Below are 115,343 nucleotides of genomic sequence, written 5' to 3'. Positions count from 1 at the left end.
CTATGCTGGTGTCGGTCCTCCAGGTAACACTGGCCTGACTGGAAGGGTCTTCTCCAAAATTAAGGACTATACGGTCAGGAAAATAAGAGGGTTTGCTCCATTCTTCCCGAAAGGTGGGAGCCTTATACACGCGGTATTCCTGTGCCATGCTGAATTGAAAGGCCAAAATCAGGCTGAGGGAGAAAAGCAGGTTTTTCATTGAAGGGGATTTTAAAATTGACATGTCTTATGTGAAAGTTACGAAATTCAGCCCTATCTTTCAAGTCAGGCTGTAATCAAGAAATTGGTTCAAGCGATCATGTGCTTTAACTACTGTTATTTAGTCAAAGTGGCTATCTGTCGCAATATATTAAGCCCAAAAATATCGGGTTTCTCCTTCGGGGTTAATTTTTTGATAAGTTTTCGTTAAGATCTGGAAATGTTTAACCACTGATTGACAAAGATTAGCGCAGATTTTTTTTGGGCGAAATATGTTCCACGATCCGCAAATCCGATCCGGGAAAAGCACCCCACTTTTGCATTCCTATTTCTTCCTTCTGATACCACTCACAGCCTGGGCCTCCCAGGGATTATCGGGCCAGTGGTGCCTGGGATACCGGCGCTTCAGCTCTTTCCTGACTTCATGGTAGGTTTGGTTCCAGAAATTTTCCAGGTCTCGGGTGACCTGCACCGGTTTGAATCCGGGTGAAAGCAGGTGTACCAGTAAGGGTGTCTTGTTGTCGTTGATTTTTGGGGTTTGACGCCAGCCGAAGAGTTCCTGTAACCTGGCGGCCAGCACTGGAGGTTCCCCGTCGGCGAAATAGCTGATCCTGACCATAGACCCACTCGGTAAGCCTAATTTTACCGGTGCCAATGCATTGAGCGCTTGCTGCTGTGCATAGCTGAGGCTACTTTGCAGAATTTCGTCCAGGGGCAATCGCGACAGTTCTGCTGCCGATTTGGTGTCGGTCAGATAGGGAGCAAGCCACTGGTCTACTGTTTTGAGGAGATGCCCCGTACTTACATCCGGCCAAAGCTCAGTTCCGTTCCATACCCGCAAACTCATGACCCGGTTTTGCCATTGCACTACCTTCTCGTCAAACTTTAACCATTTCTCGCCTGACTTCCTCAACATGTCCAGCAATGCCTGCGTAGTTTGTGCTTTATCGGGAGATTTAAGCGGCTTTTTCTGAAGCAATAGCTGCCCTATTTTCCATTCCTCTACTGCCAGTACCGTCTCCTCCTGCTCATCCCAATACACTCGGGGTGTAACCTTTATCATGGGCTTCAAATCAGCCGGAGAAAGTACCGAGGCCAGAAAAATTTTACCCACAGCGGTCCCTTCATTTAATTGGGCGACCGCAATCCAGGCTTCCTGAGCCAGCCCATCTTTTTTGTCCATGGCGGCTATTTTCCCATTGGCCAGTTGAAAGTGGCCCTGGTTTCCCGGTCTGGAATAGGCGATCCTTTCCGGAAAGGCCTGTGCCAGCAGTACACCGGTCATGTATCCGTCTACAGGACCATTGGAAGGGGCAATATCCAGGATTTTCCGGTAAGCCCGGGCTATCTTTTCGATTTTATCAAATCCCCGGTAGCCTGCTGAAGTACTCCTGTGCCTCCTCAGGGCTTCAATTCTCAGGTTAATATCCAGACCCTCAGAGGAAGGCAGGGGGTCTTTTTCTTCCAGCAGTGCTGCCAGGTCACTGGCCAGGGTTTGCTGGCCAATTTCCTGGCTGTATACCAGCAGATGGGCAATTCTGGGATGTGCGGGAATGGCATGGAGTGCCAGGCCATGGGGAGTAATTTTACCATTTTCAATGGCCCCCAGATGCTCCAGTGTGGAAATCGCCTGCTGCCAGTGGCCTTCGGGTGGGCTGGTGATCCATTCCAACTGATGGTAATCGTTGATGCCCCACTTGTGCAGCTCCAATGCCAACGCAGCCAGGTCAGTCTCCCTTATTTCAGGTTGTCGGAAAGGAAGCAGTTTTTCCTGGCTTGCTTTGGACCACAGGCGATAGCAATGCCCGGGACCAAGTCTTCCTGCTCTTCCCGTACGCTGTGCAGCGGTGTCTTGCGTCACGGGTATTGTCACCAGCTTGTTGAGTGAGGAATTGGGATTAAAGCTGGCCGAACGCATAAAGCCACCGTCAATTACAATTTGAATGCCTTCTATGGTCAGGCTGGTTTCTGCGATAGCAGTGGACAGTACGATTTTCCGCTTTCCTTCGGGATGCGGGAGCAATGCCGCCTGCTGCCTGCCAAATGCCATCTGACCATAGAGAGTGAATATGGCGATATCTGGAAATCGTTCTTTCAGGTATTTTGCTGTTTTTTTGATCTCTCCCTGTCCCGGGAGGAATACAAGCACATCTCCCGGATATTCCGCCAATGCTTCCCGAGCGGCAAGAGAAACCTGCTCCGGCAGATTAAACAAATCTGTTCCCGGTCTGTAGTGAACCGTCACGGGAAATTCCTTACCCTCGCTACTCACCAGAGGGCAGTGGAGCTGATCTGCAAGCATCTTGCTGTCAAGCGTGGCAGACATGATCAGAACTTTGAGCTCAGGGCGCAGAATTTGCTGGATTTCCCTGCAAAGCGCCAGACCCAGGTCAGCATGAATGCTCCTTTCGTGAAACTCATCAAAAATGACCATTCCCACCCCTTCCAGGGCATTGTCCTGCTGCATCATTCTGGTCAGGATACCTTCTGTGATAACTTCTATCCTGGTGTTGGGGCCTGCACAGCTATCAAATCTAACCCGGTATCCAACGCTTTGTCCCGGTGATTCGTCAAGCAGTTGAGCCATGCGCTGGGCGATACTTTTGGCTGCGAGTTTGCGCGGCTCAAGCATTAAGATTTTCTGCGGGCCAAGCCAATCCTCATCCAGCAGGGTGAGGGGCAATAGTGTACTCTTACCGGCTCCTGGCGGAGCGTGAAGTAGAAGCGTGGAATGTTTTTTGAGTTGCTGTTTTACTTCCGGAATGGCTTCCAGAATGGGTAAATTGGGGAAAGCCTTCAAAGCTGGGAAACTATTTTTTTGCGAAGTATACAGGTGAAAAAATATAAAAAAGCAGCCGGAAGCACCGGCTGCTTTTTTAATCGATTATTCTATATCCACTTTGGCCTGTCCATATTCCCATTTGACGAGCATCCCGTCATCCTGGATTTCATAGGTCAGGTTTTCTGTCAGGGTGCTGGTTTGCTGAGAGGCTACATTTACCCGAAGGGCATCCTGACTTTCATCATACTGCGTACCCCATTGTCCGGTTTGCTTGTTGAATATAAAGGTGCTTGTGCCTTCATTAGGAATGATGAAGAAGCTGTATTTTCCTGCCGGTAGGTTTTCACCACCCACTTTGATATCTTCGCTGGTTTCGAAAATGGTGGCTTCATTGGCACCTGCTCTCCACACCTTTCCCAGTTCAACCAGGCCACCGAAAATTTGCCTTCCTTTTACTCCGGGGCTACTGTAGTTGACCGTAATTTTAGAGCCGTTGATGGTCCCTTCTGCCGTTTTGGGGGGGCTTGCGGGTGTCTGGCTATACGAGAGAAATATCACGGACATCATGAAAAATCCCGATAGTCCAAGCATTTTAAAGGTTGATGTTTTCATATTGGTTTTCTTTTTGGTTAAATATGGATTAAATAACGGCTTAACCCTTCCTTAGGTTATTGCCCGGCCGTTAAATTTTCACCCAGGCCTGTTTTTTATGGCTTTCTATGATGCGCTCACAAATCAACAATTCCCGGTAACCGTCTTCAAAGGTAGGGTAGGAGGGATTCTCCGGTTGCTTCCCTTCACTGATGGCCGCATAGACTTCCTTAAACATTTGCTTGGAAGTATCGGGAAAACCTTCATTATGCCCTCCGGGAAAGCCAATGAGCTTGGCCGCTTCCGGGGTAAAGAGTGCAGGATCTTTCATCAACTGCTGGTTGGCAGTCTCGCGCCTCCCGATCCAAAGTTCGTTGGGTTTCTCACTGCACCATTCAAAATTGGCTTTGGAGCCCGCTATTTCGATATTCAGGCGGTTTTTCCTTCCGGCATTAACCTGACTAACAGTCACAGACCCTTTGTGGCCATTGTCGAAACGCAGCATCACCGTGGCATGGTCTTCAGTATTGATGGGTACTTCCTCATAATCCGACTCCTGTAGCATCTTACCGCTGTAGGTCTCAATGGCTTTGAGTGGCTTGAGTCTGGTTTTATGTACCGTGGAAAAATCCGCCATCACCTCCGTGATTTTCAAACCGGTCACATACTCTGTAAGGTCCAGCAAATGTGATCCGATATCCGCAATGGCCCTTGAATCACCGGATTTATCAGGCTCCAGCCTCCAATTGTAATCCGTTTGTAAAAATAACCAGTCCTGTAGGTAGGAACCCATAATGCTGTAGATATCTCCCAGCTCACCACTTTCCCGCATGGTCTTCATTTGCCTTACCATGGGATAATAGCGCAGGTTAAAATGAACGGCATTCACCAGCCCGGACTTTTTGGCCAGCTTGACCAGTTCTTCCGCTTCTTCGATTTTGGTGGCCAGGGGTTTTTCACAGATCACATGCTTGCCGGCTTCCAGTACGGCTTTGGATTGGGCATAATGCAGGAAATTGGGAGTACAGATATGGACAGCCTTTATGGAGTCATCCTTAAGCATGTCTTCAAAAAGCATGGCTTTGGTTATACCCAGTTGGGCAGCTTTTGCTTTGGCCAGTTCCTCGTTCACTTCACAAAGGGCAGCTACTTCAATGTTGGGGCTTCTTCTCAGGGCTTCAATATGGGCAGGGCCAATAAATCCGGTACCGACTACCGCTACGTTAATTTTTTCCATGATATTAGGTTTATTTTAAAAGATTGGCCTTAAAGATAGAAGGTACTTTTGGAATTTTCAATGGTAAACCCCATTTCTGCCTGTTCGGGATTTGCAATCCCGAACCCAGATCAATCAGGATTTGCAATCCTGCTAACGTACTCGTGTATGATAGAGAAGAAATCAAAACAACCGCGGGAACGAAAGTGGGATTGCAAATCCCTTTCTATCTGACCCACGGGATTACAAATCCCGAGGAGCAGATTCCTGTTTCCTCATGGAAATACGTTTACCCTCCGATTCAGATTACTTCGCTGTGCTCGCTTTGACGGTAGGTGTCCTCAATACTGAAGAGGGTCTAAATGGTACCTAATTCCCGGGAACATACCGGTGACGGATACCCATAAAGTATTCCAGCTCTTTTTCAGGTTTTTCTACTCCTTCAGGAAGCGGTGATTGGGCAAATTGCTGGAAATACAGCAGGCAGGCATCTCTCCACCAGGCCGCTTCTTTGGCCTGAATTTCCAGAAAAGAAAATACATGGGCATGCCTTTCTTCATCCACATAGGATTCAAGACTTTCCCAGGTTGCCACATTTTGCCGGGCTTCATCTACCCCTTTCTGATACCGCAGGGCCATTTCATCCCATAAGGTTCTTCCGTTTTGGAGGGTATACTCCCAGGGAACATGGTGAAACCAGAGCAGGTATTTTTCCGGGACACGCTTTGGATCTCCCCATTGAGCCTGTAGTTCGGGAGCATATTGTTCCAGGGCATTGCTGCCGCTTGCTGTCCGGTCAAAGCCTACGCCGTTTTCACTGGCTTTGTGGTAATAGGTGGATGTCCAGTCATCTCTGTGCCGGTCCGTGACCCAGGGGCCGGGTCCATAATGGTGACTCCAGGCCATGATATGGTGCAAACCCAGGGGTGTCATGTAATTTACGGCCATTTCATGCGATTGGAGCATCATTTTTTTGACCGGCTCAATAAATTCGGGGGCATTGGTAAATGTGAGGCGGAGCCATTCATCAGCTATGGTTTCCGGAGAAATCTCTGGGTCCCAGGCCAGTCTGCCATAACCAAACCAGTTGGCCTGGTGAAAGTGATGCCCGGTCCAATTCCTGTCCGTTCCAATGTTGGACACTCCCGCCATGGCTGTCAGGGAATATCCGTGTAAACTGCCATCGATCACTTTGCTTACCGTGGAGCCCGGTCCATTGACATAAGTGTCGCTCTGCAGTACTTCTGTGTAAAGGGAGGGCAAAAATACATGGTGGGTAGCCTGGCCCAGGTATTCCTGGGTGATCTGAAATTCCATCATCAGTGGTGTTTGGGGCATGGCACCAAATAGGGGATGAAAAGGTTCCCTGGGTTGAAAGTCAATGGCCCCGTTTTTTACCTGGACGATTACATTATCTCGAAAAGATCCATCATAGGGTTGAAATTCCTGATAGGCCTGTTTGGCCCGGTCATCCGGGGTGTCTTCACTATAGACAAATGCCCGCCACATGACAATGCCCCCGTGGGGTTTGAGTGCATCGGCAAGCAGGTTGGCCCCATCTGCCTGACTCCGTTGGTAATTGTGCGGGCCGGGTTGTCCTTCCGAATCGGCTTTTACCAGAAATCCCCCAAAATCAGGAATGTACCGGTAAATTTCATCCGCCTTATCCTTCCACCATTGTTGTACACCCGGGTCCAGCGGATCCGCAGTGGGCAGACGGCCCAGTTCCATGGGAGCAGAAAACCGGGCTGTCAGGTATAAGGTAATGCCATAAGGCCTGAAAACATCGGCTAAAGCCGCCGCTTTTTCAAGGTATTCCGGAGTAAGTACCAGTGCATTGGCATTGACATTGGTCACTACGCTTCCATTGATGCCAATGGAAGCATTGGCCCGGGCATAATCGTGGTATTGCTGGTCAATATGGTCCGGCAAGCGGTGCCAGTTCCAAATGGATGCCCCGGCATAGCCTCGTTCTAACGTTCTATTCAGGTTGTCCCAGTGGTTTAATATCCGGTGTTGAATTTTAGGTTCGCTGTGGTACCCTGATTCAGGAATGCCTGCTCCGGTCTGCATCAGCTGCAGGAATTTAAAAGTGCCGTAAAGCAAACCAATATCCGTATCTGCTGCAACCCATACCACCCCGGCATCATTCTTCAGCAAGCGATATCCTTCCCTTCCCAGGCTGCCTTTGGCTGAGGGATCCCAGCCTGATGGAGTTTGTTTGCTGATGATCAAACGGGCAGCCTCTTCCTGATGGTCAAATGCCAGGGGAAGGTTTTTATCCAAAAAACCATTGGCGGCCAGCTGCAATTCTGTCTTGATGATGGCAAGCGTGGGTGAATCCCCATCCACACGAATGGCCCCCATCAGGCTTTGGACTTTTTGCGGTGCTTCCAGAGGATGGTATTGCAACCATAGCTTGTAGCCGTCTTTGGAAAAAACCGTGCTTGTGCCCTGAACAAGTAGCAGGAGCAGGCATGTGCATAGGCGCAGGTAAAGGGTCATGTTATCAAGGAGTAATGGTTTCGATGCTTCCGTCGGCAAGGTGTTTCAGGGGAGCCATTTTGATGTTGCGCAAATGGGTTTCTCCCGATATTTCGGTGTCATGGTAAAAAAGATACCACTGCCCCTCAAAGGAGAGAATTGAATGGTGAGTCGTCCAACCCTTCACCGGCTCCAAAATATTTCCCTGATAGGTAAACGGTCCATAGGGGCTGTCACCTGTGGCATAGGCTATAAGGTGCGTATCTCCTGTAGAGTAAGAAAAATAGTACCTCTCATTGTGTTTGTGGACCCAGGCTGCTTCAAAAAAACGCCTTTCATGATCGCCTGCTTTGATGGGATCACCATTTTTATCCAGGAGCAATACATCTCTGGCCTCCTCTGCCAGGCTTTTCATATCCGGAGCAAGCCGGGCCACTTTGGGAGAGAGTGCAGGTTGATCCGGTGCCGGTTCACCATCAGTAGGTTGATCGCCGGGAAACCGGTACTCTCCATCTTTCCACCGCTGCAATTGTCCTCCCCAGATTCCTCCAAAATAAAGGTAGTATTGATCCCCATCCTGAAAAACCGCCGGATCAATGCTATAGGTTCCTGGAATGGGTTCAGGTTCGGGTGTAAAGGGACCCTCAGGCTTTTCGCTGGTGGCGACCCCGATTTTAAATAGCCCCTCTTTATCCTTGGCCGGGAAATAAAGGTAATATTTACCATCTTTTCCGGCCGCGTCAGGTGCCCATAGTTGTCGTGCTGCCCATGGGATATCGTCCAGGTGCAAGGCGATACCATGTTCGCCGGGCGTAGCGTCGGGGCTTTCCATGGAATAGACCCGGTAGTCTTCCATGGCAAAATGTGAACCCCAATCGTCTGAAGGAATACCAGCGGGGATATCATGGGAGGGGTAAATGTATATTTTTCCCTCAAAAACATGTGCTGAGGGGTCTGCCGTAAAAGGTTCGGTAACCAGCGGCGGGTGGGAAAATTGATTTTCCTGCCTGTTGTTGGTTTGCACTGTTTCTGTGGATGCTATTTTCTTATCGTTGCAGGCAGCAAGGGCAATCAGGCTGGCTATAATGTATCGTTTTGAGCACATGGGGTAATGGTTTAACAGGTACGAAGTCAAAAATACACAATTCTGTTCGGGATTTGCAATCCCGAACCCGGGTAAACAGGATTTGCAATCCTGCTAACGTGCACGTGGAAGGATAGAAAAGGAATCAAAACAAATACGGGATCGAAAGAGGGCTTACAAATCCCCTATTATCTGTACCACGGAATTACAAATTCCGCGGAGCGGCTGTTTGGGATCTGCAAACCCGAACCCGGGTAAACAGGATTTGCAATCCTGCTAACGTGCTCGTGGAAGGATAGAAAAGGAATCAAAACAAACACGGCATCGAAAGAGGGCATACAAATCCCCTTTTATCTGTACCACGGAATTACAAATTCCGCGGAGCGGCTGTTCGGGATTTGCAATCCTGCGTTCGTATACGTCCGGAGATTACCTATTTCCGTTTGATAGAATCACTCAGTTGGAAATTCAACCAAATAATGGACTCCCTACGATTGGATGATTAACCAAATAGTTGATTAAACAATTTTAACCAGCAGCGCGTATCTGGCCGCAAGACCAAAATACCAAACCGGCCCCTATAAAAATCAGACTAAAAAAGTGGATAAAATTTGGTAATACGAAACCTTCGAGTAATTTTGTTACTCTTACCATGTGGATTACGTGGCGAAGCTGTGAAAGGCTTCGGGTGCATGATTCCGGGACCTGTAAAATAATGTTTTTCGACTCCTGAATAATGCATTTTAGATTTTTTAACCGTTTATTTTCTCCTTCATAAAGGCCTCTTGCTGGATTCACTGATCACTTCAAAAACCAGGATCAAATTGTTGGTCAAGTTCTTTTCCAATGCCGGAAACAGGGGCTACCTGCGGGGTCTGGCCGAAGAATTCAACGAGTCTACCAATTCTGTGCGCATAGAGTTGAACCGGCTGTCGGAAGCAGGGCTGTTGCAGTGGAAAACCAAGGGTAAAACGAAAAGCTACCAGGCCAATGTTGCCCATCCACTATATCAGGAGATCCGGAGTATCGTCAGCAAATACCTGGGTTTCGATCATTTGCTGGAGCAGGTGATCGCCAACCTGGGCAATGTTCAGAAGGCGGTAGTGATGGGAGATTATGCTGAAGGGAAAGATTCCGGCACCATCGAATTGGTGCTGATAGCCAGAGAAATCAACCTGGAATACCTTAATTTCCTGATCTGTAAAACAGAAGAAAAAATAAACCGGAAACTTCGTGTTGAGGTAATGGACAAGGAAACTGATCCGGTACTCCGGGGCCTGGTAGTATTTGAAAAAGCGCTGCATGAGTGAGGTATACCTGTCGGTAGTGGTTCCGGTTTTCCAATCCGAAAAGTCCCTGGGAGATTTGATTGCCCGCCTGAGAGCAGTGCTTTCGGGCATCAGTCCGGCTGTTGAGTTGGTTTTGGTTGACGACCACAGCAGCGACGGGAGTTGGCAACAGATAGCTGCGGCGGCCAACACAGCAACTGATGTCATGGGGATACGGCTAAGCAGAAACTTTGGTCAACACCATGCCATTGCGGCCGGCCTGGATGTGGCAAAGGGCCAATGGACGGTGGTTATGGATGCAGATCTGCAGGATTTGCCCGAGGAGATCCCACACCTGTTGAGCAAAGCCCTGCAGGGATATGATGTGGTGCTGGCCAGACGAACAGCGCGAAAAGACAAGCCGTGGAAGATAATGCTTTCCGCAGTTTTCTACCGTTTTTTCAGGTATATGACCGGGACCAGGATGGATCCTGCTGTTGGAAATTTTGGGATCTACCACAGGAAAGTCATCCAGGCAATTCTGCAAATGAAAGAGTCTATCCGGTATTTTCCTGCTCAGGTCCAGTGGGTAGGCTTCACACAGGGGTATTACAATGTGGAACATGGTCCTTCTGCGTTGCCTACATCTGCCTATAAGCTGCGGTCCAGGCTTCACCTGGGCTTGAATGCCCTGATGGCTTATTCGGATAAACCGCTTCGTTTGTTGATAAAATTAGGTTTTTTTGTCGCTTCCCTGGGTTTTATTTTTGCTTTGATCACCCTGATTCGCTATTTTTCGGGAAAAATAATTGTGCCGGGCTATGCCAGCCTGATCGTTTCGCTCTGGGTTTTAGCCGGCCTGTTGTTGATGACCATGGGCCTGGTTGGATTGTACGTGGGCAAAACCTTCGAGGGCGTAAAAGATCGCCCCCTTTATATTATCGAGCAAAAAACCTGAAATGATACAATTTTTACCTTTTGATACCGCTTTATTTGGATACCGGGTTGGCAAGTTGCAATTGCACAAGTCGGTGGCCCGGATAGAATCCATTCAGGAACAGGCACGCAATTTCGATCTGATCTATGTGATGGGAAAACCGGGATTGGTAAGAATGGGAGGCTGGTCACCCATCAGTACCAGGGTCGACTGGGTGAAAATCATTCAAAAGACAGACCTGGAGACAGCCCCAGAGAACCAGGGGGACATACAGCTATACGAACAGGAAGCCTCCGGCACGCTCAGTTTGAAAGATCAGAAGCAATTGCGGGAACTGGTTCTCACCAGTGGGCAGTGGTCCAGGTTCAATCAGGACCCCTTGCTGGCCAACCACGAATATGAAAAACTGTACACTACCTGGTGGGAAACCATCAAATCCCAGAAGCACCGGGTGATTGTGGCCAGAAGAAACGGCAACCTGCTGGGTTTTGTAACCTTCCGGCTGATGCGGGGTCGCGGGTATGTGGATCTTTTTGCAGTGAAGGGAAGCGAGCAGGGTAAAGGCATCGGCCAGAAGTTGATGTGCCGGGTATGGGAGGAATTGTATGCATTGGGTTATCCACAGATCGGACTTTCTACTCAGAAGGCCAATGACCGGGCGATGAACTTTTACAAAAACGCCGGTTTCCAACCGGTAAAGGAAACCCTGATTGCCCATTGGAGGCCAAGGCTAAAAGATACGCCAAACCTGATCAACTGACTTCGAAAAACACCATTTGGGCTGGCAGGTAATTGCATTTGAATCAGAGCTGGAGGCGGATTGGAAAGAGGTATTGGCGAAGGCTACCAATGCCACGCTGATGCACCAGAGAAGCTTTCTGGCCTATCACAAAAAGCGCTTCCATGATGCCTCGCTAATCCTTTACAGGGGAGATCGTCCGATGGCCATTTTCCCGGCCCATAGAGAAGCTGATCAGGTTTTTTCGCATAAAGGACTGGGTTATGCCGGTCTCATCCACAGACCCTGTTCCTTCGACCAGGAAGTGCAGTTGTATTTGCAGCTGCTCCGGTATTATGAAGCGCAGGGAGTTGCGAGGCTACAGATCAAGGCAACCCCTTCCTTCTACAGTAAAGAATCAACGGAATCGCTACCTTATATCATGCATTTGGCGCAGGCCGAAATCCGCCAAATGGAATTGTCGCTGGCCATCAAATTGCCTTTAAAGGTCAGACATAAGGGCAGGAAGGCCAATATTCTTCAGGCCAAACGGTCGGGCTTACAAGTAGTGGAAGAGGGTGAAGTTGAATTGTTTTGGGATACACTCCTTAGGCCCAACCTCAAAAAGCGGTACCAGAAAAAGCCTACACACAACAAAGAACAGATGCAGTATTTGAAGGAATGGCATCCTGACAATATCCGGCAATTCATGGTTTACCAAAACGGTATTCCCCTTGCCGGGGCCACTGTTTTTTTTACTCCGAATTGTTTGCATACCCAGTACCTGGCTACCAACGTAGCGGGCAGGAAGCAGCATGCGCTGGATTTGCTGATCGATTACCTGTGCACGGCACAGGCGGCTGGGAGAAAATACCTGGATTTTGGGCATTCCAATGAATGCGGGGGTAGAAAGATCAACAGGGACCTTTTCCGCTGGAAGGAAAGTTTTGGTGCGATCCCTTTTCACCATTCCCATTACAACCTTAGTACCGGTGCCTGGCGGCATTTGGAGAGGGTTTATCAATGGAAAAACGACCCGATGGATGCCTAAAAGATCCGCTGTAAGTCCGGAGAGGCTGCAGGAACTTAAAAAAGAGAATGCATGCTATGTCATTACTTGTTATAAGAACGAATTTCTGTGCAGGGACCATCCAAACGGTCGCTGTGAAAGGGGATTTTTCTCCCTTTTTTTGCAAGTATTGTATGGAATGGCTTTTGCAAAAAAATACAACTTGCCATACAGGGTAGATTTTGCTAATGTGCGGTACGCCTACAGTGGGAATCAGGACAGTAATGGGAGTAATTTTTGGGAAGAATTGATGGTACAGAGAGGCCCTTCTTCGGGATTTGTACCCATTGTAAATCTTCGGTATGAAACGCATCCGTTGAGAATATGGGATCGCCAATTTATACGCTCTTTACATCATACAATTCAATCGGAACTCCGGATTCAGGATAAGCTGCTTGAAAAGGTAAATGGCATAAAGGAATGGTTCAGCGGATTTAAAATATTAGGTTTGCATGCGCGGCGTACCGATCATGCTACTGAAGTGCCTCCGGTCAGTGAGTGGACAATAATGAACAAAATTGAAAAGAAAATTGCTGACTTTGACCGTTTATTTGTAGCGACGGACGATGAAGCGTTTTTAGAAATGCTGAAAGCCAGATTTCCGCAAAAGGTCCTGGCCCATGATTTTATACGTTCTGCCAGCCAAAAGGCGATTCACGATCATGGCGGTAACTTGAATGGAATACTGTTGGGTGAACAAGCCCTGCTGGATTGTCTTTCCCTGTCCTTTTGTCAGGAGCTTATCCTATCGCCATCCAACCTATCCTACGCGGCTTTGCTTTTTCAGCCGGAAACTCCTTACACCCTGGCCGAAAGCAATGAGGCCGCCTGGTCCCGGCGGAAAACTCTATTGGCCTATCGGTTAAACCAATGGGGAATCCGAAAGTGGTAATACATGATTGATATCTACCCCGATAGAGCAGCTATTCTTGCCAACTGCCCCCGATGTGGAGCAGAAAGTACGGATGCAGGTAAACTGTTTTTCCGGGGAACGCATGTTTTAGCCGAACATAGCTGTGGTGATTGCGGGCTTGATTTTTATGCGACACTGCCAGTCGGTCATGCTGCCCTTTATCCGGTGGTTTTTGCCCGGGATGGAAGCTATGCCCGGTACAACAGACAGGAAGGCTCCTGGATGGCCTTGCCCCTGATCCGGTCATTTCTAAAAGCGCCTGACGCTGGGGTAGAAATAGAGCTTGTTCAGCCGAATGGAGGTGGAGACCTGATCCTGGTCAATTGTCTGGACAGTTGTTTCGGGCATGTCTTCACCAAACTATGGAATGTGTATTTGCTTAGAAAACAGTTCCCATTCAAAACCCTGGCGGTACTCCTACCGGCTCGCTGCCGTTGGTTGATCACCGATGCGGAGGTAGAGATCTGGACGGTAGACTTGCCCTTGCAGGAAATCGATAAAGGGGTAAAAGATCTGGATTTCTGGGTCAAGGCACAGTTTAAACGGTTTGGATCCGTGGCCCTGAGTGAAGTGCCGGTGCATCCCCCGCTGGAGGGATTGGATTTTGAAGAGATACTGCAGGCCCGGCCTTTTGCCCTGCAGGATTTTGAACATCAGCCGACGCAACTTACGTTTATCTGGCGTTCCGACCGGTTTTGGCTGAACAGCCGCCTGTTGGGTTTCCTGCACAAGGCCTCCATTAAGTTTGGCTTTCAGGCCCAGGTACGGGGACTACTTTGCTATCGGCAGGCCAGTTTACTGGGGCGGTTGGCTGAAAAACTTCGGAAATCTTTGCCGGAGGCCCGTTTGGTGGTGACAGGACTCGGAAAGGAGGCCAGGCTTCCCTCAGGATGGAAGGACCAAAGGGTAGCCGAGATTGACGAAAGGGTAGAGCGGCAATGGAATGAGATTTTCCGGCACAGTCAGCTGGTGCTGGGCGTACACGGCTCCCATATGCTGATTCCCACGGCCCTGTCGGCCGGTTTTATAGAAATCCTGCCCCGGCATAAGATTCCTCACCTAACGGAAGATATTGGCCGTCAGCACAAAGGCCGCCTCGCCCATTTCCTGGGCAGGTTTGTGGATGAGTTTTCAGGTCCTGGTTTGGTTGCCGGGCATGTGGAGGGTATAGTGAAGGGTTTTGGAGGGGTTTGGGGAAAGGATTGTATGGAAGTTCCGAAGAAGCAAAAATTCTTAGGGGTTGAAAGTGGGGCTTTAAACTAATGGTAGTTTTGTCTCACTCCCAAATCCTTGGAAATGCTATTTTCTGATGACCTTTTTGTAAATTTAGTTTAATTTAAAATTTAGGTTGTCCAGAAGCTGATATATCCCTATTCGAAGAAGGAACTAGTTAACACTACATAGAGTACAAAATGAAATATTCAGATCAATACGATCGACCAAATAATTAATTGCGAAGGATGGTGAATAGGTTCAGGTATTATTATCGAAAACTGAAAGGAGACATTCAGGCTAATAGGTATATCTATTCCCCAAAGGATTTGTTATCAAATGCCGATAATTCCAATGATGTTTTCAATCAGATTTATTCGAAAAATACTTGGGGGTCAACCGAGAGTTCATCGGGTAGGGGTTCAGAAATTCAGCATACAAAAACCTTATTAAAAAAGCTTAACCGCTTGATCAAAGACCTTGGCCTGAAAAGTATATTGGATGCACCCTGCGGAGATTTTAACTGGATGAAACACCTGGATAGAACCGGAATTTCCTATATCGGAGTGGATATCGTGAATGACTTAATTGATTCTTTGAATGCTAAATATGCCCACGATTCCAAATTGACTTTTCAAATCGGGGACATCATCGCCGGTGGATTGCCTGAGGTAGATTTGATATTTTGCAGGGATTGTCTGGTTCATTTTTCTTTTGAAAACATCCAGCAGGCTCTGTCCAACTTTAAGAAATCACGTTCAAAGTACCTATTGACCACTACCTATACAGATAGATTGGTTAACCGCGATATTCAAACAGGTGGTTGGAGGCCAATCAATCTCGAAATGGCACCTTTTAACTTTCCCAAGCCAGTCAAGATAGTCCATGAAAATAATTTAGATGATCAGGGTATGTATTTCGATAAATGTATGGCCTTGTGGAAACTATCTGATATCCACATTTAGTTAACGCTTCATTGTCTAGAATCAACGTAATTGAACCTTCCAAAGGCTGGAAGGTAGTAGACGTACGAGAGCTATGGAGATACAAAGACCTGTTGTATTTTCTGACGGTCAGAGGAATAAAGGCCAGGTATGCGCAATCTGTTCTAGGGGTAGGTTGGGCCATCATTCAACCTTTGTTTACCACCTTAGTATTTACGGTGGTTTTTGGCGGTTTGGCCAACGTAGATTCCGATGGTATTCCGTACATTTTGTTCTCTTACTTAGCTTTATGGCCCTGGAATTATTTCTCAGGAACGCTGACCGAATCTGCCAATAGCCTGGTTACCAATGCTAGTATGATTACCAAAGTTTATTTCCCCAGGTTGATTCTACCTTTGTCTGCTATCTTTTCCAAACTCCTGGATTTCATCATATCCTTTATAGTGCTTCTTGGATTATTGATCTATTTCCAAGTCATGCCGGGATGGAACCTGGCTTTTTTGCCCTTGCTTTTGGTGCAACTGCTGATGGCTTCCCTGGGGATTGGGATGGTACTTTCCGCTATGGCGGTACAATACCGGGATGTGAAATATGCTTTGAGCTTTGTCGTACAGTTGTTACTTTACCTGGCTCCTGTGGTGTACAGTACAACTGCGGTACCCGAACAGTGGCAGTTTGTTTATTCCCTCAATCCCATGGTGGGAGTAATTGAAGGTATCCGTTCAATGTTTCTCAGCCGATCAATGCCATGGGAATGGATTTGGCCAGGGACAATTATAGCCATCGTTATTTTTGTTTTTGGTTTGTTTTATTTTAGGAGAATGGAGAAAGTATTTGCAGATGTGGCGTAATCTACCAATCAAAAACCAGCCTGCCGACCTGCAAAGAATAGCCTTTATAAATGTAATTCTTAACCCTTAAGGAAGTGTCAGATACAATAATAAAAGTTGAAAACCTTTCTAAACGCTATCGCATTGGCTTGCAGGAAAAGAGGGCGGATACTTTTGCTGAACAGATGCTGACTGTACTAAAATACCCCATTGACAATTTTAGAAAGATCAAGAGCCTAGGTAGCTTTCAGGGAAAAGAGGAGGACGGAGTGCATTGGGCATTAAAAGATGTCAGCTTTGAAGTCAAGCAGGGAGATGTATTAGGAATCATCGGGAAAAATGGTGCTGGAAAATCCACCTTACTAAAGATACTTTCCAAAATCACCGAACCATCTTCTGGTAGGATAGAAATGAATGGCCGGGTAGCAGCCTTACTGGAAGTAGGGACTGGGTTTCATCCGGAACTTACCGGTCGGGAAAATATTTATATGAATGGGACTATTCTTGGAATGACCAAAAAGGAAATTGATCGGAAACTGGAAGAAATTATAGATTTCTCTGGAGTTGAGAAGTATGTGGATACCCCCGTTAAATTCTATTCTTCCGGCATGCGCGTCAGGTTGGGATTTTCAGTTGCCGCCCATTTGGATCCAGAGATTTTAATCATTGATGAGGTCTTGGCTGTGGGGGACTATGAATTTCAGCAGAAATGTCTGGGTAAGATGGAGGACGTCAGTAAGAGGGAAGGGAGGACGGTTTTATTTGTTAGTCATAATCTGGCGATGGTCAGAAATCTCTGTACCAATGGATTATTACTTGACGAGGGTAAGTTGGAAAGCAATGCTGATGTATCGCAAATTTTGGATTTTTATCTTAATAATAGTTTGCAGGAGGATTCTTTAACTTATCAAAACTTCAAAAAGTGTCAGAAAGAAATGTATGTCGATAAGTTTGAAATGTCAAATTTTCTTAAAACTGGTGACGGTATAGAATTTTCTATCGAGGTGGTAAATCAGATATCTGAGAAAATGGTTGAGTTTGCCATTACGATTACCAGCTTGGAGAACGTTCCAATTTTACAGTTTTACTCCGGACATGTAGGGCAGCAGTTAAGATTAAAAAAGGGAAAAAACAAGATCTCCTCGAAAATTGAAAACTTCCCATTAATTAACGGATTTTACTACTTAAATGTCTGGCTGGGATCGAAAGGAGTAACATATGATTTTTTACCTAAGATAAAAAAGGTTGATGTAAGACCAGGTGCAATTAGTCAAGATGGCCCAGTTTGTACATTCAATGGGTATCCTGTAATCGCTCAATCTAAATGGAACGTACTATAAAATGATTGATAAGAAATATATAACCCATAAAAGAGAGCCATTTTTCGAAATTGCAAGAAAGTTTATCGATAAAGGAGCAAAGGTTTTAGATGTTGGCCCAGGTGATGGATCGTTCTCTGCTTATTGTGGGCGAGATGACTTTTTTTTGTTAGAGGGAAATCAGGATTCTGTTAATAGTCTTAAGAAGCGCTATAGGAATGTATATTTAGGTAAAGTTCCTGCTATTCCATTTGAAAATGATTTTTTTGATCTTATTCATTGCAGCCATATAGTAGAACACTTGAGGCCAGATGACCTCTATAACTTTTTAATTGAAATGAATAGAACTTTGAAAATTGGTGGAAAAATCGTTGTGTCTGCACCTTTACTTTGGGAAGAGTTTTATAATGATTTATCTCATGTCAAACCGTATAATCCTATGGTTTTTGAAAAATATTTATGCAAGGTGGAAGGGATGAATCCAACGAGAACTCCTGTGTCCAGAAGCTATGTAATGATTGAAATTGTTTATAGATACAGAAATAACTTTGAACGATTTAACCTACATAACTTAAATCCTAAAAGTTTAATAAATAGGTTTTTTAATTCGATCTTTTGGCGTTTGGGTAGCAATGGATTAGTGTTTTTAGAAAAGACAGGCTACACAATTGTTTTACAAAAGAATGCATAAAGAGCCTTTAGTGTCTGTATTAATACCTAACTATAACAAAGCTAGTTTCCTGAGAGAAACTCTAGATTCAGTTCTCCAACAAACCTATTCCAATTGGGAATGTATCATTGTTGACGACCATAGTACGGATCGTTCCTGGGAAATATTAGAAGAATATTCTCAAGAAGATTCTAGATTTAAGATTTTTAGGCGACCAGAGGGGAGAAGATTTGGAGGGAATGCGGCAAGGAATTATGCTTTCGAACTTTCCAATGGTGACTATATAAATTGGCTAGATTCTGACGATATAATTAATGATACTTTTCTTTCAGAGAAAATTTTATCATTCCAGAAAGATCAAGGTTTAGATTATGTACTAAGTGACATATTTAAATTTAGTAAATCTGTTGACAATAGTTATTCTATTTATGACCATAACGGTGATAAGATGTTTTTCTTAAATTTTGGTGCAACTAACAACATTTTTCAAACTCCTATGCCATTGTACACTCGGAAGTTTTTGAATTCGTTCGATTATTTGTTCGATGAGGAACTTATTGCAGTTCAGGATTTGGAGTTTCACGTTCGGGTTTTACTAAAATCATTGAATTATGTTGTCAACCCTAAATCAAAAATTTATTGGAGACTCAACGAAGGCTCAAAAACTAATTCTTTTATGAGGGATTCTTATGATCAGAAGTACCGAAAATCATATCCTGCATTCAAAAGGATTTATTTGAATATTCATAGACAAATCGGGATTGACGAAAAAGCAAGATTATTTTTTAAAAATGTGTTTAATGATATGCTATTAATTTTACCATTAAAATCACCTTTATTTTGGGAGTTATACTTTTTTACGATAGAACATAAACTTTTTAAAGGCCAATTTCAAGGCGTCAAGATATTTGGAATCAGAACTCTTAAATATATAAAGCTAATTTGATCCCAAAAGTAATCCACTACTGCTGGTTTGGACCTGGCAGTATGACTGAACTTGAAAAAGATTGTATCCAAAGTTGGGAACTTTGGTTGCCTGAGTATACATTCAAGTTGTGGAACGAAAATAATTTTAATATTAATTCATATAAATTTACCGAGCAGGCCTACCGCCTTAAGAAATATGCTTTCGTTTCAGATGTGTGTCGGTTGTATGCTCTTTATCATGAAGGGGGCGTTTACCTGGATACCGATATGGTGATTCTAAAAAATATCGATGACCTCCTTTGGAACAAATGTTTCATAGGCAGAGAAAAGGAAAACCTGATTAGTGCTGGAATTATCGGGGCGGAAAAAAATAATTCTGTGTTTAAATTTCTTTTGGATAAGTACACGCATCTTCAGTTTAATTTTGACGATCCTATTGATATTCCAACATATCTTACAATGAATTTAGACCTTAGTCAGGATATTACAGTTTTTCCCCCCGAATATTTCTACCCCTTACCATACGGGAGGAGGGGGGAGGACTATAGCCGTTTCATTTCAAAACATACTTACGCAGTACACCTTTGGAATCACAGTTGGAAGAATGAAAAAGATTACCTTCATGACAAAAACTTTGGTATGGCATTAAAAACGTATTTCCAACGCTGTCGTGTTTCTCCTGAGATCATATTAAATGATGCATTTTTATTCCAATTTTTAAAGTATTTATTTGCAGAAAAATTTAGTTTTATTTATAAATGGTATAAAAAGTATTTGGATGAGAATTGAAGAAAATCAGGTAGGTTTTATTCGGTTTATGCCCTATAAATCAGATGAAGTTTTTGTATTATCTACCTATTTTACATCTAAACAGGACCCTGTTCGGGGAGGTTATCAGAAACCAGATAACTTTCGGTATATGAAAAACTGGTACTGTTCCGTCCTGGAACATGGGCTTTTTGGAGTGATCTTCTACGATAAGTTGTCTCCAGACTTTATTAAAAAAAACGAAACCGAAAAAATTAAATTTATCAAATGCAGATTAGGTGGGATGTCCCTGAACGATGAGCGTTTTTTTATCTACAGGGAGTTTATTCCCCATCTACCTGAAAATGCCTATGTGCTCACCACCGATATCAATGATGTTGTTATAAATAAAAATCCTTTGCCATTATTCAAACATTCACCCGATAAGTTGTTTTTAGGAAGGGGAAATCGGAGGGTATGGAAAAGTGGCATTTGGCTTTTGAATGCTTTAAAGCAATTCAGCAAAAAATTCAACCAACCCTTGTCGGTTAGCTTCCTTTTTTACCCCGTCTTTAATCCGGGTACGATAGGTGGGAAAAGAGATAATATCCTGGAACTGTTCTCGAAAATGACTCTAATCTTTGAGGTCCTGGGAGATGACAAAAATTACGATATGCCTGTTTTTAATTATGTGCTGAACAAATATTATTTTCCCAAAACAGGGAAATATGACGGTTTATTACCGTTTGGACTTGCCTGGTATTTTTGGTATTACGCTTATCGGATTCAGCGAAAACTGGAATCTGAATACAAAAAGAAAAGATATGAAATTGCTTCCCATCAGGAATCAGTCGAGGAAAATGATAAAATAGTGGCGGGTTTCCCTTTTGTGAGTATGTTCAGTTGGTATGAAAACCCCTCGGAGGCTTATCTGATACATAAATGACTCAACAATCTAAAGATCTTTCGATTTCTATTAAAGGATTTTCACCACTCGTTTCAATAATTATTCCTTTATATAATAAAGAAGATTTTGTTGAGGAGACTCTTCTTTCTGCGTTAAATCAATCGTATTCAAATATAGAAATTTTAGTAATTAATGATGGTTCCACAGACCATTCTTTAAATGTTATAAATAAATATATATGTTCTTATCCATCAAAAATTAGACTTATTGACCAACGCAATAAAGGAGCTTGTAATGCACGAAATGTTGGAATTAGAAAGAGTAATGGTGAATACCTTCAGTTTTTAGATGCTGACGATTTATTAGATTCAGATAAGATTTCTTCCCAAATTGATATCTTATCAGGTCAATCTTCAGACTGTGTAGTTTTTGGTAAGTGGATATTTTTTGAGTCATCACTTGATGATTTTATGGTGGAAGATTTTGAATTTTATAAAGATTACAAAAATCCACATCATTTGCTGATCGATCTCTGGAACAGCCAGCAAATGATAGCTTCATTTTGTTGGCTTATTCCGAGAAGTATTATCTTAAAATCAGGAACCTGGGATGAATCACTTTATTTAAACCAAGATGGAGATTTTTTCTCTAGAGTAATTCTTTCTAGCAAAAGTGTTGTTTTTTCCGAAAAGTCTATGGGCTACTATCGTAAGCCCAATAATAATAATAATATTTTGACTCAAAAAAATATAAGGTCTTCCTATTCATTATTTAAAACATTTGTGAATTATGAAAAAAATATTTCACATTTTGGCAATGGATATAATGTAAGGAAGGGACTAATAAAGAATTACGAACATTTCATATATAGGATGTCTTCTGTTACGCCGGAATTATGTATAGTTGCTTTTGAGAAAATTAAAAGGTTAAAAGGTAATAATTTTCCATATAGGTTTTCTCATTCAAAGCTTTTATATTTTTCACAGTTTTTTGGAATATACTTTGTTATCAAAATAAAAATCATGTTTGTAAAACTCCGTAAATGATCTCCATTATTATTCCTACGTATCTTGACGATGAAAGATTATATATGTGTTTAAAAAGTATTGATAATCAATCACTGGATAAATCTGAATTTGAAGTTATCGTAATAAATAATTGTCCAAAAAAGGATATTTCTATTAATTTAAAAGAGTTCAGAAAACTAAATCTACAATTTTTTGATGAACCACTAAAAGGTTCCTATGCTGCTAGAAATATGGGTATAGAAAAATCTACTGGTGAGATTTTAGCCTTTACGGATTCCGATTGCATTGTTGGAAAAGATTGGTTATTAAATGCTAAGGAAATTTTTGAAGATGATAGATTGAATAGAATTGGTGTACTCACCGGACCAGTAGATCTAATATTCAAAGATAATAACTCACTTTCGGATGCTGAGATATACGAAAAATACACCGCATTTACAACAGAATCATATGCTAAGGATGGGTTTGCAATCACTGCGAATTGGTTTTCTTATAGGTTTGTGATAGATGAATTTGGAAAATTTAATTCGAGCTTAATGTCAAATGGTGATTCGGAATTGTCTGGGAAAATTTCCTCTAAATATTTTGTTAAATTTTCTTCAAACATAATAATATATCATCCTGCACGATATAAGATCCCGGATTTAGTAAATAAATATAGAAGGATAGTAGGTGGTACGTTTGTAAGGAAATTTTATGATAATAAGATTGGGTTTTTTAGTTATATTGTTACTTTTGTTCTTCGACGGTTTAGATTTTCAATAAAAAAGATTTTTACAGTTTCATTTAAAGAGTCTTTTTCTATTTGCTTGGTTTGTTTCTGGATAAATATTGGTGTCCTTATTGAGAGCGTTTATTTGATACTCGGGCGGGAGCCAAGAAATTTATGAAAAATTTCAAAATTTTTTTATTTGAAAAATTTAATCAGATTTTTGCTAAATTTGGTTATTCGTTGATAAAGAATTCAGACAGGTTCTCTAGGGGTGTCGATCTTTGTTTTGATATTCGGTCGTTTTTACCTAATTCTGAGATCAAGTGTATTTTTGACGTTGGTGCAAATCTCGGGCAATCGGCCTCATATTTTAAGGAGTTTTTTCCAGATTCTTCGATATATTGCTTCGAGCCAGTAAAACATACTTTTCAGCATTTAACTAAAAAATTGAATCATTATAGTCATATTTATTTTATTAATAGTGCTGTCGGAGCTGAAAATTCTAATGTTTTTATCGAAATTAATCAAAAATCCGATCTTTGTAAAATTGTCTCGAACTTAGATAGGACCGCCGTTTCCAATACTGAATTTGCGGTTCAAACGACGTTAGATAGTTTTTCTCAAGCACATAATATTGATAATATAGATTTTCTAAAAATTGATACGGAAGGGAGTGATTATAATGTTTTAATGGGTAGCCAATCACTTTTGAGTAGCCATAGAATTCAAATTATTCAAGTTGAAGTTTCTATGAATTCGACAAACCATTTGCATGCTTCAATAGATAAAATTCGATTTTTTCTTGAGAGATATAATTATTTTCTATTTGGGATTTATGAGCAGGTTAACGAGTTTTATGTTGGATCACCTATACTTAGACGCTCAAATGCAGTTTTTATTTCAAAAAAATGCGCTGATCTGAATTCTTTTTATCGCTAATTGTATGCAACGAGAATATTTGGTCTCTATCATTATTACCGTTTATAATAAATCTAACTATATTCGGGAATCTTTGCAGTCGGCTTTAGCACAATCCTATTTAAATACTGAAATTATAGTAATTGATGATTGTTCTACTGACGATTCCTTTGATGTTGTTAAGCAATTTTGCGTTCGGTTTTCGAAAATTTATCTGATAAGGACCCAATTTAATCAAGGTGTATCCGCAGCTACTAATTTGGGAATTCGAGCGGCAAAAGGGGAATACATCCAATTTTTGGATGCAGATGATATTCTTTCACCGGATAAAATTGAACGACAGATTGAGGCTCTCGTTGGGAATGATTGGCCCGTTATCGCTACCTGTGAATGGCTAAATTTTAAGAAATCTATTAATTATTCAAGTTCTTTGAATTACGGGGTATTTAGAGATTTTTTATCCGGTTTGGATCTTTTGTTGCGTTTCTGGAATCATCAGGAAATGAATCAACCTGCGGTATATTTGACCCATAGGAAATTGGTTGAAAGAGCTGGACCATGGGATGAGTCCTTAGTTATTAATCAGGACGGAGAGTTTTTTTGCAGGGTTTTGGCTCATGCAGGTGGAGTGCTGTATGAACCTGTAGGACAAGTATTTTACAGACAACCCGGTCAGGAAAATGTCAGTCAGCAAAGATCAGCCAAAGCTGCACGCTCTTTGTTGGATTCATATATAAGTTATGAGAAGGTTATTTTGGAGATTGAAGACTCGCACCGGGTGCGAACGGCACTAAAAAAGATTTACCTGAAATTCCTGTATGATACTTTTCCTGACTATCCACCCTTATTTTCGGAAGCAAAAAATAGGGTAAAACGACTTGGTATAAAGCAACGAGTACATATTGGTGGTCCAAAATTCCAGTTTATGTCCAAGTATCTTGGATTTGAAACAGCATTAAAGCTTAAGCGCTTGATCAATTAATTTTTAATCAATCTCTGTTTGTTTTCCATTGTCATTCCACTCTTTAATAAAAAGAAATTTATTTGCAGGGCGCTGGATTCTGTTTTTGAACAGCGTTTCAAAGAATTTGAAGTTATTGTAGTGGATGATGGATCCACAGATGGAGGAGGGGATTTGGTAGAGGAGCAGTATAAGGAAAAGGTAAAATTGATTCGACAGGAAAATCAAGGAGTTTCCTGTGCAAGAAATAAAGGAATCCAAGAGGCAAAATATGCCTATATAGCTTTTTTGGATGCAGACGATTACTGGCACCCCGATTATTTGGGATTTGTGTCAAAGGTAATTGAAGAAAATCCAAAAGTTGGGATTATTGGTTGCCATTATGATCCCTATCAACTGGTAAACGAACCCAAGCTTACCTATTTCAGGCTGGAAAATTATTTCAAAAAGGCAGTTCACAACACAAGGTTCTTCACCTCTGCAACCTGTATCAAAAAGGAATTTTTTGAAAATCAGCCAGGTTTTGATTCTAACTTAAAATTGGGAGAAGATATCGATGTTTGGTTGAGGGCTTCTTTATTTTTTGGAGATGGGATTTATATCGAAAATACGCTGGTGTATTATAGCAAGGAGGATTCAATGCGTGCAACAGTTAAATCCTATCCTTTAGATCAGACGTTGATTCCAAAGGTACTGAGCACAGAATATTATTCGAATTCAATAGGTGATTCTACCTGTTCGCCTTTTACATTTATGAAGTTCCAAAGCAAATGGACCTATTTGAATTTATATCAGCATTATTTCAGCAATGATACTCGAATTGAGGAAGTTCTTTCCCGAATTCCAAAGAGATTCTTTTTAATTCATACAATTTATTCTATGCCTGCTAGGGTTTTAAAGGCTGTTTTTTCCAGCAATCGCATTTCTGGTTTATTTAGAAACTACATGAAATTTTGTTTTCGGTACCTCTATACCTGATATGAAGGTTATCAGGGTTGTATCTGAATTGGATTTTGGCGGTGTTGAACAGGTGCTTGCCACTTCTGTTCCAGCAATCGCACAGATCAAAGACATAGATGTCTCCATTATTGTGTTGGGAAGGGGAGGAAGGGTTGCGCAGGAATTAATCCAGCAGGGAATAAAAGTTAACGTTTTGAATCTAAACCCACGTATTCCCAACATGGGTTTAATTTTGAAGCTTAAGCAAATTTTCCTTGAGTCAAATCCTGAAGTGGTCCATAGTCAGGGTGCGGAAGCAAATTTTCACGGAATTCTGGCGGCTAGCTGGGCAGGAATTAAGCGAATTGTAGGAGAGGAGATAGGCATTCCTAACCATCATTCTTATTGGAAATATATTTTTAGATGGGTTTATTCCAAGGCTCATGTCATAATTGCGATTTCATTGGCTGTTAAAACTAGAATTGTTGGATTGAAAGAGGTAGAAAGTGGAAAAATAAAAGTAATTTATAATCCAGTTATGCCTATAACTAATAATTTTTGTACCAGTCGAAATGAATCTATGGAAATTAGGAAAATTCAATTTGATTATCAATGTCAGAGGAATATAGCCGATAAACCTTTTGTATTTATTTCGACATGCAGGCTGGTCCCGATAAAAAATTTAGACCGTGTAATTTCTGCTTTTTTAGAACTTTCAATTGATTATGCGTCAAGATCTTTGGAATTATGGATTGTCGGAGATGGTCCGTTGAAAGAGAATTTGGTTAGGAAGCTTAAAAATAATGGTCTTATGAATAGCGTTAAATTATGGGGTTATCAAAATGATATATTTTATTTTTTGAAGCACGCAGATGTATTTGTATTACTGTCGTTGAGTGAAGGGTCCTCTGTATCATTAGCTGAAGCCATGGTTGCTGGATTGCCATCTGTCGTAACAAGTTCAGGCGGTGCATCAGAGTTATTAGGAGAATCTAGATCAGGAATATTGGTCGATCCGCTAGATTTATCTGAAATAAAAAAGGCAATGTCCTTTATATTAAACATGACTGAATTGGAAAGAATTGAAATGGGAAAAAGGGCTCAGAACGAAATCAAGAAATTTCATATCGATAAATATCTCAAGTCTATTATATCTATATATTTAAGTTGAAAATTAGGGTATTACATTGTATTGAGACCATCTCCTCAGGAGGCGTTGAGAAAGTTCGATTAACTTTGATAAGGGGGCTTGACAAAGAGAAATTTGAACACAAAATTGTTTGTACTTGGGAAGGTGGTGCTATAGCAAATGACCTGAAAGAGGAAGGTGTGGAATTGATACCAATAGGCGCTTTTAAACATCCCTTTCATTATTTTAAACACAAGCAAGTTCTTAAAATTATTAAAACTTTTAATCCCCACATTATACATGGGGCTATTTTTGAAGGAATGTCGATGGCAGCCATAAGTGGATTCATCGGTGGTGTTCCAATAAGAATATTGGAGGAGACTTCAGATCCTTTAATGCGTACTAACCGTGCTATATTGATCCAAAAAATGTTTCTGATGATTTCTGATATAATTATTGGAGTCTCCCCGTCTGTTGTAAAATATCTAGCAGAGAGGGCGAAATTGTCAAAGAAAAAAATAGTCGAAATTTACAATGGTGTTGATCAACCGATTTTTTCTACTATACAGACTATAAAAGAATTAAGGAGAAATCTCGGCCTTAAAGAAGGCGATATAATTATCGGTTCTGTAGGAAGGATGTTTAATGAAGTAAAGCGATTTACAGATATTTTGGATGCTATTAAAGTTATAAATAATGCTTCTATAAAAATTTTAATAGTTGGCGATGGTCCAGATCGCACTTTAATCTCTGATTACGCAATGAAAATAGGTTTGGCTAGCCAATTTATATCGGTAGGATTTCAGAATAACACATCTGACTATTATCGGCTGATGGATATTTTTTGTATCGCATCAGCTCATGAAGGCTTTGGTCTGGTAGCAGTTGAGGCTATGATGCATAAACTGCCTGTAATTGCAACCGAAGTGGGAGGACTCAAAGATATTGTAGTTGATGGCATTACTGGCTTTCTTGTACCTTCCAGATCTCCTCAGTCCATTGCAAATAACATTGCAGCATTGATCCAAAACCCTGAACTTAGGTTAAGATTTGGAGAAGCTGGGTACCTAAGGGCTTCAGAAAATTATTCTGCTGCCCGGTACTGTGAGCAAATCGAAAACTTGTATTACACTCTTCTTGATCAAAAAGGGATAGTACCCAATACTTTCTCCAATTAAAAAGAATTTCGGTCTGTTGATATATTTTATAGTAATTTGTTAGATATTATTATCATAATAGCAGGATTAATTGCCTTGGCGAATTCAAATAGCACCATGGCAAAAAGGTTTCTATTGCCCTATAAATATGAACTTCACCTTCATTATTTATTGTTTTACCATTTGTTTTTTAGTGTTTTTTTTACCTGGTACATATTGAATTTTGGAGGAGATTCACAAGGGTATTGGAGATTTGGAATGGAACAGGTCTTGGTAAAAGACCAATACTGGATGAACTACTTTGGCCCCAGTACAACTTTCGTTTTGTGGTTGTGTTATATTCCTTCCAAAGCTCTTGGCCTTAGCTATTTGACGGGTAATATTCTATTTGGATTTTTTGGCTTTATTGGTATCCGGTATATTTTCGTGATGGTGGCAGAATATTTTCCGACCAATCATAAAGTGCTCAATATTCCCTTGTTTCCGTATGTGTTTTACTTTTTGAACTTACATTTCTGGACAGCGGGGGTTGGGAAGGATGCCATCTGTTTTTGGGGAATCGCCTGGTTTCTATTTGCCTTGCAAAAATACCGGTCACGATGGTGGGAAGCACTAATTGCTTTATTTTTTGTATATATGGCCAGGCCTCATATGGGACAGGCTTTGATTGGTGGTGCAGCAATGGCGATTATGCTTGGGAGCGAAATGAAAATCCAGTATAAAATTGCCCTGGGATTATTTGCTGCAGGAGGAACTTTCTACCTTTTGGGAAGCACTACCGAATTTTTAAAATTGGAGGAATTAAGTTTGGAGAGCCTGAATGAAAAGAGCATGGTTACTGCAAGGAATTTGAGCAGGGGCAATGTAGGCTCAGCAGTAGATATTTCCTCCTATTCTTTGCCTATGAGGGCATTTACCTACCTATTCAGACCTTTATTCTTCGATGCACACAATTTCGTGGCCTTATTCAGTTCTGTTGAAAATGCCGTTTATCTCTGGCTAAGCCTGTTTATTTACCGCAACTGGACACCAGAGGCTATCCGGGATATGCCGCTGTTTTTGAAGGCTGGAATTATCACTTTTATTCCCGTGACCTTTGCCTTTATGAATGCCCTAAGTAATCTCGGCGTGGTCATGCGCATGAAAAACATGACCATGATATATTTCCTGTTGTTTTGCTTCTACCTGATCTCACATAATCAAAAGCAACGCTACCTGCGGGCCATGGACCGGAAGCGGTTTTTTCAGCGGAGACAGGCCATTATTGAGAGTAAAAAGGAAGCCCACTCCATTGATTGATCTTGCCCAAGAGAATCCTTTTCCTTCCCAAATACACCAGAAAGGGCGCCAGCAGCCGGCTGAGAACCTACCAGTTCCTGCCACTCTGGTCCCATAAAAAGGTACAACTGACCATTTCCCCGTTTTTTACAGATACATACCTGGAACACATTTATGCAGGTAAAAAGCCGCCATACCTCCATGTATTGTCCTGCTATTGGAGAAGGCTTCTGGTGCTCCTCACCGCAGGCCGGTACGATCTGGTGATTATCGAAAAAGAATTGTTTCCCTACCTTCCAGCATTCCCTGAATGGCTGCTATGCCGACTAAAGGGCTATTGGGTAGATTACGACGACGCCGTTTTTCATAACTATGACCAGGGCAAATATGCAGTCATCTCCCGGTTAATGCCCCGCAAAATTGACCGGGTGATGAAATGGGCCGACCTGGTTACCGCCGGAAATGAATACCTGATATGCCGGGCAAGATCTGCAGGAGCCAAAAATATAGTCCCGATGCCAACCGTGATCGACCCCCTGCGTTACCGAAAAAAAGTCCATAAAAATAAGGCCACCGTCACCATCGGTTGGATAGGATCACCAAGCACCTTGAAATACCTGGATGCGGTAATCCCGGCTTTGGAAACACTGCATAAAAAGTATAAAATCATGGTTTTGCTGATCAATGGCAAAAACCATCCGCAGTTTTCCGGAAACCTTAAAACCATCCCCTGGACCGAAGCCGGTGAGGTGGATGCCTTGCTGCAGATAGATATCGGTATCATGCCGCTTCCCGATAATCCATGGGAAAGGGGAAAGTGTTCCTACAAACTCATCCAGTATATGGCCTGCGGGTTGCCGGTAGTGGCTTCTCCGGTTGGAATGAACAGGGAAGTAGTGCAGCATGTTGTCAATGGCTTTCTGGCAAATACACAGGAGGAATGGGTGGAATTCCTGGGTCAGCTGATAAGCGACTGGAAAATGCGTGAGGACTTCGGTACAAAAGGCTACGAGCTGGTCATGGGAAAATATACACTGGCTGCCAATTTTGAACGCATGTTGCATTCGGTGAAAATTTGAATGTTGTCGAAAAAATCCCTCCCGACTCTGGTCGGGACAGGCTCTTCCCCCTTAATTAAGGGGGATTTGCCTTATCTACATTTCTTGTGTCTGCTTAAAGGATAGTGCTTCCTGGCAAAATAACCGTTTTCTGGTATTGAACCATTGTTATTCACCTTTTGATAAAAAAGCGAGTTGCCGCATTCCCAACAACTTATGAATATCTTGTTTATCACCTGGGACTCTGATCAAACCAACTACCTGGAAAACCTGTTTTTTCCTATTTTCCGGGGCATTCAAAAAGAAACAGGCTGGCAGTTTCATGTGATGCAGTTTTCCTGGGCAGCACCCGGAGAGGTGCAACGGATTCAAGCGTTGGCAGAGCAAATGTCGGTCCGTTACCTGCATGTACCGGTCTACCGGCGCCCTTCAGCAGCCTTGGGTGCTTTACGTACCCTGACTAAAGGGGCGAAGGCCATCAGGGAATACCTGCAGAGGCAGCAAATAAACAGTTTGATGCCCCGGTCTACCATGCCGGCCATGATGGTCAATCGACTCCGCCGCTGGCTTGCCGACAAAAACATAGAAGTGATTTTTGATGCCGATGGTTTACCCATTCAGGAAAGAGTAGATTTTGCTGGCCTAAAACCCGGGAGCCTGCAATACCGCTGGTTGAAAAGAGCGGAAACAACCATGCTGATCCAGGCTGATAAAGTGTTGACAAGAACGGAAAAAGCCATTCAATCCCACCTTCAATCAAATCCGGTCTTGAGCCCATCAAAGTTTTACAAGGTGAGTAATGGCCGGGATTCCGTTTTTTTTAAACCGGATTCTGCCAAAAGGGCAAGGATCCGCAGGGAATTGGGCATGAAGGACCAAAGTCTGCTATGGATCTATTCCGGAAGTTTGGGGCCACCTTATCAACTGGAGGAAATGTTGAGGCTTTTTTGGGATCATTACCAATTCGATGCTGACAGCCGGATGCTGTTTCTGGTTCGAAATCAGCATACCCTGTCTGCTCAAATACCAGATTATCTCCGGAGACTGGTATGGATCAAGACGGTTCCATTTACCTGTATTCCTGATTACTATGCCGCAGGAGACCTGGGCCTCAGTTTGCGAAAACCAGCTCCCAGCCTGGCAGGACTGGCACCCATCAAGGTGGGGGAGTACCTTCTTTCCGGCTTGCCTGTCATTGCATCGGAAGGAATTGGGGACCTGGCCACTGATTTGGCGGAGAAGTCTGCCTGTTTTATATACAGGGCTAATGATGCAGCCTTGCATTCCTGGCTGAAAACCCTACATAAGCAATCCAAATCCGCAATCAGAAATGTGGGGACCCAATATTTTGGACTGGACCAAAGTGTAACAACTTATGTAAAGGCTTTGGAAGCGATATAGCACATGGAGGTTCTGGATGGGGTTTTCATTGCCGCGGTTGTTTTTTTGGTATGCTGGCTTACCAAAAGATGGTCGGGGACCCAGGCCTATTCCAACCGGGACACCAATTTTTTATTATTGCTGGGTGCTTACCACCTGACCCTGGCATTGGTTTTTAATGGGTACCTCCTTCATTATGGAGGTGATGGCATCAGGTACTGGGAGCTAAGTAGTCTTCCTTCCTCTGGTCCCGGGGACTGGTCCTCCTACTGGGGCACCGGTTCCGCCTTTATTCAATGGCTCAATTACCCTTTTTCCCAACTGGCGGGGTTAAGCTTGTTGTCCGGAAATCTGATGTATGCTGCCCTTTCGTTTTTGGGTTTTGTTGGGGCTTTCGAACTCCTCAAATTTAAGGAAAACAGAGGCAGCTGGATCCGGAAGTATGGCCTGCTGATCCTTTTTTTGCCCAATGTACATTTCTGGACGGCCGGAGTAGGTAAAGAGGCCTGGCTATTTGTATCGCTGGTGGCCGTACTTCTGGGTATAAAAAATTTTCGGTCCCGGGGCTGGCTGATCCTGGCAGGATTGCTCGTATCCCTCATGGTAAGACCCATACAGGGACTTGCTTTGACAGTAGGCGTTTTGGCAGTAATGCCCTTTCATCCATCATTGAAAGCGCACAAGCACCGACTGATACCCGCAGCAATAGTATTGATAGCCGGGGTTTTTGTCTATCGCTGGATACAGGGAAGTTTGGTGTATGGCTTTAACTTTCGATGGATAGGAATGATCATTGATTGGCAAAATGCCTTTTTGAGCTCCTTTGATGCTGAAAGCACTGTCCCCATGAAGGATTACAGCCTGCCCGAAAAAATCATGACTGCCTGGTTCAGGCCCTATCTGTGGGAGATCCGGGATTTCTGGACTTTTGCTGCTGCATTGGAAAACAGCTTCGTTTTGTTTGTTATTGTTTTGGGATTATTTTCAGCTATCAAAAGAAAAATGATCCTCAGCTTTCCCTTTTTTTATTGGCTTGTATTGATTTACGCATTGATCATGTCCGTCATTTTTATTCTGGCCCTCAATAATCTCGGTATTTTGATGCGCATGAAAAGTATTTTTACGCCATTTTTGCTTGCGTTTTTCCTGCATCCGCTAAAACCTAATCCGATTCCCAAGCCATGAACCAACCGGCATTTATAATATCGTTAGACTTCGAGCTCCATTGGGGTCGTTTTGATAAGGTTCCCCTGGCCGGCAATGAAGCATACTATCATCGAACAAAAGAACTTATCCCCGGCTTGCTTTCTCTTTTTGCCGAATATGAGATCGGAGCTACCTGGGCCACCGTAGGTATGCTGATGGCGGAGAATGCGGAAGAATGGGAGCATTTTAGCCCAAAAACACAGCCTCACTTTAAAAATCCGAAATATTCTGCCTACCATTGGTTCAGGTCGGGACCGGCAGACCAAAGCTGTCTTTTCGCGCCGGATCTGGTAAGACACATTATCCGCACTCCCCGGCAGGAGCTGGGAAGCCATACCTTTGCGCACTATTATACAAGGGTACTGGGGCCACCGCCTGGAAGCTTTACAGATGACCTGAAGGCCGCCAAACGCATAGCAATGGAGAAATTCGGGATTGAATTGCACTCCCTGGTCCTGCCCAGAAACCAGTACAATCCGGAAGTGTTACAGACTGCCTGGGAAATGGGTTTTCAGGCAATTCGTACCAATCCCTCAGATTGGTTCTGGAGATCACCGGAAAGGGAAGGGTACGTCAAAAAGAGTTTCCGGGCCGCCGACTCCTACTGGTCCCTGGGCAACAAAACCTCCTATTTGCCCGCATCCGGCAGGGCGGGTTGTTCCCGTTTGATTCCTGCATCCCGTTTTTTCCGCCCTTACCAGGAGAGAATGACCTGGATGAACCGCCTCAAACTGGAGCGCGTGAAACAGGAAATGACCGAAGCAGGCCGAAAGGGGGAAGTCTATCACCTCTGGTGGCATCCCCACAATCATGGAAATCACCCCAGAGAGAGTCTGGAAGAGGTCAGAATGCTCCTGGATCATTTTGCCGAATGCAGGGCTACTTATGGCATGCACTCCATGACTATGGCAGACATCGCCAGCCGAACTTCCTCCCTCCGGTGATTTTCCCGCCGTTCTCATTTTTTTATTTTTTTCCCGACGATTCGCTTCCTATAAAATTCTAAATTTCCCAGATATTATGTGTCCTTATTTGGATATTTTGGCAAAAGCTATTAATTAGCAGCAACTGTTGCTAAAATATTCGCTTGCGCTGTTATAAAACCCATAATGACCAGCAGCTCCTCGACTCGCTCAGAGAGCAGGCAGACCCTAAAGCCTTTGAGGCCATCTATGACAAGCATTTTGATGCCTTGTTTGTATATGTGTACAAAGTGATGCAAGACCGGGCCACCGCAGAAGACCTGGTGCAGAATGTTTTTTTTAGCCTTTGGAAAAATGCCGCCACATGTAAAGTGAAGGAATTGAAGCCCTATCTTTTCGGAGCAGCAAGATTGCAAATGGCAAAGGAGTTTAGGCGGAGTAAATGCAATGCGGCACAGTTGGAGTACCTCAGACAGATACAGGCCACACACAATACGGAAGAGTATCTGGCAGCAGAGGAGACCAGAAAGCGGGTGCTGCATGTCATTCAGGGCCTGCCTCAGAAATGCCGGCATGTTTTTGAAATGAGCCGGTTTGGGTTTTTGTCAAATCGGGAGATTGCCGGCAAGTTGGGCATTTCCGTTTTTACCGTCGAAAACCACATTAAAAAAGCGCTTTCCCATTTACGGCAGGCAATCGAGCTTTTTGTTTTGCTGGGGTACGGGCTCAGCTAGCTGGGATTTTTTCGAATTTCCATGCGCTTCCTGGTGCGGAAACTTTCCCCCGAATTTTATCCCGATAATTTGCCGGCTTCACCAATATGTATTTATTTTGATCCAGCTTAGCCGACCAACAAACATGAACCATTCAGAATATATCAAAAGCCTGGAGAATGAACAGATGCCGGAGGGGCTGTCTGTTTATTTGCAATCCCTTTGGTTAGATAAAAAAGGAGAATGGGATCGGGCCCACGGATTAATTGATTCCCTTCCCGGGGAAGATGCCGCCCGGCTGCATGCCTACCTGCACCGAAAAGAAGGAGACCTCTCCAATGCAGGCTATTGGTACAGCAGAGTAGGTACAGATAGGCCAGATAGTAGCCTGGATGAAGAATGGGATGAGCTGCTACGCTATTTTTTAGGAAAAGATGGCTCATGAACCCCTGCTCGATGGCCGGGAACGACGGTATTTGGTCCCGCTTTACTGAGCACTTCCACATCGTTTTTTAGTTAAATACAGTATTTGGGAATTAAAATCTACTTGAATGAAAATAGCATTGATTGCCCATGATGGGAAAAAAGCAGATATGGTACACTTCCTGAGCCGGTCAAAAGAAGCGCTGGAAGGCATTTCACTTGTGGCTACCGGTACCACCGGAATGCATATTGAGAAGTCGGGGTTTGAGGTAGAAAAACTATTGTCCGGTCCGCTGGGAGGGGATGCACAGATAGGCGCTTTGGTGGCACAAAAGGAACTGGATATGGTGATATTCTTCCGGGACCCTTTGGGAAAACATCCCCATGAGCCGGACGTTCAAATGCTGATGCGCATTTGCGATGTGCACAATGTTCCCCTGGCAACCAACCTGGCGGCGGCAGAATTGATGTTCAAAAATTTGAAATGAGGGCAATTAGCTACATATAATACATGACAAATCAACCTATTAATATAAAAAAAATTGGGGTGCTTACATCAGGCGGGGATGCTCCCGGGATGAATGCTGCCATCAGGGCGGTGGTCCGCGCCGGATTTTATTACAAATTGGAAGTATTCGGCATCTATCGCGGATACGAAGGCATGATCAATAATGATATCCGCAAACTGGAGAACAAATCCATTGCACACGTTTTGGAGCGGGGAGGTACTTTTTTAAAATCCGCCAGAAGTGAAGAGTTCAAGACGGTAGAGGGAAGGCAAAAAGCCTATGATAACCTGAAGAGCCATGGCATAGACGCCCTGGTGGTGATCGGTGGGGACGGATCACTTACCGGAGCCCATTTGTTTTACAAGGAGTTTGGCATACCGGCAGTGGGACTGCCCGGTACCATCGACAATGACCTTTTCGGCACAGATCTGACCATCGGATTTGATACAGCCTGCAATACGGCCATTGAAGCCATAGACAAAATTCGTGACACAGCCACTTCTCATGACCGCTTGTTTTTTGTGGAGGTGATGGGCAGGGATGCTGGTTTTATCGCCATCAATGCCGGAATTGGCAGTGCGGCTGCTGCGATCCTGATACCGGAAAAGAAATTTCCCGTAGAAAAACTGATCGATCGGCTGAAGTTCAGGGAAAAAGCTAAAAAGGAAAGTAATGTAGTGATCGTGGCAGAAGGCGGAAAAAGTGGGGGAGCGCAGGAAATATCGGAGAAGGTCAAAAAAATACTGCCTACCTACGATATCAAAGTAACCATCCTGGGACACCTTCAGCGTGGCGGTGCACCCTCTTCCTTCGACCGCATTCTGGCCAGCAAACTGGGTGTCTCTGCAGTGGAAGGGCTGTTGCAGGGCAAGTATGACGTGATGGTGGGTATCATCAACAACAAGATCGTATTTACCCCAATCAAACGGGCCATAGTGGATGACAAGCAGGTTGATGAGGAAGAATTAAGAATCGCAGGTATTTTGTCTACCTGATTTTATTGCCTGGTTTTAATGCACCATACAATTTTCCTGGATAGATCCCGGGAGACTGGCTTGATACCCAAAAAGTCTTTTTCCCGGGATTTTTTTGATGGTGTTTGAACAAATCTTCCTGATTACATTTTTCAAGATGGAATTGATATAAACCAATAGAAATTTTTTCTTTCTGTATCCAGTCAGAAATGAGAATGCCCTTACATTTCCTCAGTTTTGGCTAAATCCAGTGTTTTGGTAATGGTGTTTTTCAGAAGGGGCTAATTTCCAATTGAAGAGGTGTTGTGCCTGTCACAGTAGTTCATTGAGAGTGATTCGCTTTTTTTTCAGGGGATAGAAAAACCCCCTTGCCTTCCGGTATACCTGTGTTTTTGCAGGCAAAAATTTCCATTTACTACAAATTTTAAAGATATTGTACGCTTTACGTCAATTATCTTTTTCATTACCTCAATAAACCTATTTAACACATGAAAAAAAACATCCAGCATTTGCAACAGCGCCATTTTGATCGGGAAAGGCTAAAAAAACAAGCAAACGTATCTACCGGCACCCTAAACCCCGAGCCTGAAAATGATCGCCGGGCCTTTTTTAAAAAAGCAGCTTTAGGTGGCCTGAGTCTTGGAGGAATGATGATGATGCCTCTTGAGGACACCCTCGCGCATACGACCTCCCGGGTAAATCGCCTCTCCAACCCTTCTGAACTGAAAATAACAGACATGCGCATTGCTCAATACGGTAATGTGCCTTTACTGAAAATATACACCAATCAGGGCATACATGGTCTGGGAGATGTCAGGGATGGAGCCGATAAGCGCTATGCCCTGATGCTCAAAAGTAGGATTCTGGGGGAAAACCCCTGTAATGTAGAACGGATCTTCAAAAGGATTGAACAATTTGGCTGGCATGGCCGGCAGGGTGGGGGCGTATCCGGCGTAGAGATGGCCCTTTGGGACCTGGCAGGTAAGGCTTATGGCGTGCCCCTGTACCAACTGATGGGTGGAAAATTCCGGGACAAGGTGCGGATCTACGTAGATACCCCCACCGTACAGGACCCGGACGAATTTGCCAATAAAATGAAGGAAAGGGTGGATATGGGTTTTACCATGCTCAAAATGGATATCGGCATTGGTCTGATCAAGGATGAAAAGGACACCCTGACCAACAAATCTCCCTGGGGGCCTATGCGTGGCTGGTCAGACCAGGATGTGATGAGCTACACCCAGACCCCGCACCAGTTTACCCATGTGCAGATCACGCCGAAGGGCCTGGAAAGAATGGTGGAATATGCGGCAAAGGCAAGGGAAAAAGTCGGTTATGAAATCCCCCTGGCCATAGACCACTTTGGACATATGGGCTATAATGAAATGATCAAACTGGCAGAAGCATTTGAACCCTACAATATTGCCTGGCTGGAGGACCTGATTCCCTGGCAGAATACCGAACAGTGGAAGCGGATCACTGAGTCCATTACCACCCCAACACTCACCGGTGAAGACGCCTATCACAAAAAGAATTTCAAGGATTTGATAGAAAACAGGGCAGTAGACCTGGTACACCCTGATCCAGGGAGTGCCGGCGGTTACCTGCAGACCAAAAAAATCGGCGACTATGCAGAAGAATACGGTATAGGGATGGCATTGCACCATGCGGCCTCTCCGATCACCTTCATGGGTACCGTCCATGCGGCTGCTGCTACCTATAATTTCATTGGCCTGGAACACCATTCTGTAGACAATCCCTGGTGGGAAGACCTGGTGGTCGGTGCCGATGGACCTCTGGTAAAGGACGGATATGTGACCGTGTCTGAAGCTCCCGGCATAGGTCTGGAATTGAATGAAGACGAGGTAAAGAAAAGATTGAGGGAGGGAGAGCAGTTTTTTGCACCTACCGACGATTGGAACGAAATTCGCTCCTGGGACAGGACCTGGAGTTGATACAAAAAAGCCCGGCAACAAGCACCGGGCTTTTTTCTTTCCTCTTTAATGTTTATTTTTATCGGCAACGCATTAATGCTTATCAGGTAACCGAAAATGAGTCAATCCAAAGAAATCTTTTCCATCCTTCTCCAACTGGCCGTGGCCGGCCTGGTCGTCATTTTTACTGCCTATCTTTTGCCCGGTATACAGGTGGATGATTGGATAACCGGTGTGATTATCGCTGCCCTGCTGGCCCTGTTGAACATCACGATCAAACCCATATTGATCTTCCTGACCATCCCCATTACCATAGTCACCCTGGGCTTGTTTCTGTTGGTGATCAATGCAGTATTGGTGCTGATAGCGGCCAGTATTGTCAATGGATTTACTGTAGACAGCTTTTGGTGGGCCTTGCTTTTTAGCCTGGTATTGTCCCTGGTCAATTCCATTCTGGGCATCTCTCTGGGCAGCGGCTTTCGCAGATGATGAACGCGTAGAATTTACTCAGGAAAACTCTGAGAAATCTGCAGGAACAGACCGGTCTTTGATCCTTCTGTAATAAACCGGAGGCTGGTCCCTGACCTGCAAAGCATGCGGTTTGCCGTTTCTCCTCGGAACCTCTACCAACAATATATATTTCTCTTCCAGAAGTAAAGGGTCATTTGGATGTTGCTGCTGCAATTCAAATACCTCGAAGCGGATCGGTATCGCAGGGTAGCAATACTTCCTTACGGCCTCCCGGACCATAAACATTTCCTCTTCCGGGTCTATCCCGATGATATGCCTGGCGTCAGACACTCCTATAATGATCGTACCTCCCTCCGTATTTGCAAAAGCCAAAATGGTTTTTGCAATTTTCTGTTGATTGCTGACGTTTTGTTTGTAGTCCAAATCCTGTCCCTCTGATTTTGCAAGCAAATTTTTTAACCGATCATTGTTTTTTTTGGGAGAAAACATTTTTTTAAAAGGTAAAAGATTGTAAATTATAGTAGTGTTAGTATGAGTAATAGTAATTTTTCATTTAATTGTAAATAAAAACAGCTATAAACGTTTCAACAATACAGCTTATCGTCAAAATGGAATATAGAAATGAAGGTTTTTCCCCTGAAACCATAGCCAACTTAAGAAAAGAATTAGAACAATCCGGTAAATCATTCAAAATTGTTCCCAGCGAAGACAATTCCGCGGAATTTGTCAATTTTTACTTTATTGGTAAGTATGAAGGTAGAGATGTCATCTATGATGCGGCCTTGTATACCCTCAGGTTGCACTACCAAAGTGAGCTGTTTGAATTGGCCGAACACGAGGCGGCCAAGAAATTTCCGGATTACCATGGCATTTCCTATGAGGAGGACGAAAATGGAAATCTCAAACCATTGAAGGCAGACGAAGAGGAGGTAGGTTTATTTATCACAGAGCTGATCATGGAAATGGAGGAAGAGGAAACGGTAAAGGTTCAGGAGTTTGTGGACCTGGACACCCATCATGATTATGGCATTGGGCTGGATGCAGCACTCAACCTGGACAGCATAGACGAATCGGTCATCCACAAATTTGTCAGCGAATTCAACAAAGACAGCCTAAGGCTGGACGATACATTCTATACTTTCCAATCCGAAGAAGAAGAGGATGAGATTTAGTTTTATTTATCTCCAGTTATACCCAACATTTCTTATCGCTGATAGTTTTTAGACCATGCTGAAAGTTGCCTGGTCTGAAATTTATGCACACCCTTTGCCCGAAGGACATCGTTTTCCTATGGAGAAATATGAATTGCTTCCTGAGCAGTTGTGCTATGAAGGTACCCTGAGCAGCGAAAATTTCTTTGCTCCCGATAGGGCACAAAAGAAGTGGATCCTGGAGGTACATGAGGAAGCCTACCTGAAAAAGCTGACTTCTTTGAGCCTCAGCAGTTCGGAAATCAGGCGTACCGGTTTTCCCCTGAGTCAGGCCTTGGTTGACAGAGAGATCCACATCATGCAGGGCTCCATAATGGCGGCAGTGAATGCCCTGGAAGCAGGCATAGGCATGAATATCGCCGGCGGTACCCACCATGCCTTCAGCGATAGGGGCGAAGGATTTTGTCTGCTAAACGACATTGCCATCACCGCAGCGCACCTGATCCGGGCCCATGGAATACAAAAGGTGTTGGTAATAGATCTGGATGTCCATCAGGGAAATGGTACAGCAAGCATTTTTGAAAATAATCCAAAGGTGTTTACCTTCAGCATGCATGGCGCGCACAATTATCCGCTTCAAAAGGAAAAATCAGACCTGGATATTCCCCTGAAAGACCATACCGGAGACGACAGCTACCTGAACCTGCTAAAGCAAAATCTTCCGGCATTACTGGATACCGTCGAACCAGACTTTATTATTTTTCAGTCTGGGGTGGATGTGTTGGCCACGGATAAGCTTGGCCGTCTGGGCATGAGTATTCAGGGTTGCAGGGAAAGGGACCGTCTGGTGCTGGACGCTGCCAAACGCAATCAGATACCCATTATGTGTTGCATGGGAGGAGGCTATGCCAGAAAAATAAATGACATCATTGAAGCCCATGCCAATACTTTCCGCCTTGCCCGGGAAATTTTCTTTTGAAACAGTAAAAACGATACCGTCTGACAAAATGAGTGATTTGAAAAAAAAGTGGTTGATTTTTGCAGTATCGGGGCTGCTGTTGATGGGCTCCGGCCTGAGTATTTTTGGAGAATCCCTGCTGCTGAAATGGGATGAGCAACCGTTTACAGACTGGTTTCTCTGGGGAACCGCCTCCCTGGTCGTCTTCAATGCCGGGGTATCCTTGTTTGGAAAGGCGGTAATTTACCGCTTTCGAATGGAAAATGAGGTGAAAAGGTAGGATTGATGGGGCCATTTGGCCTTTGATCGCTTCCCAAATGATGGGTTTTTCCATTCAGCTTGCAAAGCAGTTTCTGCATGCAATTCGAAAGCACCTAAACGGCTCTTGGTTATTTAAAGGATTAATTGGCACTGTAGAATTTGTAAAAGCATAAGAATCCTTATATTTGCCCCGAATAATATTAAAACCATAGCAAGTGAGAAATTTAACTAGAATAATCAGCACATTAGTTGTTTTGGGATGGATCGGCGGGGCATGCAATTCGCCTGCTCCCGAGGGAGAAGTCTCCAATATAGCAGATGAGGTGAACATTGCAGATCTGAAAGTAGCCTACATCGTTACGGACAGTGTCATCAATAATTTTGAGTTTTTCAAAGAGAAATCAGCTGAAATAGCTGAAAAGGGTAAGAAATACGAGGGAGAGCTGACCAACAGGGCCAGGGGCTTTGAGCAGGAGGTACAGAATTTTCAAAATTCTGCTTCTTCCATGACCATGAATCAGGCCCGTGCCAAGGAAGAGGAGTTGGTGACCAAAGAGAGAAATCTGGTAGCCTACCGGGAAAATATCATGCAGGAGTTGTCGGCTGACGAGACGAAGCTTTACAACGATGTGTACGACATGATCCAGGAGTACCTGAATGAATACGCCGCTGAGAATGACCTGGAAATGATCCTGTCTTACACCAGAGGTGGTGGAGTATGGTATGCCAACAAAACACTGGATATCACCGATTCTGTGATCATGGGGATCAATGAAGACTATAAAGAGGGCGAAACCGAAGAACCGGCGGCTGCTCCGGCAGCAGAAGAGCCCGCAGAGGAGGAGGAATAAATCAAATCCTTCTTCAGAAATACAAGGCCCGGATCAACCGGGCTTTTTTGTTTTTGGCTTGAATTTGGAATTTGCACATGCTATCTTGAACCCGGTATTGCATCGTACATTGTCATGATTAGCACAAAATCCCGCGAATTGAGAGATTGCAGGCCAATCAGTCAGTCCGGAGAATGAGGCTGACTTTATTGTTGTGAAACCGACAATGCCTGCACAAGGCTGATTTTGATCGAATTCAAGCGTTCAATAGAAAGGCAAATACATAGCCCGGCATGAATGAATGAAAAAAAGTGTTCGAAATGCCCGGAGTTCAGGTAAAATATATCAATCTTAACCAAGCAAAATGGAAATAACTAATTTTCTCAAGCACCATTACAGGCATTTTAACGCAGCCGCATTGATAGATGCAGCCGAAGCGTACAAGTCCCACCTGGATAACAATGGCAAAATGATGGTAACCCTGGCAGGAGCCATGTCTACGGCAGAACTGGGCATTTCCCTGGCGGAAATGATTCGCCAGGATAAAGTTCAGATCATTACCTGCACCGGCGCCAACCTGGAAGAGGATGTATTCAATCTGGTAGCACATGATTTTTATGAAAGAATCCCGCAATACCGGGAACTGTCCCCCGAACAGGAACAGGATTTGCTAAACCGACACATGAACCGGGTCACCGATACCTGTATACCTGAAATGGAAGCCATGAGAAGGATCGAGGATGTAATCCTGGAAGAATGGCAGCAGGCCGATAAGGCCGGAGAGCAATACTTTCCCCATGAGTTTTTTTACAAGATTTTGCTGTCTGGCAAGCTTGAAAAAGATTACCAGATCGATCCAAAAAATAGCTGGTTGATGGAAGCAGCAAAAAAGAACATCCCCATCATCGTACCGGGATGGGAAGACTCTACCCTTGGAAACATGTATGCAGGGCACTGTATTTCAGGTGATATCAGAGACGTCCATACCGTCAGGGGAGGCATACAATACATGATCTACCTGGCAGACTGGTATACCGAGAATGCCCGTGAAGAAAGCAAGGTAGGCTTCTTTCAGATTGGTGGAGGGATAGCGGGCGACTTCCCCATCTGTGTGGTCCCCATGTTGCATCAGGACCTGCAACGAGAGGGCATACCCCTCTGGGGATACTTCTGCCAGATATCCGATAGCACCACTTCCTATGGATCTTATTCAGGAGCGGTGCCCAACGAAAAGATCACCTGGGGTAAACTGGGACTCGAAACACCTAAGTTTATCATTGAGTCAGACGCAACCATTGTTGCGCCTCTGGTCTTCGCCATTGTTCTTGGCCAATAGAGTATAGTCAATAAATTGCGCCAGCAGGTAACATACAGGCATGATATTGGCGACACATTGAGGGATGATTATAAATCAGGCGACCCGCTGACCGGCATCATCCTGGAGGATATGTGGCCGCAAAAATAAACGATTCCAAACATATGAAGCTAAGCCCAGGTCTTATCGGCAAAGCAAGTGTCATCCTGGCACTTGCTTGTTGTTACGCTCTGCCTTTACCGGCTCAGGTGGACGTTTCCAAAGTACATCAGGTTTTTTCATTGGACTACGATGAGCAACAGCCTTTGATAGGTCCGGATGGAAGGCTTTTTTTTTCATTGGCCTATCATCCCCAAAACAATGGAGGCGAGGAGGATCCGGGTGATATTTGGGTAGGGGAGGAGAAGGCCGATTCCTTTGGTACCCCCGTGAGGATACCAGAACTTTCTACACCCCACCATGACTTGTTGATTGGCTTTATTCACCCGGATACCCTATTGGTATACCACCAGAATTTTCAGAACCAGCAAGCTGTCTACAGCTACTTCCGTGCCGGGTCTGAGTGGCAGAGAGGGGAAGCGCAGGTATTTCCGGGATTTAAGGTAAACGGAAGCCGGTTCAGCGCCCGGCTGGACGCCTCCGGATCCATCATGATCTTGTCTATGGATTCCTTTGGTTCTTATGGCAACGAAGATATATATGTTTCTTTTCGCCAGGGAAATTCCTGGAGCAGACCACTGAATCTGGGCTCCGGTATCAATACCGCTATGCAGGAGTTGAGCCCCTTTCTTTCGGCTGACGGCCGCAGGCTCTATTACTCTACCAACGCAGGAGGGGGTTCCAAGCCCATGGCGGTATATTTTAGCCGGCGTATAGGGGCTGGGTGGAGGCAATGGTCCACGCCCAGCCGGCTGGATTTAGCCCCAATGGAGGGCTTTGACCTTTTTTATACACCGGATCCGGCAAATGACCGGGCCTTTTTTACCAATACCCACACCAGCGATGGGTATGGAGAAATCCTGATGCTGGGTGAATTCAAGCCAGAGGCAATTATCGAACCGGGAATAGCCCCATTGAGCCAACCTCCAGGCGAGGCCGATACCGCAGGGGAACGGGTACCAGAAATTGCCGCCACAACAGAGCCTGCGGAGGCAGCTCCCGAAATCAGAACCTCATTTGAGGCCCTTAATGCGGGCGGCTCCGTTATCCTGGACAGGCTCTTGTTCCGGAGGGGCAGCACCGCGCTCGCAGACAGCAGCGGCATGGCGCAACTGGAGGACCTGGCGGCATTTCTATCGGCACGCCCGGAGACCCATATTTCAGTAGAAGGACATACGGATAACTACGGTAGTGCTAGATTAAATGAACGCCTGTCTCTTGATCGGGCCCGGAAAGTCAGGGAGCTCCTGCTCGATATGGGCGTAGCAGAGGATAAGATCAGGGTAAATGGCTGGGGAGGCAGCAGACCTATCGCTCCCAACAACACCGCTGGTGGAAGGGCTAAAAACCGGCGCGTCGAAATAAAAGTGCTCGATCAATAAGGCATTTTTGTCGTTCGTCAAATTCAGGCATCCGTGCCGGTAGCTGGTAAAAAGAGGAGCTGTCCCGGAATCTATTTCCTGAAGTAGCTGTCTAAACCGGTAAACAGGGAATAGATAGGATAGCCATTTTCGTTAAAAATGCCGGAATATGATTACTTTTATCCACAATGATGCTTCCGAAAATCATAACAGGTTTCCTCAAGCCGGGCTACAAGCTGCTTGCTGACCAATAAGGAATAATTAAAACTATACAGATATGAAAAACAGACCGGATCTTTCGACCCGACCTTGGGTTAGCCTCTGGCTTCTCCTGCTTTCCCTTACCTGGTCATGCAAGCAGGGAACTGAGTCAACGGCCTCAGAGCAGGACCCAGATTTGCCTGCTCACAAATCCTGGGAAATGGTTCCCTTCGTCAAGATGGATGAGTTCAATCCGGTATTGCTTCCCGGAGACCTTACCTTTACCTGCCCGATTTTGGGAGAGCCGGTAAGCTGGGAAGAAAAGGATGTTTTTAACCCCGCAGCGCTGGTACGGGACGGAAAAGTCAATCTCCTGTACCGGGCAGAAGATAGCATTGGAAGTAACAACGGGACTTCAAGGTTGGGTCTCGCCCTGAGTGAGGACGGATTACATTTTGACAAGCTGCCGGAACCCGTTTTTTATCCTGAAAATGACAGCCTGAAGCCTCTTGAGTGGGATGGAGGGGTAGAGGATCCGCGGATCGTCGAAGATGAAGGAGGCAGGTACATCATGACCTATACGAGCTATGATGGTACAGTAGCCAGGCTTATGCTGGCCACATCTGATGATTTGAAAAATTGGGACAAATATGGCCGCGTACTCAGGGGTGAATTTAAGGATACCTGGTCAAAAGCGGGTGCCATTGTGGGCAAGAGACAGGGCGACAAGATTGTAGCCAGCAAAATTGCCGGAAAATACTGGATGTACTTTGGGGACACCGATCTCTTTTTGGCCAGTTCCCCGGATCTGATACACTGGGAGCCGCTCACAGAGAATGGAGCGCTCAAACCTGTCATGCATCCCCGGCCCGGGTATTTTGATAGCAGACTGGTAGAATCCGGGCCCTATGCCCTTTTGCGGGAAGAGGGTATTTTGCTCTTGTACAACGGTATGAATCTGGGAGAGGGAGAAGATCGGGATCCCAACCTGGAGCCCGGCGCATATTCTGCGGGTCAGGCGCTGTTTGATGCCACAGATCCTTCGAGGCTGATAGACCGCTCGGAAAGCTATTTCATGACACCTGAAAAACCCTATGAGATCGAGGGACAGATCGATCTGGTTTGCTTTATTGAAGGCATGGTGCCCTTTGAGGGTAAGTGGTATTTGTATTACGGTACGGCAGATTCCAAAATTGCCGTCGCGGTCTATGAAGAATAAAAAAACCCGGTTGATGTTTTCTTCACACATTCAACCGGGCTACCGTTAATCGAGAGAATTAACTTTCTTTAAAGGCCTGGCTTAGTTGGGCCCGCCATTCATCATGGCTCCGCCTGCTCCGCCGCCATCGCCTTCCTTGAGGTCTTCGTTCGTTACCCCGCGTTTCTTTCTTCTCTGTCCCCCGTCTACACTTAACTTGCCTATCCTGTAGGAGAAGTTGATCTTAAAGTTCATATTGCGCATGCCGGTAACACTCTGCTGCATGATCGTAGGAGTGATCAATTCATTTCTGATTTTAAATTCGGTATGGAAGAAATTTTCTGCTCCAAAACCTATGCTGCCCCTTTGCTCGGCAAACTGCTTGTTGATACTCAGGCTGTAGATACCAAATCCTCCGGAAGAGCCTTGGAGCTGAACCCTTCGGCCTCTGTAGAAGCTGAAGGCCTGAATCTGCCAGTCGTTGGGCAGGGAATAATTTCCAAACAGCCTTCCACTTAGTACAAAACCTTCATTCTGTGCAGCATATAGCGGATCATCGAGGCCGTTGTCCAATTGGGCAAAATAGCTGTCAATAGATCCGTTTAGGGAAAATTTCCCGGATATATTGATGTTGGAGAAAACACTGAGACCGTAGGCCCTTTCATTTCCGATATTTTCGTAAGTCGTAAATATCACATCGTTATCCTGTATGGTCCTCACCGGCTGTATGGAACCGGTGGTATTTCGCAGATAGGAGGTGAAATTAAGAGAGGTTCCCTTGATAAAGGTGCTGTAAGAGAGCTCATAATTGTCGGTCAGTTCCGGATCCAGCAGTGGATTACCCTGCGTGATTTGCTGGGGGTTAGCTGCCTCTATATTCGGATTGAGGAAGTTCAGGGAAGGCCTTTGGATCCTTCTGTTATAAGCTGCCTTTAACATGTTTCCGTTAGCTAGCTTGCGTCCAAAGTTCATATTAGGGACAAAAGTTCCGTATGACGGAATATCTGCGGGTAAGTCCGAGGCGAGGAAGTCCGCAGCGATATTGGTATATTCATAACGCATTCCGGCTTTCAAGGTATAATTTTCCAGAAATCCCAGGGTGTAGGAAAGGTATCCCGCAGTTACATTCTGATCATAATTAAACTGGTTGGACAAGGATATGTCATCGAGTTCCTCATAGGCGCCATCCGGGCCTTCCGCACGGAAGTAGGCAAAGTCACTCACCGCTTTTCTCAGGATATTCTTGGCACCATATTCCAGTATTTGCTCATCGTCTGCACCCAGTGGAGTGACATAATCCAGTTGAATGGTATATTCTTCGTTCAGGTTGTTGTTGTCGTTTCGAAGCCTGCTGGCTACCTGCTCGAAGGATTCATTGTACAGGCTGTTTACAAAGTCATTGGTCATGTTGTTTCTGCTGTACAATCCGGACACGCTAAACTCCTTGCCCTTTTTCTCGAAGGTCTTGGTGTAGTTATAACTCACGTCTACGCTATTGGAAAGGTTTTTGGTCTGTACATCCCGGAGCAGCTCACTGACGAGTGCATCTTCCACGTAGGTCTCCGTGATCAGATCATCCTGATTCATCCTCATATTCCGCAATCCAAAGCTTACTGAGGTGGTCATGAAATTGTAGCTGTTGATCTCATAGTCCCAACCAAAGTTATAGCGGCCAAACATCATGTTGTTTCTGGTGTCGGCAGCCTGAAAGATGCGGGTGGAAGGCCCGTCCGGCGAAATCAATGTTTGCTCATTTTCAAAACTGCCCAGTATATTGTAACCGGCACGGCCAAAACCACCAAGGGTGAAGCCCATTTTACCTTTCTTCAGGGCAGCATTCAGGCCCAGATTCGATCCCCGGATGCCTGCACTGGACCGTATATTCAGGGAGGCTCCCTGTAACTTGTTCTTTTTGGTCACAATGTTGATCACCCCACCTGTGCCCTCAGCATCGTACTTGGCCGAGGGAGAGGTGATGACTTCCACCGATTGGATCTCTTCTGCAGGGATTTGTTTCAGTGCATCTGCAATGTTGTTGGCCACAATAGCAGATTGTTTGTTATCAATCAACACGAGTATATTGCTGCTTCCGCGCATAGACACGTTTCCGTCCAGGTCTACGGTGAGCATGGGCACCCTCCGCAAAACGTCTGTTGCATCGCCACCGATAGTGGTTTTGTCGTTTTCGGCATTATAAATGGTGCGGTCTACTTTCTCGGTAATCAGGCTTCTCTGTCCCTGCACCGTCACCTCCTGTAATGATACGGAGGATTCCGCAAGTGTAAGGTTGCCCAGAAAGATGGAGGGGGTATTGGGACCGACCACAATATCTTCCCGAACGAGCGCATCGTAGCCCACATAGCTCAATTCTACCTTGTAGTTTCCGGCCTCCCTGACGTTGAAAAAAAACTCTCCGTTATCGTCTGCAACGCCCCCGGCGAGGGAGACATCTCCATCTGCTTTTTTTAACATGGCTGTAGCATAGGGAACAGGTTCCCCGGTCTCCTTGTCCACTACCTTTCCGGAGATCTTAAAACTTTTTCCCTCTGCATTCCCCTGTGCCAGAAGATCGGCTGATCCCGCATGGAGAAAAAGGGTTGTCAAGAGCAGTAATCCAAATAACCTTTTCATTATAGTAGTTCTGTTAACATGTATTTTTTCGGGTGAATATATCGCTAACAAAGGAAAATCTTTCTGAGAGCAATAAAAAACGGAATAGATAAGCGGCCAGCATGTATCGACAGATACCGGAAAAAAGCAGACCAACCCTTATATGGCATACCGCATGCTATTTGGTAGATGAATTGACCCAAATGGCAGGCTAAATCCCTGAATTGGTAGATTTTTTGGATAGAATCATTTACTTTACTTTATGTTTATGCTGGATTTGTGGAGTCTTTGTTGCTTTTCATGTCCAAATCTCTAGTTATGACACATTCCAACAAACCAAAAAGAATCACTTTCCTTATCCACGTACTGGTGTGGATTTTCATAGCCATCGTGATTTTTGTAGTGAGCCCTCTATCCTGGAAAGTAGACTTACCTGTAGAGTATTGGTTCAAACAGGGTTTTGTACTGTTTTTCCTGATCCTGCTGTTTTACCTGAACATGTACTTTTTTGTGCCCAGGGTACTTTTCAAAGGAAAAAACTGGCAGTTCATTCTGATAGCGATCTCCTGCACGCTCCTGGTATTGTTTCTGATGATTCAATTTGAAAACATGCTCAATCTGCAGGAATTGATGCATTATGCTTTCCGTCCCAATGTGCCGTATGAGCCCAGACCCAGAAACTTCAATTTTGATTTGTTTACCATCTTGTTATGGCTTTTCGGCTTTGGCATCAGCACCAGTGTGGTAGCCGTAGAAAAGTGGCAGGCAGATGTGGAGCTGAGACGGCAAATGGAACAAGAGAAAATCACATCGGAACTGTCTTACCTCAAAGCCCAGATCAATCCCCACTTCTTTTTCAACACCTTAAACAATATCTACGCCCTGACCAATCTGGATGTGGAACGTGCGCAGAAGGCATTGCTGAAACTTTCACGCATGATGCGCTATGTACTGTACGAGACCGACAAGGACCTTACGCTTCTCAATAAGGAACTCGACTTCATCAAAGATTATATTGAGCTGATGCGCCTCAGGCTTTCCGAAAAAGTGAAACTGGATATCACCATACCCCAGCATACACCGGATCTGCCGATAGCCCCTATGCTTTTGCTGCCCTTTCTGGAAAACTGTTTTAAACATGGAATCAGTGCGAAAGATGAAAGCAGGATAGAGATCGGCATCGAACTGAAAGGAAAAGTACTGTACCTGCATACCAGAAATACCATATTTCCTGCTAACCCCAATAGTAAAGAAAAGCTGAGCAGCGGCATAGGGCTGAACAATACCAAAAGAAGGTTGGCCCTGATTTATGGAACTGAATACCGGTTGGAAATAGATCAGGAAAATAGGGAAAATGAATTTCGCGTGGATCTGACCATAAACCTGTCATGATACCCCGCCCGCCCTAATCCTGATGGAAGTTGGGCGCGGAAAATGTGGAGGGATGATGTACTATCAAAACAAGGTTTTTCCTCAGATAAAGAGTAGTATCGGTACATAGGGTACGTGTGAGGAGATGGCTACATAAAAACGAGTGTAAAGAGATGAAGATTAAATGTATTGTTGTTGATGACGAACCCCTGGCTTTGGAAATGGTCTCTAATTTTGTAGAGAAAACGGATTTCCTGGAGCTCAAAGGCAGGTTTGACAGCGCGTTGGAAGCACTCGGCTTTATCAATTCCCATGAGGTCCACCTCATCTTTCTGGATATTCAGATGCCGGATCTGACGGGGATGGAGCTGGCCAGGGTGCTGGACAATAGAAAGGGGCAGTCCACGCCGAAAATTATTTTTACCACCGCCTACAATCAATATGCGATCGAGGGGTATAAGGTAGATGCGCTTGACTACCTGCTCAAACCCTTCAGCTATGAGGAGTTTTTAACGGCAAGCCAGAAGGCATTGCGTCATTTCCAAAAGAATAGTCAGCCTGAAAAGGCATCGTCAGCTGAAGATTATATTTTCATCAAAGTAGAATACCAGTTGGTAAAGGTACTGCTGAAAGAAATCATTTTGGTAGAAGGCTACAAAGATTATGTCAAAATTCACCTCTCAGGCAAAACCTCCCCCTTGCTTTCCCTGACTACCCTTAAAAATATGGAAGAGATGCTTCCCGAAAGTCAATTTATGCGAATCCACCGCTCCTATATCATCAACCTGGATCACATACAGTCCATCAGCAAAAGTACCGTGAATATGGGCGTGATGAACATCTCCGTCAGTGACGGATATAAGGAAAACTTCCTTCGTTTCATAGACAAATGGATCAATTAGAATAACGAAAGGCCGGGTTTGCCCGGCCTTTCTGGTGATATTGTCAAATCAGTTCGAACTCAGGTTTCCTTTCATTCCACTGCATATAAAAATTCCCCATACCCTTCTTGCTCCATCTCTGCAAGAGGAATAAATTTCATGGCAGCGGAGTTCATGCAATACCTTAGGCCAGTGGGTTCGGGACCGTCATTAAACACATGGCCCACGTGGGAGTCTCCGAATTTGCTCCGCACTTCCACCCGAACCATCCCCAGACTTCTGTCCAGAGGTTTCTCCAGATAACGGGCATCTATGGGTTTGGTAAAGCTTGGCCAGCCAGAGCCGGATTCGTATTTGTCCCGGGAACTAAAAAGAGGAGCTCCGGACACAATGCACACATATATACCGGCCTCTTTATTGTCGTTGTACCTATTGTCAAAAGCCCTCTCTGTGGCTTCCTCCATGGTGACCTGATACTGCAGGTTAGTGAGTTGGGCCTTCATATCCGCTTTGGAAGGACTTTTGTATTTCTCTGGAGAGGGTACCTCCCAATGCGCCCGGATAAACCTGTCGCGTCCGGATCCGGTCCGGTAGGCTTTGTATTCCTTTGGATTTTTCCGGTAATAATCCTGGTGATAGGCTTCGGCAGGATAAAAATTCGTATACTTAATGATGGGCGTGACAATAGGCTTGTCGAATTTGCCGGATTGATCGAGTTCCTTTTTAGCATTTTCAGCAACAGATTGTTGTTCCTTGCTGTGGTAAAAAATAGCTGACTCATACTGGCTACCCCTGTCGTAAAAACTCCCTCCTTCATCTGTAGGATCATAGAGTTTCCAGAAAATATCGATGATTTCAGTGTAACTGATCACATCCGGATCAAAGGTAACCTGCACCGCCTCCTTGTGACTGGTCTGTCCGGAGGATACCTGGGAATAAGTAGGGTTCTTTTCTTTTCCTCCCGCATATCCCGATACCACCGATAAAATACCGTCAATACCCTCGTATGGTGCCTCTACACACCAAAAACAGCCTCCCGCAAACGTCGCTTTTTCTGTTCTTCCCTGATAATCCTTTAGCGGATCTTCCGCCTCAGCTCCATCTGTATCCGAATTATCTGAGGCATTGCAGCCCGAAAAGGAAAACAGGAAGAGCAAAAGAACTGATGCATATCTGATACTTTCTCTCATGGTTTGCATTTTTTTAATCTAATTTGAAAAACGCTGAAATAGCCACAGATGTTCAGGGAAATTCACAATGTCCTGGTAATTAGGACGCTTAATCCAGTGCATCGTCCTCTGGCATGACAAACCACAGGATCAGATATACCAGCAGGCCTGGGAAGGCGGCGCTTAAGATGGATACCAGAACATACACAATTCTCAATTTGTCGGCTTCCCAGCCAAGATATTTTGCCAGACCGCCACATACTCCGGCGATCATCTTGTCGCTATTCGTTCGCTTTAGTTTTTTGTCCATGTGCCTGAAGGTGTGTTCAGTAAATGATAGGTTTAAGTTAATAAAAATGTTCGTTTTATTTGCCTGAGAGCCTTTAAATGTAAGAATTAAGGAGCCAATCTCAAAACCAGGTCACAAAAAGGAACTGATCCACCCGGGGGGGTAGGGGTTATTTTTTGGCAATTTGGTATTTTCGGGACGATTATGGCATCGCTTTTGTGCCCTGTACCGTGCATGATGAACAGAATTTTTCTGTTCATCGCGATTTGTAAAACCAAACCAACAGTATATTATGAAGTTAATGTCAGTATTATCGGCGATTTGTTTTGCTACCGTTCTGTTCTTTACAGCTTGTAATGCCAACAAAAATGAGGATACCGATATGGATTCCGTTGGAAATGATCTTGAAGAAATGGGCGATGAGGTAGAACAGGAAACGGAAGAGGCATTTGAGAAGACCAAAGCTGAATTTTCAAAGGAAACAGCAGCTCTCAAAGCCGAAGCAGAAGAGATCAAAAAAGAGGTGAAGGAAAATTTCTCCGAACCGCTAGATGAACGTGTCGACAGATACCTGACCCAATTGGATCAGGGTTTGAACGACCTGGAGGTCAAATCCAGAGAATTTGCCCAGGCTACGGATCAGAGAAAGGATCAGATCAAAATGGAATTTGAGAAGCTCGAAAATCAGGTGGAAAAAGCAATCGAAAACATCAAGGATGAGTTCGATAACGAAGGATAATCAGTTTTAAGTTTTGTTTGCTTGTAAAAGAAGAAAAGGTCATTTTCAATCAGAAAATGGCCTTTTTTCTTTTTGATCTTGACTTAGAATTACAAATATCAGTAGGAACCGGCTTTATCCTCATTGTGAAGTCCCGCCTGTTGTTTTTGCCTATAGACTTTGGGACTGTTTGTAAATTGTTTCTGAAAGCACTGACTGAAATATTTGGGGCGGTTGAAGCCCACCATATAGGCAATTTCAGAAATTTTCAAATCACTTGTAACCAATAGATGTGCGGCACGCTTCAGACGGATCATTTGTATGAATTCATTTGGCGTCTGGTCCAGCAGGGACCTGAACTTTTCGAAAACCAGCGTCCGGCTCAAGCCAAGTTCTTTGACCAGATGCGGTATTCCGAAGCTGGGCTCATCCATGTGCTTTTCGATGACAGCGATGGCGGTTTTCAATATTTTTTCATCCGGGCTGCTTATTTGCACTTTTTCAGGGCTCAAATCAAGCGTTCGCTTGAATTGCGTCTGAAACCTGAACCTGCCTTCCAGCAGGTTATTTATTTTTACAAGTAACAGGTCCAGGGGAAAGGGTTTGGTGATGTAATCATCTGCCCCCGATTCGTATCCCTCCAATTGATGCATATGGGAGCTCTTTGCCGTCAGTAGCAGAACAGGAATATGGCTGCTGTTAATGTCGTTTTTTATTCTGGCACAAAATTCAATGCCATCCATTTCCGGCATCATTACATCAGAGAGGACAAGGTCCGGGCGATACCGGTTGATTATCTCTAGCCCTTCCCTGCCATTTGTTGCAGTATTCACAGTGAAGCGCTCTGCAAGAGCCTCACGCAATAGCTCCAGAAGCTCAGGGTTGTCTTCTACTACGAGGACTTTTTTATCCGATTGGGGATGCCTCGGAATACTTTTTGTCGCCTTTGAGGCCCTATGATCACTAATAACGATCATATCACCCTCTTTGGCGGCAGTAGCTGAAGCGGAGTAGCGTTGATGTGTCATCTCATGTTCCTGATAGTGGTCATATCCTGTTCTTAATTTTACCGAAAAAATAGTGCGAACATGAGGTTCACTGTGCACCTCAATAATTCCTTTGTGGAAGTTGACCAGATTTTTTGAAAGGGCCAGTCCTATGCCAGTACCTACTTTTCCGAAGGAATGCGCTTCATTTATCTGATAAAACCTATCGAAGATCAGGGGTTGAAATTCTGGTTCTATGCCGGGGCCGTTGTCCTCAACCTCTATTTTAAATCCGGGGAAACGTTCCTCCTCGCTGACCATCATGCAGGGCAGCAGACGAACGGTGATTTTTCCACCTTGCGGTGTGAACTTAAAAGCATTAAAAATGATGTTATAAAATACCTTTTCCATTTGATCAGGGTCAAACCACTGATCCGCCGCCAGCTTCTCGTCTACCTCAAGTGAAAAATGAATACTGTTCTGGATGGCCATGGCTTCGAAAGACTGGAAAATGTTTTGTAAAAAGTCCTTTACGTTTACCTGCTTGACGGCCAACTGCAGGTGTCCTGTCTCCTGTTTCCTGAAGTCCAGCAGTTGGTTGATGAGTTTCAATAACCTCTGGGCATTATTATGGATCGAGATCAGTTGATGGCGTGTGCTGTCGCTCAGTTCCGCTGCTTTTGACAGGCGTTCCAGGGGAGCTTTGATAAGCATCAATGGGGTACGGAGTTCGTGCGAAATATTGGTAAAAAACCGCATTTTCAGGCGGCTGATTTCCTTCTGTTTTTGCTTTTCCAGTCTTTCAAATTTCAAATCATTTCTCAGCTTGATCCGCCAGCTAATTATCCTCTTTGACAGATAGACCAATAGGATAAACAGCAGGGCATAGCAAAGGTATGCCCATTGACTGCGGTACCAGGGAGGCAGCATGGTAATACCCAGGGTCCTTACAGCAGATTGCTCTGCGCTTTCCTCCCGGAAAACCTTAAGTTCCCACTGGTACCGGCCGGGTTTTAGGTTGGCATAGGGCGCAAATCGCCTTTTGCTGTCCGTTACGATCCAGTCTTCGTCGTATCCTTTCAGCCGGTAGGCATACATCAATTTGTCCTGCCCGGAATATTCCAGGGCGCTAAATTCAAATTCAAAGCTATTGTGCTGATGGTCCAGCACCAGCTCATCGGTAAAGCCGATGTTTTGTTGCAGGATTTGCGTTTCCAGAATAGTATCGCCGGGTAAAACTTCCTGATTCAATACCTTAAGTTTGGAAATCACAGGAGTATTTGGCGCTGGAAGTGCTCGGATGGTTTCGGGGTAGAAGGCATTGAAACCATTTGTCCCCCCGAAATAAAGTTTTCCATCGGCATCCTTGAAGGCGGCACCCAGGTTAAATTCATTCGATTGCAGCCCATCCTCCTGCGTATAGTTCTTAAATACCTCCGTTTCCCGGTTCAATACAGCCAGACCCCTTACTGTGCTGATCCACAATTGTCCCAGCTCATCCTCCAATACGGCCTTGATCACATCACTGGGCAAGCCATCTTTTTCCCGGTAAACCTTAAAGGTGCCGTCGACCGGATTGAGCCGGTTTAATCCGCCTCCAAATGTCCCGATCCAGAAATAGCCCTTTTTATCTTCCATGATACAGGTGATGATGTCATGGCTGATGCTGTTCGGGTCCCTACGATCGTGCTGGTAGTAGGTGAAATTTCCGGTTTGCAGATCCATTTTGTTTAAGCCGCCACCATAGGTGCCGATCCAGAGTTGCTCCTTGCTGTCTATGTAGAGGGTGCGGATATCATCAAAACCAGGCGTTTGGCTATCGCCTGGCACATGCGGAATGCGCCTGAACCGATTGGCAGACCGGTCAAATACCATCAGGCCCCCTCCGTTAGCCCCTCCTAACCACAACCGCCCATCAGCATCTTCAGCAATGGCCCAGATTTCATTTTTTCTAAATTCACCGGCGGCCCCGTTCAGGTGGGTGTGGCTGGTAAAAGACCGGGTTATGGGGGAAAATTCATGCAAGCCACCACCATCGGTCCCCAGCCAGATTTGCCCATCCTTGCTTTGATATACATACTGGACATTGTTGTTTTTGAGACCCGGATTGCTTGCTACAGAAAAATATTCAAATTGGGTCGCGCCCTTTTCCCGTAAATTCAGACCTTCATTAAATAATCCTACCCAGAGATTACCTGCACTATCTTCCATTATGGATTTTACCATCTTGCCGGATAGCCCTTTATTTTCATCAGGATGAAACCGAATATGCTCAAATTGCTGGAGCATGGGGTTGGTTTTGTTCAGACCTTCGCCCGAATACATGCCCAGCCAAATATTTTGGTTTTGATCTTGAAAAAGCGTGTAAACAGAATTGCCATTCAGGCTATATGGATCCGTAGGGTCGTCCTTGTAATGCTGCCATTTGTCCTCTTCTGGTTGATACATGAAAAGTCCATTGCCCAAAGTGCCAATCCAGATTTTTCCTTGTTGATCGGCCATGATCTGTGTGATATTCGGGCCTTGAGAAATGGATGCTGAGAATTTTTCAAAGTCCCTGACCGGTAAAAATATACTGTCTCCTGATGTTCTTTTATAGAGTCCGTCCTTTTCAGTACCTATCCAGAAATTTCCCCCGGCATCTTCAAAAAAGGCCTTAACAGATCTGTTTGAGGGGAAATGGGAATCTTTGGGCTTTTTGATATCAGATCCGGAAAATTTATAGACACCACTTTCAAAAGTACCCACCCAGATGTCACCTTTGTCATCTTCATAGATGGTCCATATTTTATTGTCTTCCAGTGCGGAATTATTTCGGTGGTAGTGCACGATATCGAGTTGCCGGGAAAAGGCTTCCAGCCTTCCAGACTCTGACCATATGTCCAGATTGGATATCTTGTAAATTCCCTCCGTTTGGGTGCCAATCCAGATGTTGCCTTTGGAGTCCATAAGAGAGCTGGAGATTTTCTTCCCGGGTACCTGGGCCAGCTCCTGATTGAAGCTATCCAAACGCAAAAATTTCTCAATTTTCGGGTGAAAAACATTCAACCCGCCGCCTTCCGTACCGATCCAGATCATGCCGTTCTGATCCTGCAGCAGGGTCCTGATCACATTGTTGCTGATCGTATATGGCTGCTCCGGATCGTGTTTGTATGTCTTAAACTGATAACCGTCAAATCGTGCCAGTCCGTCATCGGTACCCAGCCAAAGGTAGCCGGACTCATCCTGAATAATTGCCAATACTGAATTCTGAGGCAAACCATCCTGGCTGGTATAATGGCTAAACCTGTAGGTACCGGTAGCTTCCTGCCCCCAGAGGTCCCAAAAGGCAACAAGGGAAATGGCGCTGATCAGCAAGAGGTATCTGAGGACGGAAGACAATGTGTCAGGCGATTTTATTGAACATTTAAAATTAACCATTACCGCCGGTAAACACAGTTTAATACAGTTAAAAATTCAATTCCGGACGATAGATCACCCTTTTCCGGACGAAAGTGGGCATATCCCGGACGATTGCTGCCTGAAATCAGGATTTTTTCCCCCCCTGTTTTTTCCGCCTCCGATCTAGATTTGTTGCAGGCTGATTTGGCCTCCCTGATCCAGGTACAGTCAGGGGAAATCAATTCACTACGTAAAACAAAATAACATGGAAAATTTTAACGGTAAAATGGTTATTCTCCTGTTGCTCTGCTGTCTTACAGCAGGATGGGTCGGGGCCCAGCAAAGGGAAATAACCGGTACGGTGACCGACGCAGAAACGGGAGAGATGCTTCCCGGTGTTACGGTATTGGTGCAGGGAACCGCCTCGGGTACGGCCACGGACCTGGATGGGCAATATCGCCTCTCAGTAACGTCTGGTCAAAGGCTGCGGTTCAGTTTTATTGGATATGCAAGCCGGGAAGTACTGGTAGAAAACCAGTCGGTGATAGACATTTCACTCTCAGCAGAATCGCAGGGGCTGGATGAAGTTTTGGTAATAGGGTATGGGGAGCAATCCAGAGAAACCCTCACCTCATCGGTATCCAAACTGGATCAAAGGGTGCTGGACAATGTACCTTTTGCCAATGCAGCATCTGCCTTGCAGGGTACGGTGTCGGGTGTAAGGGTACAAACCACCTCCGGCCAGCCTGGAGTAGCACCCAGGGTCATCGTAAGAGGTGGCACTTCCATCAATAACCCCGATGGCGCTGAGCCCCTATACATCATCGACGGAGTGATCCGCAACAATATGAATGATATCAATCAGGATGATATAGCCTCCTTTCAGGTGCTTAAAGATGCCGCTGCCACAGCGATTTACGGAGCAAGAGGTTCAAACGGTGTGGTGATCATCACGACCAAAACCGGCAAAGTAGGTAAAACTGCTGTGACCTACCGGTATAATATCAGCCTCTCCGAACAATGGAACCAGTATGATATGGCTTCTGCCAGAGATTACATCTATTTCAACAGGACAGGTATACTCGCTACGGGAAGAAAATCATCCAATCAATTATTTCGTTTAAACCAACCCTCTGGCTTTGGAATAGGCAATGATCTGACCCATAACACGGCATTTACGCCTCAATATCTCAGTCCGGAGAATGAGTACAAATTGAATGAGGGCTGGCAGTCCATGCCCGATCCGGCTGATCCTGACCAAACGATCATTTTTGACGAGGTCAACTGGCAGGATATTCTGTTCCGTCAGGCCTTGACCCAAAATCACTATGTTTCTGTCTCCGGAGGTTCGGAAAAGGCCAGATTTGATATGGGAGTAGGTTATCTCAACAATGAAGGAGTGGCCATCAATACAGACTACAAAAGATTTACCGTACGAATGAATGGAGATGTCAATGTAAACGAAAAGCTGGATGTTTACGGCAGACTAAACTTTACCAATTCATCGAATACGAGTGTATTCAGTGAAAATCAGATCTTTCAAAGGGCCCTGGGCCTGCCACCTACGACCAAATTCAGGTATGAAGACGGCAGCCTGGCCCCCGGACAGAATCGTAGCATGGGTAATCCGGTCTATCACCTCAACCGAAGTGAGGCACTGAATGCCACTACCCGGGTGACGCTCTCAGGTGGGGCCAATTACGAAATTTTGCCGGACCTTACCTTCGAACCCATGGGATCCCTTTATTTTGTACATGGAACAAACAATTCTTTCCAAAAATCATTTTTCAACGGGCCCACGCAGTTTATTGATTCAAGAGATGCTTTTGCTTCCAATTCCGTATTCTGGCAAAAACAGTTTGACGGCATTTTTACCTACAGAAAAAGTGTGGACTTCCATAATTTCCAGTTGAAGGCCGGGCTGTCCTATTTCGACCGCCAGAGCTATGCGGCCAGTGCCTCAGGCAGGGGAGCGGCGTCTGATTTGATTCCTACCCTGAATGCTTCTGCTGAACCCAGAGATGTAAACAGCTCCCACACTCAGTTGAGGATTTTGGGATACTTTGGCAGATTCAATTACGATTATAACCAAAAATACCTGATCTCTGCTTCGGCCAGATATGATGGGGCATCTAACCTGGGTAACAACAACTACTGGGGTGTATTTCCGGGTATCTCAGCAGGGTGGAACCTTCACAAGGAAGATTTTTGGGAAGGTTCTTCCGGCAGGCTTTCCGCGCTGAAAATCAGGGCCAGTTATGGTGTAAATGGAAATATCGGCAATCTGTCAGATTTTCATGCCCAGGGACTCTATTCTGTGGGTTCCCGTTACAACGACCTCGCCGCCATTCAAAACAACCGGATGGCCAATCAGGATCTGCAATGGGAAAGATCAGCCACATTTGACATTGGATTGGACTTAGGGCTGTTTGATGATAAGGTGTCGGTCATCGCAGACTATTACAACAGGGTTACAGATAATTTGCTGACAAATCTGGAATTGCCACAATCTACCGGATTTTCAAGTATACTTACCAATCTGGGTGCACTGCAAAACGAAGGAGTGGAATTAGAGCTAGCTGCAACCCTCGCCCAGAAGGGAGATTTTAGCTGGGATGCATCCCTGAATGCTACCTACAATATCAACACCGTAGTGAGTCTGCCGGAAAACGACAACGAGAACAACAGGATCGGCGGTGTATTTGTCTTTGACCCGGTACTGGGCATGTACACCTGGAAGGGAGGGCTGCAGGAGGGTCAGATGATGGGCGACCTTTTTGCCTATCAGTATTTGGGGGTTTACCCTACCGATGAAGCCGCTTCAGAAGGCCCCTATGATGTGCTGGTTCCCGGAAATGACAAAACCAAATTTGGCGGGGATGTGCAATGGCAGGATCTCGACCAGAATGACACCATCGACAGCAGGGACCGGGTAGTCGCAGGAAATATCTTTCCCAGGTGGACCGGTGGTTTTACCAATAGAATCAGCTATAAAAACCTGTCTTTGACCGTCAGAACGGATTTTGCGCTGGGACATACCATTTACCATGAGAGCCGGGCAAGATTTAATGGTCAGTATCAGGGAGATATTGGGATCTTGCAGGAGACTACCCGTTCCTGGCAGGAACAGGGCGATGTGACTCCCTTCCCCAGGTATTATTGGGCAGATCAATTGGCGCAGAACAACTCGTTTAGAGGAAGTACCTTTTTTCACGAAAGGGGTGATTACCTGGCATTGCGGGAGCTTACGCTGAGTTATACGCTGCCGGGAAAATGGACCGATGCACTTCAGATCGCCAATGTAAGGACTTACTTTACGGGTTCGAATCTCTACTATTTCACCCAGTATACCGGATTAAATCCTGAAGTGGGTGGCACAGACTCTGGTAGATATCCCATTCCAAGGAGCTTTATGCTGGGCGTAAATGTGAATTTTTAAGGTGCAGGAACACATCCAAAATCAAAAATCCGAAAAATCATGAAAAATACGATAAACAAATATGTATTCAGGACGCTGGTAGCCGGCATGGGATTCATGTCCTTTTCCTGTACAGACTATCTGGAAATCGAGCCTGTAAGTACCATTACAACGGCCGGATTCTGGGTAAACGAAGACAATGCGAATGGAGCACTGCAGGGTATGTACGTGCGGTTTCGGGATCAGGCAGCCTACAACCTGTTTATCCTTGGTGAGGCAAGGTCCGAGACGTTAAGTTATGGGCTGCAGGCCTCAGAAGGCAGAGAAAGGTATTTTGAAAATTCGCTGGATCCAAATTTTGCCGGACCCAACTGGTTAAGGCTATATACCGTGATCCACGATGCAAACCTGATCATCAAGTATGTTCCGGACATTGAGTTTGGCCGTGAGCAGGACAAGAACAGGATGCTGGGTGAAGCCTATGCCATGAGGGCCTTTCTGTATTTTACCATGGCCAAAACCTGGGGAGATGTGCCTTTGGTGACATCACCCACAGAAGGCTACGATGCAGAGAGCACCTTCCGTAGCAGGACTGCGGTAGGGGAAATTTTTGCTCAGGTAAAGTCGGATATCGAGCGGGCGCTGGAGCTCCTTCCGGCCAATGATGCCCTGGGAACTGACCGGGCAGCATGGTCTGCGGCAGCAGTAAATACCTTGAAGGGCGATGTGTACCTGTGGACCGGGAAAGTACTTGGTGGAGGATCAGGTGACTTCCAGACAGCTCTGGATGCGTTAGATCAGGTAGCGGGGCATGCCGGAGTTGGTTTGATGGAAGATTATGACCAGATTTTCAGATACGATCAGAAAGGAAATCGGGAAATCCTGTTTGCTGTAAGGTTTCTCGATTTGGAAAGCGGTACCAATTATAACAGTGAATTGTATATACGGGATGACCAGATTCCTTCGGCCACATCTGAGGAAGTAAGGGAGACGATTGGTACCGGGGGAGGATTAAACCGTTGGGCACCATCGCCATTGCTGAGAGAGGCTTTTGGAGATGCCGATCAGCGAAAGGATGCCAGTTTCGTTTCTATCTTTCTGGAATCTGAGGATGATTCACCATCTCATTACGCTTCTGTCGTTCGCAAATACCGGGGGTTTGTAGACCCCTCAGGCAGAAGGTTTATAGACGATATAGTCATATACCGTTATGCAGAAGTATTACTTTTAAAGGCAGAGGCAAAAAATGCGCTTGGCCAGGATCCTTCTGCTGAGATCAACCAGATCAGGCAGCGGGCATATGGGGAGCAATATCCCGGGCATGCGTATATTGATGCGGGCCAGGAAGCCAACGACGATGCGATTCTCCGTGAAAGAATGCTGGAGTTTGCGTTCGAAGGAAAGCGCTGGTTTGATCTGGTAAGGTTTGATAAGGCTTTTGAGCGGGTTCCCTCGCTGCAGGGGCGCGAAGATGAACGGCACCTATTGCTCTGGCCGATTTCTCTGGGAACCATCAGCCTGAACTCAAAAATTGAACAAAATCCGGGTTACGGCAATTGACACCCTTTCGGAGTCCATGTCTATGGCATGGTCTCCGAAATGCACTTGTTGAATTGAAATCAGGTAGCTGTACTGCCTGAAGAAAAAAAATTACTGGTACCTCCGGTTCAGAATGCAGGTGTACGACTATACCTTTAAATACTAACGAATGAAAATCAATAAAATAACAGGATTGATCGCAGCAACATTTGCCCCTTATAATGAACAGGGAGAAATTAATCCCGAAATCATTCCTTCCTATGCCAGCGCACTGAAGCGGCAGGGTATTGGGGGCGTCTTTATCAATGGCACGACAGGCGAAGGCGCTGCTTTAAGCCTGACTGAAAAACAGGTGCTGATGCAAAAATGGGCCAGGGAGCAAAATAATCAATTTAAAGTGCTGGCCATGCTGGGAGGTAGCAATCAAAAAGAAGCCATGTCACTGGGTAAATTTGCTGCTGACCTGCAATTGTATGGTGTAGCGGTTACCGCGCCCTATTATTTCAGACCAGCAAATGTGGAGCAGCTGGTTGCATACCTGGCGCCCATCGCTGCGGCTTCACCCAACTTGCCATTTTACTTCTATCATATTCCCCTGCTTACCAGAGTGGAGCTGCCCATGCTGCAGTTGCTGGAAGTTGCTGCAGAAAAAATCCCTAATTTTGCCGGTATCAAGTATACCCATAATAACCTTATGGAGTTTAATCAATGTCTGCGCCATGAAGGGGGGAAATACGATGTATTGTGGGGCTGGGACGAGACTTTTCTGGCAGGACTGGCAATGGGCGCCAGAGGAGCAGTGGGCAGTACTTATAATTTTGCCGCCTCCCTGTATCTGGATATTTTCAGGGCCTTTGAGGCAGGGGACATGCAGAAGGCCCTTCGGCTGCAGGAACGGTCGGTCGACTTTATTCATTTGTACGGACAATACGGAGGGCCCGCCGCTGGAAAGGCCATCTTGAAGCTGTGTGGCATAGACTGTGGTCATTTCAGGTCACCGGTTACTTCCCTGGATTCGGAAAAACTGACCACATTTAAAAATGCATTGCATCAGCTTTCATTTTTTGACTATTCCATGCATATCCACCAAGAAACCTGAAGTCTCTGAGATGCTGAAAGCGTATAGATTTATTTTTCAGGGCCTTTTTTTGCTCTTGTTCTACCAGACCCAGGGTCTGGCCGGGGAAAAGCCCAAAACCTACGGAGACTTTGACTGGCAGGTGCTCGCCGAAATGCCGGCAATGGCTGGTCAGGCACGTTCATTGGGGTATGCCGGGATGTATGCAGGTACGCATAATGGCGCCCTGATTCTGGCCGGTGGTGCCAATTTTCCTGACGACAAACCCTGGAATGGGGGAAAGAAGAAATTCTGGAATGCCATACATGTACTGCTTAAAGATCCTGAAGGCGTAAAATGGGTAGCAGAGCTAAGAGAGACCCTGCCCATAAACCTGGCCTACGGCGCATCTGTAAGTACACCGATCGGGGTGTTTTGCATGGGGGGAGAAAATGATCAGGGTTATCACAGCAACTCCTGGTGGATCTCCTGGGATGAAAAGATGCAGCAAGTGGATGTGGAGGCGGGTGTACCGCTTCCCATGCCCCTTTCCAATGCATCAGCGGTATATCATGAGGGTTATGTCTACCTCGCCGGTGGAGAAAATGAGCAGGTTTGGAACAATTTCTATCGTTTAAACATCAATGATGCAGCCGCCGGCTGGGAATCCCTGAATCCGTTTCCCGGACCGGGAAGGTCGCATGCCATGGTAGCGGTACAGCATGACGGGCAGGAGCCCCAGCTCTTTTTAGCCGGAGGGCGGCAGAAGAAACCGGATGGTCCGACAGCTTTTTACGCGGACCTGTATTCCTATTCTTTTAATCAAAAAAAATGGGCAAAGGCCGGAAAAATTGAAGACGGTGCGGGGAATATTCTTTCCCTTGCTGCAGGCACAGCGGCTGCATTTGGCTCCGGCCATATCCTTTTTTTTGGAGGGGATGAGGGGACCTTGTACCGAAAACTTGAGCAGTACCCCGACGCATTGGCAGATCCTGATTTGAGCCATTCAGATTCGCTGCAGCTGGTTGGGGAGAGAAACGAAATTCTGGAATCTCACCCGGGCTTTAGCAGACGAATCCTGGCATACCATGCGGTGACGGGCACCTGGTCCAGATTGGCAGATCTTCCGGTGAGAGCACCGGTTACTACTCCGGCTCTTTTTTGGGATGGCATGCTTGTATTGCCCTCCGGAGAGATAAGCCCCGGAACCAGAACGCCGCAGATAAAGGGAATGGTGCTTTCGAAAAAGGAAGGCTTTGGATGGTTAAATTATATTATTCTGGGCCTTTATCTGGGGGTTTTGGTCCTTATGGGAGTTGTCATCTCCCGCAAGCAGGAATCTGTAACTGATTTCTTCAGGGCAGGAGGGAGAGTGCCCTGGTGGGCTGCTGGGATCAGCGTATTTGGCACCCAGCTCAGTGCCATCACCTTCATGGCGATTCCTTCCAAAACCTTTGCCACCGACTGGACTTTGTTTTGGCTGCTGATGACCATTATTCTCGTCTCTCCCATCATCATTTTCTGGTTTTTGCCCTTTTTCAGGAGACTTAACCTCACCTCTGCCTATGAGTATCTGGAAATGCGGTTTGACAAATCCATTCGTCTCCTGGGTAGCCTGATATACATTGCTTTGCAACTGGGTAGACTGGGTATTGTCTTGTTGTTGCCCTCACTTGCACTTGCGGTGATTACTGATATTGATGTCTTTACCTGCATTCTTCTGATGGGTGTGCTTAGCATCTTGTATACCGTATTGGGTGGCATAGAAGCGGTCATATGGACTGATGTCATCCAGGTCGTCGTATTGCTTGGCGGCGCCCTTTTGAGCTTGATCCTTATGGTTTACAGCATAGACCTGGGATGGGAGGAGCTGGCTGTACTGGTCAGGGAGGATCAGAAGATGAAGCTTTTTGACACTCGCCTGGACTTTACAGGTACGGCTATCTGGGTCATATTACTGGGTGGCCTGGCTTCAAACATCGTACAATATGGCAGTGATCAAACGGTCATTCAGCGATACCTGACTACCAGAGATGAAGCTGCCGCATCGAAAAGTATACTGACAGGGGCACTGATGGCTTTACCCTCGGCTTTGATTTTCTTTTCTATCGGTACGGCCCTGTATCTGTTTTACCTCACACATCCTCAGGAGCTATCTCCGGTGATGACCAATACAGACAGTATATTTCCCTGGTATATCGTGACCCAATTGCCCGACGGTGTTTCCGGGCTATTGATCGCAGCCGTATTTGCCGCAGCCATGTCGAGCCTGGATAGCAGCATGAATTCTGTAGCCACGGTGGTGACGACAGATTTTTACCGAAAGCTGTATCCAAAGGATCGCGGTGGTCAGCATACGCTTAGGTTTGCCCGCTGGGTTACTGTGGCGGTAGGTGTGCTGGGAACAGGGTTTGCGCTGCTGATGGCTACAATGGGTATTCCCTCCCTCTGGGATCAGTTCAACATGCTGATTGGTCTTTTTGCAGGAGGTTTGGGCGGTATCTTCCTCGTCGGCATCTTGTCTTCAAGCACCAATGCCAGAGGGGCGCTGATCGGTTTATTGGGTAGCGCTATGGTACAGGTACTGGTAAAATCTCAAACCAATCTGAGCATCCACCTGTATGCCTTTACCGGATTGGCAAGTGCCATGTTGCTGGCCTATCTGGCCAGCAAACTATTTCCCCGCCCTTCCCGGCAGCAGCTAAGCGGGCTCACACTCAAAACCATGAATAAAAAAATTGTCAAAGAGGTTGTCTGATCAGAAATTTGCGGGTAATGTTTGCACCCATTATCCTTATTAAAGACCAGCGGGAGCAGGCCCAATCGGCGCCTGAGATAGAAAATAGGAAAAAAGCCCTTCCTGTACGAAAAAGGGGAGGAATATTGAAATAAACAAAAATACATAACTATGAGAACGATCAAATTTTGCTTGCTGGTATTGGTACTGGCGGCTTGTGGCACCGGGAAGGACTGGCCGGTTGCAGACTATATCAGCTGGGAACAGGTATATGTTCCGGTAATAGCAGGAAAGGAAACGCCGGTAGGCAGGCTGGAAACAGAAGTAAATGAAGCTGCAATCCTTGCGGCAATAGGTCTTGAGCTAAAAGCTGAAATCGAAGTGAAGGAGATTTTGCTCTACAAGCTCAGCGATGAAAGACGGCAGTTACTGGGATCCTTTAATCCGTCTGGTGGGCATTGGTTGTTTGAGAAGGCAACGGACCTTTCCGCAGGGACACAGCGTTTTGAAATTACTATTGTTGCGGATCAAGCCGCCGATATCCGGAAAAAATTTGATATGCAGGTAGCATTTGTAGACCTGGCCGGTAAAAAAGTGAAACCTGCCGGGCAGGATAGCCTGCTTTCCTATAGGCTGGCTAAATCCATCAGAGATAAAGGGGATAATGGAGTGCATACCTACAGGATCCCCGGTCTTGCCACTAGTAATGCCGGTACCCTGCTTGCCGTATATGATGTACGTCATGACAAGGGCTCTGATCTGCAGGGTGATATTGACGTTGGTTTGAGCCGCAGCACCAATGGAGGTCAAAGCTGGGAACCCATGAAAATCATCATGGATATGGGAGAATGGGCTGGTTTGCCACAGGATCAAAACGGCATCGGAGACCCCGCCATATTGGTAGATGAGGAAACCGGGACAATTTGGGTGGCTGCGTTGTGGCTGCATGGAAAACCCAATACAGCAGCCTGGAACAGCTCCGGTCCCGGAATGAGTCCCGAAGAAACCGGACAACTGATGCTGGTGAAATCCGAAGATGATGGCGAGAGCTGGTCCGACCCTGTCAATATCACCGCACAAATGAAAGATCCCTCCTGGCAATTGTTCTTTAATGGTCCCGGCAAAGGCATCACGATGAAAGATGGCACGCTCGTTTTTGCTGCGCAATACAAGGATGCCGATAAAATGCCCTACAGCACCATCATCTACAGCAAAGATCGTGGCACCACATGGGAGGTGGGCACAGGGGCTAAATCCAACACGACCGAGGCACAGGTAGTCGAATTGGCGGATGGCAGTTTGATGCTAAACATGAGAGATAACCGGGGTGGATCTCGGTCGGTGGCAGTGACTACGGATCTGGGCAGGAACTGGACTACACATGCCAGCAGCAGGTCAGCACTGATAGAGCCCGTATGTATGGCCAGCATCATCAATTACACGGACGAGATATTGCTCTTCTCCAACCCGGCATCTACAGAGGCCAGAGAGGATATTACCCTCAAGGCAAGTCCGGATCAGGGCAATACCTGGCCTGATCACATGCAGGTACTTCTGGACCAGGGAAGGAGTGCCGGATATTCCTGCCTGACCCTGATCGACCAGGATCATGTAGGCATTATTTATGAAAGTAGCCAGGCACATCTTGCCTTCCAGGTGATAGCTATTCAAGAGCTGATACCAGAATAGGCCTGGTGACAGGCTGCGCAATGACGCGGCTCGTCGTCACTGCGAGGGGGCAGATGGGACGTTATCGTATTGCTACTTTTCCTTGCCCCCGCGGCAGTCTGAAGACGTACGTAAACGAATTCATTATCATATTTTCCTTTCTCGATGAATTAACACCTACGCTTCGGTTCAGATTGCTCCCTTCGACAGGCTCAGGGACCAACTGCGCTCGCAATGACGCGTTCTGGCGTCACTGCGAGAATTAACATTTTAAAAAACGCTGAAATCAGGATGAAGATTGGTATTTTGCAATAAACGGGATATAAGGTTATTGTTGGTTTTATCAGGATTAGATCTTTACATCATCTGGTAAACCTCTTATTCTCTGTACTTTTTCCCCCGATTCGCTTCGCTGCTCGGGGCAGGCTTTGATGAAAAAGTACCAAAAAATCAAGACAAAAAAATCCTTCCTCCCACAAGCCTCCTGCGCACCCCGGTTTTTTGTCTGGCCAGCGCTCATAGCGTAATTAAATTTATCTCTTCTTTATTTAACAGATTTTTTAGGGTTTCTACTTTACCAAAAATAGCTGATGCAATTACGTCACCGGTAGGCTAAGCATTTAGAAAATACACCTATCAGGATGATAGTGTTTATTCTTTAATACATTGATTTACACTTTTTTAATATACTCCTCATCGGTAGGGGGCGGATGGGACACTACCGTTAAAGCCACTTTTTCTCGCGACCGAGGCTGAGTATTCCAGGTAAAGAATACAAAATTTGAATCGAAGGACGGGTCTTCAGCAGCTCCACTGCCAGCAAGTCAGGCCGGTACGTTTACATATAAGTTTGCACCAATAGGGTAATTTTGGTCCATTTATTGTTGATTTTTAAACAGTTTTAATAGCAAAAATAAAATTAGTAATTTTTATTTCTGGTCAATGCGTTTTTTTTATAGGCCAAAAACATATTTGTTTATTTGTAAAAAATCCTTATCCATTTTGTGTCTTCAGCCGATTTTTTTGGCTCAGTAATTGTTTTGGTTGAGGAGACAAAAGAAAGACTTGAAATTGAAAATACGTCGAAAGAAGGGCATACAGGGTAAGAAGGGTTTAGAGGCGCTGCAGATTGGGGCTAAACTGGGGTTGGCAGATCTAACCGGTGGTTTTCAATTGTATAAAAATGATGGAATGATAGAAAATTCAGTAGGAATTTTGGGTAGTTCAGAATACGATTTGGATTTGTTTTTCAAGATGTCGCCGGATTTACTCTGCATTGCGGGTGATGATGGATTTTACAAGCAGGTGAACCCATCATTTCAGAAATTGATGGGGTATACAGAAGCTGAACTTTTGTCACATCCCATCGATTCCTTTCTGTTTAGTGAGGAGGCAGATTTTACCAATCAATTTATTCGGAATTCAGATATTGCCAATTCTCCGCTCAGGAATTTTGAAAACCGCTACCTCACAAAAAAAGGAGAACTGGTTTGGCTTTCATGGACCTTTTTTCCACTTGTAGAGGAGGGTTTAATATATGGCATCGCCAAGAATGTAACTTACCAGAAGGAAATTGAGGCCAGCAGAAATGAACTGATCCGATCGCTTACAGAAACGAACGACAAACTCAAGCAGCTTACTTTCGCTGCCACGCATGATCTGAGAGCACCGGTCAATAATATTCTGGCCATCTTTCAATTGATGGATTCTAAAAAAATTGAGGACCAGGAAACCTTTGAGTTGGTGCAATTGCTCAATGAATCTACTGCCAGCCTAAAAAACATGCTGGATAATTTTCTTGGCAATCTGAAGCAGGAGGATGTGATGCGGGTAAGGGTGGAGAAACTTAATCTAAAGGAGGTTTTCTCTCATTCTGTTGGAGCCATTCGGTCCCTGGTGGAGAGTTCGGGGGCAGTTATTTTGCCCGATTTTTCCAGAATGCCGGAAGTTTATTTCAATAAGGTTTACCTGCAGAGCATATTCCTAAACCTGATATCCAATTCCATCAAGTATAGTCGGCCGAATACAAAACCCCTGATAGAAATTTACTCTTATGAGAAAGACGGGCGATCCCACATTGAATTTACTGACAACGGATTGGGTTTTGATTTGGATCTGGTAAAAAAGAAGCTTTTCGGGTTTGACCAGACCTTTCATAATCACAAAGATAGTCAGGGAATAGGCCTGTACCTGGTACACAAACAGGTGACTGAGCTGGGTGGAAAAATTGAAATCAAAAGCAAGCCCAATCAAGGGACCAAGTTCACTATTTTTCTTTAACCCCAAAGCAAACGGATTCGGCGTGGTGTAAAAAAACGCGTTTTATTGGGAATTCAATTTTACAGGCAGGGTACCGCTTTCCCTACGCGCTAGCTTTTTGAAGCTGTCGAGGCGGGTAGGTACTGGACCAGACCAACCTGAAACCCCTTATTAATATTTTTTATGTCCCAAATTTTGATCAACTTGTCAGGAAATCTAAGGCTACTCGTCTGTTATTGTAATTAAAAGGAGGCCAAACAAAAAACCAACCGTACACATTTAACCAGAATCTGAGAAATTTCGCAAATGACTGACAACACCATCGTTATCCTGGGCAACGGAATTTCCGGTGTAACCTGTGCCAGGCATATTCGCAAAAACGACCCAGATATCCCGATCACCATTGTATCTGCAGAGACCAGACATTTTTTTTCCAGAACTGCCCTGATGTACATCTATATGGGGCACATGAAATACGAGCATACCAAACCCTACGCCGATGATTTCTGGGAGAAAAATAAAATTTCGCTCAAACTTGCCTGGGTAGAGCAGGTAGATTTCACCGAAAGGGAATTGCACCTCGCCGGTGGAGAAAAACTGAGCTACAAAACCCTGGTCCTCGCCACTGGCTCCAAACCCAATAAATTTGGCTGGCCGGGAGAGGATCTAAAGGGTGTTCAGGGCCTGTACAGTTATCAGGATCTTTTGCAGATGGAAGAAAATACCGGAAAAATCGGGCGTGCGGTGTTGGTAGGAGGGGGGCTGATCGGGGTAGAGATGGCCGAGATGTTACGTTCCAGAAATATCCCGGTTACTTTTCTGGTGAGAGAGAATGGTTTCTGGGACAATATCCTTCCCGTTGAGGAAGCGGCATTGGTGGGCAAACACATACGTGAACACCATGTGGACCTCCGGTTAGCAACCTCTCTTGAGGAGATCATTTCAGATAAAAACGGGGCTGTTCAGGGCATAAGAACCACGGATGGAGAAACCATCGACTGTCAGTTTGTGGGACTTACGGCTGGCGTAAGCCCGCTGATAGATATCTTTAAAGATAGCCCTTTGGACACAGACCGCGGCATTCTGGTTGACGACAAGTTTCAGACCAATTTGCCCGGCGTATACGCCATTGGCGATTGTGCCGAATTCAGATCAGCTCCCGGAGAGGGGCGCAAGACCATAGAGCAGGTGTGGTACACCGGTCGCATGCACGGTGAAACGCTGGCCCATAATCTTACCCACAAAAAGCAGGTGAGCTATGTGCCGGGAATTTGGTTCAACTCGGCCAAATTCTTTGACATCGAATACCAAACCTACGGTCATGTTCCGGCCAAATGGACTGAGCCGTACCATTCTTTCTATTGGGAGAGTGGATCAGGTAAAGTTGCGCTGAGGCTTCTGTTTGATCAGAAAGACTGTATCCTGGGAATGAATGCCTTCGGCTGGAGAATGCGGCATGAATTTTTCGACCGGGCAATCAGGGAAGGATGGAAAGCCGAAAGGGTTTTGAAACAATTGTCCAGCGCAGATTTCAACCCTGAGTTTCACCGGCAATTTCACCAGCAGGTATTGGATCAGTACAATCGGGAAAATGGGACTGCGGTAAAGCTTCCCAAGCGATCTTTTATTCAAAAATTGATCGGTTCCAGAGCCTGAAACCAGGTATTTTGATAATAATCTATGTCTCGGGACGCCTTTAGGGGCTGGCGCGCTATACAGGCTTATCCGACCTTGATACCGGACGATTGATAACTTTACAGAAACAATTACAAATAATGAAATTTCTTCAAAATACAGGATTAATTTTTTTCCTTTTCGGTTTACTCGCTTTCACGCTCATACCTTTCCTGGGTACTTACCAATTGGAACGTTCTGAAGTCAGGAAGCAAGTCAAAGATATCCATCAGGAAGCGATGATGGAGGTACTGCAACCTATGTTTGGGACGCGATATGCGTCGAATTTTTCATTCGTCAGGGATTTTAACCGGTATTTCGATACCTACAATGAAGGGCTGAAGGAGGATCAGGCCTGGGACAAAGTCATTTGGGATGATTACGCTTTTCCGCTAACCAAAGCCTCATCCATGAGTCCGGTGGCGGATGCTCCGCTCCTTTTTCTCGTTTTGTCCATAGGATTGGCGGTTTTTGGCGGGTTGCTGTATACCTTGCCCATGTACCGCAATGAACCGGCGGGGATAAAGAACGATGGGATTTATTTTTCCTCTATGAAAGCCCGAGGTTGGCTGGGCATCATTACCGGTACCTACCTGATCCTGTTTTACATCATTTTGTACTGGTACCCCGAATACCTTACCAACCTGGTAATCATGGTAGACCCGATAAGTCTTTTGCTGTCCGGAGGGCCTGCCAGCCAATGGTTTTTGTATGGTCTGATCTATACCCTGGCCATCCTGGTAATGGGGGTCAGAATGTTCCGGAAATATAAGGGCAACAATTACCAGACTATCCGCACGGTATCCGTTATGTTTTTTCAACTGTCTTTTGCTTTTCTGATCCCCGAGATTCTGGTCTTGTTTAACATGCCCTGGCACGATTTCAAAAATATCTGGCCATTGGATTATTCGTTTTTTTATGAATATCGTATAGAAGGTATGCTTGGCTCCGGCGCATTGGGGATGTTTATGCTGATATGGGGTATCATTCTGATACTGATCGGGGTTCCCCTTTTTACCTATTTCTATGGCAAGCGCTGGTATTGCAGTTGGGTTTGTGGCTGTGGGGGACTGGCCGAAACCCTCGGAGATCCCTACCGACAGCTTTCTGATAAATCCCTGAAGGCCTGGCAGATCGAAAGGTATCTGGTCCACGGGGTATTGGTGTTTGCGGTATTGATGACCGCTGTGACTATCGCCAATTATTTTATGGAATTTGCACTTCTGGGGCAGGCGACGGATCAGCTACATTCCATATATGGTTTTGCCATTGGATCGGCTTTTGCCGGGGTTATAGGCACAGGTTTTTATCCCTTTATGGGGAACCGGGTCTGGTGCCGTTTCGGTTGTCCATTAGCAGCATATCTTGGGTTGGTACAGCGGTTCAAATCCCGGTTTAGGATTACCACCAATGGCGGTCAATGCATTTCCTGCGGTAATTGCTCTACCTATTGTGAGATGGGTATAGACGTTCGCTGGTACGCCCAAAGGGGGCAAAACATTGTCCGCTCCTCCTGTGTGGGCTGTGGGGTATGTTCAGCGGTCTGTCCCAGGGGAGTATTGAAACTGGAGAATGGTGAGGAAGCAGGAAGGGTCAATGATATGCCGATTATCATAGGAAATGAGTCGATAAAAGTGAAATCATAAAATGTGGATGTATTTGTTTTTAGGGCTTTACGGCCTTGCCATGTGTTTTATTTTGTTTTACAGCCTGGCACAGGCCGGGCTCCTCTGGCACTTTTTTCGATTCAAAAGAAACTGTATGGCGCCGGCTAAGGTGTCGGATGCCGGGCTTCCCGCAGTAACAATCCAGTTGCCTGTATTCAATGAAAAATACGTGGTGAAGAGATTAATCACCGCAGTATCCGAAATGAAATACCCTGCACAAAAGCTGGAAATTCAGGTTTTAGATGACAGTACCGATGAAACCTCCAGCATTATTCAGGAATGCATTCAGAATTATCCCGATATCAATTTTAAATACCTGCACAGGAAGAACAGGAATGGGTTTAAGGCCGGAGCATTGCGTGACGGACTCAGACAGGCAAGTGGCGATTTGGTAGCCATTTTTGACGCGGATTTCGTTCCTGATGATCAGTTTTTACTGCAAATGGTGCCGCATTTTTCCAATCCGGAGATCGGAATGGTTCAGTCTCGTTGGGGCCATTTGAATGAAGATTATTCCCTGTTTACCCGGTTGCAGGCTTTTGCTCTGGATGCCCATTTCATGGTGGAGCAAATGGGGAGAAATGCCCAGCAGGCATTTATCAATTTCAACGGTACAGGAGGTATCTGGCGAAAAGCCTGCATTTTGGATGCCGGCAACTGGCAGGACGATACCCTCACCGAAGACCTGGACCTGAGCTATCGCGCACAGCAGAAGGGGTGGAAATTTTTGTACCGGCCAGACGTAGTTTCTCCGGCAGAACTGCCTCCTGTCATGTCTGCCATCAAATCCCAGCAATTCCGATGGACTAAAGGAGGGGCGGAATGTGCCGTAAAGCACCTTAAAAGTGTGCTCCTGGGCTCCTTTCCCACAAAGGTCAAGATTCATGCTGCCGCCCACCTGCTCAATTCTACAATTTTCATTGCTGTACTGCTGCTAAGCCTCAGCAGCATTCCTGTTTGGTGGGGATTTTATCAGGGCTTGATCCCAGCGATTTATTTTAAGGCAGCGGCCTTATTTCTTCTGAGTTTCACTGTCATCGCTGCAGTGTATTTCTTTGCCAACCTGTCTCTGGCCAACTACTCGGCGAAAGGCCTGCTGCGCTACCTGTGGGAGTTGCCGGTTTTTCTTTCCGTTTCTATGGGGCTATCCGTACACAATGCCCAGGCTGTATGGGAAGGGCTGTCTGGTAGAAAATCTCCCTTTATCCGTACTCCCAAATACAATCTGGACGAAAAGACCGGGCCCTGGGTAAGCAATGTCTACCACCAACTCAAAGTTCCTGCTGGTACATATTTCGAGGCCATTCTCGCAGCTGTTTTTCTTATCCTCGTGGGTTTGTCGCTGTATACTGCCACCTATGAAATGCTGCTGTTCCATGGCATGTTGGCCATAGGTTTCGGAATGGTCAGCCTGGCATCTTTCAGAAGTTATCTGGCAAAACCCGGTGCATAAAGGATGGATTTTATCGCGAGATATCCCGTATGCCTGCTGTGCGGATAAATACAAAAGAGCAGGCCAAAATGACAATTGATGACAGCAAATAAGAAATCACCTCAATTCAGTAACCTACAAATAGATGTACTTATCCCGGCTTTTAACGAAGAGAATGCAGTCGGTAAGGTCATCACTGCAATACCGGCCTTTGTCAGGCACATTCTGGTAGTCAATAACAATTCTAACGACGATACCCGCCTGGTAGCCGCCGGGGCTGGGGCTATTGTACTGGACGAGCCACAAAAGGGATATGGCAAAGCCTGCTTAAAGGGTATAGAATACCTGGCATCACTGGAAAGCCCTCCGGACATTCTGGTCTTTCTGGATGCAGACTACAGCGATTATCCTGAAGAAATGCACCAATTGATTACACCCTTGGTAGTGGATGACTGTGACATGGTGATCGGTTCCAGGGCGCGGGGCAGGAAGGAAAAAGGATCCATGACCATGCCACAGGTTTTTGGCAACTGGCTGGCAACCCGTCTGATGCGGCGAATGTTTGGTGCCCGTTTTTCCGATTTGGGCCCCTTCAGAGCGATCCGTTGGCAGCAATTGCGGCGGCTCAATATGTGCGATCAGAATTTTGGCTGGACGATAGAGATGCAAATCAAAGCCGTAAAAATGGGCCTGAGGTATACCGAAGTGCCGGTCAGCTACCGGCAGCGAATTGGAGTTTCCAAAGTCAGTGGAACAGTAAAAGGGGTATTGGGAGCTGGATACAAAATCCTGTGGACGCTCTGGAAGCACAGGTGAGGATTGCATGCAGGAGAATAGGGAAGTTCTCTTTTTTTCTTTACATTCACTTAAAAATGGATAGCTCATGAACAAAAGTATCAGCTTGTTTTTTCTGTTTTTCGTAATCCTCGCCTGCGCAAGGCCTCAGCGGGAAGGAGTAGACTTTGACGCCTGGGGAGAATATTGGTTTCAGGGGCAGGCTGAGATCAGCAGCTATGACCTGACCCAGTACCGTTACGGTGAGCCAAGGGAAGGCGAAGCGGTTCTGATCTTTGTGACGGAAGATTTTTCAAGAAGCAAGCAGGTGAAACTGGATAACCCTGACGCGGTAGGAAGGGATAAGCTTTCCGTCATCAAAATGAACCAGACCAGAGACTTTATTACTGGTATTTACCCTTATCACATGATGCTGTCTGCATTTACCCCTACCCGTGAGGCCTCCCAGGGCGTCAAATTCACAGCTTCATCCCAGGAATGGTGTGGGCAGTCCTTTACTCAGGTGAATCTCAATAGCGGAGATTCTTATTCAGGAGAGTTGTTTTCCTATTTTGAAGAAGAGGGGGACAAAAGCTTTTCGGTGAGCGGATTGGCGGAAGATGACTTGTGGAATCTGATCCGTATTAACCCAAATCAAATCCCTACCGGAAGCGTTCAGATGTGGCCCTCATTGGTCAACCAGAGATTTACCCACGAGGAATTTGAGGCCGAAGAAGCTTTTGTACGCCTGACAAACAGCAGCAACAACCGCCGGCAACTGGAAGTGACCTATGGTTCCGGAAACCGGGAACTCAGGATCGATTTTGAAAAGGAATTTCCTTATCCGATCCTGGGCTGGGAGGAAATCCGTACTCTGGAAAATGGAGAAAAGGAAGTGACCCGTGCCAGAAGGAAAGCGGTGAAGGTAATCGATTACTGGACCAGAAATGCACTGGAGGATGAATTTTTAAGGGATGAGCTGAAACTGAATCCATAAGTTTGGGGTTTTTGAAAGTTGCAATTTGTTTGACAGGTATCTCTCTGGGCCTGTTGGGAATGGGATACTGGTTTCCGAGAACCGCATTTCAGGAACTGCTCGGATTGTATGCCCTTGCATTTGCCTGTTACCTGTACCTGGTCAGCATTCATAAAAAAAGTGGTCTTTCCCCATTTTTGGTGGTGATCCTGGCCATGGGACTGCGTCTGCTATTGCTTGCTGCTATTCCAGGCCTCTCAGATGATTTTTACCGCTACCTCTTCGACGGGCAGCTGCTCCTGCAGGGCATCAATCCCTATCAGGAAATTCCGGTTTTAGTGAATGCCATTCCTGAAAATGACTACTGGCACACTTTGCTGGAAAACATGAACTCTCCCCGTTATTATTCCCTTTACCCACCGTTGCACCAGTTTTTTTTCTGGCTGGCAGCATTGCCTGGTGAGCATGTTTTTTACAATGTACTGGCTTTGAGAATCTGCCTGCTGCTGGGCGAGGGAATCAATTTGTGGTTGATGCAAAAGCTGCTTTTTCACTGGCGCATGCCTGCCCATCAGCTTTCCTGGTATGCATTTAATCCTTTGGTTATCATGGAGCTGACCGGAAACCTACATTTTGAGGGTCTTGTACTTACTGGCTTATTACTGACCATTTATTGCTTTGGCCGCAGCAATGTGGCTGGTTCGGGATTAAGCTGGGCAAGTTCCATAGCCATAAAGCTAAATCCGCTCATCCTTGCTCCTGTATGGATTCGCTTCTGGGACAGCAAACAATTCTGGAATTTCTTCCTGACAGCCTCTTTTTTTGTCTTTCTGCTCCTGAGTCCGGTTTTCTTTTTTGGTGGAGCCAAAAACTTTTACCAAAGCTTTCGCCTGTACCAGAGCACCTTCGAATTTAATGCATCGATCTACTACCTGATCCGATGGTTGGCCTCATCTTTCGTCGATTATAACCCCATTGCCTACCTGGGCCCATTCCTTAACTTGCTCGCGGCCCTATTGCTGCTGTGGATGGGTTTGTACCAGCGCACATTCACCGGGGATGCCCTGGCCAGGAAAATGGTATGGATGTATCTGGTTTTCTTACTACTGCAAACCACCATTCACCCCTGGTATCTGATTCCCGCTCTGGGCCTCAGTGTATTGACTCCAAACCGTAGTTTTGTGGTCTGGTCTGGTCTGGTGTTTCTGTCCTACCAGGCCTATGCTCAGCCCGGATACACAGAAAATTTATGGATAGTCGCTGTAGAATACATTCTCCTGGGTCTGGCTGTAGGCCTGTTTGCCTATCGGGAACATATGTACCAAAACAGCCTTTCCGGTGGCAGGGTTTCCAAGCGCTAATCCCGGTCTCGTATTCAGGCTTTTTCTATCTGATCTGTAAGCCCCGGCTCCTCCTTTATTTTCTTGAGCAATTCGACCACATTGTTTACTTTCAGTTTTTTCATGATGTTAAAACGGTGGGTCTCTACTGTCCGGATGCTTTTCCCCAATTGTTGGGCGATTTCCTTGTTGCCGATCCCGTCAGCTATCATTTTAAGTATCTGTTTTTCACGTTTGGTAATGTCATAATGTCTGCCAGTGCCCAATGGTTTTATCACCTTTCGGTCGCGGACATTCAGGTAGCTGTTGACCAGCACCTGGCTGATGTCTCCGCTGAAATACTTCCCTCCCTGATGAATTGCATGGATGGCCTTGAGGAATTCCTCCTTGCTGGTATCTTTGAGCAGGTATCCGGACGCACCGCTTTCTATGGATTGCAGGATATAATCTTCATCATCGTGCATGGACAGGATAAGCGACCTGGTCGGGCCTGCCTTTTCAGATAGCTTCTTTGTCGCTTCCAGCCCATTCATTACCGGCATGCGAATGTCTATGATGAGCAGGTCTGGTTTTAATTTTTCCACCTCCGAAAGCGCCTCCTCCCCATTGGATGCTTCACCCACCACCTTGATGCCTCCTTCATTTTCCAGTAAATTTTTGATGCCATCACGTACCACTACATGATCATCAGCCAATACTACTTTTATCTTTTCCATATTGATCGTTTAATCCAATGGCACGCTGATATTGATGCTGGTGCCTTTTCCTGGTTCAGTTATGATTTCACATTGTCCGTTAATAAAATTGGCCCGCTCACGGATATTAAACAAACCATGCCCGGACGCAGAAAAATGACCCTTTTCTTCGAGCTTTTTCAGGTCAAATCCCTTACCATTATCCGCTATTTCCAGGTGGAGGGTTTGGGAATTGTGGGCGATGATAATTTTCACTTCGCTGGCAGAGGCATACTTGATGGCATTGTTTACGGCTTCCTGGCAAATACGGTACAGGTTGTTTTCTACCTTCCCTTCTAACCTGCTCAAAAATCCCGTTTTGTTTTCAAAACTAACGTTCAGGTCCGAGATTTTGCTGATTTCCCTGGCAAATTTATTTAATACAGGAACAATACCGTAGTCTGAGAGGGCACTTGGGGTAAGATTAAAAGAAATCCTTCTCACCTCCCGGATGATACTTTTCAGCAGATCTTTGGCGGTTTTAAGTTTTTCCTTTTCGAAGTCCGAACTTACCGATTGGATTCCCTCCAGATTGAATTTCATACCGGAAAGTAATTGTCCGATACCATCGTGCATGTCCCGGGAAATTCTCTTCCGTTCTTCTTCCTGCCCCTCCAGGATCAGTGCCGATCGGAATTGCTGTTCTTTTACCTTTTGTTCTATCCGCTCCCTGTTGATTTCCCGGGAAATGGCCTCAGCTTCCTTTTTCTCCGTTTCATCTGTGCTGACCATAAGGATGCTATCTGTCTGTCCTGAAGCGTTTTGAGTGGGGATCAAATTGACTTTGAGCCAGACAAAATCACCCGTTTCGTTTACAAGTTTGATTTCTCCATTCCAGGATTCACCTCCGTTGACCATAGCCTGGATATTTTTAAGGTACTCTGCAGGATAACCCTGCTGTTGCAGCCAGCCAAATAGATTTTTGGGACGATTTAACCCAAATTCCATAAGGGAGAGGAAATGGTCTGAAAAATCCTTAAAGTCACCATCTGCATGGCAACGGGCAAAAATGGTGAAATCGTCTACCTGCACATCTACTTCGAGCAGGTCCTGATAGGCCTGTTCCAGCGAACTGTACAATGCGCTCAATTGCAGGGTCATCTTTTTGGATTTTTGCTCCGAGCGGAGCATTTTCATGAAAGTTTGCCTGATGGTTTTTGCAGAAGGAATGAATACAAAAAATATTTCAAACAAAATGACTCCCAGAGAAATCACCAGCAGAAATAGTTCGATATTTTTGAGGTTTAGTACTTTGGCCTTCGCTTCTTCATCGTACTGAAATACAATGAGATCCATTTTCCGGAGAAAGTCAGATTCTCTTTGGATGATGGTTCGGATATCGTTTGTCAATGCTGCTGCAGGTAGCTGAATATCCTGGCGGAGCTGCCTGACCATATTGGAAGCTGCATTGCTGATAAGCTGAAAATCCGCTTCTATATCTACAAAAAGGGCAGCGGTTTTGCTGCTGTTTTTGCCGGAAATTTCCCATGCCGCGTTGCCATGTTGCAAAGCCTGATGGGCATCCTGCCATTCCTCCAGGGCAAGTTCCAGTTCGTCCAGGATGGCTCTTCTTTCCGGTGCTGCCAGGCTGTCGGTTAACAGCAGCGCACATTTGCTGATCCTCTGGCTCAGCATGCGCTGCCTGCCGGAGAGATTGACTACCCGGGAATCGTTTTTCTGTTCGGAGATAAACTTCTGTACCAGCACCTGGCTGATGATGATACTGATGGCAATGGCGCAGAGGGCCACCAGGTAATACCGTCCCAGTTTTTCAAAAGTTGGTTTTTCGGGTGCTTCTGGATTTTCCATATTGTCTAGCCTACCTAAAATTACGTAAAATCACTTAAAAAACCATCATGCGACAGCGAAGGAGCAACAAAAAAGCAGGAATCGTCCATCAATTCCTGCCAGGGGGAGCGGTTGCTGTTTGATAAATGAAGATTAAAAACTACTCTTCAAAACCGATATACACATAACCGTCCTCGACTTTTATCGGATAAGTAGCAATATCACAGGTGTCGCCATTCAGGTTTTTACCGGATTTGAGGGAAAAGGTTTTCTTGTGAAAAGGACAGGCTACCTTGGGCTCGTCTCCCTGTGATCCGATCATTCCACGCGAAAGCGCCATTTGCATTTTATGGGGACAGAGATTCTGGCAGGCATACCATTCGTTTCTGCGGCTGAAATTGTAAACGGCAATTTGCAGGTCCTTGTATTTGATGCACGCACCGCCATTTTCAGGAAGGGCACTTACCGGAGCGGCCTTGAACCAGGTAGTGGGTTGGGAATTGGCTGTGGTTTGGTTTTTTTCAAGTTTTGCTGACATGATATCAATCTATTGGATGTTCAACTTCGGTTGCATTGGTCATATGGGCATCATTTTCACCAGGAAGCAGGGATTTTTTGTCCCCGCATTTCCTGAAAGGCTATAGAGGGATCTCCTTCATCGTCATTGACAAAGTGTTTGAATTTTGCCCTTAGTTGGGGATTATTGACCACTTCCTTCCATTCGCAGGCATAGGTTTGTATCATAAATTCCATTTCCCTTTCCAGCGTTTCGGCTATTCCCAGGGAGTCGTTTACCACCACCTCCCGCAGGTAATCAATGCCTCCCTCAAGTTTGTTGAGCCAGGTGGCGGTCCTGTTCAGCGGCTCGGCGGTACGGATATAGAACATCAGGAACCGGTCAATGTATTTCAGCACGGTCTCGCTATCGACATCGTTGATCAATAATCTGGCATGCTGAGGCTTGGAGCCTCCATTGCCACAAACGTACAGGTTCCAGCCTTTTTCGGTGGCGATGAGGCCGAAATCTTTACTTTGGGCCTCGGCGCATTCCCGTATGCAACCCGACACAGCACCTTTCAATTTGTGGGGTGATCGAAGGCCGCGATACCGTTCTTCTACTCTGATGCCAAAAGAGACTGCGTCCTGCACACCATAGCGGCACCAGGTAGAACCTACACAGCTCTTAACCGTCCTCAGCGACTTGCCGTAGGCATGCCCGCTTTCAAATCCTGCAACGATCAGCTCCTCCCAGATATCTGGTAGCTGATCCACCCTGGCTCCAAACATGTCTATGCGCTGTCCGCCGGTTACTTTGGTATACAAGCCGTATTTTTTCGCTACCTGACCGATCACAATCAGCTTATCGGGAGTAATTTCACCTCCAGGTATGCGCGGTACCACCGAATAGGTGCCTCCTCTCTGAATATTTGCAAGGTACCGGTCATTGGTGTCCTGTATGGTGTCCTGCCTGATAATCAGTTCGTTCCAGGTGCTGGCGAGAATGGAGGCCACAGCAGGCTTACAGATCTCACAGCCATCTCCCTGTCCAAACTGGTCTATCAACTGGTCGAATGTCTTGATTTCCCTGACCTTTACCAGGTCCAGCAGCTCCTGCCTCGTATAGGGAAAGTGTTCGCATAGATTATTTTTCACCTGCCTGCCAAGGGTCTTGAGCTGCATCTTGAGCAAATCGTTCACCATAGGCACACAACCCCCGCATCCCGTGCCGGCTTTGGAGCAGGATTTTATTTCCTCCACATGGCTCAAGCCCTCGTTTTCGATCAGCTTACAGATATCTCCTTTGGTCACATTTTCACAGGAGCAAATCTGTGCTTCGGCAGGGAGGCCTTCCAGTCCGGCTCCGCCGGATTCTTTGCCGCCCCGACTGCCCAGGATCAGGTCTTCCGGATTGGGCGGTAGGGGCATACTGTTTTGGGTCATTTGTAGAAGCATGCCGTAGGCCTGGGCGTCGCCGACCAATACACCTCCCAAAAGGCGTTTGCCATCCGGGCTGATGTTAATCCGCTTGTAAATTCCGGAACGCTTATTTTCATATACTATCGTTCTGGACGGAGCAGATTCTCCAAATGGATCTCCAAAACTAGCGACATCGACTCCAATTAGCTTTAATTTTGTAGACATGTCAAAACCCAGGAATGGCCTGCTTGTTTTGCCGCAAAGCTGGTTGACTACCTGGCTGGCCATTTCGTAGCCGGGTGCGACCAGCCCATAGATCATGTTCTGGCAGGAGGCGACTTCCCCAATGGCAAAAATATTGTCATCCGCCTCAGATTGCAGGTTTTGGTTTACTATTATTCCGCCCCGGGCTGCAGTAGGCAGCCCACAGGTTTTGGCGAGTTCGTCGCGCGGTTTGATACCTGCAGAAATGACCAACATGTCTACGGAGAGGTCTGCGCCATCAGCAAATTCCAAACCGGTGAGCTTGCCGTTCCCATGGATTTTCCGGGTGTTTTTATTCAGGTGTATGGCAATGCCCAATTCCTCCAGTCTGGACTTCAACACAGCCGCTCCGGCAGCATCCAGTTGGCGCGGCATCAATCTCGGTGCAAACTCGATGACATGCGTGTTTAGTCCCATGTCCATGGTAGCTTTGGCCGCTTCCAGGCCCAGAAGTCCCCCGCCAATTATTGCAGCCGATCTTGCTTTTTTACCAAATGCCATGATGGCGTCCAGGTCTTCGATCGTCCTGTAGACAAAAACTCCCTTTTTTTCCACTCCACCAATGGGCGGGACAAAGGCACCGGAACCGGTAGCCAGGATCAGCTTGTCGTAGGCCATCACTTTTCCTGTATGGCTTAAAACCTGTTTTAGTTTTCTGTCTATGGAAACAATAAGCTCATTTGTCCTCAGATCAATTCCGTTTTCTTCATACCAGGATCTAGGTGCAAGGCTCAGTGCATCTACATCGGATCCGGTAAAATAGCTACTCAGATGTACCCTGTCGTAGGCAGGCCAGGGTTCCTCGCCAAAAACAGTGAGCTGAAAGTCTCCTTTTGAAGATGCGGCTACCAGCTTTTCACAAAACTTGTATCCTACCATGCCGTTTCCGATTACTATTACTCTTGTCATGCCTTTCAATTTTTTGATGGATAAGGTCCCTGCTTTTCTAGGTATTTTAGCTGAATATTGATCTCTAATTCGACTGCTAAGGTAAAAACATTTTTTTAAAATACGTATAATTACGTAAAAAAATACTTAATTTTGTTTCAGCATTCGACCTAATCAAAGCATATGAAAATTGGAGAAACAAGATTATCACTGGTGGGGGCAGGACCTGGAGACCCCGAATTGATCAGTCTGAAAGGAATCAAAGCGCTGGCATCTGCTGATGTTATTCTTTACGATGCGTTGGCCAATGAGGCCTTACTGGATCATGCTCCGCAGACAGCTATCCGCATCTTTGTGGGTAAAACTGCCGGACTACATCACCGGCAGCAGAAAGAGATCAATCGCATGATCGTCCAATATGCCCGGTCCTGCGGTCACGTGGTCCGCCTGAAAGGGGGAGATCCTTTTGTATTTGGAAGGGGCCACGAAGAATTGGAGTACGCCGCCGCGCATGGTATTCCGACCAGCTATATACCAGGGATCAGCAGCGCCACTTCAGTGCCAGGTCTGGCTGGAGTTCCATTGACAAAGAGAGGCATCAACGAAAGTTTTTGGGTAGTCACCGGCACATTGAAAGACCATAGCACAGCCAGAGACCTGGAATTTGCTGCCAGGTCATCGGCTACTGTAGTCATTCTGATGGGCGTAAAAAAACTTCCGGATATCGTCCGTGTATTCAAACAGTATCGGGGAGAAAAGGAAGCCATCTGTATGATCAGCAATGGCAGTAAGCAGGACGAGCAATCCATAACAGGAGATTTGCACAACATCATGGATTTGCGGAAAACATCAGGACTTTCCTCACCTGCTATCATTGTTATCGGCAAGGTGGTCAATGAAAGCAGGCTTACGGAATTGATTCAGCGGCAGGCCGTGTGTGCACAATGAGGAAGCTATCAAACAAGCCTATGATCCATTTTGATAATCCTCTAAAGATTTGGGATTAGGGAAATTATCCCGCTCGTCTTCACCGGGTCTTTTGTGCAGGCACTGAAAATCCTTTTCGATCAAAAGCAGGCACTCCCTGTCTGTTCCTTCCTGCTGAACGTGCCGGATGCTGACTTCATCAGTCCCTGCCCAGCTTTTGCCCAGCGCTGAAGGCAGGTAAACCTCGAGGTGCTGGTTCAGGAAGGTGGCTTTGGGAGAATCGAGTTTGTCCCGGGGTATCAGTGCATAGGTCAGGACCTGATCCTCGCCCAATTTTAACGCCTGATGAAGTGAATACCCCTTTCCGATGCGTTCCACCTCCGACTGAGTTAACCTGAGCCGAATGGAGTTGTTATTGATCCTGAGTTTCATCTGTTTATAATTGTCTTTTAATGGTCAGATGCCTGCCTTTTGGCAGACAGGGAATCTTTGACTATTAAAATAGTCATTGTCCTGTGTTTAATGATGATTTTAATCGTATCGATTTCATGTGTCTTTAATTTGTTTTTTAATGGCCGCATGCCTGCCCGGATGACACCAGTAGGACGGGGAATCCCTGCTAATGTAGGCTGATTTTGGCGAATTCCAAATACGCTTATTCTAAGGGATCTTTCTTTCTGTTTCGGTGTCCGGAGAGTCTAAGGGTAGCTATTGATCTATCCGCTTAAATGCTGATTTTGGATTTTCGCATAGCGGACAGGTATAGCTGTCGGGAAGCGTAAGGAAGGAGGTTCCCGGCAATATCTCTGATGCAGGATCACCATATTGTTCATCATAAACGGTAAGACAGCTCGAGCATTGGTATTTCTTAAGCGGTTTTTTAATCAGATTTTCATTGTTTTCGGCTGATTCGGACGATTTCGGAATCTCCAGTTGGTCATAGTATTTGTGGCTCAGTTCAATCAGGAGTGGAGGCAAGGTTTCCAAAGGTACGTTTTTCACAAAGTAAAAGTATTCTGAAAGGTTGGGGTTGAAATCTTTAGAGTACAGGATGTTGAACATGTCCGGATCGGTTTCCTTCTTTTTCTTTGCTTTTTCTATGGCTACAGAAGTGAAGAGCGCCATGTGTCTGGTTTTCACCGAAAAACTCAGGCCATAGGTACTGATGTCCTGTTTGTCCAGGGCCCTGACCAGATAATTTTTGATTTCCATCGCTTCCTGGTCCAATACCGGCAAATGCCAATTGAGTTCCAGAGAACTGTGGCGGATATTGATGCCAAATTTTCCCAGCAATTTTTCCCAGCTCAGCCGATCCTTTTCGGCAATACCCTTAATAATGATCGATTTCCAGGGTGTAAGACAGATTTTTCCGATATTGCTGGAGAGGCAAAGTTGGCAAAGGGCCTTGAGAAAATTGATGGTAAATTTGTTGTTTCTCCAATACAGACCCAGCCAATATTTCCCTCCGACGATGCGGTTCATGCCCTCATAATAGGGTGAATTGGCCTCCGGATAGTCGAGGTCATGGTGGGCTTTCTGCGTGTTGGGAGATAGGGAGGCTTTGATCCTGCGGTAAATCTCTTCGTATTTCAGACCGCATTGTACAGGTTTGATATCTTCTATTGCCTTAGCGACTTTTGACAGATCGTAACCATAGATGAGATCCGGCGCACTCCAGGGCTTGGCGTCAATTTCAGAAAACCGCAGGAACAGGTACCAGTAATTGTCCATATCAGAGGCCACAAAATTGATGTTTCCCGTAAAGAGAGGGACGAGGTTTTGCACCGGATCAATGATATTGATTTTTAGTTTGGGTCGGTAATCGAAGGTGTCCAGGATATAGTGATAGGTGTGTGAAGCAAGCCAGTGTGTAGTCGGCATCACATCCAACGCAGGGAAGGAGGAAACGATGTTTTGGAATTCTTCCCCATCTGTATCGTAGGCGGTATCAATGGCCTGGAAGGTATTGGCAAGGGTCTCCAGGTTTTTGTTTTTCAAAGGAAAAAGCACGTCCTGTCTGGATCCAAGGTGAATGTAGGTGGCACCCAGGTCGCTGGCCGTCTGGATCATTTTCAAAAAATCACCGGGCGATATGATGCCCCCTTTGACAAATACCCTGACTAAATCATCTTTTTCCATATTATTTATTAATACCGGTACAACATCTGTTTGGAACATCTCCGGTTTTTGGATGGAGAATGCACCGTAAAGGCGGTGTCCTTGAATTTTACATGCTATATTCCGAAGTGCGTCTCCTCCAATCAGGCACCTACTTCCGGGTGCAGGGCTGCGGCTAATAGATCCCTGACCTCCGGTTTGCAACTGCCGCATCCCAGTCCTGCTCCGGTTTGCTGGCATAGCTGGCGAAATTCCCTGCAGCCGGATGCTATGGCCTCGCGGATATTTCCCCTGCCCACATTGCCACATGAACAGACCATTTCTCCGATCATTTCCTTTTTGGCACTCCTGCCGCGGAGCAGTTCATGGCGGATTTCGGAAAGCTCGGTTTTTTCTTCAATGAGGTGTTTGAATTCCGCAAATTCAGATTTGTCACCCATCAGAATGGCTCCGACCAGTCTGTCCCGAAATACAATACACTTTTTATAGTAGGTCTGAGCGCTGTCTATCAGCAGGATTTCTTCGTAATCCTGCGCGTTGACAGGTATTTCGGGTATACCAATGGAACAAAGATCCAGGTTGGCAAATTTAAGGATATTCATCGGAATACTGCCTTTGTATATGCTGAGCAGATCACCTGTAATGAATCGCGCCGCTACATCGGCCTGCGTCTCGGCGGCTGCTGTGATGCCATTGAGCTTTCCCCTGTGCTCTGCTATTTCACCCATCGCAAAAATATCGGGATCACTGGTTTGCAGGTAATCATTGACCTGAATACCCCGGCCACAGGTAAGGCCGGCAGATTTGCCTAGTTCAATATTGGGCCGGGTACCGATAGCGTAGACCACCGCATGGCAGTTCAGGCTTTGTCCGCTCTTCAGGCTGGCTGTGATTGTCTTGCTTTCTTCCTGCGCTGCCAGATGGGAGACCTGGTTGTTCATATACAGGCTAACCCCCATTTCCTCCAACTTTTCACGTAGCAGGGAGCTGGCAATGGCGTCTAGTTGTCGTTCCATTAGCCGGGAACCCAGTTGGACGATGGTGACCTCCATATTGACCTCCCGCAGTGCAGCTGCCAGTTCCAGCCCCAGTAACCCCCCTCCGACAATCAATACATGGCCTTTGTAGTCCAGGTATTCTTTTAGTTCATCGGCATGTTCCCGGTTGCGCATGGTAAATACCCCGGGCAAGTGCATGGGGGCATCTGCAGGCACAAAGGCCCTGCTTCCTGTGGCGATGACGAGGGTACCGTAATGGTGCACCCTTCCTTTTTCGTCAGTCACCGTCTTGTTGGACCGGTCTATGGATTCAATGCCGTTTTCTACATACAGGTGAATGTTCAATTTGTCCATATCCGTCACCGATTTGAATTTTAGCAGATCCTCCCAGGCTTTGTGGCGGTTGATATAGTCGGGTAACAATACCCGATCGTAAAAAGGATGTTTTTCCCTGGAGAAAACATGAATTTCGTCTTCCTGATTGCATTCGCGGTAGGAGTGGATAAAGCGGTAAGCGGCTGCACCAGCCCCAATGATGACTACTTTTTGCCTGGGCTTTTTATAGCAGCTTACCTGCACCGCTGAGTATTTGAAATCGGGCTGCCTGGACACCGGGTCAATGCTGTTGCCGGTAAGATTGTTGGCCCGCGCAAAGTCTTTGCCCATGATTTTGCCCCAGTGCATGGGGAGAAAGAGTAAGCCTTTTTTAATTTTATCGGTGATCTGGGCGTGCACGCGTACTTCACCTCTTTTTCCTGAGACCAATACCGTACTCCCCTGCAATATACCTCTTTGGGCAGCGTCCTCAGGGTGGATTTCCAGATAGGGTCCCGGGATGTGTTTGTTGAGCTTGTTTACTTTGCCGGTTCGGGTCATGGTATGCCACTGGTCCCTGACCCTTCCTGTGGTGAGAATAAGGGGAAATGCCGGAGAGGGCATTTCATAATAGTGTTTTGGCCCGGACACCTTTATCTGGGCCCGGCCATTGGCCGTATAAAATTTTTTATCGGTAAAAAGGCGCTTGGTTTCACCCTGGCTTTTATCTGGAAAAGGCCATTGAACCGTACCATTTTGTTTGAGGTAATCGTAATCGAGGCCGGAGATATCGATATTTGTGCCCTTTGTCATCTGGCAGTATTCCGCGTAGACTCCAGCCATACCGTCGAAATCAAATCCATGGAATCCCATTTTCTTTGCAAATCGGATCAGTATTTCAGCATCGGGGAGTGCCTCTCCCGGAGCTTTGGTAAATTGGCTCAGGTGGCTGATTCTCCGTTCCGAGTTGGTCATGGTGCCCTCCTTTTCTCCCCATCCCGCTGCAGGGAGCACCAGATCGGCAAAAGGAATGCTCTCATTGCTGTTGGAAATATCCTGCACCACCACGAATCTTGCTTTTTTCAATGCTGCTTCGATACGCTGGGCATCTGGCATACTCACCAGGGGATTCGTACAGATGATCCAAACGGCTTTGATCGTCCCATCAGCCAAGCCGTCAAAGATTTGTGTGGCGGTTTTTCCGGGCTTTTCAGAAATTCCGTCCACTCCCCAATATCCGGCTACTTTCGCCCTGTCAGTTGCATCATTCAGTTTGCGGTGTGCGGCCAGCAAAGTGGCCATGCCGCCCACTTCCCGGCCGCCCATGGCATTGGGTTGTCCGGTGAGGCTGAAGGGCCCTGATCCGGGTTTTCCAATATGCCCGGTAATGAGATTCAGGTCTATCAGCGCCAGGTTTTTGTTCACGCCGTCTGCGCTTTGATTGAGCCCCATAGTCCACAGTGTTAAAAATCCCTGCGCATTGCCGATGCAGGAAGCGGCTGCGTGGATATCCGATGTGGGCAGGCCACAGATCTGCGCAGCCTCTTGAATGCTTGTCTGAAATACACGCACTTTATACGCCTCAAAACCATCGGTATGGTCCGCAATGAAATTCAGGTCAATGTCACCCTGTTCAATCAGGCACCTTCCCAGGGCATGATAGAGCACTTCGTCCGTCCCCGGGTTGATTTGGAGGTGCATGTCCGCTATGGAGCACGTCTGGGTACTGCGCGGGTCGACAACGATGATTTTAACCTCGGGGTTTGCCTCCTTGTGTAGTTCGATCCTTCGCCACAGAATGGGATGGCACCAGGCAGGATTTGCTCCGGCCACAAAAAAGCAATCGGCCAACTCAATGTCTTCATAGGCGATGGGTACACAGTCCTCACCCAATGTCTGGAGGTAGCCCATCACGGCAGCGCTCATGCAAAGCCTGGAATTGGTGTCGATGTTATTGGTGCCTAAGAAGCCTTTGGTCAGCTTATTGACCAGGTAATATTCTTCGGTGAGACACTGTCCAGACACGTAGAATGCCACTGCATCCGGTCCATGGACCTTGATGATGGACCTGAACACTGCACTCGCGCGCTCGATTGCGGTATCCCAGTCTACCTTTTCCAAAGGGTGGGATTTGCCCCACCGCATTTGGGGATGAAGCAGGCGGTCTGAGGTGTCTTCTACTACATAGTGCAGATTCCTTCCTTTTGAACATAACATGCCCTTGTTGACAGGGTGCCCAGGATCTCCCTGAATGGAAATTTTCCCTTTTTTGTTTTTCTGCACCTCTATTCCACAGCCCACACCACAGTAAGAGCAGGTAGTCTTGTAACAGTCCGTAGCCATCTTTTCTGCCTTTTGGTTAATGATTGTTATTGATTGACAAGTTCTGGTTGAAGGGTAGCTTTCTCTGCCAGAGAGGACTCCAGTTCTACCTGGGCTACCTTTTCATCTTCTTTGGAAAAGCGGATCAGCAACGATAGTGAACTAATGGCGGCCACAGAGAGGCCGAGTATGGAAAGCGCGTCGCCGTAGGTCAGCCCTTCCATCTTCAGAAGAAATCCAGCCATTACGGCACCTACATTGCCGCCGGCTCCCACTATTCCTGATATCATGCCCAGGGCTTTCTTATTGATGAAAGGCACTACAGAGAAGGTAGCCCCTTCCGCCATTTGTACGAATAGGCTAAATAAGATCATAGTAGCTATGGCCAGTGGCAAAAAGCTCATGTGGGAAAACAATATCAGGGCAAACCCTTCAATGAGCAAAACCAATCCTAAGAACCCTACTCTGCCTTTGAGCCCCCATTTGATACCGGCTTTATCTCCGAAGTAGCCTCCCAGGGTTCTGGCAAACAGGTTCATCAAACCAAATAGCCCGGCAATCAGTCCAGCGGTCTTAAGGTCGAGCCCAAAGGTATCGTGGTAATAGATCGCAGCGATGTTGTTGATGGTAAGTTCTATTCCGAAGCAGGCTCCGTATATCAGAAACAATGCCCATACCCGGCGGTCGCTTACAGCGGCCCTGAAGGCGCCTTTGCTGTCGGCTTTTTTCTTTCTTTTGTAGTCAAGGTCCTTTTTACTCAGGTCCCTGATGTTTCCTTCGGGAAAATCAGTGGTCCATTTGTAATAGGCGAAGGCTGTCAGTATCATGGCAAACCCTGGAACCATCATCGCATATCTCCAGGCTTCGGCCTCCAGAAAGCCCAGCGATAGAAATAACGCAAAAATAAGCGGCATCAGCATTTGGGTGACACCGCCACCCATATTGCCCCATCCGGCAGAGGTGGCATTTGCGGTGCCGACTACGTTGGGCGCAAACATCACAGATGTATGGTATTGTGTAATCACGAAGGAGGCGCCAATTATGCCAATTGCCAGCCGAAACAGGAGAAAACTTTCGTAGCTATCACTCAGTCCGATAAGGATAACCGGTATAGCTCCCAATATCAGCAGATAGGTGTAGGTAATCCTTGGACCTATGCGGTCTACCAGCCAGCCTATAAATAGCCGGCCGAGAACAGTTACCGCCACCGAAGCGATGATGATATTGCCTATTTGGGATTTGCTCAGATCCAGCTCATCCCGCACAACGGCCATCAGCGGCGCAATGCCAAACCATCCGAAAAAACAGAGGAAAAAGGCAAACCAGGACAGGTGAAAAGCCCGCATCTGTGGAGTTTTGAAATCAAATAAATTGATAGAGGTCGCTTTTTTGTTTCGGGATTGCATGTTTGATATAATTTAAGGTTGCAAGTGTGGTTATTGAGGGTTTTAATGTAGCATTGAGTAAAGCAGTCATTGAAGCTGCTAAGATAGGCTATTTTTCAAAAAATAAGTAAAAATACGTAAAAAAATACGTAAATAATTTTACAATTACGTAAGTGTTAAGGTCAGATTGTGGCAAAAAGCGACTTAAGGCCTATTATTGCGGGGCGGAATAACTCATAAAAGGCCGCAAACTTCGGAATATACCTTGTGTGTTTTATAGAAAAATGATGCATAGTTATCTAAGAATATGTATTATTGTTAGCGGCTCCCCTGATATGGTCGGAACGAGCTACTGCTGATTAGAATGAATTGATAAGGATGGGTGGCAGACCTGTCTGGTAGGACTCCGGACAGCCGGTAGATATATTGCGCTGTCGCAGCCTTTATGAAGACTACAATTAGTAAACCGATGATATATGAATACATGTAAAACCCTGTTATTAATTGGGCTTTTTGTTATACTAAACTCCTGTTTTTCTGACAATGAGGCGCAGAAAATCATCGACCTGTCCATTGCAGCTCATGGAGGGGAGCGTTTTCAGCGTGCTGAAATCAGCTTCGATTTCAGGGACAGGCATTACGAGATCTTTAAATCTCCGGAACGGTTTCGCTACCTAAGGTCCTTTCGGGATGAATCCGGAATGGTGGAAGACGTGCTGGACAATTCGGGTTTTGTTAGAAAAGTCAATGGGAGGGAAGTCACATTGCCGGCCGACAAGGAAAATGCCTATGCCAACTCGGTCAATTCGGTGGCATATTTTGCATTTTTGCCATACGGGCTCAATGATGAAGCGGTGATCAAGCAATATCTGGGAGAGACGCAATTGGAAAACCAACCTTACTACCTTATAAAAGTTACTTTCAGGCAGAAGGGTGGTGGGGAAGACCATGAAGATGAATTTTTGTATTGGATCCATCAGGAGCACCATCGAATGGATTATTTGGCATATACCTATCATACCGACGGGGGAGGTATCCGGTTTAGAAAAGCCACCAATACCCACGATGTTTCGGGTATATTGCTTCAGGATTATGACAATTACAAGCCGGAAGATGAATCACTACCGGTAGAATCCATGCAGGAACTATTTGAGGCGGGAGAATTGGAATTGTTGTCTCAAATTCTGCTGGAGAACGTGCAGGTCAGGTTGGTCGATTAAAATTAAAAAGTAAGCTTCAATATGCAGCAAAAAAGAGGGTTGGTTATTTCGGGAGGCGGAAGCAAAGGTGCTTTTGGTGGGGGCATAGCAGAATACCTGATACGTGAGTGTAATTATAAATATGATATTTTTGTGGGAACCTCCACGGGTAGCCTGCTGGTTCCCCTGCTTTCTATCAATGAAATTGAAAGAATCAAGGCAATCTACACTTCGGTGACTCAGGACTGTATTTTCAGCACCAATCCGTTTATCATCTCAAAAACAAATGGGGTCTTCAAGACCCGGATCAACCATTTCAGTACAATAAAGATGTTTTTGAAAGGAAAGAAGACCTTTGGGGAAAGCAAAGCGCTCTTCAAGCTGATCAAAAAAATCATTACGCCAGCAGATTTCGAACAAATGAGACAAAATGCGGCTGAGATTTACATTACCGTGTCTAACCTTTCTACCAACAATGTGGAATACAAACGGTTAAAGGACTGTGATTACCACGATTTCTGTGAGTGGATTTGGGCTTCATCCAATATGATACCTTTCATGAGTCTGGTAGAAAAAGATGGATGTGAGTACGCCGATGGAGGGTTTGCGGATCTGGTGCCCATATCGGAAGCCATTTATCGCGGGGCGACCGAAGTGGATGTGATCGTATTGAAAGCCAGGGCCGGAAGGGAAATGAAAAGACCCGTGAGAAATGCCCTGGAGCTTACTACCAGAGCTTTTGATTTTATGCTGGACCAGATTTCCAGCGATGACATCAAAATAGGAGAGTTGCTGAGTAAAAAGCGGAAGGTCAAACTGAATTTTTATTATCCTCCTGCAGTATTGACAGAAAATAGCCTGATCTTCGACCCCTATCAAATGAAGAAATGGTGGCGCCAGGGCAAGCGCTTCGCGAGGGAACAAAACCCAGTGTGCAAATGCATTGAAGTAGGTTTACAGGAAGAACAGGTATAAAGGATGAAAATCAGCAAATTAGTCGGGTATTTGTCTATAATGGTATTTGTTATGGGCGCGGGCGAACCCAAATTGCCCCAGGTGTTTGTCATTGGCGATAGTATTTCCATGCAATATGGTCCTTACCTGAAACAATATCTTAGCGGTTTTTGCCGATACGATCGCAAGAGAGCGGAGGGATCATCGGCGGAGGATCTGGATAACCCAGCCGGTGCCAACGGTGGTGATTCGGGTATGGTCCTGGGTTACCTGCGGGTCAAATTAGATGATCCCGCTTTCCGCCCTGATGTGCTGCTGCTCAATTGCGGCCTGCACGATATCAAGACTAACGTCCAAACCGGGGAGCGGCAGATCAGTAAGGAACTTTACCGGCAAAATCTGGAGGAAATTTACCGCCTGCTTGCAGCAAAAGGCATTCCCCTGGTTTGGATGCGCAGTACTCCGGTAGATGATGCACAACACAATGTCAATCAAAAATCCTTTTACAGGTATGCGGCAGATCTGGCTGCCTATAATGCCATAGCGGATGAAGTATTTGCTTCCAAAGGCGTTCCGGTTATCGACCTTCATCAGTATACTTTGAACCTGGGTACAAATCTATACATCGATCACGTGCATTTCGATGAACAAACCAGAATGCTTCAGGCCGCTTTTATCGCCGGCTTTTTGCACGCTATTCTTTGAAAATCTAATTTAAATATTTTTATTTCCGGCCAGCTTTTCAAAACAAAAAATAAGTTGATTGATTTTTAGAAAAATTTAATTTTATTGCTGCCATTTTTTATTTTTTGAAGGCTTATTATTTTCTGAAACTAACTAGCCTGGGGTTTCAGACACACAGTCTTGCGTAAAATTTATCCCTTGAAAAATTATTTATTTTCAAAATATTACATAAATTTACTTTTATAAAAATGTATACGGTATTCAAAAATATCTAATCTGAATATTGTTTGGTTTCATTTTAATAATTTGAATATCAATAAAATGCATTCTTTTCTAATATTCAGATGCTGAAAATTTGTTAGCAAAATTCTAGTAGGGTTGGCCTGGCGCAACCCACTGAAAAATGATAAAATATATGGCTTTACAGGTCCTTTTCTGCAGGCTTTTGTGAAAAATTGACTTTACCTAAAAACCAATAACAGTATGATCTACAGGAGTACAAAAAAATAGCCGGCCGATAAAAAATCAGCCGGCTCAGGCCTTATGGTGATGATCATTGGGGAATGGCACATACCATAAGACCGGCATTTATTGAAGTAAAACATCCAATAAACCCTTAAAATTATGAAAAATAAATTACTTAAGACAACTTTTGGGTTGTCTAGGTGCTTTTTCATCGGCATTATTTCTTTATTGTTGTTGCCGATTGATGCAGTTGCCGGGAAATTACTTCCTATCGAAATCAGCAAGGAGGAAAGCTTAGCCTCCAAACCTCACCCTCATTTTGCGATTATCCACAGTTCAAGGAATGTTCCTGTTCCGAGGGCGACCATCACCGGAACAGTCACAGATGCTAATGGTGAGCCTATACCCGGAGCAACGGTGATTATCGAAGGATTTAGCCAGGGAACAGTTACCGACCTCGATGGTAAGTTCTCCATTGAGGCAGACGTGGGAGCCGTTTTGGTTATCTCCTTTATCGGATTCAGATCAGAAAGGATTACTGTGGGTAACCAAACCCAATTCGAGATTGTGTTATCAGAGGGAGAGACCTCCCTGGATGAGGTCGTTGTGGTAGGATATGGTACGCAAATCGAGTCCCGTATTACGGGCAGTATTGCAAGGGCAGATCCGGAAGATATGGCAAGAGTGTCGACTCCAACAGTAGGACAAGCCTTGCAGGGACGTGTGGCAGGGGTTTTTATCAAAAACCAGAATGGCCAGCCTGGTCAAAACAAGACTGCAATCAATATCAGGGGCTTTGGAGAGCCACTCTATATAGTAGACGGGTTACCGGTCGATGAAGCAGTATTTTCTAATTTGAACCCTAACGACATCGAGGAATTGAATGTGCTCAAGGATGCTGCTTCTGCCGCAGTATACGGAGCCAGAGCAGGAAATGGTGTTGTGCTGGTTACCACCAAGCGAGGAAGTTCGGGTGATGTCCGCTTTTCCTACCGGGGTGATATCGGTTTTCAGGGCTTAACGATGGTACCTAAAGTTATAGACGCATGGGAATACATGACCCTGTTTAACATGAGAAACCTGGACCGTGGATTGGGTTTCCGATGGACCCCTGAAACTGTAGCAGAGTTCAGGGCGCACAACGATGGTTCAGATCCCGAAAATTATCCCAGTGTGGATATGTTTGACATGGTGACAAGGGATGCTTCACCCATGATAACCCATGATTTATCAATCAGAGGGGGGAATGACCGAGCCAGGTATTTTATATCCGGGAATATATTCGATCAAACCGGCCTGGAACGCAACGTATTTGGGGAAACAGATACAAGGTTTAAACGATACAATATTCGCGGGAATCTTGACGTAGATGTAACAGAAAAATTTAGTTTTAATTTTGACATGAGTTATAACCTTCAGGATTTTTATGGCCCCAGAAACGCCTTTGAAGGAACAGACTGGTCACAGGGGCAAGGAATTTTTGCCCGAAGCGGTCGCTGGCGCCCATTTCATTCTGTTGTAGAACTACCCGGAGGGCACCGTGAATTTCCAAGAGGAGCACCCGAGGGACAAACGGTCAATCCGCTGAATCTGGCAAGTGCAGACATTGGGGGATCTCAGGAGTTCAATAGAAGCTTTATAGATTTCAAGCTGGGAGGTGAGTATCAACTGCTGCAGGGATTGAGTACCAGAGCTACAATTAATTACCAGGGGACCAGTTTGCAGGAAAAGATGTTTCAGAAAAGGGCTCCGGAATACAGGTATAACCCAGATACTGAAACACATGAATTTGTTCGTGCGCTAAATGCCGACACCCGGGTAGAAAGGCAGAACAGTCAAACTGAAAACATCAATTTCCAGTATTTTTTAAACGGGGACCATTCATTCGGTGAGAATCATTCGCTTACCAGCATGTATGTATTTGAATTTATCCAGCGGGATTTTGAGCGAATAGATGCCAGTCGAATAGGCTATGAATTTCCAATTGCGCAATTGAGTGCCGGACCTCCGAGCCAACAGTTCAATAACGATGTGATCAATAGAAATAAGCGGGTAGGACATATTAGTAGAATTGCCTACAATTATGCCGATAAATATTCCCTGGAGGTGAGCGCAAGGTACGATGGGTCGATGAGATTTCCCGAGGATTCCCGCTGGGGATTCTTTCCATCTGTTTCCGGCGCATGGAATATTTCCGATGAAGGATTTATGCAAAATAGCAGTATATCGAATACCCTGACCTATCTGAAGCTTCGGGGGTCCTGGGGAAGGCTGGGTTTTGATGCTGCGGGGAATTTTCAATTCCTGCCCACTTTTTCTTTTGACAATTTTTACATTTTTCAGGATGACCTCCTGCGCAGGACCATTAGTACTGACGGGCTTCCTAATCCAAACATTACCTGGGAAAAAATGGACATCGTCAATTTTGGTTTGGACGCTTCCTTTTGGGGAGGTATGATAGAGGGTACTTTCGATGTATTCCGGAGACATCGTTTCGATGTGTTAGGCCAACGGATATTGGATGTGCCGCCTGTAGTAGGAGCAGTGTTGCCACAACAAAATTTCCAGGAGTTTGAAAACAGGGGTTTAGAGCTCAGTTTACGACATAACAATACGATTAACAGCAATTGGAATTATTCCATAGGAGGTAATTTCGGGATTTATGAAGAAACTGTGATCAACACCGATGAGCCTGATTTCATCAACAAAGAGGTCGAACGACGGGAAAAGGAGATTGGTCGCCGTGTAATAACAGGTGGGAGAAACAATGTCAATGTATTCTACCTGCAAACCGATGGTCTTTTTGCTTCCCAGGAAGAAATTGATAACTGGGCAGATATAGATGGCAATGGGAATCGCTCCATACAGATTGGAGATGCGAGGGTTATAGACAGGAACGGGGACGGAAGGATCACCGATGCGGACCAGTATATTGCTACTTCCGGTACCCAGCCAAGGATGACATTTGGCTTTCAAACCCGAGTCGAATGGAAAGGGCTGGAGCTTGTGACTTTCTGGCAAGGTGCTTCCCGATTTGGTTGGAATTTAACCTGGAGTGAGTTTGAGTCACCATTCCCATCCAATGGAGTGGCACTGCAGAAAGATATCACTGAGGCCTATATTCCTGAAAATGAATTTGGACTTCCTGCGGTAAGTGCTTCCAGTGCAAGGTGGCCCAGGGCATCGGGAAGATTCAATAGTGATTATGATATGTTCTTGATTGACGGTACGTACTTACGTCTCAAGCAGCTTCAAGTGGGGTATACCCTTCCGGTAGAGCTCATAGACGGACTTGGTTTGAGAAGGGTAAAAGTTTATGCGGGAGGCACCAATTTGTTGACGTTCTCAGACATTGATTTTCTGGATCCAGAGATTGACGAAAATCCCAGACAGTTTTTCGGTAACTACCATCCACAGACGCGTGTGGTCAATGTGGGAGTTGAAATTGATTTCTAAACAGAAAATAAAACGATTACGAAAATAATTTTCTAAGTTATGATATTCAGAAAAAATATATATAAAGCAGTAACACCACTCCTGTTGGGATTGCTGGTGTTTATGAACTCCTGCGGTGATGTTTTCGACCTCAATGAACTGCCACAGGACCTGGTTAGTGCAGATCAGGTATTTGAGAATGAGGCTTTTGCTGAAGCACTCGCAGCAGACTTGTACGCACTGTTCCCCTTCACCAGTTTCTCTACTCCCGGAGGCGGACATAAATTTGCCGGTCCCCTGGGACATCATGATCTGGGTACTCAGCGGGGCGGTAGCTTTTCTGGTTGCCGTACCCACGGAGGGATGAATCTAAATACAGATTGCGAAGGTCTCTGGGATTATGAATATATCAGGGAATTGAATTTCTTTATAGAAAATATCCGGGCATCTGCACTTTCCGAAGCCTTTAAAAGACAGATGGAAGGTGAGGTCAGGGTGTTGAGGGCAGCGACGTATTTCAAAATGCAAAAGCGCTATGGGGGCGTGCCCCTGGTTGATGTGGTACTTGACCCCTTTGAAGAGGTCCCGGAGGAATATCTGGCTAGAAGTACAGAAGAGGCATTAGCCGATTTTATAGACTCCGAACTGGAAGCAGCGGCCGGCCTCTTGACCGAAAATTCCGAACAAACCGGGCGGGTGAACCGCTGGACTGCCTATGCCTACAAGGCAAGGGCAAATCTTTGGTCAGCGTCAATTGCAAAGTTTGGAACTCTGGCAGATAATCAGCTAACGGGTATTCCATCATCCAGGGCCAATGAATTCTATGAAAAAGCCAGTGCTGCGGCCCGGCAGGTAATTAATTCGGGTAATTATTCCTTGCTTCAGGGTGCTGATCCTGTACAAACCTTTTTTAGCATTGGCGTGGAAGACTCAAATGCAGAAACCATTTTTGAGCGGATTTATAATGGTGTAGAAATTAACCATGCCTTCGCCCACCAGAATCAACCCACTCCCTATTCTGAAGGCCAGGGTTCGCAAATGAATCCTACCTTGGAACTTGTCAATCACTTTGAAAATTTGGATGGGACCTTTAGTACTCCTGAACTAGGTCCGGACAACTTGTATGCAGATGGGGATGGACCCTGGGCAAATAAAGATCCCAGATTGTATGCTACTGTCCTTTTTGAGGGGGATTTATATGCGGGTAACGTGGTCAATTTATATGAAGGTATAGACCCCACCGTTGGGGGAACCAACCCCGATGCGATTATTTCAGAAGTGGGAGTTTCGTATAATGGTAAACCTTCTGTTGGCAATGCCAGCAGGAGACAGGCCAATCAATTTTTCCCATCAACCGGATTTTTACTCAAAAAACTGGTCGCCGAAATTCCTTTTGTTCCCGATGACCGGGAAGCATACAATTGGAAAGAGTTGAGATTGGGTGAGATGTATTTAATTGTAGCGGAGAGCGAATTTGAACTCGGTAATATGGCTGATGCGGCCATGTACCTAAACTTCACCCGTGAGCGCGTTGGATTGAAACCCTTGAATGCAGGAACCATTACCCGGGATCGTGTGAGAATAGAAAGAACGAGTGAATTGATCTATGAGGGTCATCGTTGGGATGATCTCAGAAGATGGAGAACTGCTCAGGAAACCTTGAATGGCCAGATTGTGGGAGGAGTCCGGGTGATTTATCACGATGATTCCGGACAATATTATTTCCTTCCCATCCAAGGCGAAACGGTTCAGCGTTTGTTTCGGCCGGAGCATTATTATAATCCGATTACACTTGCCAGAATAGAAACAAACGGTGCGTTGGTGGAAAATCCGGGTTACTAAAGGATTGGTATCACTAATCCCAATTAAAAATGTAATATTTAATCATGATGAGAATGAAGGCTATAAAAATAAATCAAATATTCATTTTGGCATTGATGGCAGTCTATATTACCTCCATGTCAGCTTGTGAAGAAACCATAACAGATTTTGGTTTTGATGGTCAGATCAGTGGAATGATTGTGGATCAAAATGGAAATCCGGTCTCCGGGGATGCCTCAAATCCAGCTTTTACTGTATTCGTATTGGGAGAAGAAGATAGGGTTCCCCTTGAACTGAGAGTAAATGGTGATGGTACTTTTGCCAACCTGCATTTGTATCCGCAATCTTACGACGTTTGGATCGAAGGGCCTGTTGATGGTCCTGGTCCAGGTGAACTTGTGGTGGATCTGTCAGGAGCACCGGTAGAACAAGACATTGTAGTCACCCCATTTTTGGTAATTTCTCAACCCACAGTTAGCGTTTCTGGTAACCAACTTACAGTTAATTATGAGATAACTCCCAGCCAGGGTCATGAAACTGCAGAGCGGGTCGTGTTGGTGAGTACAGTTGCCAAGGTGGGAGTGGACACCGGTAATGGGCCCAGGTGGCAGACCAGAGAGGTAACTCTCGATAGTAATTCAGGAACAGCGACTGTAACGCTTGATACTGATCTGCTGAATATGTCACAGGAAAGAGGGGGTGGTAATTTACACATTCGGGTGGCAGCAAGGTCTGAACAAACATCTGATTGGAATCATAGCATTCCGATCGTTATCGAAGCTCCCTGATATTACAGTAAAGAGAGAATAAAGCCTGGTTTTATTCTCTCTTTATAATTGTACAAAAAGTCCTTGATGATATAACGTATTGATTGAAAAAGAGATGATATTGACTCAAATAATCAAATTGTTTCTAGAAAATGGGTGATTGGAGATGAAAAAGGAAGCAAATTCCTCTATGGATAAGAAATACAGTTATAATTGGATAGGAGAATGGAACGATGCAGGGAAATATGGGTCGCGCAATTATATAACCTAATGGAGCTTCTAAGGAATATTGAGATTGAAGGTCAGGTGAGAATGGGCTTAGGTTTAGAAAGGAATGGATTTCTCCAATTAACACCTGGTTAACTTCATTAACCTTTCCTTAAGAGGATTTAACTTTTTGTAGGTCCAACACCAATCTATTTTTCCCAAACTTTGGATTTTAAATTGATCCTGGCCGCCGGCAGAGGAGAGATTCTCCAAAAAAGTTTTGGGCAGAACAGGTAGCAACTATAAATAAATTATAAATTACCAACAATAAGAAAAACTAACGTAATCTTTAAATCTAAATAAATATTCTGTTCATGCAAAAAATAATTATATCAAGTTTCAGCTTTTTACTGCTATCTTTTTTTCTTTTCAAAACCTTTACCAACATTGAAAAGGTAAATGTGAATGATAAAGCTATCCTCAATAACATTTCATTCAATGCCAATATACCGGCAGATACTACGGTAGTAGAAATCAAAACCGAAGGGATTGAACTGAGTTATTCTGTCCCTGAGATCAAGGCTAAAGCGGGTGATATCTTGCGCATTCAGTATATCAATGAAAGCGATATGAACCACAATATTGTATTGGTTAAAAGGGAAGAGGATATCCGTCCGGTGGGGGTTGCCGCTTTGCAGGCTATAGCGAATGACTGGATTCCCGAAAAAGAAATGGACCGTATTATCGCCTACAGTGCTTTGGCTCATGCAGGCGATACCGTATCGTTTTCTTTTAAGGTGCCGCCACCTGGTATATACCCCTACATCTGCACCTATTCCGCGCATTGGACGCAAATGCAAGGCAGGTTGATTTCAGCGGAATAAATTACTGTAATCTGTATGATTAATACTGAATCGATAAAGAATTAAAACCAATAAATATTTAAATTATGGCATCTGTAAGATCTTCAATTTTCACCAAAGAGGCTTACCTGCTTCCTGCATTATTTGTTTTTCTTTTGGGCCTTTTGGGTTCAACATTTTGTAGTAGGGCACAGGGCAGTGATAAGAAAATTCAGTTCAGAACACACATTATCGACGATTCTCTTATAGGAGGCTCGTTTTCGAATACCGGAGTGGCAGATATGGATGGGGATGGTAAGCTGGAATATATCATGAGTTCCCGCGGGACAAAAAAGATCTATGTCTATAAGTTTCATGAGCCAGGATATTGGTCCAGGTATATTGTGGGTGAAAATCCTCCAACAGATGCGGGAGGAGCCATACTTGACGTAGATAGTGATGGACTGCCCGACTACCTGGTAGGAGGAGCATGGTACAGGAATTCAGGAGACCTCAATACTCCTTTCGAGCAAATTGTGTTCGACGAAGAAATTACCGACGGCTCTATCCACGATCAAATTGTAGCTGATATCAATGGTGATGGCCGTTTAGATGTGATAACCATGTCGGATAAACACAATCTTCGCTGGTATGGTATTCCCAGCAACCCAAGAGATCCGTGGGTAAGGCATGACATTGGGGCGGCCGTTCATGGCGGGGTAGCTCCAAAAGGATTTGGCGACCTGGATGGCGATGGTGATATTGATGTTGTTCGTACAGATGTCTGGTTCGAAAATGTTGATGGGGAAGGCACCGAATGGCAGCAACACGATCTGGGACCTTTTATGCCGCTTCCGGATGGTGAGCCCAGCTGGGCGGCCAATGCTGCCAGATCATGGGTGGCTGATATCAACCAGGATGGCAGGCCTGATGTGGTGCAAACCGTTGAAGAGATGCGTGGAGGAAGAGTTTGGTGGATGGAAAATCTCGGCCCCGATGAGGAGGGTACCATTCAGTGGCACCGACACGAGATTGCCGGTGCAGATAGGATCCTTGGCGGTATGCATTCTTTGGGTGTTGCAGACTTCACCGGAGATGGCAGACCGGATGTGATTTCGGCAGAGCAAGACTGGCAGCGTGCTCGCCCAGGTGCCAATGGAGAGGAACATCCCCGCTATTTTCTGTGGGAAAATCTTGGCGTGGGCCCATCCTGGTCCAATAATCCTGTTGTAGAGTGGAAAGAGCATGTAATAGCGGATGTCAATCTGGGTGGGCACGAGATAATTTTCGGCGATGTAACGGGTAACGGCATGCTTGATATTGTAGGAAAGCCCTGGAGTCCTTCAGATAATAATGCGCTTGGTGGTAAAGCTTATGTCCTATTCCTGGAAAATAAATCTGTTCTTGATTAGCATGTACCGATCTTTCCCATCTGTGTTTTTGCTCCTTCAAATTCAAATAAATGCTTAAAATAAAACTATTTTAATCGTTAAACTAATAAGATCTCTACAGGCCAAATGAAAAATTTAATAGGACAATTACGTTTAACCCCAGCTTTGATTGCAATCACAGGCATTTGTCTAGCTATTCCCCTTCAGGCCCAGTTTCAACCTTCAGACAATATGAATCCAATGGATCATGGACCATTTGTAACCACTACAATTGCGCATGATCCGCTGACGACAAGTAGCATTTTCGTGAACAAGGGAATCGCAGTCAAGGTAGGCACTGATCCTCAGGCCGTGATGACTTTTGATACGGATTTGTTGCGGGTCGCCAGTGCCTGGACGGGTGGGTTTCTCCATTGGTATCTCGGACGAGATGGATTGGAGGATTGGCCCAGCCCTGATGGGATCACCCATTTCGAAACAGGTAAAACCCCGGGATGGTCACTTGATGGAAATTTTAAAGACCCCAGGACATGGCCCTATGGACCGATTCCAAAAAAGCAAGCGCATTATAAGGGGCTTTATATCAATGGCGATAAGGTTCTTTTTTCCTATTCGGTTGGTAATAGCGATGTTCTCGAATTACCTGGTTTCGAGCTGGTTGACGGTCATCCTGTATTTACCAGGACCCTTAATCTGAGTTCCACTGAGGAAACGATCTCCCTGCGGGTACTACAGGTACCGGAAAATGCAGCAATGGAGATCGTTTCGGTCTCCGATTCAAAGGAGCATATCACCTTAAAGGTAGGCAACAATACCCGTGTCGTAGGCCTGCAAGGAGATTTTGATGTTAAACCAACATGGAGGGTAGCCAACCGTCACCTTATTCTGGATCTTCCCGTTTTACAACAAGCCATAAAATTCAAACTTGCTATCGGCCCTGTTCTTTCGGGCCCCGGATCGACATACATGGCCTCCTTCCTGGATCAGGCCGGGAGTGTATCCGATTTGTCCGATTTTAAATCCCCCGGGCCTGATCAGTGGGAACCCGTACAAACGGAAGCACTGATGGGAGTGGAGGAAGGACCATTTCAGGTAGATGAACTCACCATACCCTCAGAAAACCCCTGGAAATCTTTTATTCGTTTGATGGATGTTGACTTTCTTTCCGATGGGCGTGCTGTCGTGGTTTCACTGAGTGGAGATGTATGGTTGGTTGATGGAATAGGGGAGGATTTAGGCACATTAGCATGGCACCGGTTTGCCACTGGCTTGTTTCAGCCCAGCGGGGTAAAGATTGTGGATGACCAGATTTACGTGATTGGTCGCGATCAGATTACCCGGTTAAATGACACAAATAATGATGGTTTTGCAGATTTTTATGAGAATTTTAATAATGAGCTGATGGCTTCCACCAATTTTCATGCATTCACCTTGAATCTGGAAACCGATGCACAGGGGAATTTCTATTTTGCCAAATCCACACCCTGGCCACCTTATCTCAGGGGGGAAGGGCCTTCGCATGACGCAGAAATAACCCCACATCATGGCGTGCTTTTTAAATTATCTCCGGACGGCGAGGAGCTTGAAATTATCGCAAGGGGTCTTCGAAATCCCAACGGCATGGACCTAAGTCCGGACGGAGAAATCGTTTACGCAGACAATGAAGGAAATTGGGTGCCTGCCAGCAAAGTTCACCGGATTAAGCAGGGAGGATTTCATGGCTTTATTCCTTCGGCCCATCAAAAAGATATGCCAAAGGAATTTGAGCCGCCAATAATATGGACACCTCATTATATGGACAATTCTCCCGCTAAACCGATGTTTATTACCAGCGATAAGTGGCCCGAAGAACTCCGTGACGATTTACTACTGGCTTCTTATGGCCGTGGTAACCTTTCCCTGATCTTAAAAGAGGAAGTGGATGGTATTTGGCAGGGAGCTCATATTAACTTACCCTTACTCTTCAAATCCGGTCTCGAACGTGGCCGCTTTCACAAAGATGGGCACCTGTATTTAGTTGGAATGACCAGTTGGCAGTCGATAGGAAAAGATTGGGGCTCTTTTCATCGGGTTAGATATACAGGAGAGCCCTTGAATGTGCCCGTATCTGTTCATACCAAAGCAGGTGGAATAGAACTACGCTTTGCCAAGAATCTGGATGCTCAGAATGCAACAAATACCGGGAATTATCAGGTGCAAAAATGGACCTATCCCTGGACAAGTCAATATGGTACTCGTGGAAAGCAATATTCTGTAGACAATCCCGGAGAAGCCAAACCCGACCAGGTACAAGTTGAAGTTGTTCGCTTATCCGATGATGGGAAATCAGTATTTATTGAAATCCCCGCTTTGAAACCGGGGGCAGTAAATACCTCGCTAGGTACCCTTGATGCGTTGCCCGATATGATTGAGGCTTCATTGGGAATGGTCCTGTCAGTAAGTTATCAGATCACTACTACAGATGGGGAGGAGTTAAATCATATGATCCACAAAACCATACACCGGGTACCTGCAGAGTAAATAACGGGATTTTCATAGCGGATAAGCTCAGATAAATTCAATTCATTCAGGCTTTATGAAATCAGCAAATATATTTATCAGTGGACTATTGGTCTTTTTATCGTTGGGATTCAGCTATGAATCAATTCGCCTTTATTTTGACCAAAGTGATAAAGAGATTACTGACTACATCAAAAGTCAAGTTATTAAAAAATTAGGGAAAAGTTTAATCAATGAAAATAAGTGAAAAGAATTTAAAGTAAAATACGATAAACCCAAAAACCATGAATAAACTAACTTTAGAAATAGTTTTAATATTTACACTTTTGACCAGTCCGAATATATTGTTTGCACAGTCAAATGTCTCTGTAGATGGAGAGCTTAAGAAATGGCATCCGGTAACGGTCACTTTTGAAGGTCCGGAGGCGAGCGAAACGGATGAATACAACCCTTTTAGTGGCTATAGGTTAAATGTGACCTTCAGGCATGAAAGCGGAAGGATTGCCCTGCTCGTACCCGGGTACTTTGCCGCTGACGGAAATGCAGCTGAAACCAGTGCGACTTCCGGAAACAAGTGGAGGGTGCATTTTACCCCGCCTACTACCGGCCAATGGACCTACACCGCATCTTTCAGAATGGGAGAAAACATTGCAGTGAATACCAGTTCAAGTGCAGGAGAACCCCTTTCCTTCAATGGGGCTAGCGGAACATTCACCATTGCCGACACGGACAAAAGCGGGCCGGACCACCGGGCAAAAGGAATGCTCAGGTATGTTGGAGAGCATTACCTGAGATTCGACAACGGAGATTGGTTTATGAAAGGGGGAGCTGATGCTCCGGAAACGTTACTGGGATATGCTGATTTTGATGGTACCTATACCCATTCCGGGCTTACAAAAGATTATGGCGACAATTTGATTTGGGGAAGTACCCAACACAAAGATGGTCGGGGGGCCACGCCATTGAAAAAGTATGAAGCGCATATTCAGGATTGGAAAAAAGGAGATCCTACATGGAAAGACAATAAAGGTAAGGGGCTCATTGGTGCCCTGAATTACCTGCATTCCAAGGGAATGAATGCCCTTTCATTTTTGACTTTGTCGGCAGGTGGAGATGGAAAAAATATCTGGCCCTGGATCAGCCACACCGAAGTGGATCGGTATGATGTTTCCAAATTAGCCCAATGGGAAATGGTCTTTACCCATGGAGATCACCTGGGCATGTTCCTTCACTTTAAAACCCATGAAAACGAAAATGACCAGTTGCTAAATGGCGGGAAACTGGGTCCGGAAAGAAAGCTTTATTACAGGGAATTGATTGCCAGATTTGCCCACCACCATGCGCTGAACTGGAATCTGGGAGAGGAACACGATCTTTGGGAAGAATTGAATGACCCGGATCAGTTGAATGCCAAGTCAGATGCCGGGTATATTCATAGCCTGGACCCCTACGATCACCCTGTAGTTTCACATACCTTCCCGGGCCAGTATCAGCAGGCCTATACGCCTTTATTGGGATTTGAATATTTTGAAGGTCCTTCTATTCAAACGAACAGCATGCGTCCCTGGCATAATTTTGACGTGATCTCCTATTGGGTCAATGCCTCCCGTCGTGCTGGCAGACGGTGGAATGTGTCGATGGACGAAGCAGGAACCGGAGGACTTGGTGTGACTACTGATGACTACGATGATAACTATAATCAGGATGAGGCCAGAGCCACCTATTGGGCCACTATTGCTGCAGGAGGTGATGGGGTAGAGTGGTATTTTGGCTATTCCGAAGAGCAAAATGACCTGAACATGGAAGACTGGAGGAGCAGGGATGCCTTGTGGGACTATACCCGGCATGCCATGAATTTTTACAAAGACAACAATATTCCCTTTTGGGAAATGGAAAACGCTAATAATTTAACCCGAAGTGAAAAGGATTTTGTCTTTACGCAGAATGGAGAGTTATATGTTATATATCTGCCCGCAGGAGGTGGGTCGGCCCTTAATTTACAAGGAAATAGTGGGACCTACACGGTAGACTGGTTCAACCCGAGGACTGGTGGGAATCTCCAAAAGGGAAAGGAAATGATAATCGAAGAAACCTATTCCCGTGAACCGGCTTCGGTGCTTTCCGCACTGCCTAATATCAAAAAGCCAAGGATACAGGGAGGTAATGTCACGGAGGTCACCGGTCCCGGATGGGTTAACCTGGGCATTCCGCCAGAAGACGTGAAGGAAGATTGGGTGATTTTGGTACGAAAGAAGTAAACCATTGGAATTGTAAAATTTCATAAAACTCCCTGGTAGCAAAGGGAAAACGTTAAAATTATTCTATTGAAATTCCATATACCTTTAAAATAAATAGTATGAAACCTTCACATTATTGCACAATTGCGCTAATTATCGCTTGTTTGACTGGGTTTTTGGCCACACAATCGATCGCACAAAATACGGTTGTTACCATCCGGGGGGAGGCCTTTTATGTCAACGGCAAACCCACCTATGAGGGCAGGACCTGGAAAGGGCACAAGGTAGAGGGGCTGCTTATGAACTCACGCATGGTGCAGGGAATTTTCGATGATTTGAATCCTGAAACCAGGAAATTGTTTGGGTATCCGGATACGGGTGAATGGGATCCGGATAGAAATACAAATGAGTTTATGGAGGGAATGGAAGAATGGAAGAAGTATGGGTTGAATTCGTTTACCCTCAATATGCAGGGAGGTAGCCCGATAGGGTATGGAAATAAAGATTGGTACAATTCTTCCTTCTTTGCCGACGGTCGGTTAAGACCGGAATATATGGACCGGTTAAAGTTGGTCCTGGACAAGGCTGACGAATTGGAGATGGTGGTCATGTTGGGTATTTTCTACTTTGGACAGGATCAAAACCTCGAAGATGAACAAGCGGTGATCAATGCAGTAGAAAATTCAGTCAACTGGATATTGCGGGAAGGTTACAGAAATGTGTTGATAGAAGTCAACAATGAATGTAATGTCAATGCCTATGTGCATGAAATTCTGATGCCAGACCGCGTTCATGAGCTCATTGAGCTGGTTAAGGGCATGGAGTACAATGGCAATCGGCTATTGGTAAGCACGAGTTACGGTGGAAATACAGTTCCAAAACCCAATGTAGTTAAATCTTCCGACTACATTTTGATTCATGGCAATGGCGTAAACACCCCGGAAAAAATGGAGACACTGATAAAAAATACCAGGAAGGTGGAAGGGTACCGCCCCATGCCGGTAGTGGTGAACGAAGATGACCACTACGATTTTGACAAAGAAAGAAACAATTTTACTGTGGCCGTTGAAAACTATGTTTCCTGGGGGTTTTTTGACTACAGAAGGGATGGGGAATCATTTGAAGAAGGTTACCAGAGCGTTCCTGTCGACTGGGGGATTAATTCAGACCGGAAACAAGGTTTTTTCGACCTGGTAAAAGAAATTACCGGAGACAAATATTAGAATAGTTGATAAACATGTTTTTGTAAAAAACGAAATGATATAAAGATGGATCCTGTGATTACAAATTCATTTTTGGCTACCCTCCTTCTGTTTTCATCATATCTGGCCGGTTTCAATGGTGAAATTACGAGACAGCATGCCCTTTATGCATCCATTGGATACAAAAAGGTAAAGGAGAAGCAGCGTCCGGCCTTTCATTTAGAAAATGACTATCCTATGAATTTGGTGATTCAGGAACCTGCGCAGTGGGATTTGGACGTAGAAGGGTTTTCGCCTGCGTATTTCGACAAAGTCCGGAAAGCCATTGCCGTGAATACCGTGGAACAGCCTACAGACCAATGGTCCGCCGCTACTTCCGTTTTTGCACTGCCTTCCGGCACTTACAATATCCGTTTTATCTCTCTTTTGGAGTCGGATGGTGAGTGTAGCTATAGGTTAAAAATTGGAGGCAAAAAGGTGATGGATTTTCAGAATCCCCGGATTTACGGAAAAGAAATTGAGGAGTATGTACCACACCAGGAAGTAGCAGACGGCATTGTCATTGAAAAAGGAACTGAGGTCAGGGTGGAATTTTTGCCCCATTCCAATGGCCTGGTACCCGAAGGTGAAGGTTTTGGTTTTGCCCGGGCCAGGTGGAAAAGTAACATTGAATTTGTCCCGACGGAGGAGGAATGAAAACATTAATAGAAATATAAAAAATATAATAAATCAATTTTATGAAAACGTATCGATTAGCAATAGTTCCCGGTGATGGCATCGGCCATGAGATTATACCCGCCGCACTTAAAGTTTTGGAGGCCGCTGCCAAAAAATTTGATTTTAACCTGGATTACACTTTTTTTGACTGGGGAGCAGGAAGGTATCTCAAAGAGGGTGCATTTATGCCGGAGGATGGACTGGACACCTTAAAAGCATTTGATGCTGTTTTTTTTGGGGCCGTTGGCCTCACAGAGGTGGATGATACTTTACCGGCAAAGTTGTACACTTTTAAAGTGAGAACTGCATTTCAACAATATGTAAACTTCAGACCGGTCAAACTTTTTAAGGGATTGGAGAGTCCGTTGAGAAATAAAACTTCCAAAGAGATTGATTTTGTTGTCATCAGGGAAAACAATGAGGGGGAATTTGTACAGTCAGGAGCTTTTTTTAGACCTGAAAGCCCGGAAGGGTTGGCTACGGATACCAGTATCTTTACCCGCAAGGGGATCGAGCGGGTAGCCCATTTTGCCTTTAAACTGGCCCAAAAAAGAAGAAAAAAGGTTACCAATGTCACCAAATCAAATACCCTGATACATAGCCTGAAATATTGGGATGCTGTGATCAGTGAGGTAGGGGAGCAATACCCGGATGTAAAGTTGGAAAAAATGTACATCGACAATGCCAGCGCCAATTTTATTTTACACCCGGAGTATTTCGACGTCATCCTTACCACAAATCTGTTTGGGGATATTCTCAGTGACCTTGGCGGAGGCATAATGGGAAGTCTGGGCCTTGGTGGCAGTGGCAATATCAACCCTGAGAAGAATTTCCCGTCCATGTTTGAACCCATTCATGGTTCGGCACCAGATATTGCAGGCAAAGGTATCGCCAACCCGGTAGGTACCATTTGGTCCGGTGCCATCTTGCTGGAACACCTTGGTGAGACAGCTGCAGCAGGCCAAATAGTGGATGCTATTGAAACTGTATTTCAGCAGGGCGTAAAAACCATAGATCTTGGAGGTACTGCCAGGACAGAGGAATTTGCAGCCGGCGTAATTAAAGCCCTGAATGCATAAACATGGATTGGATAGACCTTACACAGACCATAACTGCTTCCATGCCCGGGGTTCAGATCAGGGAAGCCAAAAATCTGGAGAAGGATGGCTGGAATGCGGTAAATATTGACATATATAGCCATTCAGGGACCCATATGGATGCGCCTATACATTTTGGTGTTGATGGCCCTACCATTGATCTAATGCCATTGAGCAGATTGATCTGTAAGGCCTCCATTTTGGATTTGACAGGAATTCAGCCTTCTTCTGAAGTTCGCATTGAAGATTTAGGTAAGTTAAAAAACACTTTGAAGGCTGGAGACGGAATCATCATTAAAACCGGTTGGAGCAAATTTTCAGTTTCTGATCCCCACAAATACAGGGATCAATTGCCACGGATCAGCGAAAATCTGGCCAGATGGCTGGTGGAGAAAGGCTTGAATATGTTAGCCGTAGAACCGCCCTCCGTTGCCAATGTTAATGATTTGGAGGAGGTGACGCTGATCCACCGCATCCTGTTTTCAGGCCAGGTCATTATCGTGGAAGGGATTTGCAATTTAGATAAAATAAAAGCAGAAAAAGTGGAATTAATGGCATTGCCACTAAAAATAGGGGCTGGTGATGGTGCTCCAGCCAGGGTTTTGGCAAGACCATTGAAAAATACGTAACGCATGACGGAAAGCAACAATCCCATGGACAGACCTTATGAAAAGGAGATAAGGAAGCTGTTTTATGAGCAGCATTTGACATTGGTAATTGTGGATGACGACCCTACCGGTACGCAGACAGCGAATGATGTACCGGTGTTGGGTCATTGGACAGAAGCTGCTTTTATTGATGAATTCAAAAATAAAACACCATTGTTTTTCGTATTGGCCAACACCAGGAGCCTGCCCAAGGCAAAGGCCACTGAAAGGGCGAAGGAAATAGGGCAAAATTTGCAAAAAGCTGCTGAGAAAATGGCTCGCCGCTTTATGGTTATCAGCAGAAGTGATTCTACCCTTAGGGGTTATTATCCATCGGAGGTAGAGGCCTTAAGTCAGGGTGCAGGTTTGGGCAATTTGCCAACCCTGCTGATCCCCGCTTTTTTTGAAGGGGGAAGGATCACCGAGGACAATGTGCATTACATTGTGGAAGAGGGTAAGAAGATACCGGTTTCGGAAACGGTTTTTGCTAGGGATAAGAGTTTCGGCTTTAGCCATTCGGACCTGACCAAATGGGTGGAGGAAAAAACAGCCGGAAGAATTAAACATGAAGCGGTAAAATCCCTGTCTATACCAGACATAGCACAAGGGGAAGAGGTGATTTTTGAAAGATTGAATGCGCTCCGTGCGCAAGATGTGATGGTGGTCAATAATACTACCTACAAGGAACTGGAAAAAACCTGCCTGGTCCTTCACAAATTGATAGAAAAAGGCAATGGATTTAATTTCAGGACGGCCGCTTCCTTTGTTTCCGCATTTTCGGGCATGGGACCTTTGGCCTGGGTACCGCGTAAAAATGCTTCCCCATTGGGTGGTTTGGTCATTGTAGGTTCATACGTGAAAAAATCCACCTCTCAGCTTGAAGTGCTGTTGAAAAAAGAGGGGCTCAAAGCCATTCCCCTCTCGGTGGAGAACATTATTTACGCTGAAATTACAAATGAAAGCTTTCTGAAAGAAATACTGGAAAATGTTGAAAGTTGTATGGCTTCCGGAACCCATGCTGTGGTGTACACTTCCCGAAATCTGGTATCGGGAGCCAACCCGGAAGAAAGCCTGGCTATCGGTGAAAAGATAACTGATTTTTTGGTCAGTTTGGTCAACGAAATCAAAACCCAACCAGCATTTTTTATAGCCAAAGGAGGCATTACTTCCAACGACATTGCAGTGAAGGGATTAAAAATGAAAAAAGCCAGGGTGCTGGGCCAGATTATTCCGGGAGTGCCAGTATGGGAGATGGGCGATGAAACCAGGTTCCCTGGAATGCCTTATGTGGTTTACCCTGGTAATGTAGGAGATGCCGATAGTCTTGCCCACGTATTTGAATTGTTCACTGTCAACACCAACAAAAAATGAAAAAATTGAAAGGGGTGATAGTTGGTGCCGGATATTTCAGTCAGTTTCATGGGGATGCCTGGTCCAGGCTGGAGAAGGTTGAACTAACGGCAATATGTGACAAGGACATTCAAAAGGCCAGGTTATATGCAAAAAACTTCGGGATTCCGGGTGTATATGCAGATTTGGAAACCATGCTGGACAAGGAAAAGCCCGATTTTATTGATATTGTGACGCCTCCGGTAACCCATAAAACCATTATAGAAATCGCATTATCCAAAGGAATTCATATCATTTGTCAGAAACCCCTGGCAGATACCTTCAAGGAGGCAAAGGAAATCAAAAAGCTGGTAAAAGCAGCAGGAGTCCGGTTTATGGTTCACGAAAACTGGCGGTTTCAGCCCTGGTACAGGGAAATTAAGTCTCAGATAAATGACGGGAAAATCGGGAAAAAAATATTCCAATATACCTTTAAAATGAGGCTGGGGGACGGCTGGGGCGAGAATGCTTACCTGGATCGCCAGCCCTATTTCAGAACCATGCCCAGATTGCTGATCCACGAGACGGGCGTTCACTTCGTCGACACCTTTCGTTTTCTTGAAGGAGAAGTGACGGAGGTTTTTGCCAACCTGAAAACCCTGAATCCCAGCATTCAGGGAGAAGATACCGGCGTTGTTTTCTTCCGATTTAAATCAGGTTGTACAGCACTCTTTGATGCCAACAGATACAATGAGCCCCTGCACCAGAATGCAAGGTTCACATTTGGAGAAATGCTGGTAGAAGGGGATCAGGGAAGTATCATCCTGCATACAAACGGAGAAATATCCATCAAACCATTAGGAATGCCGGTAAATAAGCTGCCCTTTAAGCCTACGGAAGCCGGCTTTTCCGGGGATAGTGTTTATGCCTGCCAGGAACATTTTATCAATGGGATAATCGATGATTCCCCTTTTGAAACCAGGATTGAGGATTATATCAAGACTTTGAAAGTAGTAGAAGCCATATACCAGTCAAACCGAACCAAAACTAATTTTCAGATAAGTCAGATAAAATGAGTACAATTCGGTAATTTAGTATTTCGTATACTGTATACTAAAAACATCTGTTACTTATCAAAACCTTACTAAAATGCTGAAAAACGATGAATTGGGCATTCAGGCCTACAGGGAGCTTCGAAAAATGATCATCAATGGAAAGCTGGTCCCAGGGCAAAAGATCATTCAGGAGAAGCTTGCTGCACAAATGGGCATCAGCAGGACTCCGCTTCGTGTAGCCTTACACATGCTCGAAGCAGAAAACCTGATAGAACCGAAAAACAAGACCGGATTTAAAGTAAAAACCATTGATAACAAGGAAATCCTGGAAATATTTGACTGCCGTATAGCACTCGAATCTACCGCGGCGGGAATTCTGGCCGAAAACATAAGCCCCGCAGATGCACAAAAGCTATCCCGTTTTTTTCAGCCTTACCAAAACAAAAAATCAGGTGAATATGAGAGTTACAAAAAAACCGATACTCAATTCCATGATTTTGTAGTCGAAAAATGCAGGAACAGGTATTTGTACAAGCTATTTAAGCAAGGTAACCTGATTACTTATATTGAACGAATCGGTTTGATCCGTCCACCGGAACACACCCTTCAGGATCATCTCGATATCATTGCCGCGATACTGAACCACGATCGCGAAGCTGCAGAAAAGGCCATGAAATCCCATTTGATCAAATCCAGAGAGGTGATCGAACAAAAATTGAAAGAGGAGTTGGCGCAATAAACACTGATGTCGAAATCCCACCAAAATTTCAGGAGTTTGGTGGATTTAGTATCTATTAACAATAAACCCAAGATAAACGTGCCGAATTTACACCGAAAACCCATCATTCCCAGCCGGTATTTTATGGTCGCGGGGACATTTCTCTTATCCATGCTGGTCTACGTAGGGTCTGCTTAGAAAATAAAAAAGTGACGTTTTAGCGGTTTTTAGAGGTTTTTTTCACAAATTAAGGGTGTATAAGTGCAAGTAACTATGCGAAAGACCACCAAAAGGCGTGCACCACGCAGCGAATATACCAGCCCAAACCAGCTTTCTCTTTCAGGATTTGAGACACCATTCTATAACCAACTGGCCCCATCCAACCGTTGGGTGGTACTCAGTAAGCAGATTCCCTGGGATGATCTGGTCAACATGTATAGCAAACGAAACCCGCCTAAAGCAACCGGAAGGCCTGCCCTGAATCCAAGAGTCTTGATCGGAGCAGTGATCAT

The 115,343-nt window shown here is 45.4% G+C and carries 90 protein-coding genes and 1 pseudogene (1 of these 91 running past the window's edge); 72 read left to right on the top strand and 19 right to left on the bottom strand.

What is annotated here, in order from left to right; all coding sequences use genetic code 11:
* The 6 genes from BUB19_RS21685 to BUB19_RS21655 form a co-directional block, all read right to left on the bottom strand.
* A protein-coding gene (locus BUB19_RS21685; protein ID WP_073097705.1) for a purple acid phosphatase family protein crosses the window boundary here: on the bottom strand, positions 1–199 show its 5' end (the start). The gene continues 1,364 nt to the left of window position 1, outside the view; the window shows 199 of its 1,563 coding nt (coding positions 1–199); the start codon lies at positions 197–199; the stop codon falls past the left edge of the window.
* Positions 200–523: 324 nt separating this feature from the next.
* On the bottom strand, positions 524–2,998 hold the full coding sequence (hrpB, locus tag BUB19_RS21680; RefSeq protein WP_073097704.1) for an ATP-dependent helicase HrpB: 2,475 nt from the start codon (positions 2,996–2,998) through the stop codon (positions 524–526).
* 84 nt (positions 2,999–3,082) lie between these two features.
* A complete protein-coding gene (locus BUB19_RS21675; protein WP_073097702.1) occupies positions 3,083–3,592 on the bottom strand; it encodes a DUF2911 domain-containing protein in 510 nt (169 codons plus the stop codon).
* Between the two features lie 70 nt (positions 3,593–3,662).
* Positions 3,663–4,808, bottom strand: a complete 1,146-nt coding sequence (locus tag BUB19_RS21670) for a Gfo/Idh/MocA family protein (protein WP_073097701.1) — start codon at positions 4,806–4,808, stop codon at positions 3,663–3,665.
* Positions 4,809–5,156: 348 nt separating this feature from the next.
* Entirely contained in the window at positions 5,157–7,292 is a 2,136-nt protein-coding gene (locus BUB19_RS21660) for an alpha-glucuronidase family glycosyl hydrolase (protein ID WP_073097699.1), read from the bottom strand.
* 4 nt (positions 7,293–7,296) lie between these two features.
* Positions 7,297–8,376, bottom strand: a complete 1,080-nt coding sequence (locus tag BUB19_RS21655) for a glycoside hydrolase family 43 protein (protein WP_073097697.1) — start codon at positions 8,374–8,376, stop codon at positions 7,297–7,299.
* A gap of 764 nt (positions 8,377–9,140) precedes the next feature.
* On the opposite strand from BUB19_RS21655, the gene BUB19_RS21650 reads away from it, so the two are divergent.
* From BUB19_RS21650 to BUB19_RS21500, 31 genes are all read left to right on the top strand, one after another.
* Entirely contained in the window at positions 9,141–9,665 is a 525-nt protein-coding gene (locus BUB19_RS21650; RefSeq protein ID WP_073097696.1) for a PaaX family transcriptional regulator, read from the top strand.
* Positions 9,658–10,581, top strand: coding sequence for a glycosyltransferase family 2 protein (locus tag BUB19_RS21645; RefSeq protein ID WP_073097695.1), 924 nt, complete (start codon positions 9,658–9,660; stop codon positions 10,579–10,581). The genes BUB19_RS21650 and BUB19_RS21645 overlap by 8 nt, the downstream gene beginning before the upstream one ends.
* A gap of 1 nt (position 10,582) precedes the next feature.
* Positions 10,583–11,320 (top strand): GNAT family N-acetyltransferase, encoded by a 738-nt coding sequence (locus BUB19_RS21640; RefSeq protein ID WP_073097694.1) that lies wholly within the window; start codon positions 10,583–10,585, stop codon positions 11,318–11,320.
* A 16-nt stretch (positions 11,321–11,336) separates the two neighbouring features.
* The gene (locus BUB19_RS21635; RefSeq protein ID WP_073097693.1) at positions 11,337–12,329 is read left to right on the top strand and encodes a GNAT family N-acetyltransferase; all 993 of its coding nucleotides are present in this window, start codon (positions 11,337–11,339) and stop codon (positions 12,327–12,329) included.
* On the top strand, positions 12,322–13,239 hold the full coding sequence (locus BUB19_RS21630) for an O-fucosyltransferase family protein (RefSeq protein WP_073097691.1): 918 nt from the start codon (positions 12,322–12,324) through the stop codon (positions 13,237–13,239). The genes BUB19_RS21635 and BUB19_RS21630 overlap by 8 nt, the downstream gene beginning before the upstream one ends.
* Positions 13,240–13,242: 3 nt before the next feature.
* Positions 13,243–14,523, top strand: a complete 1,281-nt coding sequence (locus BUB19_RS21625; protein ID WP_073097690.1) for a hypothetical protein — start codon at positions 13,243–13,245, stop codon at positions 14,521–14,523.
* Positions 14,524–14,939: 416 nt separating this feature from the next.
* Positions 14,940–15,437 carry a class I SAM-dependent methyltransferase gene (locus tag BUB19_RS21620; RefSeq protein ID WP_178371548.1) on the top strand — a complete coding sequence of 166 codons (498 nt, stop codon included), beginning with the start codon at positions 14,940–14,942 and terminating at the stop codon, positions 15,435–15,437.
* Between the two features lie 11 nt (positions 15,438–15,448).
* Complete coding sequence (locus BUB19_RS21615) at positions 15,449–16,267, top strand: ABC transporter permease (protein ID WP_073097687.1); 819 nt, start codon at positions 15,449–15,451, stop codon at positions 16,265–16,267.
* Between the two features lie 74 nt (positions 16,268–16,341).
* A complete protein-coding gene (locus BUB19_RS24585) occupies positions 16,342–17,586 on the top strand; it encodes an ABC transporter ATP-binding protein (RefSeq protein ID WP_073097685.1) in 1,245 nt (414 codons plus the stop codon).
* A gap of 1 nt (position 17,587) precedes the next feature.
* A complete protein-coding gene (locus BUB19_RS21605; RefSeq protein WP_073097683.1) occupies positions 17,588–18,256 on the top strand; it encodes a class I SAM-dependent methyltransferase in 669 nt (222 codons plus the stop codon).
* Positions 18,249–19,181, top strand: coding sequence for a glycosyltransferase family 2 protein (locus tag BUB19_RS21600; protein ID WP_073097681.1), 933 nt, complete (start codon positions 18,249–18,251; stop codon positions 19,179–19,181). The genes BUB19_RS21605 and BUB19_RS21600 overlap by 8 nt, the downstream gene beginning before the upstream one ends.
* A complete protein-coding gene (locus BUB19_RS21595) occupies positions 19,178–19,951 on the top strand; it encodes a glycosyltransferase (protein WP_073097680.1) in 774 nt (257 codons plus the stop codon). The genes BUB19_RS21600 and BUB19_RS21595 overlap by 4 nt, the downstream gene beginning before the upstream one ends.
* Entirely contained in the window at positions 19,941–20,855 is a 915-nt protein-coding gene (locus BUB19_RS21590; protein WP_073097678.1) for a hypothetical protein, read from the top strand. The genes BUB19_RS21595 and BUB19_RS21590 overlap by 11 nt, the downstream gene beginning before the upstream one ends.
* Positions 20,852–21,862 (top strand): glycosyltransferase family A protein, encoded by a 1,011-nt coding sequence (locus BUB19_RS21585; protein ID WP_073097677.1) that lies wholly within the window; start codon positions 20,852–20,854, stop codon positions 21,860–21,862. Before BUB19_RS21590 ends, BUB19_RS21585 begins: the two co-directional genes overlap by 4 nt.
* The gene (locus tag BUB19_RS21580) at positions 21,859–22,734 is read left to right on the top strand and encodes a glycosyltransferase family 2 protein (protein ID WP_073097676.1); all 876 of its coding nucleotides are present in this window, start codon (positions 21,859–21,861) and stop codon (positions 22,732–22,734) included. The genes BUB19_RS21585 and BUB19_RS21580 overlap by 4 nt, the downstream gene beginning before the upstream one ends.
* Entirely contained in the window at positions 22,731–23,495 is a 765-nt protein-coding gene (locus BUB19_RS21575; protein WP_073097674.1) for an FkbM family methyltransferase, read from the top strand. Before BUB19_RS21580 ends, BUB19_RS21575 begins: the two co-directional genes overlap by 4 nt.
* Before the next feature lie 4 nt (positions 23,496–23,499).
* Entirely contained in the window at positions 23,500–24,456 is a 957-nt protein-coding gene (locus BUB19_RS21570) for a glycosyltransferase family 2 protein (protein ID WP_073097673.1), read from the top strand.
* 18 nt (positions 24,457–24,474) lie between these two features.
* Positions 24,475–25,413: a glycosyltransferase family A protein gene (locus BUB19_RS21565; RefSeq protein ID WP_073097672.1), complete on the top strand. Its 939-nt coding sequence runs from the start codon at positions 24,475–24,477 to the stop codon at positions 25,411–25,413.
* Position 25,414: 1 nt separating this feature from the next.
* On the top strand, positions 25,415–26,545 hold the full coding sequence (locus BUB19_RS21560; RefSeq protein WP_073097670.1) for a glycosyltransferase: 1,131 nt from the start codon (positions 25,415–25,417) through the stop codon (positions 26,543–26,545).
* Positions 26,542–27,681 (top strand): glycosyltransferase, encoded by a 1,140-nt coding sequence (locus BUB19_RS21555; RefSeq protein ID WP_073097669.1) that lies wholly within the window; start codon positions 26,542–26,544, stop codon positions 27,679–27,681. The genes BUB19_RS21560 and BUB19_RS21555 overlap by 4 nt, the downstream gene beginning before the upstream one ends.
* Before the next feature lie 96 nt (positions 27,682–27,777).
* On the top strand, positions 27,778–28,959 hold the full coding sequence (locus BUB19_RS21550; RefSeq protein ID WP_073097668.1) for a hypothetical protein: 1,182 nt from the start codon (positions 27,778–27,780) through the stop codon (positions 28,957–28,959).
* Between the two features lie 2 nt (positions 28,960–28,961).
* Entirely contained in the window at positions 28,962–30,017 is a 1,056-nt protein-coding gene (locus tag BUB19_RS21545) for a glycosyltransferase family 4 protein (protein WP_073097714.1), read from the top strand.
* Between the two features lie 195 nt (positions 30,018–30,212).
* Positions 30,213–31,397: a glycosyltransferase gene (locus tag BUB19_RS21540; protein WP_073097667.1), complete on the top strand. Its 1,185-nt coding sequence runs from the start codon at positions 30,213–30,215 to the stop codon at positions 31,395–31,397.
* Positions 31,398–31,400: 3 nt separating this feature from the next.
* Entirely contained in the window at positions 31,401–32,561 is a 1,161-nt protein-coding gene (locus BUB19_RS21535; protein ID WP_073097666.1) for a hypothetical protein, read from the top strand.
* A complete protein-coding gene (locus tag BUB19_RS21530) occupies positions 32,558–33,526 on the top strand; it encodes a polysaccharide deacetylase family protein (protein ID WP_073097664.1) in 969 nt (322 codons plus the stop codon). The genes BUB19_RS21535 and BUB19_RS21530 overlap by 4 nt, the downstream gene beginning before the upstream one ends.
* Before the next feature lie 143 nt (positions 33,527–33,669).
* Complete coding sequence (locus BUB19_RS21525; RefSeq protein WP_073097663.1) at positions 33,670–34,239, top strand: RNA polymerase sigma factor; 570 nt, start codon at positions 33,670–33,672, stop codon at positions 34,237–34,239.
* 124 nt (positions 34,240–34,363) lie between these two features.
* Entirely contained in the window at positions 34,364–34,663 is a 300-nt protein-coding gene (locus tag BUB19_RS21520; RefSeq protein ID WP_073097662.1) for a hypothetical protein, read from the top strand.
* Positions 34,664–34,769: 106 nt separating this feature from the next.
* Complete coding sequence (locus BUB19_RS21515) at positions 34,770–35,129, top strand: methylglyoxal synthase (protein ID WP_073097661.1); 360 nt, start codon at positions 34,770–34,772, stop codon at positions 35,127–35,129.
* Between the two features lie 23 nt (positions 35,130–35,152).
* The gene (gene pfkA / locus BUB19_RS21510; RefSeq protein WP_073097659.1) at positions 35,153–36,145 is read left to right on the top strand and encodes a 6-phosphofructokinase; all 993 of its coding nucleotides are present in this window, start codon (positions 35,153–35,155) and stop codon (positions 36,143–36,145) included.
* A 467-nt stretch (positions 36,146–36,612) separates the two neighbouring features.
* Positions 36,613–38,079, top strand: coding sequence for a mandelate racemase/muconate lactonizing enzyme family protein (locus tag BUB19_RS21505; protein ID WP_073097658.1), 1,467 nt, complete (start codon positions 36,613–36,615; stop codon positions 38,077–38,079).
* A gap of 96 nt (positions 38,080–38,175) precedes the next feature.
* Positions 38,176–38,547 carry a phage holin family protein gene (locus tag BUB19_RS21500; RefSeq protein WP_073097656.1) on the top strand — a complete coding sequence of 124 codons (372 nt, stop codon included), beginning with the start codon at positions 38,176–38,178 and terminating at the stop codon, positions 38,545–38,547.
* Positions 38,548–38,565: 18 nt separating this feature from the next.
* Here the strand turns inward: BUB19_RS21500 and BUB19_RS21495 are convergent, their stop codons facing one another.
* A complete protein-coding gene (locus tag BUB19_RS21495; RefSeq protein ID WP_178371547.1) occupies positions 38,566–38,979 on the bottom strand; it encodes an AlbA family DNA-binding domain-containing protein in 414 nt (137 codons plus the stop codon).
* 158 nt (positions 38,980–39,137) lie between these two features.
* Between BUB19_RS21495 and BUB19_RS21490 the strand changes: the two genes are divergently transcribed.
* From BUB19_RS21490 to BUB19_RS21460, 7 genes are all read left to right on the top strand, one after another.
* Complete coding sequence (locus tag BUB19_RS21490; protein ID WP_073097652.1) at positions 39,138–39,701, top strand: hypothetical protein; 564 nt, start codon at positions 39,138–39,140, stop codon at positions 39,699–39,701.
* Positions 39,702–39,756: 55 nt separating this feature from the next.
* Positions 39,757–40,659 (top strand): histone deacetylase family protein, encoded by a 903-nt coding sequence (locus BUB19_RS21485; RefSeq protein ID WP_073097651.1) that lies wholly within the window; start codon positions 39,757–39,759, stop codon positions 40,657–40,659.
* Between the two features lie 28 nt (positions 40,660–40,687).
* Positions 40,688–40,918: a hypothetical protein gene (locus BUB19_RS21480; protein WP_073097649.1), complete on the top strand. Its 231-nt coding sequence runs from the start codon at positions 40,688–40,690 to the stop codon at positions 40,916–40,918.
* 196 nt (positions 40,919–41,114) lie between these two features.
* Positions 41,115–41,750, top strand: a complete 636-nt coding sequence (locus BUB19_RS21475; protein ID WP_073097647.1) for an OmpH/Skp family outer membrane protein — start codon at positions 41,115–41,117, stop codon at positions 41,748–41,750.
* Between the two features lie 343 nt (positions 41,751–42,093).
* On the top strand, positions 42,094–43,065 hold the full coding sequence (locus BUB19_RS21470) for a deoxyhypusine synthase family protein (protein WP_073097646.1): 972 nt from the start codon (positions 42,094–42,096) through the stop codon (positions 43,063–43,065).
* 143 nt (positions 43,066–43,208) lie between these two features.
* Positions 43,209–44,585, top strand: coding sequence for an OmpA family protein (locus tag BUB19_RS21465; protein WP_073097645.1), 1,377 nt, complete (start codon positions 43,209–43,211; stop codon positions 44,583–44,585).
* Positions 44,586–44,841: 256 nt separating this feature from the next.
* Positions 44,842–45,984 (top strand): glycoside hydrolase family 130 protein, encoded by a 1,143-nt coding sequence (locus BUB19_RS21460; RefSeq protein WP_084097536.1) that lies wholly within the window; start codon positions 44,842–44,844, stop codon positions 45,982–45,984.
* Positions 45,985–46,065: 81 nt separating this feature from the next.
* On the opposite strand, the gene BUB19_RS21455 is transcribed toward BUB19_RS21460, so the two are convergent.
* Positions 46,066–48,594 (bottom strand): TonB-dependent receptor, encoded by a 2,529-nt coding sequence (locus BUB19_RS21455; RefSeq protein WP_073097643.1) that lies wholly within the window; start codon positions 48,592–48,594, stop codon positions 46,066–46,068.
* Positions 48,595–48,891: 297 nt separating this feature from the next.
* On the opposite strand from BUB19_RS21455, the gene BUB19_RS21450 reads away from it, so the two are divergent.
* Both BUB19_RS21450 and BUB19_RS21445 read left to right on the top strand, forming a co-directional pair.
* A complete protein-coding gene (locus BUB19_RS21450) occupies positions 48,892–49,965 on the top strand; it encodes a sensor histidine kinase (RefSeq protein WP_073097642.1) in 1,074 nt (357 codons plus the stop codon).
* Positions 49,966–50,117: 152 nt separating this feature from the next.
* Positions 50,118–50,846: a LytR/AlgR family response regulator transcription factor gene (locus BUB19_RS21445; protein WP_073097641.1), complete on the top strand. Its 729-nt coding sequence runs from the start codon at positions 50,118–50,120 to the stop codon at positions 50,844–50,846.
* Positions 50,847–50,917: 71 nt separating this feature from the next.
* Here the strand turns inward: BUB19_RS21445 and msrA are convergent, their stop codons facing one another.
* Positions 50,918–52,015 carry a peptide-methionine (S)-S-oxide reductase MsrA gene (msrA, locus tag BUB19_RS21440; RefSeq protein ID WP_073097711.1) on the bottom strand — a complete coding sequence of 366 codons (1,098 nt, stop codon included), beginning with the start codon at positions 52,013–52,015 and terminating at the stop codon, positions 50,918–50,920.
* Between the two features lie 88 nt (positions 52,016–52,103).
* Entirely contained in the window at positions 52,104–52,304 is a 201-nt protein-coding gene (locus tag BUB19_RS21435; RefSeq protein ID WP_073097639.1) for a PspC domain-containing protein, read from the bottom strand.
* A 271-nt stretch (positions 52,305–52,575) separates the two neighbouring features.
* Here BUB19_RS21435 and BUB19_RS21430 point away from each other — a divergent pair, with 271 nt between their 5' ends.
* A complete protein-coding gene (locus tag BUB19_RS21430) occupies positions 52,576–53,022 on the top strand; it encodes a hypothetical protein (protein ID WP_143156126.1) in 447 nt (148 codons plus the stop codon).
* A gap of 98 nt (positions 53,023–53,120) precedes the next feature.
* Here the strand turns inward: BUB19_RS21430 and BUB19_RS21425 are convergent, their stop codons facing one another.
* Positions 53,121–57,368 carry a two-component regulator propeller domain-containing protein gene (locus BUB19_RS21425; protein ID WP_245802921.1) on the bottom strand — a complete coding sequence of 1,416 codons (4,248 nt, stop codon included), beginning with the start codon at positions 57,366–57,368 and terminating at the stop codon, positions 53,121–53,123.
* 265 nt (positions 57,369–57,633) lie between these two features.
* Between BUB19_RS21425 and BUB19_RS21415 the strand changes: the two genes are divergently transcribed.
* The 12 genes from BUB19_RS21415 to BUB19_RS21360 all read left to right on the top strand — a co-directional run bounded on the left by BUB19_RS21415 (position 57,634) and on the right by BUB19_RS21360 (position 77,930).
* Entirely contained in the window at positions 57,634–60,807 is a 3,174-nt protein-coding gene (locus BUB19_RS21415; RefSeq protein WP_073097635.1) for a SusC/RagA family TonB-linked outer membrane protein, read from the top strand.
* Between the two features lie 39 nt (positions 60,808–60,846).
* A complete protein-coding gene (locus tag BUB19_RS21410; RefSeq protein ID WP_073097634.1) occupies positions 60,847–62,346 on the top strand; it encodes a RagB/SusD family nutrient uptake outer membrane protein in 1,500 nt (499 codons plus the stop codon).
* A 148-nt stretch (positions 62,347–62,494) separates the two neighbouring features.
* The gene (locus BUB19_RS21405) at positions 62,495–63,424 is read left to right on the top strand and encodes a dihydrodipicolinate synthase family protein (protein WP_073097633.1); all 930 of its coding nucleotides are present in this window, start codon (positions 62,495–62,497) and stop codon (positions 63,422–63,424) included.
* 10 nt (positions 63,425–63,434) lie between these two features.
* Positions 63,435–66,140, top strand: a complete 2,706-nt coding sequence (locus BUB19_RS21400) for a sodium:solute symporter family protein (protein WP_073097631.1) — start codon at positions 63,435–63,437, stop codon at positions 66,138–66,140.
* Between the two features lie 150 nt (positions 66,141–66,290).
* Entirely contained in the window at positions 66,291–67,808 is a 1,518-nt protein-coding gene (locus tag BUB19_RS21395; protein ID WP_073097630.1) for an exo-alpha-sialidase, read from the top strand.
* Between the two features lie 1,044 nt (positions 67,809–68,852).
* Positions 68,853–70,067 carry a PAS domain-containing sensor histidine kinase gene (locus tag BUB19_RS21390; protein WP_245802920.1) on the top strand — a complete coding sequence of 405 codons (1,215 nt, stop codon included), beginning with the start codon at positions 68,853–68,855 and terminating at the stop codon, positions 70,065–70,067.
* Between the two features lie 285 nt (positions 70,068–70,352).
* Entirely contained in the window at positions 70,353–71,702 is a 1,350-nt protein-coding gene (locus BUB19_RS21385) for an NAD(P)/FAD-dependent oxidoreductase (RefSeq protein ID WP_073097629.1), read from the top strand.
* A 119-nt stretch (positions 71,703–71,821) separates the two neighbouring features.
* Entirely contained in the window at positions 71,822–73,366 is a 1,545-nt protein-coding gene (locus BUB19_RS21380) for a 4Fe-4S binding protein (RefSeq protein WP_073097628.1), read from the top strand.
* A 1-nt stretch (position 73,367) separates the two neighbouring features.
* The gene (locus BUB19_RS21375) at positions 73,368–74,840 is read left to right on the top strand and encodes a cellulose synthase family protein (protein ID WP_073097626.1); all 1,473 of its coding nucleotides are present in this window, start codon (positions 73,368–73,370) and stop codon (positions 74,838–74,840) included.
* A 78-nt stretch (positions 74,841–74,918) separates the two neighbouring features.
* A complete protein-coding gene (locus tag BUB19_RS21370; protein WP_073097624.1) occupies positions 74,919–75,635 on the top strand; it encodes a glycosyltransferase family 2 protein in 717 nt (238 codons plus the stop codon).
* Between the two features lie 67 nt (positions 75,636–75,702).
* A complete protein-coding gene (locus BUB19_RS21365) occupies positions 75,703–76,590 on the top strand; it encodes a hypothetical protein (protein WP_073097623.1) in 888 nt (295 codons plus the stop codon).
* Between the two features lie 11 nt (positions 76,591–76,601).
* Positions 76,602–77,930: an MptA/MptB family glycosyltransferase gene (locus BUB19_RS21360; protein ID WP_178371546.1), complete on the top strand. Its 1,329-nt coding sequence runs from the start codon at positions 76,602–76,604 to the stop codon at positions 77,928–77,930.
* 14 nt (positions 77,931–77,944) lie between these two features.
* Here the strand turns inward: BUB19_RS21360 and BUB19_RS21355 are convergent, their stop codons facing one another.
* The 4 genes from BUB19_RS21355 to nirB form a co-directional block, all read right to left on the bottom strand.
* A complete protein-coding gene (locus tag BUB19_RS21355; protein WP_073097621.1) occupies positions 77,945–78,625 on the bottom strand; it encodes a response regulator transcription factor in 681 nt (226 codons plus the stop codon).
* 9 nt (positions 78,626–78,634) lie between these two features.
* Positions 78,635–80,452 (bottom strand): sensor histidine kinase, encoded by a 1,818-nt coding sequence (locus tag BUB19_RS21350; protein ID WP_073097619.1) that lies wholly within the window; start codon positions 80,450–80,452, stop codon positions 78,635–78,637.
* A gap of 139 nt (positions 80,453–80,591) precedes the next feature.
* The gene (gene nirD / locus BUB19_RS21345) at positions 80,592–80,969 is read right to left on the bottom strand and encodes a nitrite reductase small subunit NirD (RefSeq protein WP_073097617.1); all 378 of its coding nucleotides are present in this window, start codon (positions 80,967–80,969) and stop codon (positions 80,592–80,594) included.
* Positions 80,970–81,025: 56 nt separating this feature from the next.
* A complete protein-coding gene (nirB, locus tag BUB19_RS21340) occupies positions 81,026–83,521 on the bottom strand; it encodes a nitrite reductase large subunit NirB (protein WP_178371545.1) in 2,496 nt (831 codons plus the stop codon).
* A gap of 162 nt (positions 83,522–83,683) precedes the next feature.
* Here nirB and cobA point away from each other — a divergent pair, with 162 nt between their 5' ends.
* Positions 83,684–84,448, top strand: a complete 765-nt coding sequence (gene cobA / locus BUB19_RS21335; protein WP_073097613.1) for a uroporphyrinogen-III C-methyltransferase — start codon at positions 83,684–83,686, stop codon at positions 84,446–84,448.
* A gap of 18 nt (positions 84,449–84,466) precedes the next feature.
* Here the strand turns inward: cobA and BUB19_RS21330 are convergent, their stop codons facing one another.
* The 4 genes from BUB19_RS21330 to BUB19_RS21315 all read right to left on the bottom strand — a co-directional run bounded on the left by BUB19_RS21330 (position 84,467) and on the right by BUB19_RS21315 (position 91,586).
* Positions 84,467–84,859, bottom strand: a complete 393-nt coding sequence (locus BUB19_RS21330) for a DUF7009 family protein (RefSeq protein WP_073097611.1) — start codon at positions 84,857–84,859, stop codon at positions 84,467–84,469.
* 276 nt (positions 84,860–85,135) lie between these two features.
* Positions 85,136–86,566, bottom strand: a complete 1,431-nt coding sequence (locus BUB19_RS21325) for a rubredoxin (RefSeq protein ID WP_073097708.1) — start codon at positions 86,564–86,566, stop codon at positions 85,136–85,138.
* 122 nt (positions 86,567–86,688) lie between these two features.
* A complete protein-coding gene (locus tag BUB19_RS21320; protein ID WP_073097609.1) occupies positions 86,689–90,201 on the bottom strand; it encodes a nitrate reductase in 3,513 nt (1,170 codons plus the stop codon).
* 26 nt (positions 90,202–90,227) lie between these two features.
* Positions 90,228–91,586, bottom strand: a complete 1,359-nt coding sequence (locus BUB19_RS21315; protein WP_073097608.1) for a NarK family nitrate/nitrite MFS transporter — start codon at positions 91,584–91,586, stop codon at positions 90,228–90,230.
* 455 nt (positions 91,587–92,041) lie between these two features.
* Here BUB19_RS21315 and BUB19_RS21310 point away from each other — a divergent pair, with 455 nt between their 5' ends.
* The 18 genes and pseudogenes from BUB19_RS21310 to BUB19_RS21225 form a co-directional block, all read left to right on the top strand.
* Positions 92,042–92,785: a DUF6503 family protein gene (locus BUB19_RS21310; protein WP_073097606.1), complete on the top strand. Its 744-nt coding sequence runs from the start codon at positions 92,042–92,044 to the stop codon at positions 92,783–92,785.
* 21 nt (positions 92,786–92,806) lie between these two features.
* The gene (locus tag BUB19_RS21305; RefSeq protein ID WP_073097605.1) at positions 92,807–93,739 is read left to right on the top strand and encodes a patatin-like phospholipase family protein; all 933 of its coding nucleotides are present in this window, start codon (positions 92,807–92,809) and stop codon (positions 93,737–93,739) included.
* A 3-nt stretch (positions 93,740–93,742) separates the two neighbouring features.
* A complete protein-coding gene (locus BUB19_RS21300) occupies positions 93,743–94,423 on the top strand; it encodes an SGNH/GDSL hydrolase family protein (protein ID WP_084097532.1) in 681 nt (226 codons plus the stop codon).
* A gap of 603 nt (positions 94,424–95,026) precedes the next feature.
* Entirely contained in the window at positions 95,027–98,323 is a 3,297-nt protein-coding gene (locus BUB19_RS21295; RefSeq protein ID WP_084097530.1) for a SusC/RagA family TonB-linked outer membrane protein, read from the top strand.
* A gap of 39 nt (positions 98,324–98,362) precedes the next feature.
* On the top strand, positions 98,363–100,144 hold the full coding sequence (locus BUB19_RS21290) for a RagB/SusD family nutrient uptake outer membrane protein (RefSeq protein WP_073097601.1): 1,782 nt from the start codon (positions 98,363–98,365) through the stop codon (positions 100,142–100,144).
* A 53-nt stretch (positions 100,145–100,197) separates the two neighbouring features.
* A complete protein-coding gene (locus tag BUB19_RS21285; protein WP_073097600.1) occupies positions 100,198–100,911 on the top strand; it encodes a DUF3823 domain-containing protein in 714 nt (237 codons plus the stop codon).
* Between the two features lie 560 nt (positions 100,912–101,471).
* Positions 101,472–101,981 carry a plastocyanin/azurin family copper-binding protein gene (locus BUB19_RS21280; RefSeq protein WP_073097598.1) on the top strand — a complete coding sequence of 170 codons (510 nt, stop codon included), beginning with the start codon at positions 101,472–101,474 and terminating at the stop codon, positions 101,979–101,981.
* A 65-nt stretch (positions 101,982–102,046) separates the two neighbouring features.
* Entirely contained in the window at positions 102,047–103,351 is a 1,305-nt protein-coding gene (locus BUB19_RS21275; protein WP_073097597.1) for an FG-GAP repeat domain-containing protein, read from the top strand.
* Between the two features lie 210 nt (positions 103,352–103,561).
* The gene (locus BUB19_RS21270) at positions 103,562–105,850 is read left to right on the top strand and encodes a DUF6797 domain-containing protein (RefSeq protein WP_143156125.1); all 2,289 of its coding nucleotides are present in this window, start codon (positions 103,562–103,564) and stop codon (positions 105,848–105,850) included.
* Positions 105,851–106,113: 263 nt separating this feature from the next.
* Entirely contained in the window at positions 106,114–108,087 is a 1,974-nt protein-coding gene (locus BUB19_RS21265; RefSeq protein WP_073097593.1) for a DUF5060 domain-containing protein, read from the top strand.
* Between the two features lie 98 nt (positions 108,088–108,185).
* Positions 108,186–109,289: an alpha-amylase family protein gene (locus BUB19_RS21260; RefSeq protein WP_073097592.1), complete on the top strand. Its 1,104-nt coding sequence runs from the start codon at positions 108,186–108,188 to the stop codon at positions 109,287–109,289.
* Positions 109,290–109,343: 54 nt separating this feature from the next.
* Complete coding sequence (locus BUB19_RS21255; RefSeq protein WP_178371544.1) at positions 109,344–109,964, top strand: hypothetical protein; 621 nt, start codon at positions 109,344–109,346, stop codon at positions 109,962–109,964.
* 41 nt (positions 109,965–110,005) lie between these two features.
* Positions 110,006–111,064, top strand: coding sequence for an isocitrate/isopropylmalate dehydrogenase family protein (locus BUB19_RS21250; protein ID WP_073097588.1), 1,059 nt, complete (start codon positions 110,006–110,008; stop codon positions 111,062–111,064).
* 2 nt (positions 111,065–111,066) lie between these two features.
* On the top strand, positions 111,067–111,711 hold the full coding sequence (locus BUB19_RS21245) for a cyclase family protein (RefSeq protein ID WP_073097586.1): 645 nt from the start codon (positions 111,067–111,069) through the stop codon (positions 111,709–111,711).
* A gap of 3 nt (positions 111,712–111,714) precedes the next feature.
* Positions 111,715–113,100 carry a four-carbon acid sugar kinase family protein gene (locus BUB19_RS21240; protein ID WP_073097584.1) on the top strand — a complete coding sequence of 462 codons (1,386 nt, stop codon included), beginning with the start codon at positions 111,715–111,717 and terminating at the stop codon, positions 113,098–113,100.
* Positions 113,097–114,134 (top strand): Gfo/Idh/MocA family protein, encoded by a 1,038-nt coding sequence (locus BUB19_RS21235; protein ID WP_073097582.1) that lies wholly within the window; start codon positions 113,097–113,099, stop codon positions 114,132–114,134. Before BUB19_RS21240 ends, BUB19_RS21235 begins: the two co-directional genes overlap by 4 nt.
* Before the next feature lie 73 nt (positions 114,135–114,207).
* On the top strand, positions 114,208–114,852 hold the full coding sequence (locus BUB19_RS21230; protein WP_073097581.1) for a GntR family transcriptional regulator: 645 nt from the start codon (positions 114,208–114,210) through the stop codon (positions 114,850–114,852).
* 252 nt (positions 114,853–115,104) lie between these two features.
* Positions 115,105–115,343: pseudogene (locus tag BUB19_RS21225) on the top strand (IS5 family transposase); the annotation flags it as partial.

It is taken from the genome of Cyclobacterium lianum, from assembly GCF_900143075.1.
Taxonomy (GTDB): Bacteria; Bacteroidota; Bacteroidia; order Cytophagales; family Cyclobacteriaceae; genus Cyclobacterium; species Cyclobacterium lianum.
This window is presented reverse-complemented; position numbering and strand designations above follow the sequence as displayed.

Bases quoted from the DNA above. Each gene is read 5' to 3' on its own strand.
- BUB19_RS21675 (WP_073097702.1), bottom strand. From the start codon at position 3,592: ATGAAAACATCAACCTTTAAAATGCTTGGACTATCGGGATTTTTCATG.
- BUB19_RS21670 (WP_073097701.1), bottom strand. From the start codon at position 4,808: ATGGAAAAAATTAACGTAGCGGTAGTCGGTACCGGATTTATTGGCCCT.
- BUB19_RS21660 (WP_073097699.1), bottom strand. From the start codon at position 7,292: ATGACCCTTTACCTGCGCCTATGCACATGCCTGCTCCTGCTACTTGTT.
- BUB19_RS21655 (WP_073097697.1), bottom strand. From the start codon at position 8,376: ATGTGCTCAAAACGATACATTATAGCCAGCCTGATTGCCCTTGCTGCC.
- BUB19_RS21645 (WP_073097695.1), top strand. From the start codon at position 9,658: ATGAGTGAGGTATACCTGTCGGTAGTGGTTCCGGTTTTCCAATCCGAA.
- BUB19_RS21640 (WP_073097694.1), top strand. From the start codon at position 10,583: ATGATACAATTTTTACCTTTTGATACCGCTTTATTTGGATACCGGGTT.
- BUB19_RS21630 (WP_073097691.1), top strand. From the start codon at position 12,322: ATGCCTAAAAGATCCGCTGTAAGTCCGGAGAGGCTGCAGGAACTTAAA.
- BUB19_RS21625 (WP_073097690.1), top strand. From the start codon at position 13,243: ATGATTGATATCTACCCCGATAGAGCAGCTATTCTTGCCAACTGCCCC.
- BUB19_RS21605 (WP_073097683.1), top strand. From the start codon at position 17,588: ATGATTGATAAGAAATATATAACCCATAAAAGAGAGCCATTTTTCGAA.
- BUB19_RS21600 (WP_073097681.1), top strand. From the start codon at position 18,249: ATGCATAAAGAGCCTTTAGTGTCTGTATTAATACCTAACTATAACAAA.
- BUB19_RS21590 (WP_073097678.1), top strand. From the start codon at position 19,941: ATGAGAATTGAAGAAAATCAGGTAGGTTTTATTCGGTTTATGCCCTAT.
- BUB19_RS21585 (WP_073097677.1), top strand. From the start codon at position 20,852: ATGACTCAACAATCTAAAGATCTTTCGATTTCTATTAAAGGATTTTCA.
- BUB19_RS21580 (WP_073097676.1), top strand. From the start codon at position 21,859: ATGATCTCCATTATTATTCCTACGTATCTTGACGATGAAAGATTATAT.
- BUB19_RS21575 (WP_073097674.1), top strand. From the start codon at position 22,731: ATGAAAAATTTCAAAATTTTTTTATTTGAAAAATTTAATCAGATTTTT.
- BUB19_RS21570 (WP_073097673.1), top strand. From the start codon at position 23,500: ATGCAACGAGAATATTTGGTCTCTATCATTATTACCGTTTATAATAAA.
- BUB19_RS21560 (WP_073097670.1), top strand. From the start codon at position 25,415: ATGAAGGTTATCAGGGTTGTATCTGAATTGGATTTTGGCGGTGTTGAA.
- BUB19_RS21550 (WP_073097668.1), top strand. From the start codon at position 27,778: ATGGCAAAAAGGTTTCTATTGCCCTATAAATATGAACTTCACCTTCAT.
- BUB19_RS21540 (WP_073097667.1), top strand. From the start codon at position 30,213: ATGAATATCTTGTTTATCACCTGGGACTCTGATCAAACCAACTACCTG.
- BUB19_RS21535 (WP_073097666.1), top strand. From the start codon at position 31,401: ATGGAGGTTCTGGATGGGGTTTTCATTGCCGCGGTTGTTTTTTTGGTA.
- BUB19_RS21530 (WP_073097664.1), top strand. From the start codon at position 32,558: ATGAACCAACCGGCATTTATAATATCGTTAGACTTCGAGCTCCATTGG.
- BUB19_RS21520 (WP_073097662.1), top strand. From the start codon at position 34,364: ATGAACCATTCAGAATATATCAAAAGCCTGGAGAATGAACAGATGCCG.
- BUB19_RS21515 (WP_073097661.1), top strand. From the start codon at position 34,770: ATGAAAATAGCATTGATTGCCCATGATGGGAAAAAAGCAGATATGGTA.
- pfkA (WP_073097659.1), top strand. From the start codon at position 35,153: ATGACAAATCAACCTATTAATATAAAAAAAATTGGGGTGCTTACATCA.
- BUB19_RS21505 (WP_073097658.1), top strand. From the start codon at position 36,613: ATGAAAAAAAACATCCAGCATTTGCAACAGCGCCATTTTGATCGGGAA.
- BUB19_RS21500 (WP_073097656.1), top strand. From the start codon at position 38,176: ATGAGTCAATCCAAAGAAATCTTTTCCATCCTTCTCCAACTGGCCGTG.
- BUB19_RS21490 (WP_073097652.1), top strand. From the start codon at position 39,138: ATGGAATATAGAAATGAAGGTTTTTCCCCTGAAACCATAGCCAACTTA.
- BUB19_RS21485 (WP_073097651.1), top strand. From the start codon at position 39,757: ATGCTGAAAGTTGCCTGGTCTGAAATTTATGCACACCCTTTGCCCGAA.
- BUB19_RS21480 (WP_073097649.1), top strand. From the start codon at position 40,688: ATGAGTGATTTGAAAAAAAAGTGGTTGATTTTTGCAGTATCGGGGCTG.
- BUB19_RS21470 (WP_073097646.1), top strand. From the start codon at position 42,094: ATGGAAATAACTAATTTTCTCAAGCACCATTACAGGCATTTTAACGCA.
- BUB19_RS21465 (WP_073097645.1), top strand. From the start codon at position 43,209: ATGAAGCTAAGCCCAGGTCTTATCGGCAAAGCAAGTGTCATCCTGGCA.
- BUB19_RS21460 (WP_084097536.1), top strand. From the start codon at position 44,842: ATGAAAAACAGACCGGATCTTTCGACCCGACCTTGGGTTAGCCTCTGG.
- BUB19_RS21455 (WP_073097643.1), bottom strand. From the start codon at position 48,594: ATGAAAAGGTTATTTGGATTACTGCTCTTGACAACCCTTTTTCTCCAT.
- BUB19_RS21450 (WP_073097642.1), top strand. From the start codon at position 48,892: ATGACACATTCCAACAAACCAAAAAGAATCACTTTCCTTATCCACGTA.
- BUB19_RS21445 (WP_073097641.1), top strand. From the start codon at position 50,118: ATGAAGATTAAATGTATTGTTGTTGATGACGAACCCCTGGCTTTGGAA.
- msrA (WP_073097711.1), bottom strand. From the start codon at position 52,015: ATGAGAGAAAGTATCAGATATGCATCAGTTCTTTTGCTCTTCCTGTTT.
- BUB19_RS21435 (WP_073097639.1), bottom strand. From the start codon at position 52,304: ATGGACAAAAAACTAAAGCGAACGAATAGCGACAAGATGATCGCCGGA.
- BUB19_RS21430 (WP_143156126.1), top strand. From the start codon at position 52,576: ATGAAGTTAATGTCAGTATTATCGGCGATTTGTTTTGCTACCGTTCTG.
- BUB19_RS21415 (WP_073097635.1), top strand. From the start codon at position 57,634: ATGGAAAATTTTAACGGTAAAATGGTTATTCTCCTGTTGCTCTGCTGT.
- BUB19_RS21410 (WP_073097634.1), top strand. From the start codon at position 60,847: ATGAAAAATACGATAAACAAATATGTATTCAGGACGCTGGTAGCCGGC.
- BUB19_RS21405 (WP_073097633.1), top strand. From the start codon at position 62,495: ATGAAAATCAATAAAATAACAGGATTGATCGCAGCAACATTTGCCCCT.
- BUB19_RS21400 (WP_073097631.1), top strand. From the start codon at position 63,435: ATGCTGAAAGCGTATAGATTTATTTTTCAGGGCCTTTTTTTGCTCTTG.
- BUB19_RS21395 (WP_073097630.1), top strand. From the start codon at position 66,291: ATGAGAACGATCAAATTTTGCTTGCTGGTATTGGTACTGGCGGCTTGT.
- BUB19_RS21385 (WP_073097629.1), top strand. From the start codon at position 70,353: ATGACTGACAACACCATCGTTATCCTGGGCAACGGAATTTCCGGTGTA.
- BUB19_RS21380 (WP_073097628.1), top strand. From the start codon at position 71,822: ATGAAATTTCTTCAAAATACAGGATTAATTTTTTTCCTTTTCGGTTTA.
- BUB19_RS21375 (WP_073097626.1), top strand. From the start codon at position 73,368: ATGTGGATGTATTTGTTTTTAGGGCTTTACGGCCTTGCCATGTGTTTT.
- BUB19_RS21370 (WP_073097624.1), top strand. From the start codon at position 74,919: ATGACAGCAAATAAGAAATCACCTCAATTCAGTAACCTACAAATAGAT.
- BUB19_RS21365 (WP_073097623.1), top strand. From the start codon at position 75,703: ATGAACAAAAGTATCAGCTTGTTTTTTCTGTTTTTCGTAATCCTCGCC.
- BUB19_RS21355 (WP_073097621.1), bottom strand. From the start codon at position 78,625: ATGGAAAAGATAAAAGTAGTATTGGCTGATGATCATGTAGTGGTACGT.
- BUB19_RS21350 (WP_073097619.1), bottom strand. From the start codon at position 80,452: ATGGAAAATCCAGAAGCACCCGAAAAACCAACTTTTGAAAAACTGGGA.
- nirD (WP_073097617.1), bottom strand. From the start codon at position 80,969: ATGTCAGCAAAACTTGAAAAAAACCAAACCACAGCCAATTCCCAACCC.
- nirB (WP_178371545.1), bottom strand. From the start codon at position 83,521: ATGACAAGAGTAATAGTAATCGGAAACGGCATGGTAGGATACAAGTTT.
- cobA (WP_073097613.1), top strand. From the start codon at position 83,684: ATGAAAATTGGAGAAACAAGATTATCACTGGTGGGGGCAGGACCTGGA.
- BUB19_RS21330 (WP_073097611.1), bottom strand. From the start codon at position 84,859: ATGAAACTCAGGATCAATAACAACTCCATTCGGCTCAGGTTAACTCAG.
- BUB19_RS21325 (WP_073097708.1), bottom strand. From the start codon at position 86,566: ATGGAAAAAGATGATTTAGTCAGGGTATTTGTCAAAGGGGGCATCATA.
- BUB19_RS21320 (WP_073097609.1), bottom strand. From the start codon at position 90,201: ATGGCTACGGACTGTTACAAGACTACCTGCTCTTACTGTGGTGTGGGC.
- BUB19_RS21315 (WP_073097608.1), bottom strand. From the start codon at position 91,586: ATGCAATCCCGAAACAAAAAAGCGACCTCTATCAATTTATTTGATTTC.
- BUB19_RS21310 (WP_073097606.1), top strand. From the start codon at position 92,042: ATGAATACATGTAAAACCCTGTTATTAATTGGGCTTTTTGTTATACTA.
- BUB19_RS21305 (WP_073097605.1), top strand. From the start codon at position 92,807: ATGCAGCAAAAAAGAGGGTTGGTTATTTCGGGAGGCGGAAGCAAAGGT.
- BUB19_RS21300 (WP_084097532.1), top strand. From the start codon at position 93,743: ATGAAAATCAGCAAATTAGTCGGGTATTTGTCTATAATGGTATTTGTT.
- BUB19_RS21295 (WP_084097530.1), top strand. From the start codon at position 95,027: ATGAAAAATAAATTACTTAAGACAACTTTTGGGTTGTCTAGGTGCTTT.
- BUB19_RS21290 (WP_073097601.1), top strand. From the start codon at position 98,363: ATGATATTCAGAAAAAATATATATAAAGCAGTAACACCACTCCTGTTG.
- BUB19_RS21285 (WP_073097600.1), top strand. From the start codon at position 100,198: ATGAAGGCTATAAAAATAAATCAAATATTCATTTTGGCATTGATGGCA.
- BUB19_RS21280 (WP_073097598.1), top strand. From the start codon at position 101,472: ATGCAAAAAATAATTATATCAAGTTTCAGCTTTTTACTGCTATCTTTT.
- BUB19_RS21275 (WP_073097597.1), top strand. From the start codon at position 102,047: ATGGCATCTGTAAGATCTTCAATTTTCACCAAAGAGGCTTACCTGCTT.
- BUB19_RS21270 (WP_143156125.1), top strand. From the start codon at position 103,562: ATGAATCCAATGGATCATGGACCATTTGTAACCACTACAATTGCGCAT.
- BUB19_RS21265 (WP_073097593.1), top strand. From the start codon at position 106,114: ATGAATAAACTAACTTTAGAAATAGTTTTAATATTTACACTTTTGACC.
- BUB19_RS21260 (WP_073097592.1), top strand. From the start codon at position 108,186: ATGAAACCTTCACATTATTGCACAATTGCGCTAATTATCGCTTGTTTG.
- BUB19_RS21250 (WP_073097588.1), top strand. From the start codon at position 110,006: ATGAAAACGTATCGATTAGCAATAGTTCCCGGTGATGGCATCGGCCAT.
- BUB19_RS21245 (WP_073097586.1), top strand. From the start codon at position 111,067: ATGGATTGGATAGACCTTACACAGACCATAACTGCTTCCATGCCCGGG.
- BUB19_RS21240 (WP_073097584.1), top strand. From the start codon at position 111,715: ATGACGGAAAGCAACAATCCCATGGACAGACCTTATGAAAAGGAGATA.
- BUB19_RS21235 (WP_073097582.1), top strand. From the start codon at position 113,097: ATGAAAAAATTGAAAGGGGTGATAGTTGGTGCCGGATATTTCAGTCAG.
- BUB19_RS21230 (WP_073097581.1), top strand. From the start codon at position 114,208: ATGCTGAAAAACGATGAATTGGGCATTCAGGCCTACAGGGAGCTTCGA.